Here is a 115,343-nt window from a genome sequence, read left to right on the forward strand (position 1 = left end):
GGCAGTGATCGGATAGCCGAAGCTGCAGAACAATTGGATGCAGATATTATTGTAAATGTGCAGGGCGATGAACCCTTTGTTCAAAAAGAACCCTTGCAAAAATTATTGAATGTTTTTACTGATCCACAAGTGCAGGTTGCCTCTTTAATGCAGGTTTTGCAAGATGAAAAACTGATTGCTGACCCCAATTATGTAAAAGTGGTTGTTGATAAAAACAATAATGCTTTATTTTTTAGTCGTAGTGTTATTCCTTATAGAAGAGATACTGCCACAACGCCGGTTTATTATGAGCATATTGGTGTTTATGCATTTAAAAAGCAATTGTTACTCAATTTTACAAACTGGCCCATTACTCCGCTGGAAGCTGCCGAAAAAATTGAATGTCTGCGTTACTTAGAAAATGGCGTGCCCATTAAAATGGTGGTTACGGAATATATGGGTGTTGAAATTGATACACCGGATGATTTGGAAAAAGCAGGTAAATTATTACAAGAGAAAAAAGATAATTAATCAGCACGCTCCACTATTTTTTTTACAACTATTACATAAGTGGTTTTGATTGTTTATTTTAACCGGTAAAATATTAATCCAAAAGATTATAACACTTAAAACAACAACTTATGAACGACTTTTCTTTTGCTTTATTTGACACCATTGCATTTGCTTATTTGGCCATTATTTTATTAGTGCTGATAGCACAATGGAAGATTTTTGAAAAGGCCGGACAACCTGGATGGGCTTGCATTATTCCCATTTACAATTTTATTGTTTTAATGCGGGTAATTGGTAAACCCTGGTGGTGGTTGCTGCTAATGCTGATTCCTGTTGTAAACATTGTATTTGCCATTTGGTCGGTAAACCTGCTTTCTAAAAGTTTTGGAAAAGAAGAAGGCTTTACAATTGGCTTATTGATATTGCCATTCATCTTTTATCCTATTCTGGCATTTGGTGATGCTACTTATAAAGGCCCTGCGGGGAATAATTATGTAGCCCTGACGTAAGCATTTCATAACCAATCAAACCTTTACCTGACATGCCTGCGCTGTAAATGATACAGGGCAGGCTTTTTTATATCGCTTCTAATTAATTTAACCTAAGCTTACATACCTTTACGCAGTATTTATACATTAATTTTGTTTGAACTTTTCGTTAAAGCTATTGTTAATACAATTCCTGTGAATGTGCCTTCAAAATAAGCAAGAATTTTGCTATGCATCTCATGTTTAAAACTGTGTTCATGAAAAAAAATTTACTATTCTATGCAATGGTATGCATCATTAATAGTTCGGTATTTGGGCAGTTGAAATTGTATGGCGAAAATTTTCGTCCTCAGTTTCATTTTACGCCTGAACATAATTGGATGAATGATCCTAACGGATTGGTATTTTACAAAGGGCAATACCATTTATTTTATCAATATAATCCCTTTGCCAATGTGTGGGGGCACATGTCATGGGGCCATGCCGTGAGTAAAGATTTAATTCATTGGAAGCAATTGCCTGTTGCATTAGAGGAAGAAAACGGCATCATGATATTTTCCGGTTCTGCAGTAGCTGATGTTGAGAATACCAGTGGTTTTGGCTCAAAAGCCAACCCACCTTTGGTGGCTATTTATACCGGAAGTACCGATATGTTGCAAACACAAAATTTGGCTTATAGCATCGATAATGGATTACAATGGAAGAAATACAATGCCAATCCGGTGCTGAATGAAAACAAAAAAGATTTTAGAGATCCCAATGTATTTTGGTATGCACCGGAAAAACAATGGGTAATGAGTTTGTCTTATCCAGTTACACATCAAATTGCATTTTATGGCTCAGCCAATTTAAGAGACTGGAAGCAACTGGGAGTTTTTGGTCCGGCAGGCGATACTTCCGGGGTTTGGGAATGCCCCGATTTAATGAAAGTGCCCGTAATGGGGCAACCGGGAATGTATAAATGGGTGCTTTTCACTTCGCAAAATGCAGGCATGCAATATTTTGTAGGCAATTTTAATGGTAAAAATTTTGTAAGCGAAAATCCGAAATCAAAAATTTTAAAACCCGATTTTGGTACCGATTATTATGCGGCCATAGTCTATCATTCCAATCCCTTGGGAAAGCCCGTCAGCATAGGTTGGGTGAACAACTGGAATTATGCCAACGAAATTCCAACCTATCCCTGGAAAGGTACCGCAGCATTACCCAGAACTTTACAACTTAAAAAAATAAACGATGGTTGGCAGTTAATTCAAACCCCGGTGCCTGCTTTGCAATTATTACGAAAACAATCGGTGGTTTATTCCGTTAAAAACCTCACTAAAAAATCAGATACCCTCTCTTTTAAAGGAAATGTTTGGGAGGGTGAATTTATAATGCAACCGGCAGCAACCGGCGAAACCGGCATTCAATTGGCAGTTGGTAACGGACTGGGGATGACGATTGGTTATAATTCAGTTACAAAACAGGTATTTATTAACAGAAGTAATACACCCGATTATTTTAGTGCAGCATTTGCAGCAAGACCGGTTTCTGCAGCCCCTGTTCGTTTAGTGAATAATGAATTGAAATGGCAGGTGTTTTTTGATAAAAGTATTGTTGAAGTATTTGTAAATAATGGCGAACAGGTTTTTACAGTTCAGGTATTTCCAGGAGAAGAAAACAATGCCTTAACCATTTATAGTACCGGCGAAGGTGCTGTTTTTAAACGCATTACTATTTGGCCCATGAAATCAATTTGGTAATATTTTTCAAGCGCAGATGATATCTTTGTACAGCTTTCGGGTTGCAAATGATGGCACCGGCTTAACCCCGTAAAGCATTATAAGTATGCAATTCAGAAATTTTAAAATGATTGGCTATGTGGTATATGGCCGTGGTAGTTTTAATCAGTTAGATGAAATTTTAGCACCGCAACGTAAAGGTGATGCCCCAATGGTATTTTTAGTGGATCATTTTTTTAAAGATAAACCCTTGGTGAACCGAATACCGGTAAGAGGAAAAGATAGAGTGATATTTGTAGATGTTACCCATGAGCCAAAAACAACGCAGGTAGATGCGCTGGCTCAACAATTAAAAAATGAATTTGGTACCATTAGCGGGGTAATAGGAATAGGTGGTGGCAGTACCATGGACTTAGCAAAGGCGGTATCGTTAATGATGACCAATCCCGGATCGTCAGCAGATTATCAAGGATGGGATTTGGTAAAATTCCCCGGCGTTTATAAAGCAGGTATTCCTACACTTAGCGGTACTGGTGCCGAAGTTTCCAGAACAACAGTATTAACCGGCCCCACCCGTAAATTGGGAATGAATTCTGATTTTACTCCGTTTGATCAAATAGTACTTGATCCGGAACTAATAAAAGACACTCCGGTTAATCAACGCTTTTATACAGGAATGGATTGTTACATACATTGTATAGAAAGTTTACAGGGTACTTATTTGAATGATTTTAGTAAAAGTTACGGCGAAAAAGCCTTGCAACTTTGCCAAAAAGTTTTTTTAGAAAAAGAGGTGTGGGATGATGAAAGCGATAACCAGTTAATGATGGCCTCTTATGCCGGTGGCATGAGTATTGCTTATTCGCAAGTGGGTGTAGCACATGCCGTAAGTTATGGTTTAAGTTATTTGTTAGGAACAAAACATGGTATTGGTAATTGTATTGTAATGAACCATTTGGAAGAATATTATCCGGAAGGAGTTGCTGAGTTTAAGCAGATGGTTGAAAAAAACAAAGTTGAAATTCCAACCGGTATTTGCAAAGGCCTTACCGATGCACAGTTGGAAACCATGATGGACGTATCAATGGGAATGAAACCTCTGTGGGAAAACGCACTGGGTAAAGACTGGGAAAAAATTATGACCAGAGATAAGCTAAGGAAACTCTACGAAAAATTATAAATTCAACCAACAAAAAGGCAATACCGTTACGTGTATTGTCTTTTCAATTTTATTTTATTGTTTATTAATTTGTTACTTTTATTCAAGTACTGTAACTACATCTTCTTTTTTATCTGTGATTGTTCCAATTACTTCGGCATATAAATGATGAGATTGCAATAATTGTTGCACATCAGACAGGCCTTCTGCTGCAACAGCAATTAACAAACCGCCATTGGTTTGTGGGTCCGGTAGAATAATGGCAGCTTCATCCTGATTAATTTGATTAGAAAAATGAATTTTATGTCCATAACTATCCCAGTTTCTTTTAGTGCCGCCGGGTATGGTTTTCATGGCTATATATTCTTTTGCTTTACTTAACACCGGAACCTTACTGTAATACAATTCTGCAGAAAGATTACTTCCTTCACACATTTCTACCAAATGCCCCAGCAGGCCAAAGCCGGTTACATCGGTCATCGCATGAACTGCGGTAAATGCACCTAAATCTTCTCCTGCTTTATTCAATTGTGTAAGCTGCCGTATCATTAACTGTAAATCCGGTTCCGTTAAAAGATTTCTTTTTTGAGCTGTAGAGAGTAAACCAATACCCAAAGGTTTGGTTAATAATAAAACATCACCTTTTTGTGCAGTGCTGTTTTTTTTCAAATGCTCAATAGCTATCAATCCATTTACGGCCAAACCAAAAATTGGTTCGGGGTTGTCTATGCTGTGTCCACCGGCCAATGGAATACCGGCTTCTTTACAAATGGCTCTGGCACCTTCTATTACCTGTTGTGCAACACTGGCAGGTATTTTATCAACCGGCCATCCTAAAATAGCAATAGCCAAAACAGGTTTTCCGCCCATGGCATATACATCGCTAATGGCATTGGCGCCTGCAATTTTTCCAAATGCAAAAGCATCATCAACGATGGGCATAAAAAAATCGGTGGTACTAATCAATGCGGTACCGTTACCCAGGTCATATGCCGCTGCATCATCTTTTTGATGATTGCCTACCAGTAATTTTTGATTGTCTGGTGCCGTTACGTTCAATTGCAGAATTTGATCCAACACCTGCGGTGCTATTTTGCAGCCACAGCCTGCACCATGCGAATATGCGGTTAATTTAACGAAAATACTATCAGCCATCCTGTTTTGTTTTTAGTAGTGTAGTTAGTAAATAAGTATTGTTGCTTGCATTGGTAGATGGGGCATCTAACTTTGTAACCATCTGCTCAACATGCGCTCTGTTATACAATCCTTTGGTATAGGCTTTATCATAATACTGCAATAAAATAGCAAAACAATCTTTTATATTGTCTTCCAGTAAAAAATTGATAGCGTTTTTGGTAGCCAAACCGCCTAACCTTTTTTTAATACGTAGAATGGCATTTACAATTTTTTCTTTTGGGGCTGAGCCATAGGTTAACATTATTTCATCCAGTCTTGCTTCAAAAGGAATATTGAAAAAATAAACAGGCGCATGGCGCATTTGTTCAAAAAAAGACAGGGGTATGTTTATATTTCCAATGCGTTGACTTTCATCTTCCAGCCAAATGGTAGCATTGTGTTTTACTGCCTTTGTTTGTAATTGATACAATTGCGTTGCTAAATTATTTTCAAACATTTCCTGTGTGGGTTGTGCAGGGGTATCGAGCCCGCCAAATGCAGAGCCTTTGTGCCGGGCCAGTCCCTCCAAGTCAATAACCGGATATTGTTGTTTGGCTAATTGCTGTAATATTTTTGTTTTGCCACTGCCTGTATAACCACCAATAACGCGTAATACATATTTTTTTTCAAACTGATGCAACACCCATTGCCGGTAGGCCTTGTATCCACCCTGCAATGTATATACCTGAAAGCCATATAAATTCAACAGCCATGCTACACCTGCACTGCGCATGCCGCCACGCCAGCAATGCACTAAAACAGTTGATTGAATGTTATTATTTGTTTTCAAGATGTTTTCAACCGTTTCAATCATGGGCACCATTTTTTGTGCAAAAAATGGTAGTGCCGTTTTAATAGCCTGCTGTTTGTTAATTTGTTTATAGTGGGTACCTACAATAGTCCTTTCTTCGTTAGTAAAAAGCGGCAACGAAAATGCTTGTGGAATATGCGCATGTTCAAACTCTGCCGGACTTCTCACATCAAACACCGGATATTGTTGCGCTAATGATAAAAATGCATCGATATGTATTGTTTCAATAGCCATTGCCTGCAAATGTACAAGCATTGAGCATCATTGCTTAGCCGGGATGAATTAAAATTGAATATACTTGCATGAGCGGTGGGCAGGTGGTTGTAAGGTGCAGGGAACTGTATACATCTCCTTTTTGCAGTCAAATTAAAATTAGAGATTAGGTGCCTGTTTTACTATAAAAGCAAATGGTGTTTTCACAAATACATTTCCGCAGCCTATAACTTTTCCTGAATAACCCTTAAATTGATATATGGAAAACATAAATTCGTATTTTGTGAAAGATAATTTTAAGCTGAGTTCAACAAAACAGTGCAATTCCTGTCTATCGAAATTTAAAGAATGTTGAAATTAAAAAAAGTGATCACCAATGAAAACTTTTTGCCTCCTGCAAAACGCAATAAAAAATTAAATCAATAATGACGTTAATCCTATACATATTCCTTCCCGTTCTTGCGATACTAATCATCGTAAACATCGTGCTCACCCTCAGGGCAGGTAAGCAAACTGCAGGTAATGAATTACACGAAATCAAAATTTTTATTGGAAATATGATTTCCAATTTGAAAGACACCGAGAAAAACCTGAAAGATGAATTTGTTACCAATCGAAGAGAAAGTGCAGAAACAGCGAGAGATTTAAGAGGCGAAATTGGCGAGCAACTCAACAAATTCACGCAAACCTTTTCAGAGCAATTCGGCAACCTGACCAAATCCAACGAAGAAAAGTTAGAAGTTATCCGCAAAACTTTTGAAGAAAAATTAGTTGCCTTTCAAAAAAGCATAGACAGTAACAGCAAGGAAAGCAGAACGGAACTAAAAGAAAATCTGGATGTGTTTAAGCGGGAATTAAACGATGCTTTAAAAGATTACAAAGAACGATTAAAAGAACAGTTTACAGCATTTGAAAGAAGTCAGCAAACACAAAACGCCGCTAACAGCGAAAAAATTTCTGAACTCAAATCTTCTTTAGAAACATCGGTAAAAACCATGCAGGAAGGCAATGAGAAAAAATTGGAAGAAATGCGCAAAACCGTTGATGAGAAACTCAATGAAACTTTGGAAAAACGACTTGGTGAATCCTTCAAACAGGTGAGCGACAGATTAGAAGCCGTTCACAAAGGTTTGGGCGAAATGCAAACCCTGGCTGTAAGTGTGGGCGATTTGAAAAAAGTGATGAGTAATGTAAAATCGCGAGGTGTTTTGGGAGAATACCAATTACAGAACATCATTGAAGATTTATTAACGAATGAGCAGTATGAGAAGAATGTAAAAACAAAATCAGGAAGCGGTGCTGTAGTAGAATTTGCTATTAAGATGCCCCACGGCAACAATTTAGAGAAAACACTTTGGTTGCCAATAGATTCAAAATTTCCGAAAGAAGATTATGAAGCATTGGTGGATGCTTATGAAAAAGGGGATGCTGAAAAAATTGATGAATACCGAAAGGCTTTTATCAATGGAATTAAAAAGAACGCAAAAGACATCAAAGAAAAATACATTGACCCACCGAATACAACCGAATATGGCATTATGTTTTTACCTTATGAAAGCTTATTTGGTGAAGTTTTAAGGGTTCCCGGACTTTTTGAGCAGTTGCAAAAAGATTATAAAATTACCATAACAGGCCCAACAACTTTAAGTGCTTTACTCAATAGCTTGCAAATGGGCTTTAGAACTTTGGCCATTGAAAAACGCAGCAGCGAAGTTTGGGACTTGCTGGGTGCAGTGAAAACCGAGTTTGGGCAGTTTGGTGATGTATTAGCCAAAACCAAAAAGAAACTCATTGAAGCTACGAATGTGATTGATACATCTGAAGTACGCACCAGAGCCATTGAGCGTAGGCTAAGAAATGTACAGGAATTGCCTGCCGGTGAATCGAAAATTATTTTAGATACCAATGAGGATGCAATAGATGATGTTGCATCTTAAATGCTATTGAAGCATATGTTAGTATGCCTTTAGGGTATGATGTAAATTGCCAGCACAAAATAACACTTATTAAATTATTAAAAAACCCCAGCTAATTACCAGATGCGGGTTTTTTGAAAATATTTACGTGTTTTATCGGTTCATACTGGCTAAAAACTCTTCATTGTTTTTGGTGCCGCGCATTCTTTTTAATAATTCCGTCATGGCTTCTTCGGTATTCATATCATTCAGGAACAGACGAAGAATGTTCATCCGTTGCAAGGTTTCTTTATCCAACAGCAAATCATCGCGGCGAGTGGAAGAACCCACCAAATCAATAGCCGGGTAAATACGGCGGTTAGCTAATTTGCGATCTAATACCAATTCCATATTACCGGTTCCTTTAAATTCTTCAAAAATTACTTCATCCATTTTGCTGCCGGTATCAATTAAAGCGGTTGCCAGAATGGTGAGTGAACCACCATGTTCAATTTTACGGGCTGCACCAAAAAATTGTTTGGGTTTTTGCATGGCATTGGCTTCCACACCACCACTCAATACTTTACCGCTGGAAGGTGCAACGGTATTGTGTGCCCTTGCCAAACGGGTAATACTATCCAACAAAATCACTACATCATGGCCACATTCTACCAATCGTTTTGCTTTTTGAAGGGCAATGGTAGAAACTTTTACATGTTTTTCTGCAGGCTCATCAAATGTTGAGGCAATTACTTCTGCCCGCACACTGCGTTCCATATCGGTAACCTCTTCAGGCCTTTCATCAATTAAAACCACCATTAAATAACATTCCGGATGGTTGGCGGCTATGGCATTGGCCACGGCCTTTAACAACATGGTTTTACCCACTTTAGGTTGTGCCACAATTAAACCACGCTGGCCTTTACCAATGGGCGTAAATAAATCCATGATGCGGGTGCTGTAATCGTTGGCAGAAGTAAATAAGTTTAATTTTTCGAAAGGGAATAAAGGGGTAAGATAATCAAAAGGCACACGGTCTCTTACTTCGTCAGGACGCTTGCCGTTAATGGCATCTACTTTCAATAGTGCAAAATACTTCTCTCCTTCTTTAGGCGGACGAACGGAACCGGAAACCGTATCGCCGGTTTTTAAACCAAATAATTTTATTTGAGAAGGGGAAACATACACATCATCGGGTGAGCTTAGATAATTATAATCGCTGCTCCTTAAAAAGCCATAGCCATCGGGCATCATTTCTAATACACCTTCTCCACCAATTACACCATCAAACTCAATATTAAAGACCTGCTGACGCTGATGTGGCCGCTGATGTGGTACCGAAGGTTCGGTTTGCGGATTTTGATTTTCTTCCGAATTTTCTTTTGCTTCTTCACTGCTTTCTGTTCTGGCAGTATTGTCGTTGGTATTTTTTGGAGCCGGGTGATGGTGTTCCCTTGCTGCTTTTTTCTCTCTTGCTGCTTTTTCTTCAGTAGCCTGCAACATTTGTTGTGCCAATAAAGCCGTTTTCTCATCTAAGCTGCCGGGTTCCTGTACTTTTTCAACAAGTGCTTCTTCCGTTTTTTTGGATTTGCGATGACGCATAATGGGCCTGTTACTGCCTGCATTGCCTGTTTCTTCAGTTTCGGGTTCGTCCTGCATTACAATAGCTTCTTCAGTAGTATTGCCGGTGGTGGCTTTTACCGTTGCAGCTTTTTTGGGTTTGCCGGTTGATTTTTTTGCAACCTTTTTATCTTGTTTTTCACTCGCTTCCACAGCCTGACTGTCCAGAATCTTATAAATCAAATCCTGTTTATCTAATTTTTTGGCGTTGGTAATTTTTAAATTTTCGGCAATGTCCAGTAGTTCTGGAACCAGCATGTCGTTCAGTTGTAAGATGTCGTACATAGAATGTGTTAAATAGAAAAATTTTCTTTAGCGTTCTCGATGTGTTTTTTAATAATGCAATTGAGACTTGAAAATGATTGGTATTTGCGGAAAAGAGGTAAACTGATATGTCTGCGGGATTGGCGTTCGTGTCAAACCAGTTTGTTTCCGCTGCAATGTTACTGTAAAATGTTCAAAATAAAGAAATATTTCTTTGAAACAGGTATAAAAATAGTGAATTATCATAAAAAGCAGGCCGGATTTTGTTTGAAATTGCAGGTGTAAAGCCATTTTCATTGCCATGAATGGCTGTATCTTTGCAGCCCTGTATTTTTCCGTATACGAATCATTTAAAAGCAGCCAAATGTTGAATCAACGCATTAAAATTAAGGCCTTATTGCAACAAGTGCCAATTGGTACCGAAGTAACTGTAATGGGTTGGGTACGTACTTTTAGAAATAACCAGTTTATTGCCTTAAATGATGGCAGTACCAATAATAATCTTCAGGTTGTTGTAAATCTTGGCATGTTGCCCGAACAAACTTTAAAACGCATTACTACCGGGGCATCTTTAAAAGTACAGGGTACTATTGCAGCCAGTGTTGGTAAAGGCCAGTCTATCGAACTTCCGGCTTCCTCAATTGAGATATTGGGTGATAGCGATCCGGAAAAATACCCGCTTCAACCCAAAAAACATAGTCTGGAGTTTTTGAGAGAAATTGCACACCTGCGTTTTAGAACCAATACTTTTGGTGCTGTTTTCAGAATCAGACATTCACTTGCTTTTGCCGTACACCAGTTTTTTAATGAAAGAGGATTTCTTTATTTACATACTCCCATTATTACCGCCAGCGATGCAGAAGGCGCCGGTGAAATGTTTCGCGTAACCACACTGTCCTTTGACGGCACACCCAGAAATGAAGATGGATCTGTTAACTTTAAAGAAGACTTTTTTGGAAAATCTACCAATTTAACAGTAAGTGGGCAATTAGAAGGCGAGCTGGGTGCCATGGCGTTTAGTGAAATATATACATTCGGTCCCACCTTCAGAGCCGAAAACTCAAATACCACCCGCCATTTGGCTGAGTTTTGGATGATTGAGCCGGAAATGGCTTTTTATGATTTAGAAGACAATATGAACCTAGCCGAATCATTTATTCAATACCTGATTCGTTACGTAATGGGGCACAATAGTGATGATTTGCAGTTTTTAGACCAGCGCCTGGCAGAAGAAGAAAAACAAAAACCTGCCAATGAAAGAAGTGAACTGGGGTTATTGGACAAATTGAATTTTGTTGTGAATAACCAGTTTGAAAGAATTACCTATACAGAAGCCATTCAAATATTATTAGACAGCCCCGCCTATAAGAAAAAGAAATTTAAATATGAAGTAAGCTGGGGGATAGATATGCAAAGCGAACATGAACGGTATTTGGTAGAAAAACATTTTAAGAAACCGGTGATTGTTACTGGGTACCCCGCCGCCATTAAAGCTTTTTATATGCGGATGAATGATGGATGCGAACCGGGTAAGGAAACCGTTGCCGCCATGGATATTTTAGCACCTGGTATTGGTGAAATTGTTGGCGGTTCACAAAGAGAGGAGCGTTTGGAAGTTTTGCAAAAAAGAATGGAATCGATGCATATACCTGTTGAAGAAATGAGCTGGTATTTAGATACTCGCCGCTTTGGAACGGTGCCACATGCCGGCTTTGGTTTGGGTTTTGAAAGAATGGTACAATTTGTAACAGGAATGACGAATATTCGTGATGTAATTCCTTTTGCACGTACCCCAAAAAATTGCTCTTTTTAAATAAATATGTTGCTTGCAGGTAGAATGTTTTGCTGCAAAAATAAAATTTAGAATAATTTTTAGGGAATCTTGTAATAAAATAATTGTACTTCCCTATATTTGCTGCCCCGTAAGGGCAAGGATGGTGCGGTAGCTCAGTCGGTAGAGCAAAGGACTGAAAATCCTTGTGTCGGCGGTTCGATCCCGCCCCACACCACCAAAAAAGCTTCGAACGAATACTTCGAAGCTTTTTTTATGTGTATTCAGATATCTTCATCGTGCAAATTTTCATAATGAAAATGCAAGAGGGATTTTTACATACAAAGTATTTTCATCGTAGCAATAGCCTGTATCTCTTTTTGCGCTGTAAGCAATGCGGTTTTAAAATTTGTATCCGTGATAAGGCCGGTATTTGTCAAATTAAAATAATAATCAATACCTTCATGCAAATTGTTGATATAGCTTGTAAAATATTTGGTTCTGTTTGTACTGTTTAACTGCCCATCTTCTTCCAATTGTTCCTTTAAATAAGCAATGTATAAATGTAATTCTGCAATAAAAACATGCGGCCTGTTGTTATTGGCTAATATATTGGTTCTGCCATAAATGTGGTCTACCATATTTTGCAGTGATACTATTTTTGAAAAATGAGCAATATTTGGTCCCGGGCAAATATTAATTGCTTCATAATTTTTAACAAAACTAATATTGTACACAGCGGCTGCTGCATTACTTAATCCCACACATAAACATTCTTTGTCTAACACCTCTTTTAACCGATGCTCATATTCATGATAAGGTAATTTCAGCGATTGTAATTGTGCAATTTTTAATTGCTGATATTTAATAGAAGCAGTACAAACAGGTTCTTCCGTAAACTCTGTATTAAATGCCAAATGTTTTTCAGTACAAGGGCTGCCGGGTTTTCCACGGCTGATTCTGTCATTTTTTTCTTTATCGGCAGTGGTACCCCGTAAATAGTGAAACCGAACACCTAAGGGAGAATTTTTGCTTAATACCACATCCTCTTTTCCTGCAGCACACAATAAATGCAGAGTGTCTTCATCAACCGTTGTAGCTTCGGGAACCAATAAAAATGGTGTTCCCCATCCAATACTGTCTACCTGAAAGAACTGTTGTAAAAAATTTGCTTCTTCAGCAGTGCCAATGCCACCCTGAATAGTAATTTTAATAGGTGGAGGATGGTTGGCAATATGCCTTTTTTTTGCAAGATTGCTTTGATAATATAATTCAAAAAGCGTATGGGTTAATTCCTCTTTTTTTGTTTTGAAGGTTTCTAAAATGGGGCCCATTAAATATCCATCTGTGGCAAAAGCATGGCCGCCGCAGTTTAGGCCGGATTCTATTCTAAACTCGCTCACCCAAATTCCTTTTTTGGCTAAATATTTTCCCTGAATCAATGCAGAACGATAATCGCTTACTTTAATCGCTATTTTCTTTTTGAAATTTCCTTCCTCATCTGCTGCAAATTGTGGGCATTTTTCTAAATAGTTATACACTCGTGGATTCATTCCTGCAGAAAAAATAATGGTTGAATTGCTCAGGTCGCTATTGGCATAACCCCTCAATGCGGCTACCGCATCTGAGCCATCTTCTAATAATGTACCATTTTTATCATAATTGTTTTTATCGGCCTTGGTCATTATGTTTACATCAATACTGCCGGCTGTAATTTGTTGACGCAGTAGTAGTGCTGAGTTTATTTTTTCATCCGTATCATCCGTCTGCATCAATAATTTGTACACTTGTTTCCATTTATTGTTATCGGGCAACAATTCAAAGTATTTTACAATATCTGATCCGGTTTCAAATGCTGCCTCTTTTACTTTTTCAATTTGCTGTTGTACAATTTTATTGACCAGATTTAAATAATCTGTAATTCTTTTGGCCCGATAATCTTGTTCTGTTGCAGGTATTGGGAAAAATTTTTCCTGAACGGAATGATAATAATACCGCCGCATCATTTCAATTAAATTATCTTCTACAATAGAAATAGCAGAAGCAATACCAAATCTGGCTACTTTAATGGGCGAATCAATTGTATAAGCCAGGCCCATTACCGGAATATGAAAGGAGTGGGGAGCAGTATGTTGCATCATGATTAATGAGTTAAAAGAGTTTAAGTATAGCGGTTTATTTTATTGTGTGGGGGAGTTGGCCATATAATGCTTTCTCTTTTCTGCTGCATGATAAGCTTCTTTTTCTTTTTTTGTTTGAATCAACAATTTGTTTACCGACGTTTTTTTGCAATATGATCTAATGCTACAAAACAAAAATATGCTTCGCTAATTAAATAGGGCTGGCCTTCTAAAACTGAACAGGCATAGGCTTTTACAAATACTTCCATTGATGTGTTGAATGTTCGTGTAATGGTTGCATGAATGCTAATGATATTACCAACTTGCACAGTGTTTTTAAAATCGGCTTTATAAACAGCAGCAGTAACACAAATGGTACCAGTATGTGTTTGCGCACAAATTGCACCCACAATATCCATCCATTTTAATAAGCGGCTGCCTTGCAATATTCCCATCGGATTGGTATCATTGGGACAAACAATTTCAGTTTTTGTTGTTGCAGATATTTTAGGACTTTTTGCTTTCACGGCTCAAAAAGAAAGTATTTCTTTTTGAAATAAAATGATTACTGTCATGTTTTAAACAAAAGCATCAAAATAGTTTTGTTGCCCTGCTTTAATAAGCAATATTGAAAGCATCAATTAACAAAACGGAAGTAATGATACAGGTAACCAAGATTTTTAAATTTGAAATGGCACATGCCATTTATGGATATGATGGCCCTTGTAAAAATATACATGGACATTCTTATGTACTTCATGTTTCTGTTACGCTTAAAAATGCTACAGATGAATATTTACTTGCTCCAGGATTTGTGATTGATTTTAAAATGTTAAAAAAAATTGTAAATGAAGCCATTGTTCAGCAATTAGATCATAGCGTGGTAGTGTCTAAGGCATTTATACAGGCGCATCCACAGTTAGCAGATTTAAGTAATGTTCGTATTTGGGAAATGGAACCCTCGGCTGAAAATATAATATCGTATATTCAGAAACAATTACAATTATTATTGCCCGATGCCATTCAACTTCAAAAGCTGCAATTATTTGAAACGGCCGATTCCTATGCGGAATGGATCAATACTAAAAGCCGGTTTCATGAATGATGAAGCCGGCTTTCAACATAGTAATATTATTCAATTTTTTAATTTTTAGAACAGTACTGTTTTTTAATTCAACAAGTTATCTAAAAAATCTTTAGCCCAAAAATCAATATCATAATAGGCAACCTGTTCATATAAACGTTGTAAGCGCATTTGTGCATCACCCTCGCTCATCAACAATGCCTGCACTAACCCTTCTTTTAATGAGCGGGCATCATATGGGTTGGTTAATACGGCATAAGGCAACTCAACTGCGGCGCCTGCAAATTCAGATAATATAAGCACCCCTTTAGCATTGGGTAATTGTCCTTGCACAGCCACATATTCTTTGGCAACCAAATTCAAACCATCGCGTAAAGGGGTAATCCAAGCAATATCGGCAGCTGCATAATAAGATATGATTTCTTCGAAAGGAAAAGAACGAAAGAACAAGCGAATGGGTACCCATTGCATGTTGGCATACTTACCATTAATTCTGCCAACAGCATGCTCCAGATCATGTTGTGTTTTTTCATAAATTTTCATGCCCTGTGCCGGTGGTGTACAAATATTTACCAATTCAACTTTGCCATGAAATTCAGGATAATCATGTAAAAACTGTTCAAAAGCCATTACTTTTTCAAGCGGGCCTTTTACATAATCGAGCCTCTCTACACTAATAATCATTTTTTTATTGGTAAATAGGTTTTTAATTTCTTTAATTTTTTTAAGGGTTGATGCCTGTTGCATTAATGATTGAATGTATTGCACATTTATACCTACCGGATTAGCACCTAATTTTACTTTGCGCTGTGCAGTATCAATCATTGTAGTCATTTGTTGTACACCCAGCGCAGTGCTATAAGTTAAATAGCGTGGTGCACAATTCGTTTTTTCAACCTCAGTTACCGGAAAAAGGCTTTTGGCAACGTCAACAAAATTTTCAACATAACGTGGAATATGAAAGCCAATGTAATCGCATTGCAATAAACTGCCAATTATTTCGCCGCGCCAGGGAAGAATATTAAAAGTATCGGCTGAGGGAAATGCAGTGTGATGAAAGAATGCGATGGTAACATCGGGCCTTAGTTCGCGTAAGAAGCCCGGCACCAACCACAAATTATAATCATGAATCCAAACAATGGCATTATGGTCGGCTTGTTCTGCGGCTTTTTCGGCAAATAGTTTATTGATGTTTACGTAATGATCCCAATGGTGGTGATTAAATTTTGCTTTATCAATAAATGAAAATATAGTAGGCCAAAATGCCTCTTTCGAAAACGATTTATAAAATATTTCTATTTCTTTTTTGGTGATGCCAATTCTAGACGCCATTAAGTTGGGGTACTTCTCTTTGTCAATATACAAATTGCGGAGTGGTTCACTTTTTTTTGATACTTCTTCCCATGCTATCCAAACTCCGGAGCGACCGTTGGCAAAAAATCCCTGAAGTGTTGGTAGAATGCCATTGGGGCTTTTGGGTGCAACCTGTTGCTTTTGACCGTTTACTTCAATAGTTTCGTAGGGGAAACGGTGATACAACATCAATATTTGCGGAATATCGCTGCTTTCTTTATGAATGATGATTTCATCTAATTCGGTAATGTGTTCAGACAAGTTTTCAAATTGTTCAATGGCTTCTAAAATGCCACCGGCGCCTGCAGCCTTTGCCTGATATACTTTTTGCAATGGTTGTGTTGCTTTTATCAGAGCTTCTTCAGCATTTCCTACTACTACGCCTTTAAATCCGCATTGGTACATAGCCAAATCGTTTAACGTGTCGCCAGCCACTAAAACCTTATCTGTATTTTCATTTAAGTATTGAATTAATTTGGTAAGTGTAGAGCCTTTATTCACTCCTTTTGGTAAAATATCTAAGTATTTTCCTGCAGAGTGAATAACGTCACAGCCCAATCCACTTGCTTTATCCGCAAACACAGCTATTTCCGATTCGTTATTGAGGAAGAACGAGCAACGCCTTTGCTGTGGCACTTCCTGGTATTGTAGTGTAGCAATATCTTTCAGCTGTTCTAAAATTTTTAATTCGCCTGGCCAGTTTTGTTCAATTTCGTTTTGAATAGATTCAACAGATTCTAACGTATAGCCATTTACGATGGTGGCACCTACGTCGCAAATAATAAAATCGGGGTTTGGAATAATAGGGTCATTTAATAAAGGTATTACTGTTTCTAAGCCACGGCCTGTAACAAAAACGAGTTTGAAGTTTGCGTTTTTTCTGATAAGCCGGTATAACTTTTGTTTGTCAATACTTTTACCCCCTAAAAAAGTTCCATCAAGATCAGTTGCTAATAACATAATTAATTCGTTTTAACTTTATTGAAGTTGCTGTGCTAATAATTTTATTTCGTGGTAGGGATTGGCGTGTAAATGCAAAATGCGATAAACACTGTTAATAACCGGTACATGCAAGCCCAAGGGCTGAATGAATGGATGCAATTCTTTTGAAGCATAATAACCTTCTGCTACCATTTCCATAATCTGCAAGGCTTTTCTAACCTGAATGCCCCGACCTACCAATTTGCCGAGTGTTCTGTTTCTGCTAAAATCAGAATAGGCTGTCGTTAATAAATCCCCAAAATAAACAGAATCAAAATAGCCTCTTTCTTTAGGAGCGATGGTATTAACAATGTGTTGTACTTCACGCATGGCATTACTGGTTAATACTGCTCTGAAGTTATCGCCATATTGCAGGCTGTCTGCTATGCCATTGGCAATTGCAATAATGTTTTTTAAGATGGCTACATATTCTACTCCTTTTGGATCAGTGTTTGCAATAGTTTTAATATAAGGTAACTGTAAACAGTTTCGTAGTTTGCTAACTTTTATTTCGTCATCACCTGCAATAGTAATGTAGGTGTATTTGTGTAATGCAATTTCTTCTGCATGGCAGGGGCCACTTAATACCATGCAATTATTTTTTAATTGCAGGTTTTCATGAATATACATGCTCGGTATTTGCCCCGAGCCGGGTACAAATCCCTTAATAGAAACAACCACCTGAGCGGTTTGTAACCATTCGGGCTTTAATGATTGAACTGTAGTTTGAACATAAGCAGCGGGAACAGCAAAAATTACCCAGTCAGCACCACTCATGGCATCTTTAGCCTGAGTAGTAGGATGAATAAAATGAAGGTCTAAATCAGCCTGACTGAGGTAACGCGGGTTTCTTCCATTTGCAAGAATATAATCTGCCTGTTTTTTTGTACGAACAAGCCATGAAACAGAATTGCCACTCTCAGCAAAAATTTTTACCAGTGCTGTTGCCCAACTGCCGCTTCCAATAACGGCAATTTTTTCCGGCATCACTCAATAAATTAATAAAATAATGTATAAGATATTTGTAAAGTTAGCTTTTTTGAGTTAAAATGTATATTAGAATTACATTAGAGAACCGTAATACTGACAGACTGCAAACCTATATTAGCTGGTTGTGCAGAAGGAGCAGATGTAATAACTTAAACAAATACATTCAATAATAATACACCCGCTAATCCCAAAACAGATACAATACTTTCCATTAAAGACCATGATCTAAAAGTATCTTTCATGCTAACGTTAAAGTATTCTTTAAACATCCAGAAACCGGGATCATTTACATGCGAAAAGAAGAGGCTGCCTGAACCAATTGATAAAACCATTAAATTGGTATTTACACCCTGCGCAGTAAGATAGGGTAAAAGTATTCCGGCAGTTGTTAAACCCGCTACTGTAGAAGAGCCTACGCATACCCGAATTAGCGCAGCAATCAACCATCCCAATACCAATGGAGGAATGGCAGTACCTTCTAAAATATGAGCAATTTGGTTACTGACACCACTTTGTGTTAATATTTCTTTCAATGAACCGGCCCCGCCAATAATTAACAAAATCATCACCACATCTTTCACAGCTTCGCCATAACGGTTCATGGTAACTGAAATAGTTTCCTGTTCAGGCCCTTTTAAAAAAAAAGTGGCTGCTGCTAATGCAATGAGCAATGCTATGGATGGATTGCCCATAAAGCCTGATACTTGATATAGAAAACTTTCGGTATTACCCAATGATTGAATGCCGGTAGCCAAACCAATGAATAGCACAGGAATTAATGGCACAAAAAAACTAATGAATACACCCGGCAGTTTTCCCGTTTCAATTAATTGAATTTGAAAAGCCGATAAGGGTGTCGAGGCAATATTTTTTAACGAGGATGAAAACACAGGTCCTGCAATAATAACAGTAGGAATAGCAATGATGAGGCCATACAACAATGTAATACCCATGTTGGCATGAAATAATGCAACCAACGCAGAAGGGGATGGATGTGGTGGTAAAAAGCCGTGTGTTACCGATAGTGCTGCCAATAAAGGCAAGCCGGTTGCCACTGCCGGCAATTGATAACGATAGGTTACTGAAAAAATTAAGGGTACCATCAACACAAAGCCTACACCGTAAAACAGTGGAATGCCCACTACAAAACCCGTAAGGGTTAAAGCCCATGCAATATATTTTTTACCAAAAGCATGCACCAATGATTGTGCTATTTGCTGTGCAGCACCACTGGCTGCTACCTGTTTACCCAACATGGCACCTAATGCAATGATAATAACGAGTGAACCCAGCATATCGCCCATGCCCTTTTCTATCGATGTCATAATTGAAGCGGGTGGCAGGTGTAAAGCCAGCCCTGCAAATATGCAAACCACAATAAAAGCCAAAAAGGCATTTACTTTAGCCCATGTAATCAGTAATATGAGCAATACAATGGCAATGAATACAATGACAAGCAACATATTGATGAATTAGCAATGAATAATTAATTCCATGGTAAAAATTTTTCTTTTTGAATGGTTAATAACTGTGGAGGTTGGCTGTTTAATTTTTCACCATTCATTACTCTTGCATATTTTTCTAAGTAGGCTTCCGTCATTTTTTCTGCATTAAACATATCTTTGGCATATTCATGACAACGGATACGGCTATAACTTTCACTGGTTTCAATAGCTTTGGATAATTCCACTGCACTACTACTTAAAAAACCTACATCCGGTTGGATAATTTCCGGTAAAGAACCATACGGTGTACCAAATACAGGGCAGCCAAAGTACAAGCTTTCTGTTAATGCAATGCCAAACGGCTCGTGCCAGCGAACGGGAAATACCAAACCTTTGGATTGGTTTAATAAACGATTTTTTTCCTCGCCACCTACCATTCCGTAAAAATGAATACGCGGACTGGTGGTGAAACGAAAACCCATTCTAAAATTTAATCGGTTGCCACCCAAAACCATTAATTCTTCTTTTTTGGTTAACAAAATGGAATGAATGGCCCCTTTTACATTCTTTACCCGCCATGCAGCATCGCCTAAAAAATGAAACTGTTTTCTTTGATTATTTAAATCAGGCTTTCCATAATCATCCCAATCCATACCATTGTAAACAAAAGACTTGGAACCAAAACGTGCCGCATGATTTTTTGAAACAAATACGGTATTGATATCCAGCAATGTTGCATCATTTACATTGCCTTGCATATTAAATATGTATGGTTTTGTTATTTCTTCTCTTGGCATTAGATTAAAGTGTACAACATCAGCACTCTCAGGAATTTGTTTATTAATGGGCTTTTCAGGATTTAAAACAATAATATCTGCAAAAGATGAGGTAGAACCGGCCGGCACCAGAAAGGTTACTTTGTTACCCTTGGCCGCTAAAGTTTTGCCGAGATACCAAATTGCTCTTTCTGTTCCGCCATATTTTAGAACAGGAATTTTAGTGTTGTGTACAATTACAATATGCATATTGAGAAAGTTGAAAGATTTAAAAGTAATGATAAAAATATTGCCAGGTAAAAAAGGTGCTCAGAAAATAAAATAGATTTTGGCATCAAACAAAAAGTTCATTGTTTAAATGCATAAATACTATATGCCGGTTGTTGGAGAAAATTGAAACAAAAATTTATTGAATCAGCTTATATAATGTAAAGATGCCGGTTAATAAAATTAAAATAAGCACAATTTTTTTAAATTGTTTTTCTGAAACATGGTTTAAAATTTTCTTGCCAATATACGTGCCAATAATGCTAACTACTAACAGAATTGGAATTAAATACAAATCATGATTATGAACAAAACCATTGTGCCAGTATACCAAACTTCTGGAAACATCAATGCCCAAATCAATAATGGCAGAAGTAGCAATAAACACATCTGTTTGTAAATTAAAAGCACTAAGTACCAATGCCCTGATGGCTCCGCCGGTACCTACCAATCCGGCAACAAATCCTGAAACAGTACCGCCTGCAATAACATTGAGCAGCGAGGGATATGTTTGTATGTTTTTAAAAAACAGAAACAACAAACTAATTACAATTAAAAAAACGGATAATGCAATTTCTAAAAATTGAGTGGCAATAAATTGTGTGAGCCAGGCACCTACAATAACAAAGAGTACAGCCGGTATGCCCAAATAAATTATTAGCATTGTATCAATTCCTTTTCTGAAAAAAGCAATTTTAGAAATATTACTGGATACATGAAACAAAGCTGTAATGCCTAATACGGATTGAAAATCTAAAAAATAAGCAGCAATTGGAACAAAAAATAAAGAAGAGCCAAAACCACCCACTGTACCGGCTATTTCAGCCAGGAATGCTAAAAAAATAAATAGATATAAATGCTCCAAAGCGAATGTTATTGATGACTGCTATTTTGTATAGTTTACTGTAAAGCTGATACATTAACTGAATATTCAACCGCATTATTTTGCTACTTTTAAAATTTCTGCAAATCCGGGTTCACTAATCATAATGTCGGCATGGTGGTTTACCAATTCATCTTTTGAGCAAAAGGCAATACCCATTCCCGCCTCTTTAATCATACACATATCATTTAAGCTATTGCCAACAGCAATGGTGTTTTCTCTTTTAATTTTATGCTTGTCTAATATGGCCAACATTGCGTTTGTTTTACAAACCGCATGCCTGCAAAGGCTGTTTTTTCTGCTATACCAGAAAGAAGGTATTTTTACTTCGCCGGTGCAAAGGCTTTTCGAAAATTCTAATTCATTACCTAATGAAAAATGCATGCCTAATTTATTTTTAAAATGATTGGTAATGCAATCATAGCTGTATGAAACAAACCCAATCAAATAGCCTCTGCGTTTAAGTTCGTCGATAACTGCTGCTGCATCTTCTACAATCGGAATATCATCAGCTATTTGAATAAGTTCTCCGAATGATTTTCCCTTCAATAAAGTAGTTATTCTTTTTGTAATTGCAACAGGATCTGTTTCGGTTGACCGAATATCCATTATTTCTTTTTTTAAAGCATATTTTTCCGAAAAAGCATCAATAAATCTGCCTTTTAACAGAATATTATCCATGTCGAACAGAATCAGTTTTTTTGTTTCGGGCAAGCATTCTGTTAATGCAAATTCCATCTGAGAGCGAATTTCATTCATTACAGACAGCTCTTCTAAATTATAATGAGCATTTTTTGAACGGGCAGCTTTTAAAATAATGGTTTGTGCTACTTCTTTACTCATTTTGCCCAATGCATGCCATGGTTTAATTTTATTTTCTATATAACCAATTTCAACTTCTTTCATGCGTACATGCATAAGGTGCATATCTATCAAAATGCCAATATCTACGCCATAATCATCTCTAAAATCAATTTGTTCAAATAATGCTTTTTTGCCTGCAATCATACCGCTTAGAGGCTGACTGAAGCGCATCAGTTCAGGAAAAAATATACTCAATAATGGTTTGGCTACCAGTTCTGTTACTCTTCCTGCATTTCTATTAAAAGATGATTTCACAAAATCAACCTCATAATCAACAATGGGTTGTACCAGCAGTGGTATGGTAAAATGTGGATAAGGATCAATATCGCCGTCTAAAAACAGCACAATGTTATTTTGTGCACATAAAACGCCATCTTTCATTGAGGCACCTTTACCCAATTTTGTGCTGGTAATCACTTTTGCACCGGCGTTTTTGGCTAAAGAAACGGTATTGTCTGTTGATTTATCATCTACAACAATTACTTCACTAACCAGGGTATCAGCTTGGGCAAAACGTATAACAGAAACAATGTTTTCTGCTTCATTTAAAGTGGGTATAATTACAGTAACCATAAGTTAATTTTAAGGGTGGTATAGGCGTGCCGGATGTTGGATTTAGGGTGTAGAAGTTTGGAAAGTTAATTATTAAAAATTAATTAATCGTGTTAAATAGATATTAAATATAGCAAATAGACATAAAAAACCTTCGGAGTTGCTACCGAAGGTTTTTTTAAAGATAGTAAGGTTGTTATAAATATTTATCGCCTTTGTTGCGTTTTATTTCGGCAACATATTCTTTAATGGCTTGTTCTTTGTCTTTTTTGCAAATGAGTAACACATCGGGTGTATCTACAATTATACAATCATCAATGCCCTGCACCACTACTAATTTATCCTGTTCGGCACTAATCATACATTTGGTTGCATCAATCACAATTACGTTTTCGCTTACCACGGCATTGCCCAAATAATCTTTATCTAAATTTTCGTAGGCACTGTTCCAGGTGCCTAAATCGCTCCAGCCAAATGCTGCGGGTAATACATAAACATTATCGGCCTTTTCCATAATGGCAAAATCGATAGATATATTGGTGCAAAGCGGATAAATGCGATGAATGGCATTTCTTTCTTCCGGTGTGTTTAAATGGTTTTTTTCACTATCAAATAATTCAAACATTTCCGGCTGGTATTTTTCAAATGTTTGTAAAACGGTAGATACCTTCCAAACAAAAATGCCTGCATTCCATAAAAAATCGCCACTACTTAAAAATGTTTTCGCCAATTCTAAATTGGGTTTTTCGGTAAATGTTTTTACTTTAAAAATGCCCGATTTTATTTCGTGTGCATCGTGTTGAATGTAGCCATAACCGGTATTAGGGTATGTTGGCTTAATGCCCAGTGTGAGTAATGCGGGTTGTTCAGAAACAAATTTTAGGGCTTTCAAGGCAATTTTCTGAAATGTATCGCTATCTAAAATCATATGGTCGCTGGGTGCTACAATTAAGGCTGCATCAGGATTTTCTTGCTGCAGTTTAAAAGCTATGTAGGCAATACAGGGTGCGGTATTTTTTCTGCTGGGCTCGGCAATAATATTGTCAACATTAATTTGTGGCAGTTGCGTACTTACAATGTGGGTGTACTCTTGCGAGGTAACAATAAAAATATTTTCAGCAGGAATAAATGAAGCAAAGCGTTCATACGTCCATTGAATGAGTGTTTTACCTGTATTTAAAATATCTAAAAACTGTTTAGGATAAGCAGTTCTGCTTTTGGGCCAGAAACGGCTGCCAATTCCGCCGGCCATAATGGCTACATAATAATTTTTATTCACGTTAAATCATTTGCTTTTTTAAATAATGCCTTCTCTCACTAAATCGTGCAGATGAATAATGCCTAAATAGGTATTGTTTTCTGCAACAATGAGTTGGCTAATATCGTATTTTTTTAATACTTCCAATGCTTCTACTGCCAGCGTATCTGCAGCAATGGTTTTGGGTTGTGGGGTTAAAATATCTGCAGCATTAATGTTTTCGAGCGTACTGCTTTTATTCAACATTCTGCGTAAATCGCCATCCGTTATAATTCCAATAATGGTATTGTTTTTTTGTACTACGGCAGTAGCACCCAGCCTTTTTTGTGTAATTTCTACAATTACTTCTTTTAAGCTTGCGTTGGGCAGTACTTTGGGCTGCGGGTTATGTACATACACATCTGCCACTTTCAGGTACAATCGTTTACCCAAATTGCCGCCGGGATGGTATTTGGCAAAATCTTTCCCGTCAAAACCATTTAAAGTCATTAGTGCAACGGCCAAAGCATCGCCCATTACCATTTGAGCAGTGGTACTGCTGGTGGGTGCCAGATTATTGGGACAAGCTTCTTTTTCAACACTGCATGGAACAATGAATTGCGCCTCTTTTGCCAAAAAACTATCTGTTGCACCTACTAATGCAATAACCGGGTTGCCGAAATTTTTTATGAAAGGTACCAGTACTTTAATTTCAGGGCTTTCACCACTCTTGCTTACAATCATTACCATATCATCTCGCTGTACCATGCCCAAATCGCCATGTATGGCATCGGCGGCATGCATAAAAAGAGCGGGTGTGCCGGTTGAGTTTAAAGTGGCCACAATTTTTTGGGCTACAATTGCGCTTTTGCCAATGCCAGTAACCACAATCCGGCCTTTTGATTGGTAAATGGCCTGCACTGTGGCTTCAAACTGTTCATCTACAAAACCTGACAGCCGCTGAATAGCAGCGGCTTCAATTGCAATGGTTTCTTTGGCTTTTTGAATAATATGCTGGTTCATGCCCCGCAAAGGTAAACTTTAACAACAAACTCTTGCGTTTACAGTGTTGCTTTGTTAACTTCGCCCACCTTTTTAAAAACAGGCGCTTTTTTCTCACTGCAAAAAAATAAAATCTGCTTGATACAGAAAAAAGTTGTACTTTAAGAATGCACTTTGCACAAAAAATTAAAAGGATAAATCTTTTCCATACATGGCAACGACAAAGAAAAAAAATGAGGCTACTGCTACTGCCAAAAAACCAGCAAAATCCAAATCTTCATCATCTGTTAAAAGTAAAACGGATAAAAAATCTGTGCTTCTTACCGATTTGCAAGCGGCGCTTCAAAATCATTTTGGATTTTCGGAATTTAAAGGGAAGCAATTAGATGCCATACAAAGTATTTTAAGTGGGCAGGATACATTTGTAATTATGCCTACCGGTGGCGGAAAAAGTTTATGTTACCAATTACCCGCACTAATGCAGGAAGGATGTGCCATTGTGGTATCGCCTTTAATTGCTTTGATGAAAAATCAGGTAGATCTGGTGCGCGGTTACAGCGAAAAAGATGATGTGGCGCATTTCTTAAATTCATCGCTCAATAAAGGACAAATAAAAGCAGTAAAAGAAGATTTGCTGGCCGGCAAAACCAAATTATTGTATGTAGCGCCTGAAACATTAACCAAACAGGAAAATCTCGATTTTTTTTCCGATTTAAAAATCTCATTTTTTGCAGTAGATGAAGCTCACTGTATTTCAGAATGGGGGCACGATTTCAGGCCGGAATACAGGCGGTTAAGAGAAATGATGGATATAATTAATCCTGATATTCCTGTTATTGCACTCACTGCAACTGCAACGCCTAAAGTACAAAGTGATATTGTAAAAAATTTATCATTACATGAACCCAACATATTCATATCTTCTTTTAATAGGGCCAATTTGTATTATGAAGTAGTGCCCAAACTCAGCAAAGAACAAACCATTAAAAGCATTGTAAAATTTATTAGCGGCCACAAGGGTAAAAGCGGCATTATTTACACCCTTAACCGCAAAACAACAGAAGAACTGGCCGATCTGCTGGTGGCCAATAATATAAAAGCAGTGGCGTATCATGCCGGGTTAGACCAAAAATTAAGGGCCGAGCGGCAGGATAAATTTTTAAATGAAGATGTGCAGGTAATTGTTGCTACCATTGCATTTGGAATGGGTATTGATAAACCCGATATCCGGTTTGTAATACATTATAATATTCCCAAATCAATTGAAAATTATTATCAGGAAACCGGACGTGCAGGACGCGATGGGATGGAAGGGTTATGCCTGCTTTATTATTCGCATAAAGATGTGTCTAAATTAGAACATTTAATGCGCGATAAACCCCTGAGCGAAAGAGAAGTGGGCGCACAGCTTATTAATGAAACCGTTGCTTATGTAGAAAGCAGTGTGTGTAGAAGAAAAATTTTATTGCATTATTTTGGTGAAGACTGGCCCGATGAAAATTGCCAGAATTGCGATAACTGCAAACATCCAAAAGAAAAAATAGAAGCCAAAGAAAATGTTGTAAAGTTATTAAAAGTCGTGAAGGCTTTAGATGAGCGTTTTGTTACCGACTATGTTGTGAATGTGGTAATGGGTAAATTAACGCCGCAAATTGCCATGTTCCGCCACGAAAACCTAACAGAATTTGGTATTGGTAAAGAGCAGGATAGTCATTACTGGAATAGCCTTATTCGGCAAGCCTTGTTAGAAAATTTAATTAGAAAAGATATTGAAGAATATGGTTTGTTGAAACTGACCGAAAAGGGTTTGCAATTCTTAAAAAAACCGGTATCCTTCAAAATTGTGCTGAATCATTTATTTGAAGAAGGTACAGATGATGATGATGACAATGAAAATGCTTCACAAACAGGTGCTGCTGCCGATGATGTGTTGTTTGAAATATTGAAAGACCTGCGTCAGAAAGAGGCCAAAAAGAAAGGATTGCCTCCCTTTGTTATATTCCTCGAAAACTCTTTGCAGGATATGGCCACATTGTATCCTACTACACTGGAGGAATTGGAGAAATGCCAGGGTGTTAGCAAAGGAAAAGCGTTGAAATACGGCAAACCCTTTGTTGAGCTGATTGCAAAATATGTAGAAGAAAACGATATTGTTAAGCCCGATGATTTTGTGATGAAGAGTGTGGCCAATAAAAACAATAATAAAATTTACATTATACAAAATGTTGATAAAAAAATTTCATTAGAAACCATTGCAAAAAATAAAAATCTGCAATTGCATGAGTTGTTAGAAGAAATGGAAACCATTGCAGCCAGTGGCACCAAATTAAATTTAGACTATGCTATTGATGAATGGTTAGATGAATATGAGCAGGAAGAAATTTTGGATTATTTTAAGGGCTGTGAAACAGCTTCATTGCAAGTAGCACAGCAGGAGTTGAGTGAAAATGGTTTTAGCTGGGAGCAACTCAAAATTATGCGCATTAAATTTTTGAATGTTTACGGCATGTAATTTTAAAAACATACAAATATGGTTAATGTAGCTGCTTTTTTTTCACTTTACATTCTTCCATTCAAATAACACAGATAACAGAGCTTCTGATCTGCTGCTTGTTTTCGGCTTTGTTTTGAGTATTGTTACGCCTCATAACTTTATAGGCATCATCAATTTTAGTGTGGTATAAAAAATCATTCTTTTGGGTGAAAGCCTACGTGTAATCTTATTGAAGGCCTAATTTTTTTGTATTCCATTAAACTTAACATTCTTTTTTCCATCTATCAGGCAACAAATTTTTTAAAAGGGTTGTCTAATAGTTTGCAAGCACTGCATCAACAAAAATTATTTATACTTTTTTTCAATTGGGGGTATGTATCAATAAGATGGCCTTGTTTTTTAACAGGGCCTTATTTTTGTTCTGATAGAAATGCAGCTTTTCGCAACGCAACATTTTCCCGAACATTTACATAAAAGAAATTAAAATCGGCAATATGGTAGTTTTTAGTGTGTAACAAAAAGCTGCCAAAAAAACGGGGTTGCTGCATCCATAAAATATTTTTTTCTACAATGGCATTTACCACATGTGGTATTACCTTATTGAAGTTTTTTAGAACAGCCCCTTCATTGACAAAACGATTGGTATCAGGTTCGTCAGCCTTCCAGGTAAGCGGATTGGTAACAATGGCTTTAAACGGTTCTCTGGTTACATAAACAGGTGTATAGCCTTCTTTAAAGCTACGCCAACTGCAAATACAACCTGTTTGTTGCGGAGTTGCACAGGCATTCAGTGCTTTAAATTGATGTTGGGCAACCAACCGGCATTCCCACCACATAAGCTACTACCAATTGTTGTTGCAGGAATTTACCATCAAAAAATTCTTTTAATAACCGAATGGCATGAGTAGAACCCTGACTATGCGATGCAATAATAATAGGCCTTCCATGGTTCCAGTGTTGTAAATAATATTCAAAAGCAGCTTTTACATCGCTATATGCTTCCTGAAAAGCTGCCATGGCGTGCAAGCTGTCTGCGCTGTTTTTGGGAAAGTATGCACTTAAATGAGCCTGCCTGTAACGGGGTGCAAAAATTCTACCCGCAGCGTTAAAAATGCTGGCCTGGTAAAGTATGGTGCTGTAATCTGTTTTGGCATTCAGTTTGGTATGGTTAATGGGGGCATTCCATCCAAAGCTTCTCTCTTTTTCTGTATAAGTGGTAGGATGAATAAAAAACACATCAGCGGTTGAGTCGGGCTGAAAACCATTACTTAGCGGCCGTGGTACACTATCGGCCGGATCTTTTTTGTAAGGATGGGCAGCCCAATCGTTTAAATTGGCATAATCAGGAATAGCATTTGTACTGTATGGTGGTACATGCGGGTAATTTTTTGCCATTTTGTAATAAGGCCGGTTACATGCAAACAACAATGTAAGGAAACCGATTATCAGATAACGCATGTTTTATTTTTGAAATAAAATTAAGCAATTCATTTGTTAAACATGCTTTTGAAATTTTTGTAATTGGTGGGATATCATGCCTTGCATATATCTATCCAATTTTGTATAGGAAAGGGAGGTATATTACCTGTTCTGATAATCTGATAAAGAGTGCATAAATTTGCTTAATTTAAGCCCTCAATTAACACCCCTAATACAACACATGTTTTTATTACGACACCTGTCTTTTTTAAGAACAGTATTTTTTTATAGTATTACTGCATTTGGTGGTCCGCAGGGGCATTATGCCATGATGCTGAAAACCTTTGTTCAAAAAAGGAAAGATGTTACCGAACATGAATTATTAGATTTATTGAGTTTCTGTAACATGTTGCCGGGTGCTTCTTCTACACAAACCATTACTTTAATTGGGTACAAACGCGGTGGTATTCCATTGGCTATAATTACTTTGCTGGTTTGGATTGCGCCCGCCAGTTTTTTAATGGGCGCCTTATCATTTCTGCTCAATTATCTGGATGGGATGGGTATTAATATTGCCTTGTTTAAATTTATACGCCCAATGGCAATTGGTTTTGTGGCTTTTTCTGCGGTTAGAATGTACCATGTTGCCATTCACAATACCATTACCCGGGTAATTATGGTAGTTGCTGCCATTGCAACATTTGTAGCATTTAAAACACCCTGGATTTTTCCTTCGTTAATTGTATTGGGTGGCATTGTAACCAATTTCAGTGATAGAAGAATTCCACAGAAAGGTGAGCCTCCCAAACAAACCAAATGGGGTAATTTGTTGATATTTTTATTAATTTTTGCAATTGCCGGTTATTTGTCAGAAACGGCTACACGGCAAAACTGGCAATACAGAAAAGCCTTTAACCTGTTTGAAAATACTTACAGAAATGGCAGTCTGGTTTTTGGCGGAGGCGATGTGTTGATACCCATGATGTATGAGCAATATGTTACCCGCCCCGAATCGAAACAAGTATTGGAAAAAAGAAGAGATGTTTTAAAAATGAACCGGGATGAATTTTTAACCGGTTCTGGTATTGTACGTGCCATTCCCGGCCCGGTATTTTCTATTGGTGCATTTGTGGGAGGTATGGTTTTAAAAAGTGAACACGATCCTGCTCTTCAGGTGGTAGGTTGTGCTTTGGGTGCAATTGGCCTTTTTGTGCCCAGTGCATTGCTGGTACTTTTTTTCTTTCCGGTATGGCATAACCTGAAAAAATATGCGGTTATTTATCGTTCGTTAGAGGGTATTAACGCCTCGGTAGTAGGTATTATAGCAGGTGCTACTTTTTACTTAATTAAAGATATTTTGTTTGTGGAATTATGGAACCTGCAAATGAATGGATTTTTAGATATTGGTGTAGTTATTGCAACATTTTTTATTTTATATTACACCAAAATTCCGCCGCCTGTTATTGTGGTGATTTGTTTGTTATTGGGCTGGATGCTCTGAAAGCATAAAAATTCAACATTGATTTTTATCAAATAATCTCCTTTCTACCAGTCATTTTCATGCATGAAATTGCAGACATCTTTTTATTTTGATAAATTGTGCAATACTTTGCAGGTACGCATTATAAAACAATATTCATTTTAATTATTCCCATCAAAACTTGCCTTCATGAAAAAAATGCTTGTTTCCATTACATTATGGTGTTTTGCATCAATTGCCATTGCCCAACATCATGAAAGTACAAAAGGAATCAATATTATTCCCATTCCTGTTTCAGTGCAGGAAGGTATGGGCAGCTTTACTTTATTGCCCACTGCTACCATTGGTTACACCCCCACTGCTGCCGTTAAAGAAATTGCCCAACAAATGCAACAAAAAATTGCCCGTGCTACCGGATTTTCTTTGGCAAAAAGCAAAGGCCTTTCAAATGCAACCATTCAATTACAAATATTGACTAAACGCGATACTGTTTTGGGTAATGAAGGGTATCGTTTACAGGTTACCCCTACCGCAGTAATCATCAAAGCAAACGAACCCGCCGGTTTATTTTATGGGGTACAATCTTTATGGCAGTTGTTGCCTGCTGCTATTGAAAGTAAAACAGTTGTGAACAAAATGAACTGGAAAATTCCGGAGGTAGCAATTCTTGATTATCCGCGTTTTGTATGGCGTGGTTTAATGTTTGATGTAGCCCGGCATTTTTTTACCAAACAACAGGTAGAAAATTATATTGATGAAATGGCAAAATACAAATTTAATATTTTGCACTTACACCTAACTGATGATGAGGGCTGGCGCATAGAAATAAAAGGATTGCCTCGTTTAACCGAAGTAGGCGCATGGAATGTAAAAAAGGTAGGTTATTTTGGCACATTTACTCCTCCCAAACCTGATGATCCCAGAAATTACGGCGGTTTTTATACCCAGGATGATATTAAAGAGATGGTAGCTTATGCGCAGAAAAAATTTGTAAATATTTTGCCTGAAATAGATGTACCCGGGCATAGCTTGTCGGCCATTGTTTCTTATCCCGATTTATCTTGCACGCCAGGTGCCGATACGTACCATGTTCGCTCAGGCGAGGAAATTATGGATTGGTCGCATGGAGCCCCTCCTATTGCACTGATTGATAATACACTTTGCCCTGCCAATCCTAAAGTATATACTTTTTTAGATACGGTTTTTACACAAGTGGCCAAACTTTTCCCTTTTCCTTATATACATGTTGGGGGCGATGAGTGCCCTAAAAACTTTTGGGAAATAAGCCCTGCCATTCATCAACTGATGCAGAAAGAAGGGTTAAAAACCATGGAAGAAGTGCAAAGCTATTTTGAAAAAAGAATTGAAAAAATTGTTGAATCGAAAGGGAAGAAATTTATGGGTTGGGATGAAATTTTGGAAGGTGGATTGGCACCCAACGCTGTAGTAATGAGCTGGCGTGGCATGAAGGGTGGCATTGAAGCCGCTAAAATGAAACATCAGGTAGTTATGAGCCCAACCACTTTTGCCTATTTGGATTATATGCAGGGCGATTCAATTATTGAGCCAAGAGTGTATGCTACTTTGCGTTTAAATAAAGCGTATTCATTTGAGCCTGTTCCCGATAGTGTAGACAGTAAATATATTTTAGGTGGTCAGGCCAATTTATGGACAGAGCAGGTGTACAACACCCGGCATTTGCAATACATGACCTGGCCCAGAGCTTTTGCAGTATCTGAAACAGTATGGTCGCCAAAAGCCAATAAAAACTGGCTCGATTTTGTAAACAGGGTAGAACACCAGTTTAAAAGATTGGATATTGAACAGGTAAAATATGCACCCAGTATGTATGATCCCATCTTCACTGCCACTAAAAATGCAGAAGGTGGTTTGCAAATTGAATTGGCAACCGAAGTGCCCAACCTGCAAATACATTATAGTTTTGATAATTCATTCCCAGATCAGTTTTATCCTGTTTATTCCACCCCATTAACGCCACCTGAAGATGCGGTGATGTTAAAAATAATTACTTACCGTGGTAATAAAGTAATGGGAAGAATAATAACCATGCCCATCAAAGAGTTAAAAAAACGGGCGGGTATTCAATAAAATTTCTGCAACACCAAACATTTCGTAAACAAAAAGCGCCGTTTAACTTTTAAAAGAAAACGGCGCTTTTTTATAAATACAGGGATAATAAGGAGAAAGGATTAATAAAAGTTGCTGATAAGGGGGCAGAAGAAATGGGCTTGAGTGAGGACGAAATGGCTTTTTACAATGCGTTAGAAGTAAATGATACAGCCGTTCAGGTTTTAGGTAATGACCAACTCAGAATAATTGTCAGAGAGATTGCAGAGAAAGTAAAAGCCAATGTAACTATTGATTGGACAACAAGGGAAAGTGTAAAGGCAAAGCTGAAAGTAGTGGTGAGGAGAACTTTAAAGAAATGCGGCTATCCTTCGGATAAAGAGCAAAAAGCCATTGATATGGTAATACAACAGGCAGAGGTATTGGCCAATACTTACACCTCCTCCCTGTAACCTTTCTTCCCTTCATACGTTCCACTGATAACATTTGTTGTAAGCAATGTTTGTTTTATGTATTAACTTGTACAAAAATAATATGATATGAAGCGAATATGGATTGTATTGGGATTATTGGTGGTGGGCATATATGCCAAGGCGCAAACCAAAAATTTTATTGACCAGCCTTATGTGGAAGTAAACGGCACGGCCGATAGCTTAGTAACACCCAATGAAATTTTTATCCGGTTTACCATTAATGAAAAAGATACCAAAAACAAAGTATCGTTGGAAGATCAGGAAAAAGCCCTGTTCCAGGCTTTACAACAGTTGGGCATTGACGCAGCCAAAAATTTAACGGTGAATGATATGGCCAGCAATTTTCAATACTATTTTCTCCGCGAAAAAGACGTTGTAAAATCAAGGAATTATTTGTTGAAGGTAACCACTGCCATGGAAGCAGGTAATGTATTTGTAACATTGGAACAATTGGGTATTGCTAATGCAGGTATTGACCATGTGGATCATTCCGGATTAGAATCCATTCGCAATGCCATGCGCACCAAAGCGGTACAAAATGCGCACCAAAGGGCTATTGCATTAACGGCACCATTGCACCAAAGCCCTGGCCCCGCCATTTATATTGGTGATGAAGAACGCTATGTGCAACCCTATGACAATCGGGCTCCCCGCATTTTGCTTACCAATGTAATGGGAAAAACTACCGATTCACAGCCCGAAATAAGCTTTGAAAAAATAAAAGTTTCGGCCAATATCATGGTTCGTTTTGTGCTAAACAAATAAAGGAGTATTTCGGTTACTGATTTTTATAAAAAGGTATTAGCTATTATACATATTAAATAAATATTTATTGTTTATTTTTGGGGATATGAAGAAGGCAGGAACCACCAAGCCCATACCATAGAATTGGTTTGTATCGAGCTTCACTGACTGGCTACCAGTTTAAATACAGTATCTATGCAATTGCTGCAATTGGCCGGGCCTAGTGCTTCAGGTTGGTTATTCAGTGCAGTTAATCTTGGTTTACCCTCTTATACCGGTACAGGTTTTGTCAAACTATTTATTTGGTATTGTACAGCCGGTTTTTCAGGAAACAGAATAAACCTGCGGTGAACCCATAATGTAGCTTTAAATGATATTTTACCAAATTTTTTGTTAAAGCACTCCTAGTTTACATTGAATGAACAGGGTAAAGTACTTTTCTTCAAATTCTCATCAGATTGTCAAAATAGTTTTACACTTCAACAAAATAAAACAGTATGAAAATGTATTTATTCTCAACAGCACTACTAGGGTTAACCGTAATCAGTTGTTCGGCACAGGATTTAAAAAAATCTGAAGTGCCTCAGCAGGTACAAAATGCTTGTGCCCAAAAGTTTCCTGAATCAAGTCATGCAAAAATTGCATGGGAAAAAGAAAAAGGCAATTATGAAGCTAATTGGGGTGGTCGCTCCGGCGAAGACAACTCGGCGCTGTTTTCTCCGGCAGGTGTGTTTATTGAAATTGTAAAAGCCATACCGGTAAGTCAGTTGCCCGCTGGCGTTGCTCAGTATGTACAGGCACATGAACATGGTGCAAAGATTAAAGAAGCAGGTTTGGTTACCGATGCTAAGGGTATGGTAACTTATGAAGCAGAGATAAAGGGTAAGGATTTAATTTTTGATAAAGCAGGAAAATTTATTAAAGTTGATTAAAGGTTTGTATGCATATCTGAATGATGTTAAGCCGCCTGTATTTAATATAAACAGGCGGTTTTATTTGGTAGAAAAGGTTAAATTCGATACTACTAAAATACATATTTTTTATATTTAATAATTAGTGATCATGCATAAAAAATTAATCAGTTCCGGCTCGCGATATGAAGCACAAATGAGCTATTCCAGAGCCGTAGTAGCGCCGCCGTTTATATTTGTATCAGGCACCACCGGTTTTAATTATCGTACCATGCACATTGCCGATGATATTGTTGCACAAACTGAACAAACATTTTTGAATATTGAACAGGCACTGCAACAGGCCGGCGCTACATTACAAAATGTAGTTCAGGTAAGGTATATTTTACCCAATGCCCAATTGTTTACATTGTGCCAACCAGTGTTACAAAAATATTTTGGTAAGGTAAAACCGGCGGCTACTATGTTGCAAGCCGGATTATTAGATGAACGGATGCTTATAGAAATTGAAGTAGTGGCGGCCATTCCTGTATAATGTGAAGCAATGACAGAAATAACCGTTTCAGCTTAATTTAAATAAAACCCTTTTAGAATTGTAGTAACTTACCCGCTTATTTAAAACGATTGTATGAAATTTGTTCAACTTTTTTTTGTTGCAATTGCCTTGTTATTAACGAGTGTTTTTATTGCGTGGATACCACATAACAGTGGATGGCATGTTTTATTTAATGGTAAAAATTTGGATGGATGGGATACTTATATTGCCCCGCCGATTAATTGGGATGGTAAACCTTTAAGCAGTGTGCCCGTTGGCCTGAACCATGACCCGCAACAGGTATTTTCAGTAGTGCCAATGGATGGCGAAAAGGTAATTCGTATATCAGGTCAACAATGGGGTGCTGTTATTACCCAAAAAGAATACAGCAATTTTCATTTGCAATTGAAATTTAAATGGGGGCATTTATTATGGGGCCAGAAACGTGGAAAGAAAATGGATAGTGGTATTTTGTATTTTTCAGTAGGTGCAAATGGTGTGGATGCGGGTGCCTGGATGCGCTCTCAGGAGTTTCAGGTAGAACAGGGTAATTGTGGCGATTACTGGGGTGTGGCCGGCGCTACTGAAAGTATTCCTGCTACTAAAATGAATGACAGTGTGTATGTGTATAATCCGAAAGGGAAAATACTGACATTTAGTGCCAACAGTAAAAATGGCCGGCATTGTGTAAAGCGAAGTGATGCGGAAAATAAAACAGGCGAATGGAATACTCTCGATTTATATTGCCATGGCGATACAAGTGTGCATGTGGTGAACGGAAAGGTAATGATGGTATTATACCATTCTGCACAAGACAACAATGGACAAATGCTACCCCTTTCAAAAGGCAAAATTCAAATACAATCTGAAGGCGCTGAAATATATTATAAAGATATTCGGATTGAACCGATTGCATCATTACCAGAACGACTGTTACAATAATCCTTTTTTCGGCATTTAAATTCTATGGTTTTGGTGTTTACAATACATAATTTTTTTACACCTTTTGTTATGGAAAAGTAATGTGTTGTATCCTGCTGCAGGAACTCCCTTTGTGATAAAAATGGCATTTCTATGTAATGTATTTAACAGTTTATTTCTGCCCGAATCTCCTTATTATAATAAGATAATTCAAGTTTCCTATTTTAAACGATTGCTTTTACTTGAAAAGCTAAAACGAATAGTAATATTTTAAGTAAGAATCCATCTTTAGTGACTGCGTGAATAGAATGGGGTGTCATTTCTACAATTTCACTAATAGTGGTTTCTATACGTTTTCTCATTGCATTTTTAATAAAAGCATGATAAGGTTTATCTGGTTTTTTACTGTTTGATTTTCTGCATATTTTTAACTCTATCAGCTCAGTTTCTTTATATAATTCTTCTAATTCATATGCTGTATAGGCACTGTCTCCAAATAAAGAGCTCTCTGGCGGCAGATCCATAAACATTTTCTGCAAGGCTTCTACATCATGTTCGCTACCAGGTGAAAAACAAATTTCAACCGGTATACCATTTTTGGTTGTAATCAACTGTACCTTTACCCCATAAAAATATTCCCTTTTACTGGCATTGAAGCCTCTCCACTGTTCTCCTGTTAATAATTTGCTCCTGTTAATACGTATGTTATGGCAGACTTTTAATGGAAACGAATCAATGATATATTCCAACTCTGCACACAAATATTTGAACATTCTGCCAATGTGTAAAAACAACCACATCAACAGCGAGGCAACCTTATGCAACCGTTTGTTAAAACCACTCTTGCCAATCATACCAGGTATCATAGCATGTGTGCGCATATAATTAATAGCATGAAACTGGTTTCCTTTAAAATAAAGAGCTGACACTATTGCCGTGCTTATGATCTCGCTATCACTAACTTTTCGTTCCTTGTGTTCATGATGATGGATGCCTTTCAATATATCATCCACTAAACAGTAAATTCCAATAACTTTGTCCTGAAGCATTTGAGTAGAAGTTTTGTTTTCGCAACTCAAAATTATTCCTATTTCAAATGCTTCTATTTTAGGAAACTTGGGTTATTTATTAAAACAAAAGAGTAAAAGCATATTGTTGAACTGTTTAATCTTAAAATCAAAAAACAATTATATGCCTGGGTGTTCCATCGCACAATACAGGAGTAAACTCTGTAAAATTTAAGTTTGTTGAACCAAATTTATTGAAACACATGCTCCGTAAGCTTTTTAGAGCTTAATAGTACAACGTATTAAATTTTATGAATTATTAATATTAATACAAAAATATCTTTCTATACTGTTTGCCATTTTTCATAAAGCAATCCTAGAATAGCTCCAAATGCCCAGTTGGCTATAAAAAAATATAAAATACCGGCTGTTGAAATACTGTTTATACCGGCAATGCCCTGTCCTAAAAGTGGTAGTACAATAAAAGCATTTATAGCCCAAGGGATTAGAGAAAAAACACTCCCCTTTACAAGACCTTTGCCGGGTAGAAACTTATTATTGATAAAAACATAAATTAAAACCATGGCCATGCCGGTAGCATAATGAAATATAATGAAAAAAATAAAACTTTTTAAGTATAGTAATAAACCCGGAGTTAAAATTGTCCGGGTTTTCAAAATAAATAATTTTAGCAATCCGCCACTTTCAGCTTCTATATGTAACAGGGGGGCGGCTTTTAATATTATAGTATTGATTGTTATTGCAATAAATCCAATAACAAATATTCTGGCTATTGAAATTTTTTTTTTAAGCATGCTCATTATCATTTTAATTAAAATTAGCAGTTAAATTACTCCCATCCCCATTTTTTAAAAATGTTATGCCCTTCTTCTGATAAAAGAAACTCTATAAAATGTGCTGCTGTTTGTTTATGTTTAGTGATAGAAGTGATCGCAATGGGTGTACCCCGGTAAACAGTTTGTGAGCTTGGTATTGTAACAAGTGATGATACATCTTTTAGTCTGTAATACCAGGACGAAAAAATTATTATTGCATCAAATTTATCATCTTTTTTCCATGTATCAATGGCTAATGCTGTATTTGCAGCAGCACCTTTAATATTTTTTTGGATGTCTCCAATAATATTTTGTTTCCCTGCTAAATCTTCCCACATTCCCAATTGTCCGGCTCCAATTACTTCAAGTATATTTACTCCAGGTAAAGTCAAGTCTTTAAGGGAATGTATATTTTTGGGATTACCAGGACGAACCAATATACCGGCAGCCCGTTTATATAGTTCAGTTCGTGTAGTATTGTCGATTAACCCAGGATGATTTTTATCAAATTGAGTGAGCATGTATTCTGCACCGCCAAATACTAAATCTGCGTTTTTATGAGCATCATTTATCCATTTTCCTTCAGGGCCTGCTATTATTTTTATTGGTGTTGAATACTTCAGTGTGTATAAACCGGCACATTCTTTCATGGCAGCGGCTGGACCACCCGGACCATAAATCATTAAGGTGTCATTGGATTGTGCCCATAGAAGCGTGGATGCAAACAAACAATAAACTGATATTATTATAAATTTTACTTTCATATGCTACCTATTTTGTGGTAAATCCATATTTTCTATAAATTGTTTTTGCAGTAGGGCTGGTTAAAAAAGTCATGAAGTCTTTTGCAGCCTGTTTGTGTGGGGCATTTTTCATTAGCCCTGCCATATAAGTAGCTGTAATGTTTTCATTATCAGGAATTGTTACCATTTCAATTGGATGATTTATCATTTGTTGATAATAAGCTTCAGAATACCAAACAGGACCGGCATCGCTCTGTGCATATAAGATGCGCATAGGTGTTTGGCGGTGATGAATTTGTGTTAAATAGGTAGTTTGGTTCTTTACTTTTACATCCATAATTTCATTTTTTAGAGCAACTCCGCCTGCTTTAATATATGCCTCCTCAATGCGTCTCCCTATACCTTCCCATTCAGGATTAGGCATACTTACTTTTATGTCTTTTCTCCCCAAATCTTTCAGTCCATGGATATTTTTGGGATTCCCCTTCGGTACCATAATCGCTAATTTGTTATATGCGTAGGCGGTAGTATCAACAAAATAGTTTGCCATTTTATCTATTCGGCTTTTACCTGCAGTGTAAACATCCGGTTGCAGGGTAATGCGCATATTACCAATTGTAATCGAACCCCCTTCAATTTGTTTTGCTAAAATACCAGGAGGTAAAGTTTCCGCAAAAATCCGTTGGTATTGTGGATATTGTTTTTTGAAAGCGGCTACCAAATCGTCGAGACACATAAACTGATTTCCTGCAAAAAAAACTACGAGTTGTGGATTGTTGATATCTCCAAATAAATCGGGCACATTGTCTACACCCGGAATAGTGAACATTACTTTACTTTTAGGTGGTATATTCCATGGAGGATCAAAACGATGATCTTGGGTAAATGCTTCAGTCATTATTAAGGCGAAAAATGCGATAAACATTAATATTTTTTTCATTGTGTATTTGTTTTAATTTTTACAATATTTGTTTTACTAAAAGAAAAATTATGTTTTATGGTTTTATAATTGACCAGCCTTCTGCCTGTCTGATAATTAGTTCGCCATTACCACTGGGTACAATCCCTATAAAATCATACAGCTGATCGCGGCTTATTTTTCTTTCTTTTAACGTATTATTACACTGGGCTACAATAACTCCTTTCTCAACCAAATTTTTTAAATCGTTTTCATATGGGCTCCCTTTCAGATAGGCATCTGTACCTCCACCAAAGGCTATTAACTCAATTTTTATTTTTCCTGCAAGCCTGGGGTCATTTAATGCGTTATTAATATTTCTAAATGCCTTTTGAATAATTTTAGGATCATTATTATCCAGCTGATAAATAGCATTATAATGTTTCAGGGTAGCTTTAGCGCCGGTAAAAGCTCTGTTTTTTTCCAGAGCATTATTCTTTTCGTTTGTCTGCGCAAAGGCGGTTGTAATGAGTAATACAAAGCCCAGTAAAAATGTTGATAATTGTTTCATGATAGGTGTTTTTATGATGAATAAAAAAAATGAAATAGTCCTTGTGTTTAAAATTTTTTTAAAAAAAGGTTGATAAAATATATAGCGAAATTTTCATGTAACCCCAATAAATTAGTGATGCCATAACTTTTTATTCAGTTATTGTGTTGCTGCAGTTAATCTTGCTGCTTTAATTGGTTGGAATGGACCAAATTTGTGTTGTTTTTCACTAAATGTATCAGCATAAGGACCAAAAGGAAAATCAATTGGTTTTTTATTAATATTTTTCCAATCCATACTTTGATCTTTATGAGGCCTTGGTTGGCTATTAACAAATGCAGCTACATCCCAGGCTTCATTATTGGTTAATTTTGGATGATGATAGTCAGTTCCAAATGGCATATTGTTTTTAACAAATGATGCAAAGCTGCTGATTCGGTATAAACCAGCACCATCATTGTAGCTATGTTCACCCCAAAGTGGCGGATAAGTATAACCAGTGCCTTCAATATTAGGTTGACCTTCTCCATTGTGCCCATGGCAGCTTTGGCAATTCGCCATATATACTTTCATCCCCTTTTCAGGACTGGCAGCCCTGTCAAGATATGTAAGTTTCATCATACTGGTTCCTCCTCTTTTTATACCTTTAGGAATACCATTGCCCAGCCATTTCATATAAGCATAGATAGCACGCATTTCGAGAGTACTTGAATCCATTGACTTACCATTTAAACTTCTTTCAAAACAATCGTTTACTCTATCATAAATGGTTTGCATACCGTTGTTGCGTGCCCTAAATTGGGGATAAGTAGCATAAACTTTACCAAAGTTATTTCCATAAGGAACTGTTCCACCTGCTAAATGGCAGTTTTGACAATTCATTCCGTTGGTAGTATGCGCTACAACACCTTTTGGGCCTAAGTAATAGGATGTATTTGCGATAAGTTCATATCCATACCAAATTAATTTTCCGCTATCACTATCTATAGGAATCTGGTATTTATTCCAACCTCTCCAAACTGTATCTACAGGTTCTGAATTTAGAAGTGCTGCTATTTTATTTTCTTCCTCCTTTTTCTCCTGTAATCCATTAATTACTTTATTGATAAGCACAAATGCTATAATAATCACTAATACCAGAGGAAACCAATTATTTTTCATAATAAAGAATTTACAAACTTATATTGATATTTTATATTGTTTCTACCGGAATATGTAACTCTATTGCAAAGTCGCATATGTAAGGCTCAACATCCTTTTTTATCCAGCGCTTCCAGGCAAATTTGAATATGCAAAAATGTAATAAGCCACTTATAAAGAAATAAAACATTACAGGTGCAGCATATAATAATAAATCAGGATTAATAAACATTATTGGCCAGGGTATAAAAATAGCAATGAAAACCCTGAGTATACTTTCACCAAAATTTACATTTAATTTTATGTCGTTTGATTGCTTTTTTTTATTCAATTCTGAATTATCATTGAACTGAGTAACGGATAATTTTTTTTCAGTGGCGGAAAGAAAAATTTTCTTCGAAACTGCCGTTGTGTTATTTTTCATTTTCATAAATTTTATAATACAAATTTCGGAAGAAAAAAAACACAAAAGAAATCACTAATTCAGATAGTCAATAACTTTAAGTAATAAGGATGATTATGGATTTCTTTTTGAGAAGAAATTTAAATTTAACAGATAAGTTCATTTAGCAATATTCTATATTGCATTTATGCTTTAAAACAAAATCCCGGCTTGTAGTAAACCAGGGTTTCGAGTTAATTAATATAAAAAAATAATTATTTTTTTATATATCCAAATAAACCATCTTTTTCATAATTTGGTCCTGCCTCAAAATAAAGACGAGTAGGGTCAATTGTAGTTGCTGTTACGGGAGGGAATGAAAGTGCCCACAATCCGTCAATTATCAATGGTTGACCTTTTGACTGTAATTGTCCTAAATACGTACCATCATTTTTATAGGCATTGATATGCCCATCGCCAAAATTTCCTACTAAAATAGTATTGGCATAACTGGTAGAGTCAGCACCAAAGAAACTGCCGGGCGCTTTTGCAATTCCCCAGGGCGAATTCAACTGTCCACCATTTGAAACCAAACGTTTAACAAATGTTCCATCGGGATTGAATATATCAACAATTCCTAAACCACTTGCGTGCACTTCGTTTCCATCGGGCCCAACTTTTGCATATAATACATACAATTGATTATCAATTGTTTGAACATTGAAAGGGGAATACTGCGCAGGCAGGTTAGGATCTGTAAAATTAATATTAACACTGTTCCAGTTATTATCAAAAACATCTATAGTACCTTTTTTAAAATTTGCCGCATATAAATAATTATAACCCATGTTGGATGCCAAGGCAAGGCCAAAATAAGAGGCGGTTGCAGAATTATTAATTTTTGTAATGGCATGTGTCAGGTTACCTTTGTTCCAACCGGAAATAATTCCATCCTGGCTCGCAAAAATAAATATGGCAGGAGAGCCATTGGGCAGTATAAAGTTAGAATTACCGGCAAAAACTTGTCCGGTTATATGCCCACCATTAGCACTATTGGGCGAAGGAATAGCTACAGGTGATAATAATTGATTGCCCTCCTTGTCGTACACAGGTGCATATCCGGTAACATTGGCACTTAACCAGATATTACCAGCAGGACTAAATGAAATACCCCATGCATCCTGCAAAATGGTGTCTACTCGCACTGCATTGTAGGCAGATGTATTGGCTACCAGGTTAACCTGATTAAAATTTTGTAACCCCGTTACAGGAAGTTGTGGTGTACCATAACCTTGTGAACTTTTTTTGCAGCCAGTAATAATCAATCCAAGTGCTAATAAAGTAATACCTCCTTTTAAAATTAGAGAGGAGGATTTTGATTTGATTGTTTTCATTTTCATTTGAGTTTAATTGTTTGAAAAAATTTTTCTGAAAATAATTTATTTATATATTTAATATGTATATTGATTTTTAGTTTAAGCTAACATTGTAACTGCCCAAAGTGCGGCAACAGATATAATAACCCATAATACTATACCCTGAATAAGTGGCTTAAAACCTACTGATACTAATACCTTTCTCGATAAACCACAACCAATTAAAAATAAAGTAAGCGTTAAGCCTGATTTAGCAATATTTACAAGGTAGTGGCTAATATGGCTGCCAAAGGGCAGGTAAGTATTTGCGATCATTGCAAGAATAAAAAGGCCAATAAACCATGGAATTTTGATGTTACCAGATTTTGAATTAAATGCAAATGCCGATAAAAATGCAACAGGTATAATCCAAAGTGCTCTTGCTAATTTTACGGTAGTTGCTACTTCTAATGCATTCGATCCATATTTATTTGCCGCTCCAACAACAGAGCTTGTATCATGTATTGCAATAGCACACCACATACCAAATTGAGTTTGAGACAAATTCAGGGCATGGCCAATAATAGGGAAGAGAAATAGTGCAATAGAATTTAAAATAAAAATAGTGCCAAGTGCGACAGATATTTGTTTCTCTTGTGCTTTAATAACGGGGGAAATAGCAGCTATTGCACTGCCTCCACAAATAGCAGTACCGGTAGAAATGAGATAAGAGGTTTTCTTCTCTATTTTTAAAAATTTACCCATTAAAAAACCAATGATTAAAGTTCCTGTTATTGATACAATAGTAAATAAAACACCTTCTTTTCCAGCCTTTAAGGCACTACTTACGTTCATTCCAAAACCTAAACCCACTACTGAAATTTGTAATAATATGTGTGTTGCTTTATGATTGAGGTGTAAATATGGATGCCCGATAAACTGAGCAATTACCAAACCCATTAATAATGCAATTGGTGGAGAAATAAATGGTGATAGACAAAATACAACCGCTAATAAAAAAATAACTTCTCTTGTAGTTATACTTCGGTCTAAAATACCTTTAACCTTTTTTTGCATTGTAGCTGCTTGTGCTGTTTCTTTCATATTGATTTCTTTGTTTTTTAGAATACAAAGCTTATCTTTAAATGAGTTGTAATTAAATTGAAAAAAGTGATGGTCAATAACTTCAGGTAATGTATAAATCTGCATCATAAAAAATTCATATCATTAAATAAATTACTTTTCCTTAACGTAAAAATATTTATATTTATTAAGTATATTTTTAATATAAAAAATGTATTATTATTCACATACATAAAATTGATATATTGAAACTATATGATTGAGATTAACTTATCCTGCTTTTTTGTCAGATGTTTTTTACTCATTCAGTTTGAATATATTTTTTTGTATTCTTTGCATTATTGCTGTTGAAGAACCGCAAAATGTTTAGCAGAAATAATTATATAAACATTTTCAACATGTTTTTTTAAAAGTATTTTTTAACTTTTACATTTAATACAATCAACTGTTTGCTAAACATCGAAAAAACATTAGATAAGGTTGCCTCTCTAAAAAATTTTAGTAATGCCTATATTTTAATTTTTCTTTAATACAGGCAGGCAGTTCAATTATTTTATTTTAAGTTCATTAAGAAATGTATATCATTCTTTCAAAAAAATTTTAGCTTTAGTGGTTTGAAATGGGTTAGATGCTTTTAAAAAGATAGTATGCTCTTTTTATTGAGGAACTAATTTTTTGGATAGTTTTTAATAAAAATGAAGGAATGGGGCAACTAAATGAAATATTTTTGCGATTATAACATTTAAAGCATTAGTATTTGCTTACAAAGGACGACTTAATAAAATGTCTTGAGGGTTGTAAAAAAAACGATAGGAGAAGTCAGGAAAAATTATATGCTTCTTACTATGGTTTTGCCATGTCTATATGTTTTAAATACGTAAATAATCACGAAGAGGCTGTTGAGGCAGTGCATGATGGCTTTTTAAAAATATTTAAGGAACTTTACCATTTCAGTACCGATACACAAATTGTGATTCCTACATTTACTGCCTGGCTAAAAAAGATTATGATTTTTACTGCTATAGACTATTATAGGAAACAAAAAAAAGAAGCAGTATTTACCGAATTGGATGTACAACATGAGGAAGTTACTAATGTAATTGAAAATGGCCTGGATAAGATGTCTCACGATGAGATTATGAAAGCAATAAAAACCCTGCCACCTGGTTACAGGCTTGTATTTAATCTTTATGTGGTAGACGGATTGAGTCACAAAGAGGTGGCAGCATACTTAAATATTTCTGAAGGAACTTCTAAGTCTAATTTATCAAAGGCTAGAGCATTTCTTCAAAAAATCTTGTTGCCTCATTTAACTTAAAAAATAAGTCAATGCCGATTGAAGACTTTGATGATAAAATTAAAAAGGCCATGCAAAACAATATACCATTGTTTGAGGAAAACGAATGGAAAAAGATGGAGGCATTGCTGGATAAGGAATTACCGCAAAATAAACGGCGGATACCCCCTTTATTTTTTTGGATACCCCTTTTTCTGATTGGATTATCTTCCACTTATTTTATTTATAACTACTATCATGCTGTCTTAATTCAAAGTAAATTTCAAAATAAAGAAGCATCTGTAATTGAACAACAGTATGAAAAAAACAAACCAAATTCGTTTGATAAACCAACCACTGAACATGGGCAAATGGATGGCAAATTAAAATTAAATGAAGCGCAATATGATACAAGCAAAACACTTGCTCAAAATAAAATTGTACCAGAAACAATGAAACTAATAAATCGGAAGGACTTCTATAATATCCCAATAACAAATTCTTCCCACAAACTAAACTATAAACAGGTATTCACCCAACAGAAAAATTCCACTAAAAGTGATGAAGTATTGAATAATACAGGCAATAGTTCAACAACTGCAATTGTAAAAACCAATGCAGTCCCCAAAATTAATAATAATAATCTTAAAGTAGTTGCTGAGGAACAAAAATATGGGTTTGTTTCAGAGAATAATAAGACTGGTACTGATACAATGAAACCAGAACCTATTGTTGCAATTTCAGAATTCAAGAAACAAAATGAGAATAATGTAGAAAATAAAGACAAACAAAATGCTAACAGTTCTTTTATAGAAAACAAATTACCAAAATCAGTCATTAAAACAAGTAAAAAAAATGAACTTTCCCTAATGGCTATATCCGGATTGCAGACCAATGGTACCAGACTTGCTGCACTTGGAACAATAGAACCAGTTTATGGTATTGGGCTGCAATATACTTTCGGGAAAAAATGGGCTGTGCGCGGAAGTATAATGCAGCAGCAAAAGAATTATATAGCACGGAATGAAGATTATCATGCCCCTACAGGCAGCTGGGCATCAGGTGTTGTCTTTAAAAATATTAAGGCTGATTGCAGTGTAATCGAAATTCCATTAAGTGTTGCTTTTAAAGTTAAGACCTTTAAAACAGGGAGCTTATTTGTATCTGTTGGATCTTCCACATACTTTATGAAGCGGGAACAATATCAGTTTTATTTTAAAGGACCATCTGGTAACGATACCACCCGAACTGCTACTTTTGTAAATAATAGCCAGCATTATTTTTCTTCCATAAATTTATCGGCAATAGCAGAAAAAAATATTTCATCCCGTTTTTCAATTCAGGCCGAGCCATTCTTTCAATTGCCGATTAATGGTATTGGGGTAGGAAAAATAAAATTGTATAATATGGGAGTGTTGTTAACAGCCAGGTTAAAGATTAAATAGTAAGCCAGACTATTTTTAAATCTTCAAATAGAACTGACACTATCTGACCGAATGAAAATTAGCAAATTTCACAAACAGTTCGGCTAGTTTTTCAGCAGGACCCTGCTGTTGTATAAAATAAAAAAAACGTTCAATGCTTAATCCTTTTATATCTATAATACAGCAATCTTTGTTTTGCAATTCCTTTAAAACCGAATGAATAGAAAGAAATGCCATGCAGTTACTATGCATTAAATAAAGCTTCATGCTTTCTGTACTGCCTAATTGCATTTCACTTTTTAATTGTGAAATTTTAATACCTAATGGCTTTAGGGCATGTGCAATCACTTCGAGCGTACCTGAACCCGGTTCTCTTAATAGTAAAGGAATCTTTTTTAATTCCTCAGGTTGAATGGTTAGTTTTTTTGCCAATGGGTTGTTGATATGGGATACCAGTACAATTTCATCTTTAACAAACTCAGTATATTTTATATAAGATTTCTTTTTTTGACCTTCAATAATTCCTATATCAATCACCTTTTCTTGTAAAGCCAATTCAATTTGCTCGGTATTATTGGTCAATAAGGTAATTGTTATCTCAGGAAATTTTTTATGAAATGCGGCTAATACAGGCGGTAAAACATATTGTGCAACGGTAGTACTGGCCCCTAAACGTAATTTCCCGGTATGGCTTTGCGATAGCGTGTTCATTTCAAATTCCAGAGTTCGGTAAATGACAAACAGCTGCTCAGTATGTTGTAATAAGGTTTCGCCTGCAGGCGTTAACTTTATTTTTGTCCCATTTCTATCAAAAAGTTTTATTTTAAAGTAGTGTTCTATTTCGTGAATATGTTTGGTAACTGCTGGTTGTGTAATAAACAATTCATCTGCGGCTTTTGTAAAGTTGAGGCGCTTGGCAACAGTATGAAATACCTGAAGTCTGAAATCAAACATAATAATTTGTTTAAATTTATATATAGTAAACTGTTAAATTGAAAATAGCCTGATAAAAGCAGCAATTGATGTTATTAACTTGGAATTAATAAAATTATTATAATAATCAAACAGCTAAACAAATTTAAGCAATATTTATAGTATTAGTAATGAAGTATCAAATATTTAATTGGGTTTAAAATTTTTTTTTAACTTAGTAAAAAGGTAATTATGAAACATTTATTTCAAAATAAATTGTTTAGGATAGCACTATTTACAATTATATTTATTTTTTTAGCTATCCAGTTTATCAAACCAAAATTAGAAATTTCAAATCAAAGCAATGATCTTTCATTGAACCCTGCCGTAAAGAAAATTTTTAAAAGAACCTGCTACGATTGTCATTCAAATGAAACCAATCTTTCGTGGTTTGATAAAATTCAACCCGCTTACTGGTTAGTTGCTCAACATGTTAAAACAGGCAGGCAATATTTAAATTTTTCTCGGTGGGACAGTATGCCTATGACAATACAAAAAGGCGTGTTATTCGAATCTCTTAACCAAATTCAATTTGGTACAATGCCATTAGATTCTTATGAAAAAATTCATCCGGGCTCAAAAGTAAGTTCAAGCGAAGTATCTGAAATTGAAAAATATCTTTCTACTCTTATAACAAACAATCCCTCCGATTCTTCGGTTATAAATAGTGCAAACAGGCAATATAATGACTGGTTGCAGCATCAGGCGTTGAATTTTGCAACAGCACCTTCACCAAATGGTATAGAATTTATTCCTGCATACAAAAACTGGAAAGCAATTAGTTCAACCGATAGGTTAGATAATGGAACGATGCGGATTGTTTTTGGGAATGACATTGCTGTAAAAGCAATTTCAAATAAAAATATTAATCCATGGCCTGATGGAACTATTTTTGCTAAAGCTGCCTGGGCACAGGTTAGAGACTCTTTAGGTAATGTACATACCGGACAATTTATACAAGTTGAATTTATGATTAAAGATGCTCGAAAGTATGCATCAACGAATGGTTGGGGTTTTGCAAGATGGAAGGGTGTTTCTTTGATGCCTTATGGGAAGAACAAATTATTCACAACTGAATGTATGGGTTGTCACCAGCCTATGAAAAATAATGACTTTGTGTTTACCATGCCATTAACTTTTTAAATAAAAAAAATGAAAAAATCATATAGTGTATATTTAATTTTTTTATTGTTACTTAGTTGCGGTCGTACTGAAAATAAAGTTGATACTCTAATCAATATTTCTGCTTCCCAGATTGATTCAATTTCATTCAATCCACTTAAATGGAAAGTAGTAACCTCATCAATCAATTATGCTAATAATACCCAATCAATATTGTATGGAAATGATATAGCCGTTGGTTATGCAAGGTCAAATGCAGCAAAGAAATATCCGCCCGGTTCAAAATTATGTTTTGTAACCTGGAGCCAACAAAACGATAAACATTGGTTTGGTGCAAAAATACCTTACCAAATCATCTCAATAGAATTGATAACATTTAATAACATAATCAATGGCAGCTCTTCAAGAATTTATGAAAAATATGCTGGGAAACCATTGCGAAAGTTAAACGAACTCGATTCAGCTTTTACGGCTCAACGCATCAATTATATAATTTCTCAGGATGCTTCTGTACTTCCATAATTTTGATATTTCTGATGTATCATTTGTTATATGAACTGATTCATTTTTTGTAGAAATAATTGCTTTGTGGTACGTATGTAGCAGGTATCGTTTATGTGCATTAAAAATATATATAAATTAATTAAACTATTTCAGTTTACTGAAGCGTAAACTATTTACGTTGAAGAAGTATCAAAGTAAAATTAAAGTTCGGTAGATTATTTAAACGAAAATTCCTCTTCATCCAGTACTCCTTAAAAGATATAATTTTAAAATTTAGAAGCAGTATCAAAATTTTGTAAACCAATTCATTGCGTTTGCAATAATTTGTTAAAAAATCTTCACTTAAACAAATAAGAGGGTTCTCCCAATTTTTTAATCAACTCCTAATCTGTTATTCATACAACAACTTTGCTTTTGTTGTTTCTTTATGTTGTTAATTTTAAATGCAATAAGCATATATAATTTCATATTTAATTTAATTCATCTTTTATGAAACATATTTCAATAATGCTCTTTTTAATGGCAATAACAATTGCAGCCAACAGCCAGATAACTGATTCTTTAAACAACGAAAAATTACTCCGCGAAAAAATACTCAATGATATTCAGCAAAATTTAGAAAAGAAAAATCAGGTGTTTGATTCTACTATTCTGCACATTAATGAAAGAGTAGATAATCTGGATAGTGCTATTAAAGTAACCACCAGTGTAAAAGTAAAAGCCGATAAGCTGGTAGAGCGGGTTCAGGCATTGGAAGATAAACAAAAGGCGCAAGACCTGAATGAAATGAATATTTACCAGGCTAATTACCAAAGTGCTATTGTAAACTTAGTTTCCATGCAAAGAGAAATTAAGCCATTGATATTATTTAATACCACTCGTGAATTTTTTACGCAATTAGCTGATGCCGGCAACCCCATGAATTATGCCGGTTATACCAAGTGGTTTAATCAGTTTAAAGATTTTGTTAAAGCCAATAAGCAAAAAGAATCTATGCTTACGATCAGTAATAATTTATTAAATTTTTCAGGGTCTGCTGCACAGGCTGTTCCGGTAGTGGGTCCAATTTCTTCCGTATTGTTTTCCGGCATGTCAACCTATGTCAATTCATTAGGTAAAAAAGAAAAAGAGCTTAGAACAGAAAGTGAAAAAATGATTACACTTACTGCCAAAGTTGGTCAGTTTGATTATGATAAAAGTGAAGTAGAACATGAATGGAAATTAATTACCGATGAGCTAAATAACCTGCAAAAAATATACAGTAAATCGCTCGAAAAAAACCTGAATATGTTACTGGTAGATGCCAACGATTTTAATCAAAATTTTTCTCAGGAAAGTGATGCAGAAAAAAGATACCAGTATTTAACGGCATTGCGCCAAAAGGCCAGCGATTATGTGGCTGAACAAAAAAGCAAATCGCCCAAAGACTGGAAAGAAAATGTGTACAATGAAATGATGGCGATTCAATCATTGAAAATGCGTTTTGGGCAACTTACTTTTCGCATCAATGAAAACATTGTAAAATATGCCGATGTATTTAACAAGTATAAAGATGATGAGGATATAGGTGGAAAAATGACTGCACTTCAAAACAAGCTGAATGAATTAAAAGATACGTTCGACAAAGCATTCGATCCGCTTGATTATATTAATTCGGCCTCTAAAATGTACAAAGTAATGTAATCAACAAAGCCGGCTGGCTTCCTGTTTCTTCCAATTAAAACCAACTATTTAAGCGGTGTTATTCGGTGGTAATTCACCCATAACCCGCTTTATTAATAATGGGGCTTTTCAGCGGCTTAACTATGGCTTATCCCCCTGTTTAATACCTTCAAAACAAATTTTTAAAGCAGGATTGCCAGTTGTTTTTTATGGTATTTTACTGTTAACTTTAAACCAAAGTACGGTGAACAGTTAAATTGGTCGGTTTATTTTATCATCTATCTACAAATTGCAGCTTAAAAATTTGTATATGTATAAACAAACATTGTTTTGGATTGCCCTGTTTTGTTGCGGGTTTACCATGGCGCAAACTACCGGAAACTATACACCCACACCCCAAAATCTGAAAGCCCGGCAATGGTTTCAAGAGGCAAAATTCGGTTTGTTTATTCATTGGGGCCCATTTAGTATCCCAGGCAATGGGGAATGGGTGATGAATAACCGCAACATTACCGTAAAAAATTATACCCGTTTAATGGATTTCTTTAATCCCATTGCGTTTGATGCCAATGCCTGGGTGAAGATGGCAAAAGAGGCAGGTATGCAATACATTACCCTTATTACCCGCCACCACGATGGTTTTAGCATGTGGAATACCCGGCAATCTGATTTTAACATCATGAACACGCCCTACCATCAGGATATTGTGAAAATGATGGCCGATGCCTGCCATGAACAAGGTATGCCCTTGTTTTTTTATTATTCGTTATTAGACTGGAGAAGAGATGATTATTCCTGGAGCACCGGCCGCACGGGCAAAGGCACCGGAAGAACCAAACAGGAAGATTGGAACCATTATATTCAATTCATGAAAAACCAGTTAACCGAATTATTAACCCAATATGGCCCGGTAGCCGGTATTTGGTTTGACGGGTATTGGGATCAGTTAAAAAATGATACGAATAAAAACCAACGGCCTGCCGTTGACTGGCATTTGAATGAAATTTACTGCCTCATTCATACCTTACAACCGGCCTGTTTAATTGGTAATAACCACCACATGCAACCCCTGCCCGGCGAAGATTTTCAGATGTTTGAGAAAGATTTGCCCGGTGGTAATACCAGTGGTTTTGGCGGTGCGTCCGTATCGCATTTGCCATTAGAAACCTGCGAAACCATTAATGATTCATGGGGCTTTAATTTGGCCGATACCAATTATAAATCAACCGCTCAGTTAGTGCATTATCTGGTGAGGGCAGCAGGTTTTGGAGCTAATTTTTTATTGAATATTGGCCCTATGCCTAATGGAGCAGTACAACCTGAATTTCAGGAGCGGTTGGCCTATATGGGCCAATGGCTGCAAACATACGGCAGTAGTATTTATGGTACACAGGGAGGGTATTTGCGTCCGCAAAACTGGGGTGCCATTACCCAAACCAATGGTAAGTTATTTCTGCATATACTAAGTGATAGTGTAACCACATTGCAGCTTCCACAATTCCCTTTTAACAAAATAAAGAAAGTGTATGCTTTAAAATCCGGGCAGCCGGTACTGGCACAGTTGCAAAATAATGTTTTGTTATTAACTGATATTCAGCAACAGCAAGATGAGCCTGATAGGGTATTTGTAGTGGAAGGGGAGTAGGATTAAGCGGCTAAATCTTATATGAATGCTACTTACTTGTTGCAAAATTTATAATTTAAAAAAACTTAAAAGTATTCAAGAACAAGCAAATTCTTAACTCTTTAATCTTAATTCAAATTCAAAAACAGCTAATAAAATTATTAGCTGTTTTTATAAACAAGAAAAATTCATTACTTTGTATTTTCATGCTTAGGAAAATTGCTGCCATACTGCTACTATTCCTATTTTGGTTTAACCTGATAGGATATCGGGTTCTGTTTCAATATATGGAATGGCGATCAAATATTTCCATGGAAAATAAATTAAATAAAGTTAATTATAATGAAGTAGACTTAGTAACTTTTAAAATTTCAACAACATTACCTCCTTATGTAGAAAAAACAAATACCTTTCAAAGTATTCAAGGAAAGGTTATGGTGAAAGGGATACAATATAATTATGTAAAAATGCGATTTTATCATGATACTTTGGAAGTAAAATGTTTGCCCAATGAACAAATGGTGAAAGTGCTGAATGCAAAAGAAGAATTCGCAAACCTTGCTAATGATTTGGTTTTTCAGTCTAATGAAAAAACAACTCATTCAACTTCCACAAAAAATTTCTCAGTTAAAAAAGGTGCAGGTGATTACGACAATTATTCGACGAACTTTAAAATAGATCTGTTCCATAGAATATTATTTCATTACTCTTATGAGATAAATGAGAAAATTATCTGCCCAAATATTCGAGTTCCTGATGAGCCTCCACAAATAGCTTAACTTTTATTTCTTTTACTTTTAATTATTTTTTTGGCAATATATTTTATTGTCCAAATTGTAAACATTTTTGAATTTTTTGAAAGTAAAAATCTAAAATCATTGCTGAATAATCGGCATATGATACTTGTATTTATTATTCTATCAAATATAGATCTTCTAAAATGAAATTTATTATATATTTATTGCTGTTTGTTAATTTTTTTAATTTTACGAATCAGTTAAATGCACAAGGTTGTGTAGCTATTCGGAGTTCTGGAAGTTATACAATAAGCCATGATGATGCAGATACACTTTCCAATTGGGACATGATTGTAAATAATCGTTATTTTAAATCTTATAAACACTTTATAGGCACGGATCAGCAAAAACAACGTGTTGAAAATGGAACTAATGTTATTAATCATCAATATACAATGGATGTGGCAATTGTTCGAAATATTGATAGAAGGTGGTCATTTATGTTAGATATACCATTAGAAGCTAATTCAAGATCATCTTTATATGAACACGATAAAATTCATCGATATGTTACCCATTCATTTGGGGTTGGCGATATTCGTTTTGCTGTTTACCGTTGGTTATTCAATCCTGATAAATTTAGTAAAGGAAATTTACAAGCAGGACTTGGGCTAAAACTGCCAACCGGAGATTATAGATTCCAGGATTATTTTCATACTTCAGACTCAACAAAAGTATTAGGTCCTGTTGATCAATCAATTCAATTAGGGGATGGCGGAACCGGGATTACATTAGAAATTAATGGGTATTATAATTTTAATAGTAAGTGGAGCCTTTATGGCAATTTTTATTATTTATCTAATCCAAGAGATCAAAATGGTGTATCAACTGCAAGAGGAGGGCTGCCTCCTGCAATGAGTGTAAAAGTTGGGAGTGATGTGATGAGTGTGCCTGATCAATATATGGTTAGAGGTGGACTTAATTATATGACACATCAATTTTCTGCATCATTAGGATTAAGAGACGAATGTTTACCTGTTCATGATTTAATTGGTGGAAGTGATGGTTTTAGAAGACCCGGGTTTATTATTTCTGCTGAACCAGGATTTACTTATCGATTACATAAAGTTTCATTATATGCTTACATTCCTATTGCGCTTATTCGCGATAGGACGCAAAGTGTACCCGATAAAAACCAAACAATGATAACAGGGATTTATACACATGGTGATGCAGCTTTTTCAGATTATGCATTAGATATTGGCATGAATGTTCACTTCTAAGAAAATATAAACTATTATGCAGCTAAAAGGAGTTTGAAATTTTAATAGCACCTCCTTCTTTTAGCTGTTTTTAAAAATTATACACATGAAAAATTATATATTCCTATTTTATTTTTTAGCCTATACCCATTCGTTGCATGCACAACTACCTACTATTGGTAATAAAGTAACAGAAATAAAACTTCCTGACATAAACGGAAAAAAAATAAAATTAACTTCAATAAAAGCTAAATTCATTCTAATAGATTTTTGGGCTAGTTGGTGTGGACCCTGTCGAAAAAGTATACGAGATTTACAAAAGCTTTATCAAAAATATCATTCCTTGGGTTTAGAAATTTATGGTATTTCATTAGATACTAACAAGAATGATTGGGTGCAGGCCTTGAATGAAGATCAACCACATTGGATAGAAGTGAATGACTGGAATAATAAAATAGCTATTTCCTGGCAGGTAAAGTATATTCCGGATACTTTCTTAGTTGATCAAGAAGGGAGGATAATTGCACATAATTTAAATAAAGATCAATTATATGAATTTTTAAAAAATAAATTATTGTAATTAATCATTTATTTTTAGCGTTATAATATATAAACATTGCTTATTTCTCTTGTGTAATTATATGAATTACCCTTATTTTCTTTGTATTTTTGTATAGATGTTCGATGTTTTATTGGCGCATATTCAGGAAAAAGTAACCCTTTCGGCAACTGATGTTGCGGTATTAAAATCTTTTTTCATTCCCAAAAAACTGCGTAAACGGCAGTATTTATTACAGGAAGGGGATGTATGTAAATACCTGTTATTTGTAGAGAAGGGATTATTGCGGATGTACCATGTAGATGAAAAAGGTACGGAACACATGATACAATTTGCATGGGAAGGCTGGTGGATGGCCGATACGTACAGCTTTTTATCGGGAGATGTTTCTGAATACAATATTGATGCCATTGAAGATGCTGAATTATTGATGATTACGCTCGATAATTTTGAAGCATTGTTATTGCAAGTACCGGTAATGGAACGCTATTTCCGCATACTTTTTCAAAACAACATTATTTCTAAAGAAAAAAGATTGGTCAATACCATCAGCTATTCTGCCGAAGAAAAATATACCCGGCTGGCAGCTGCCAATCCGCAGTTGCTGCAACGTATTCCCCAAAATCTCATTGCTTCTTATCTGGGCATAACACCCGAAACCCTGAGCCGTATCCGTAAAAAATTAATGAAATCTAAATAAACGGCTTGATCTACATCAAGTGTTTTTCTTGTTCTGGCGCAAGTGCCTCCATAAAACAATGCTGTAGCTTTGCAGCATGAAGACAAAGGGCTATAACAATACCGTAGCCGTTATTGGTGTAAATAGCAAAGCGGGTACAATGATTGCAAAATCAATTTGCAAACAATACAGGCTATTATTAATGGATAATGACCAACTGCAAACAGCAACATTATTCCATGAAATTCAGGAAATCAATCAACAGTTGCATACTGCAGAAATACTTACCTGTAGTAAGGAGGCATCTTGGGAGGCCGATGTAATAATTATTACCGTGCCTTTGGCCGAACAGGAATATGTTGCCCAAAAAATTGCCGAAGTATCTACCTGTAAAACCGTGCTGCAAATAAAAAACGGCGAGGGACAAAATGCGCCCATACAATTGTTGCTGCCACATTCAAAAGTAGTATCAGTAAGTATTGTTGCAGCAACAGCCATCATTGATGGGCAAGATGAGGCAGCTATACAATTGGCAAGCCATTTAATGGCATTAACCGGACTGCATGTTGTGGTACAATCTGCAGCAGATGAAGCATAGCAGTTAATACCCATACATTTTTATATAACACAATATCAATCATTCAACAAACAAAAAGTAAACCATTTAACAATGAAACAAGACATTTTATTTACACCGTACAATTTAGCAGGACTTAGTTTAAACAACAGAATAGTAATGGCACCAATGACGCGGAGCAGAGCCGATAATGCCGAAAATGCGCCCACCGCATTAATTGCCGAGTATTATGCACAAAGGGCAAGCGCCGGTTTACTGATTACTGAAGGGGCACCCGTTAATAAAAAGGGTGTAGGTTATATCAATGTACCTGGTATTTATAGTGCAGCGCAGGTGGAGGGTTGGAAACTGGTAACCAAAGCAGTACACCAAGAAGGTGGAAAAATATTTGTGCAGCTTTGGCATGTGGGCCGTATATCGCACCCGGATTTTCATAATGGCGAGTTGCCACATGCGCCTTCTGCCATTAATCCCAATGAGAAATCATATACCGTTAACGGATTTGTGGATACTGTTGTTCCAAAAGAAATGACTTTGGCAGACATTCAGCAAACCATTCAGGATTTTAAACAAGCCGCTGCTAATGCAGTAGCAGCAGGTTTTGATGGAGTGGAAATTCATGGTGCCAATGGCTATTTGTTGCACCAGTTTTTTAATAGCACTGCTAACCATCGTACCGATGCTTATGGCGGCAGCATTGAAAACCATGCCCGTATTTTGTTTGATATACTGGAAGCTATGAAAGAGGTAATTGATATACAACGTGTAGGTATCAGACTAAGCCCTTCCTTAAACGGATTGTTTGGAATTACCATGGATGAAAACACCATACCTACTTTTGAATACATTGTAAAAAAATTAAACAACTATCCATTGGCATACCTGCATTTAACCGAGCCTTTTGCACCGGTTGATCATTTGCCTTTTGCCGTAACACAGGTAGCCAAACATTTCAGACCTTTGTATCAAGGCACATTGATGATTAATAAAGGATTTAATAAGGCAAGTGCGAATGCGGTACTGGATGCAGGTGATGCCGATTTGGTATCATTTGGTGTACCTTTCCTGGCTAATCCTGATTTGGTAGAAAGGTTTCAACAAGATGCACCTTTGAATGCACCCGATCAAAGCACTTTTTATACACCCGGCGCAAAAGGATATACCGATTATCCGTTTTTGCAAACATCTGAATTATTATCATAATATTGGTTTATAAGTATTATCATCATTTAAATTTATTTAGACTATGGAATCTTTAAAAGGGAAAACAGCACTGATAACCGGTGCAGGTAAAGGCATCGGCAAGGCACTAGCGTTAGCCTTAGCACAAGAGGGTGTGCATGTTGGCCTGATGGCCAGAACAGAAAAAGACATACAACAGGTAGCCGATGAATTAAACGCATTGGGTGTAAATACCGCTATCGCCACTGCCGATGTAAGTAACCGCGTTGCCGTGGAAAATGCTGTAGCGCAAATACATACGGCATTAGGGCCTATTGATATTTTAATTAACAATGCAGGTACCGGAAAATTCGGCAAGTTTTTAGAACTGGTACCTGAGGAATGGGAGCAACAAATAAAAGTAAATTTATTTGGGGTATATTATGTAACCCGTGCCGTTTTGCCTGAAATGATAGAACGCCAAACAGGCGATATTGTAAATGTATCTTCCACTGCAGGTTTAAAAGGTTCGGCGCTTACCAGTGCCTATAGCGCTTCTAAATTTGGGGTAATGGGGTTAACCGAATCGTTGATGCAGGAAGTTCGCAAACACAATATTCGCGTTACGGCAATGGCACCCAGTACGGTGGTTACAGAACTGGCCATAAAATCCAACCTCATTAATAACAATGAAGAAAAACTGATGCATCCGGAAGATTTTGCCGAATTGGCGATAGCACAATTAAAATTAAACAGAAGGGTGTTTGTAAAAGATGCTTCCATCTGGTCAACCAACCCATAAAGCTAAAACAGAAAGCCATGCAAGTAGAAATTTGGAGTGATGTGGTTTGCCCGTTTTGTTATATCGGCAAACGAAAATTTGAAAAAGCATTCGCATCATTTGATGGGAAAGATACAGTTGAAATCATCTGGCGCAGTTTTCAGTTAGATGCCGATTTTAAACCTACAGCAGGTACTTCGGTTCATGAATATTTGGCTAACAGAAAGGGCGTGCCGTTAGAAAAAGGAAAGGAGATGAATAATTATATGCAAGACCTGGCAAAAGCCGTTGGATTGGATTTTCAATTCGATAAAGCGATTGTAAATAATACATTCAATGCGCATCGCCTGTTGCATTTAGCAAAAGAGTATGGTGTGCAGAGCAAGGTAAAAGAATTATTGCTGGCTGCTTATTTTACGGAGGGAAAGGATATAGGCAATGCAATTGTTCTGGCCGATATTGGTGAAAAAGCAGGGATAACAAAAGCAACCGTACTGGCCATGTTACAATCAGATGCACTGGTGGATGCTGTTAGGGCCGATCAGTATACAGCACAGCAAATCGGTGTGCAGGGTGTGCCCTTTTTTGTGTTCAATCAAAAGTATGCCGTATCTGGTGCGCAGGAACCGGCCACTTTTCTGAAAGTATTTAAAAAAGTTCAGGAAGAAGAGCAGCCTGTTGCAACAAATGAAACCACGGGCAGATTTTGTACTACCGATGGGGTTTGTTTATAAATGCATCACTGCATACAACAACAATTTATTCACACATACAATGAAAAAATAATGGAAAAAGTTTGGTTGATTACCGGTTGTTCTACCGGCTTTGGTCGCTCATTGGCGCAGGAAGTACTGGCAAAAGGTTACCGGGCAGTGATTACTGCACGCAAAACAGCCGATATTGAAGATTTGGTAAGTAAGCATCCGGGAACGGCCATTGCATTGCCATTGGATGTAACGAAACAGGAAGAGATTATGCGTACAGTTACAACAGCCATCCATCAATTCGGACAAATAGATGTATTGGTGAACAATGCCGGCATTGGCTATTTTGCTGCGATAGAAGAAAGCGAGGAAGCTGAAGTAAGAAAGATGTTTGAAATTAACATATTTGGATTGGCGAAGGTAACGCAGGCTGTATTACCGTATATGCGGAAACGCCGAAGCGGTCATATTTTAAATATTGCATCCATAGGAGGCTTGCGTTCTTTTCCGGGTGTTGGTTTTTATAATGCTACCAAATATGCAGTAGATGGTTTAAGTGAAGCTTTGTATAAAGAAGTAGCGCCATTGGGCATACATGTAACCATTATTGCGCCAAGTGGTTTTAGAACCGATTGGGCCGGCCGATCAGCCAAAAACACATCTATTCAAATAGAAGATTATGCAGGAACTGCCTGGAAGAATATGGGCGATATCAGGGGTTATAGTGGCCATCAGCCCGGCGATCCTGTACGGGCAGCCAAAGCCATGATACAGGTTACGGAAGCGGAACATCCACCCTTGCGCCTGTTATTAGGTGCTGCCGCATTACGCGGCGCAAGAGCTAAGTTAGCAGAGTTACAACATGATTTTGATACTTGGGCATCGGTAACTGAAGGAGCCGATTTCCCGAAAGAAGCATAGTGGATGGTGAAAATGATGAAACTCCTCCGAATGTTTGCACAACTTTACAAACCCCAGAGCTTTTGTCTATAACATGAATATAGGTGCGATTATTTTTAGCCCCAACTCTTCGAATAAACATAAATCAAAAGTAATCACTCAAATTAACACCCAAAACAAGCATTTTTGGCAACCTAAATCACTGATTATTAATTATATGTGTTTTGTTTAATACAAAGTGCGGAAGTCAGGAAAAAGGTAGCCTTTTTCAGACTACCTTTTTAAACTATCTATCATGGTTTTGTAATCAGGCCAAATCAAAACGGTCAAGGTTCATCACCTTATTCCAGGCTGCTACAAAATCATGCACAAACTTTTCTTTTCCATCATCACATCCATACACTTCAGCAATAGCTCTGAGTTCTGAGTTTGATCCAAAAATGAGATCTACACGGGTTGCAGTAAACTTCACCTCCCCTGTTTTTCTGTCACGAACTTCAAAAAATTCTCTAGCATCAGAAGTTGGCTTCCACATATTGCGCATATCCAGCAAATGAAGGAAGAAATCATTGGTTAATGTTTCGGGTCTGTTGGTAAATACCCCATGTTTTGAATGATCGTAATTCGTATTCAGAACACGCATTCCACCAACCAACACCGTCATTTCAGGAGCAGTAAGTGTAAGCAATTGTGCCTTATCAATCAACATTTCTTCTACCGATGCAGCATAGGCAGCGTTTGCTTTTTTATAATTGCGAAATCCATCAGCAACAGGCTCTAATACTGCAAATGATTCCACATCGGTGTGCGCTTGTGCAGCATCATTACGTCCGGGTGTAAAAGGAACAGTGATTGTAAATCCGGCATCTTTTGCTGCTTTCTCCACAGCAGCACATCCACCCAAAACAATCAAATCTGCCAGTGAAACTTTTTTATTGCCCGATTGTGAAGCATTGAATTTATTTTGAATGCTTTCAAATATATCCAGCACTTTATTCAACTGAGCAGGGTTGTTCACTTCCCAGTATTTCTGTGGCGCCAAACGAATGCGGGCACCATTAGCACCACCACGTTTATCAGAGCCACGGAAAGTGGATGCAGATGCCCAGGCGGTAGATACCAGTTCAGAAACAGACAAGCCGGAATTCAGTATTGTAACCTTGAGTGCAGCAATATCTTTATCGTCTATTAATTGAAATGTAATAGCAGGGATGGGATCTTGCCAGATGAGCACTTCCTTAGGTACCTCAGAGCCGAGATAGCGTGCAATTGGCCCCATATCACGATGTGTTAATTTGAACCAGGCTTTTGCAAAAGCATCTGCAAACTCATCGGGATTTTCATAGAAATGTCTGGATATTTTTTCATACACAGGGTCTAAACGCAATGCCAAATCGGTGGTTAGCATAAATGGAGCGTGGCCTTTTGAGGGGTCCTGTGCATCTGGCACCGTTCCGGCACCTGCATTATTTTTGGGCTTCCATTGATATGCACCGGCCGGACTCTTGGTGAGTTCCCATTCATATCCAAACAACGTTTCAAAAAAATTATTATCCCATTTTGTTGGTGTTTTTGTCCAGGCTCCCTCTAAACCACTGGTAATGGTATCTGTTCCGTTGCCCGTTCCAAAAGTATTCTTCCAGCCTAACCCTTGTTCTTCAATATCTGCACCTGCTGGTTCACGCCCAACATATTTAGAAGGATCAGCCGCACCATGTGTTTTACCGAAAGTATGCCCACCAGCAATCAATGCCACTGTTTCATAATCGTTCATAGCCATACGACCAAACGTTTCGCGAATGTCACGAGCAGCAGCTAACGGATCGGGATTACCGTTAGGACCTTCCGGGTTTACATAAATTAGGCCCATTTGAACGGCTGCCAGCGGATTTTCCAGTTCACGATCGCCGGTGTAACGCTTATCGCCCAACCATTCGGTTTCTGAGCCCCAATAAATGTCTTGCTCAGGCTCCCACACATCTTCTCTGCCGCCACCAAAACCAAAGGTTTTGAAACCCATTGATTCAAGTGCACAGTTACCCGCAAGTACCATCAAATCGGCCCAAGATATTTTTTTACCATATTTCTGTTTAATGGGCCATAACAACCTGCGTGCTTTATCCAGATTGGCATTATCGGGCCAACTGTTCAAAGGTGCGAATCTTTGAGAGCCGGAGCCTGCCCCTCCGCGGCCATCGTGAATACGATATGTGCCGGCACTATGCCAGGCCATGCGAATAAAGAACGGGCCATAATGGCCATAATCGGCCGGCCACCAGTCCTGAGAGGTGGTCATCAGCTCGAAAATATCTTTTTTTACTGCAGCTAAATCGAGTGTTTTAAATTCCTCTGCATACTTATACTTATCACCCATAGGGTTGGAGTGGGAAGAATGCTGGCGGAGAATATTTAGTTTCAACTGGTTAGGCCACCAGTCATGAATACTGGTGCCACCACCCGCACCTTTCTTCAGCATTCCATTGGTAAAGGGACATTTGAATTCACCATTCATTTTGTGTGTTGCTGTTTCGTGATTTGTGATATTTTCCATTTTTAATCGTTTTCAGTGTTTAGAAAAACCAAATTTACAACAATCAGAAAATAATTTTTATTTATAACCTTTATGTGACTATAGACAATATCTATAATCATGCCTGTGTACCAACATTTTTAATGGTATATAAAATTTCATTATTGGCCGACAAAGAAGATCCTATTTATATTGAAGCAGTGAGCCTGTTTAAAAACAACGCTATTTTATATGACGTAAATTTTTCTAAATCAAAAAATGTTGTACAAATTTTTACCCATGATTTTGATTCAATGATTGTACAAACCTACAACTTTATTGCTTTACACATTCCAAACACATTGAATCAAAAACACGGCTATATTACCAGAATTTATCCTGTAGAAAGGTTGTATGAATTAGATAAAGTTCCATTCAGAATTCGAAGAAAAACATTAACCTACACCAGTACAAAAGAATATGAAAACATCCGTTTAAATTTTAAAAAGCTGGAGGATTAATGGTTCAATTCGTTTTATTTCACTTGCTATTACTGCACTATTTTTTTATCCATATTGCTTTTCAAAAAAATTTCATTCTTACATCTACCTGAACAAAAATGCTTTTTCTTAAGGCTTTGCAGTAATTTGCAACATGCCTTTTCAGTTAAATGCACCTTATCAACCCAGCGGCGATCAGCCTGAAGCCATTCAACAATTGGTAAATGGGTTACAAGCCGGCGAAACCTATCAAACCTTACTGGGTGTTACCGGTAGCGGTAAAACATTTACCATTGCCAATGTTATTCATCAAGTGCAACGCCCTACGTTGGTGCTAACGCACAATAAAACACTGGTAGCACAACTGTATGGCGAGTTTAAACAGTTTTTCCCCAATAATGCCGTTGGTTATTTTGTTAGCTACTATGATTACTATCAGCCGGAAGCATATATGCCAGTGAGTGATACTTATATTGAAAAAGATTTAAGCATTAATGAGGAGTTAGACAAACTGCGCCTACAGGCTACCTCACAACTGTTAACCGGCCGGCGAGATATTATTGTGGTGGCGAGCGTTAGCTGTATTTATGGCATGGGAAACCCAACCGATTATGAAAATGGTATTATTCGTATTCAGCAAGGTCAGGTAATTTCTCGTCAAGGCTTTTTACATGCTTTGGTCAATGCATTATACAGCCGTTCGCAGGTTGAATTTAGCAGAGGAACTTTCCGTGTAAAAGGCGATACCGTTGATATCAATTTACCCTACGCCGATTATGGTTACCGGGTTTGTTTTTTTGGCGATGAAATTGAAACCATTGAAAGTCTGGATTTGATTTCCGGAAAAAGAATAGGCACATTGGAAAATGCAGCCATCTTCCCGGCAAATTTATACCTGGCACCAAAAGATATTTTGCAACAGGTAATTTATGAAATTCAGGATGAGATGCGTGAGCAGGTAGAATATTTTAACCGTATTGGTAAGTTTATTGAAGCTCAACGTATTAAAGAGCGGGTGGAGTATGATCTGGAAATGGTTCGTGAACTGGGTTATTGTAATGGTATTGAAAATTATTCTCGTTTTTTTGATCGTCGTCAACCCGGTACCCGTCCGTTTTGCTTATTAGATTATTTCCCTAAAGATTTTTTATGTGTTATTGATGAAAGCCACCAAACCATTCCACAAATAGCAGGCATGTATGGAGGCGACAGAAGCAGGAAACTTGTGTTGGTAGAATATGGTTTTCGTTTACCCAGCGCTTTAGATAACCGCCCATTGAATTTTCATGAATTTGAAAATTTAATTGGACAAACCATTTTTGTAAGTGCTACCCCAGGAGAGTATGAGCTGGAAAAGACGGGCGGTGTAGTAATTGAACAAGTGGTGCGGCCTACAGGTTTATTAGACCCACCCATTGAAGTACGCCCATCTGTTAACCAGATTGATGATTTATTAGATGAAATTGATAAGCGTGTACGCAAAGGCGACCGCGTTTTAGTAACTACCCTTACCAAGCGTATGGCAGAGGAAATGGATAAATACCTGCACCGCATTAACATCAAATCAAAATACATTCACAGTGATGTAGATACATTAGACCGTGTTGAAATACTCCGGCAACTGCGCCTCGGAGAAATTGATGTTTTGGTAGGTGTAAACTTATTACGGGAAGGGCTTGACTTACCGGAAGTTTCTTTGGTAGCGATATTAGATGCAGATAAAGAAGGCTTTTTACGTAACGAAAAATCATTAACACAAACAGCAGGTCGTGCAGCCAGAAATGTAGACGGGCTGGTAATTTTTTATGCAGACAAGATTACCGAAAGCATGCAACGCACCATTGATGAAACCAACCGCAGAAGAGAAAAACAAATTACCTACAATATTGAACACAATATTACCCCCACCACCATAAAAAAATCAATTGCGCAAATTATGCAGCAAACCGCTGTTTTGGATATTAAGAATGAAGAAAATACAGGTACAGATGATGCAGCTCAGTTGAACACATTAGTAGCTGCAGAAGCTGAAGTTACTTATCAAACCATTCCACAAATGGAGAAAGCCATTCAGCAAATCAAAAAACAAATGGAAAAAGCAGCCAGAGATTTAGAGTTTATTGAAGCCGCCCATCTGCGCGATAAAATGTTTGCTTTACAGGAACAATTAGAAACATTAAAAAATGCAAAAACCCAATAGCAGGTAACTTTTGTATTATTTAAAATACGCCTCACCTTTCAAAAAAAATATTTTTTTAACCTTCAAGCGCGGCAGATAAGCTTATTTTAAAATACCAAGGCAACTTTTTTTAAATCGCTATTCAAAAAACTCATCTGGCAGCCCTTCTATTTTTTCTTTTTCCGAATAAAATAGAGTATATTGTTTAGTACAATCACTTGCCTATATACCTTTATTTTTGAAGAATGAAGTCATTTGCTGCTTTTGTACTTTTTACCTTCGCCTTTACCATCCATTCATTTGGCCAGTTGCCCACTTTAGATTCACTGGAAGAAATGGTCTATAATGGTACTACAGACAGTATTAAAATAGAAGGATTGTACAAATTATGCTTTAGCTATCTTTCCATTGACCCGCAAAAAGCTGTTTTATATGGCGAAAAAGCTTTATTACTTTGCAATAAATTGCCCAATGAATTATTACAGGCCAAAGTATTTAATAATCTGGCGCAGGCCTATGATTTACAACATGAATTTTACAAATCGAGATTTTTATTACAAAAAGCTATTTACATTAATTTAAAACACAATGATGAAGCAGGATTGGGCAATGCACAAAATAATATGGCACTTTCTTATTATTTGGAAGGGCGTTTAGACAGTGCATTGTTTTGGCATTTCAGAGCATTGGAAACCCGCAATAAATTAGACAATAAAATACAGGTAGCAGACACTTATAATAACATTGGTATACTGTATAGTCTTACCAAAAGTTATACGAATGCCATTTATTACCTGAATGAAGCTTTACAAATTTATACTGATAGAAAAGATACCGACGATTTGGCCAATATTTACAGTAACATGGCCGATGTATACCAACGCCAAAAAAAATACGATAGTGCCATTTATTTTCTAAACAAATCTATCCGTTTTGCAGAAAAAGCTTCGTCACCCAACCTGTTACACAACGCCTATTTAAACATGGGTTTCTGTTACAATGGAAAAAATCAGTACAACCGTGCCCTGGGTTATTTTAATAAAATTGCTGTTATACCAAATATCAATAAGGATGTAACCGTTTATTCCTATTTGCTGGTAGGTTTAGGCGAAGCTTATTTGGGCAAAAAAGAATATCCCATCGCCATTAATTATGCGGAACAGGGCTTACACCTGCCTTCAGTGGGCGATAACAATAAAATAGAACTCAACTGCTATTTCTACAAAATACTAACCGACGCCTATGAAGCTACTGGCGATTCTGAAAAAGCACTGATTTATTATAAAGCCTACAAAGAAAATGCAGACTCATTAAGAACAGAAGAAAACATACGAAACATCAATGATTTATCTGCAAAATACGAATCCAAACAAAAAGACCAGCAAATTGAAATTTTGAATAAAGACAATGAGCTAAAGAGCCTGGCGTTGAAAGACAAAAAAAATATTATTATTTTTTACAGTATTGGTTTAATTATGCTTACTTTCAGTTTAGGTACCATCTTAATATTGTATCACAACAAAGAAAAACTAAATAATGAGTTGGCCCATAAAAATACCATCATTACACAATCACTGGCTGATAAAGAGGTACTTTTAAAAGAAATACACCATCGTGTAAAAAACAACCTTCAGGTAATTAGCAGCCTATTAAACCTGCAAAGCAAAACCATACAGGACGAAAAAGCCGTTGCAGCCATTAAAGAAGCCAGAGACCGGGTAAAAGCAATGGCATTGATCCATCAAAATTTATATGTTGAAGGAAATTTTGCCGGCATAAATATGCAGGAATATATTGAAAAGTTAACCACCAATCTGTTTAACTCTTATAAAGTAAATGAAGGGCAAATTCACCTCAACATGCAAATAGACCCGGTTCAGTTAGAAATAGACAACCTGATACCCATTGGGCTTATTTTAAATGAACTTATCAGCAATGCTTTAAAATATGCATTTGAGGGTAGGGATTCCGGACATCTTTGGGTTTCACTCCACACGTGGCAGGATAAATTAATTTTACAGGTAAAAGATGATGGTGTTGGGCTTGCCGATGATTTTCAACACCACCAATTCACTACAATGGGTTATCAGTTAATACATTCATTTATTCAAAAATTGAAAGCAGATTTGTATATTGACGGCACAAAAGGAACCACGGTAACCCTTATCATTCCTTTGTACAAAAAAGCAACTGCTGTATATGAGTGAAATTAAAATATTAATTATTGAAGATGAGCCGCTGATTGCTGCTGATATTGCACAATGCCTAACCAATCTTGATTTTTGTGTATCCGGTATTGCCTATAATACCTCTGATGCCTTACAGGAATTAGAGACCAATTTACCTGATGCTATTTTATTGGATATTAATTTGCATGAAGAAAGAGATGGCATTGATCTTGCCGGAGTAATTAATGCCAAATACAAATTACCCTTTGTATTCCTTACCTCACATGCCGACAGGCTTACTTTGGAACGTGCCATTAAAACCATACCAGCGGGCTATATTGTAAAACCCTTCGATGAAAAAGATGTACTGGTAAATCTGGAAATTGCCCTGCACAACCATGCGCAGCAACACAAAGCCGCCTACCCCATACTTTCGCTGAAAGCCATTAACAGGCATTTGGTAAAACCCATGAGTGAACGGGAATTTGAAATTTTAAATGCCATTTATGATGGCAAAACCAACCAGCAAATGGCAGAAGCATTTTATTTATCTGTGAATACCATTAAAACACATATTGCCAATATATATGGCAAACTGGAAGTTACTTCCCGCACTGCAGCCATTGCCAAATTGCGCAACTGGCTGTAGGTAATTGCAATAAAAAACCGCATAAATGTGGTTGAAAAAAACTGCTTTGAAATTATTGCCATTTTATGCCAATAAAATATAGCCGCAGCCTACTTTGCAACTATTTGCCATTTATGGATTATAAAGCTGCTTTATGGCGTCATATTCTTCCAATTCTATTAGAAAAAATCATACTAATGGGTGAAGTGGTGATTGGTTAAAAAACCTCACATTTGCTGTATTGAATTACAGAATGTTTTCTGGGTTAGGGGGTTAAAAACGTTTTGGTTTTTCATAGGATATAGGATTTATGGGCGTCCCTTTCCAGGGATGCCATTTTTTTGATGTACTTTTAATACCACCCTTTGTAATCATTTTAACCTGCGCTTTGTAGTATCAAAAAAAAAGTCTATCTTACCAGTTGCATAATCTTTCAGGGTGTTTTTTCATGAAGTAGATATATTTGCAACAAGGTCCATTAAAAAAGCAAAAAACGGATTGGATAAATTCCTATGAAATGAACCATAAAACTTTCTTGCGATTGCATTGCTCAGCAAAGAAAATTTTATGTGTGAATTTTATATTGAAAATTTAGAAAATAAAATATTCACATGAAAATAATTTTAGCCGACGACCACAATGTGTTGAGAAAAGGGTTAATCATGATATTGGAAAAATCTTTCCCTTCTGCAGAAATAGAAGAGGTTTCAGAAGGTACCGATTTAATTAAAAAAGTGATGAAACAAAAGTGGGATATCATAATTTCTGATATTTCCATGCCTGGGTTATCGGGTATAGATGCCATTAAACAAGTTAAAGATATTAGTCCGCACATACCCATTCTGGTGCTCAGTACCCATGCGCCTGAACAATATGCACTTAGGGCCATACGTGCCGGCGCCTCCGGCTATTTAACCAAAGAAAGTGCCCCCGAAGAATTGGTAACAGCCATTAATACATTATTAAGAGGGAAAAAATACATTACCCCGGAAGTAGCTGAAATATTAGCCGAAGCTTATGGCGATGATTTTGAAAAAGCACCACACGAACAACTCTCAGATCGTGAATTTCAGGTTTTACAGCTCATTATTAAAGGAAAAACAATTTCAGAAATATCTGAGGCCCTATCACTTAGCGTAAATACCATTAGTACATATAAGGCACGTATTCTAAGTAAAATGCATGTTCACAACAATGCAGAACTGATTAAATATGCTATTGAAAATAATTTGTTGTAACCTGCCCTTCAATAATTTCAGCATTGCAATAATTGTTTCTTCATCAATTGCAGTTTGATGTGCAGCCTGTATTTAACCGGATTATTAGCATTTTAACAAATACCTGCATCACTTATATTTAATTTTGCAATCAATTTGGTACATGCACCTTGTTTACCAATCTGTTGAAATGTATTCATTAAATTCTGCACTGCATGCGTTATAATATTATACTCATTCACTATTTAAAATTATTGATTACTACCATAATTGTATCGTTACTTTCTATATTACTGGCCGATTCTTTAAAAATGATTACTGCACACTATGAAACACAAATTTTTAAAACTGCAAGTCATTTTAAGTTCGCTTTCTTCATTTTACCTTCGGTTGGCATTACACTGATTTATTTTTTAAGAAAATACCTTTTTAAAGGCAAACAAAACAAAGGCATTAAAGAAATTTATACTACCATTTCCAATAGAAAAAATGAATTGCCCACCTATAAAATACCCTCGCATTATTTCAATGGTTTTTTAACAGTTATTTTTGGCGGATCTACCGGTGTAGAAGTATCTACCGTGGTGGCAACTGCAGCAGTGGGTGCCACTGCACACAAAAAGGGCAGTATTGCAAATATTTATAAAACCGAGTTAATAACTGCTGGTGTTGCGGCAGGTATCGCCACTTTATTTGGCAGCCCTTTGGCAGGATTTCTGTTTGCGATTGAGGTAATAGCAAGAAAGATTTCAAAAACCATAGTATTGAGTAGTGGTATTGCAGCCGGTGTTTCCTGGCTCATGTTGCAAGCCATGGAAGGAGAAAAGTTATTTAAATTTTCTGTGGCCGGATGGAAAATGGAAGCCATCCCCTATTTTGTTTTACTGAGCATTATTTCCGGCTTTGTGGCGGTGTGTTTTACCAAGTTGGTCATTTTTACCAAGGCACGTTTCGCAAAAATCAACAATAATTTTATCCGTGTGAATGTGGGTGCCATTTTGGTAGGTATTGCCATCCTGTTTTTTCCTCAATTATATGGTGATAGTTATCATGCTTTACCTGCGTTAATCAACAAAGCCAATGAAGCGGCTTTTTCCATCACTTTTGCCTGTATACTTCTGACTATTGTGCTTTTAAAACCGTTGGTCGCCTCTTTAACATTGGGTGCCGGCGGCGATGGTGGTGTATTTGCACCCAGTATTGTAACCGGTGCCGTTCTGGGTATGTTGGTGGCTTTGGTATTGAATCACTACTTTAGTCTACATCTTATTGTCATTAATTTTGCATTGGTAGGTGCTGCTGCTATGCTCAGTGCTGCAATTGATGCACCGCTCACCTCACTGTTTTTAACCTGTGGTTTGGTAGCAGGCGGCTATAGCCTCTTTATCCCCATTCTTTTGGGTAGTTTTATAGCAAAATATGCCGCACAATGGATTTGTGGTTACACTGTATACAGCTATCAATCACCTGCGCAAACACTTAAAAGAGTTGCATAAAATTATATAACCTGATTGGCATCCTCCCATTCTGACTCCCATCTTCAGTATCTTTGGCTAATTTTGTCAGTATAATTTTATCACAAATCATTCTTTCATTTTTCCGGCCATTCTTTTGCAAAAAAAGTGTATAGAATATTTCATGCATTCAAATGTTTTGTATATTTAAGGTATGGTCACATTAGCATTTTACAATCTGAAAGGAGGTGTTGGCAAAACTGCCGCCGCCGTTAACCTGGCTTATTTAGCTGCTAAAGAAGGTAAAAAAACATTGGTATGGGATTTAGACCCCCAGGGTTCCGCCTCCTTTTACCTTGCTGTTACACCCGGCACAAAAAATGAGTCGAAAAAAATTTTATTACAGGAAATGGATATTGCCGATGCGGTAATGCCTTCGGCCTATGAACATTTATCGGTAATACCTGCCGATCTTTCTGCCCGTTATGCAGATGTTTTATTGAATGAAATGAAACAGTTTAAAAAGAAATTTGCGGCGCTCATTAACAGTTTTAAAAAAGAATATGACCTGGTGATGATTGACTGCCCGCCGGGATTATCTATTCTGCATGAAGCTATTTTCTTTACGGCCGACTGGATTTTAATGCCCAATATCCCTACCACTTTATCCATTCGCTCATTTGAAACTGTTTTGCAATATTTTAAAGACAATGATTTAAATATCGAAAAAATAAAATGTTTTTTCAGCATGGTAGACCACCGAAAAAATTTGCATCACGAAACCATGAACGAATTTTATAAAGACAAGCTATTTCTAAAAAATTATATCCCTTATCTTAGTGATATCGAAAAAATGGGCATACATCAGGCTCCTTTAGAAACCTATGCAGCCAACACTTATGCAGCCCAGTGTTTTAGAGATGTTTGGAAAGAAATAAAAAGAAACTGCCTGTAAACTGATAATTCCTGTATGGTAAAAGAAATAACTTCCTGGTATAGTCCGGCATTGCAGGAAGAAATGCCCATTGCCGTTTATGGTTATTTTGGATTTGCGGTTTTATTAATACCCACTGCCGCCGCCGATTTTTTGGAATATGAACGCTTTCAGTTAATTGAAGCCCTTTCACCATTTATTTATGCCGGAAAAATTAAAGTATTCAGTATCAATAGCATGAATAAACAAAGTTGGATGAATGATGAAATGGAATCAGCCCACAAAGCCATTCGCCAAAATCAGTTCAATGAATATGTACACAATGAAGTGGTGCCTTATATTCGGAACCACACCAGTGCCAATACACATATTTTTACCTGTGGTGCCAGTTTTGGTGCCCTGCATGCCATGAATTTATTTTTAAAAAGACCTGATATCATCAATGGAGCCATTAGCATGAGTGGCGTATATGATTTAACAGAATATACAAAAGGTTATTGGGATGAGCAAGTGTATTATAACAGCCCTATTCATTACATACCCAATCTGGCTGATCACTGGTATTTAGATAAAATTAAAGCCAGCCATCATATTCATATTTATTCCGGTGCCGGTACACATGAAGACCCCGAGTCTGGAAAAAGATTCTCGAAAGTTTTATGGGATAAAGGTATTTGGAACGATTTGGAAATATGGGGCCCCGATGTGGTACATGACTGGCCAACCTGGCGCAATATGCTGCCTTATATTATAGAAAATAAATTTTAACGAGGCTGTTTTAAAAAAATCTTCAAATAACATGTTAATTCCTGCTTAAAGCAGCGCTGCTTTATAGATTTGGCTTTAATATTACAGCACCAATTGAACAGTTTGACTAAATATTTTTACTTACTTACCATATTATTTTTTTGTGGAATAGCCGAATTGCATGGCCAGCAACCCGCTAAAGCTTTTCCGATACGTGGTACTGTTTATGATATTTCTGCCAGAAGGCCTATAGAAGCAGTGGCTGTAATTACCTCTTCCGGCAGGGGTACACTTACCGATTCGCTGGGGCATTACAGTATAATGGTCAATTCACATGACTCTATCTGGTTTTCATTACTGAATAAAACCACCATGAAATATCCGGTTGATACCATTTCTAATACAGACGCATTCAATATTCAAATTTTTCTAAACGCATATAATTTGCCCGATGTAAGTGTTCGGAATCGTAATTATCGATTAGATTCAATTCAAAACAGACAGGACTATGCCAAAATTTTTAACTTTAGAAAACCGGGCCTTCGTTTAAGTGATGGACCATCGGGTTATAACCCAGGCAGTGTTACTGTAGGTTTAGATTTAGATGAAATTATTAACCTTTTTCGCCGCAAACGCAATCAAAGTATAGAATCATTACAACGCAGATTAATTCAGCAGGAGCAGGATGCTTATATTGACCATCGTTTCAATAAGGGTTTTGTAAAAAAAATTACCGGGCTTTCTTCTCCGCAATTAGACAGTTTTATGGTTAAATACAGGCCTGATTATGATATTTTAAAAATGCTGAACGATCTGGAATTTGGATATTATATTGAACAATGTTACCGCCAATACATGAACCGTTTGGGATTAGACAAACATTATTTTAGAAAAGAAGATACTCCCTTTTAAAGCCTGACAGGGCTCATGCAATTTTAAATGGCTGCTTTATTCAAAAATTCAATGAATTTTATACTGCTTTTTGATGCAAATGATCTGTTGGTACCATTACTTTTGCAGCATCATTGGCACTGGCCGAACGGTAACTGCAGGTTCTATTATTTAACAAATGTCCATATACAATTAAAATAACCGCCGGTATTAATAAAACAATTTCCCAGTGATGCCATATTTGCTTTGCCAGCAAGAACAGAATGCCCACCGAGAAAATAATGAGCGGCTTTAATTGATGGTGCTTGTATAAATAGCCCCTTAGCAGTGAAAAAGCCCCAATTACAAATGCTAAAAAAATCATGAAGAATTCAAAAGCCCGGTTGTGAATAATTTCTATTCCAAACAGGGGTAAACTGGTTAATACAATGGGTAATAAAGCGCAATGAATGGCGCAGGCTACCGAAGTAACAATGCCCAACATGTCCCAGTTTACCTTTTTGAATTGCATGCTGCAAAGATAATATAATGCAACTTTGTTGCAAAAAAAATATTTCAAAGAAGGATATAAAATCTGGTAAAATCTGTCCAACAAATTCAGTAAACTTGCATAGTTTGCCTACTGTCTTTTACATTTTTGGTTGGCAACTTTTTTTCTACTCTAACAAGGGGAATGAACCCATTCATATTCATGCAGAAAAAGGTGATATGGAATGTAAATTCTGGTTTTGGGTTGATTAGGTTAAAATAAAAGAAGCTTTCGCACATAATTATGACACCGTCAGCAAATAGAGAAATTAAAAAAAATTATCTACCAGCACTTCGATCTGATTGTAGACACCTGGAACCAATACTTTAAAAATTAGTACCATGATTGCAATGTATACCATACAGGACAAGACATCACGTTCGATGAAACATCAATGATTATAAGTATTGATGGGAAACAACTAAAAATATCGTTGGAAAAAATATCACCTAAATTAAAATCAGCCAACAATCTTCAAAGAAATTTTTATCAGGTATCACCTTCCGGGTATGGTACTCATTGGCCACTTATTGATTTGATGAGGATTTATCAGTTGCATCAATTCTTAAAACATACGGAAACTAATTGCATACTGCTTTACTGTAACCTTTTCATTTGCAGTAATAAATTTTAAGTAATTCTTGAATAATTGAGTAATTTCTTCTCCATTTTGTTCAATTGGGCTGACAATTTTATTACCGTTTGCTTTACAATTATCTTAAATTTTGTAACCAACTAAATTCTTTTTTAAAAACAGCTGAATTGTTAAAGTTTACGAAGAATATACGATCTATTTAGAAATTGAATGATGGCACTATTACACAAAATACATTTATCTGAACGTTACCGTAAATTTGTAGTCTAAATTTGAGCAGATGAATAAGAAGGCTTTAGGTTATGGTTTGTTTTTTATTGCATTAATTGCTGTTTTCATGTTTGTTATTTCAAGAGTAACCGACATGTTTAAGCGAAGTACCTTAACGGAAAGAAGTACGGTGCAACCTTTCCGTTTTGCCAATCAGGATGGGAAAGATATTACCAATGCAGATGTTGCAGGCAAGGTATGTGTTGTTAATTATTTTTTTACCACTTGTAAAGGCATTTGCCCAAGAATGAACAACAATTTAAAATCCATTTATGAAACGTTTAAAGGACGACCAGATTTTATGATACTTTCACACACCTGCGATCCTGAAACAGATTCAGTGCCAAGAATGAGAAGGTATGCAGACTCAATGCAGGTAAATACCCAACAATGGGAATTTTTAACGGGAAGAAAAGACAGTTTGTATAAAATGGCACGCTACAGTTATGGCATTGATGATCCTAAAAATGCTGTAAACGACATAAAAGATGATTTTATTCATACCCAATTTGTAGCACTGGTAGATAAAAACGGCATTGTACGCGGCCAGGTGTATGATACGCTGAAAAAAGATGAATTAGATAAATTAAAACACGATATTGAGGAATTATTAAAAGAACAACCCGATAATAACAAGGCGAAATAAAATACCTATTTGCAATATGCCCAATGCAATCAATTCAATATTAAAAAAAAACAGTTTAAGTATTACCCCCAGCAGACTGGCTATTTTGCAACTGTTTCATCAATCGAACGGTGCACTAACCCATGCTGCAATTGAAGAAAAAACCGGCGATCAGTTTGATAGGGTAACTATTTACCGTACATTGCAGATTTTTGTTGAGAAAGGTTTAATTCACACCATTCCCAGTCCGGATAATTCCATTTTATATGCATTGTGTAAAGATGATTGTTCCGAAGGGCATCACCATGATAACCACATTCATTTTATCTGCGACAAATGCGGCACCACATATTGCCTGGACCATATTACATCGCCGGCCATTGTATTGCCCAAAGGTTTTCAAACCAATCAAACCGATGTACTCATTAAAGGTTTGTGTGCACATTGTAATCAGTAAATATATAAAAAAATAAATAAAATAAAAAGATTTTTAAAATTTAAAACTATAGATTCATGTCAATAAAACAAATAACAACCAAATTTTTAATACTTGTATTTGTTACAAGTTTTATCACATTTACAGGCTGTAAAAATAGTGGGAATAATGAAAATATGCAGGCTCCAGGTAGCAACTCAGTTCCTCCTCCACCACCTGCTGTTAACAGCAATGCCAGTGCATTACCAATATTCAATATAAAAAATGCAGCCGGAAATGTAATCAACATCAAAGATGCATTCAAGGGAAAAAAAGTTTTAGTAAATCTTTGGGCCACTTGGTGCCCGCCCTGCCGTGCCGAAATGCCTTCTTTACAAACTTTATACAGCAGCACCGACAGCAGTAAAGTGGCTTTTGTATTTCTTTCAATGGATGATGATTTTAGCAAAGCCATCCAGTTTATGAAAGATAAAAGATATACCATGCCCGTGTATTATCCTGCGCAGGAACTTCCTGCTTTATTTAATGTAGAGGGGATTCCTACCACTTTTATTTTTGATGCAGATGGGAAAATTATTCACCAGCAAACCGGTATGGGCGATTATAACAGTCCGGAAATAAAACAATTACTTCAATAAAATAAAACTTTCGGAATAATTGTGCAATTAAATGGTACTCAATTATAAAAAACCAAAGCATAGCCAACAGAAACAGTAAACCCATTACCGTTATGGTGCCAGTCGAACTTTTTTCCAGCTGCCACCGGGTTGTAAAGTATACTGAATTCTGTCGTGTAGCCTACTGCTTCTACCCTGCCAAAATTCAATGGCAGTAGGCTTTACCACATATCCACCCCAGTGCTGAGGGCGTGGAATAGCAGTTTCTTTAAATTTATTTTCAAACAACAATACCTCATTTTCTAAAATTGACCGATTGGCTATAACAGCACTTTGAGGCGATGCCCAGGCACCAATACGGCTGCCCACAGGCCTTTGTTGAAAATAGACATCACTTTCTGACGCAGGAACTTTTTCTACCAAACCCTGTATACGCACCTGTCGCTCTAATTCTTTCCAAAAAAATACCAATGCAGCATGTGGATTTTCTTCTAACTCCCTGCCTTTATAGCTATTGTAATTGGTGTAGAAAACAAAGCCTTTTTCACTATAATCTTTCAACAATACAATACGGGCCGAAGGTAACCCTGTTTTTGAAGCAGTAGCTAACGTCATGGCATTGACTTCATCAATTTCACTTTCTATAGCCTGTTCCCACCAAGCTTCAAACTGAGTAAATGGATTATCAGCGCAATCTGATTCGTCAAAAGATTGCAACTTATAATCTTTCCGGATATTCGCAATATCTAAACGCATTTTTTTGTACAAAATTAATGGTAAGTATACAATACATGTACTGATTTTCATCAGTTCATACAAATTGACAAATTAAAAGCAGCTGCCTTATTCAATAATCTCAAACTCTTTACGCTTGTGTTTTCCAGAAATATATGTGTATACAGCAGGAATAACAAACAGGGTAAGAATTAGTGAAAACAAAATACCGCCTACCACAACAATACCTAAGGGAATACGACTGGTTGAAGCTGCCCCTAAACTCAGTGCAATAGGCAAAGCGCCTAATGAAGTAGCCAGACTCGTCATTAAAATAGGCCTTAAGCGTTGAGTAGCAGCCTGCACAACTGCTGCTTCTTTTTCTAACCCATTGCCTCTTTTTTGATTGGCAAATTCTACAATCAAAATACCATTTTTAGTAACAAGGCCAATCAACATAATCATACCAATCTCAGAAAATATATTGAGTGTTTGGTGAAAAAGAAACAAACTAAGCAAAGCACCTGCCAGCGCCAGTGGTACAGTTAACATAATGGTAAACGGATCCAGAAAACTTTCGAACTGAGCCGACAATACCAAATAAATCAGTATTAATGCTAAGATAAAAGCAAACAGAATGTTAGAAGAACTTTCTGCATAATCCCGGGACGGGCCATTCAGCGCCGTGTGATAAGTTTCATCTAACAACCGATTTGAAATTGCCTGCATGGCATTAATACCATCACCAATGGTTTTACCTTCAGCCAATGAAGCAGAAATAGTAGCCGACTTATAGCGATTGAAGTGATATAACGTAGCCGGGTTACTGTTTTCTTCTAAATGAACTACCGCATCCAAAGGAATAATTTCGCCTGTTTTAGAACGAAGAAATACATTTTTAATATCATCAGGATTATTCCTTCCTGACCGATTAATCTGTGCAATTACCTGATACTGATAACCATTCATGATAAAATAAGCCAATCGTCCACCACTGAATGCAGCCTGAATGGCACCAACCACATCGGCAGTACTTAAGCCCAGGTCTTTTACTTTCATCCTATCAACTGTAAGTTGTACTTCCGGTTTATTGAACTTGATATTAACATCTGCATTGGCAAAAGTTTTATCCTTCCGAACCTCTTCTAAAAATTTAGGGATTATATTTTTCAGTTTATTCAAATCCTGATTTTGCAAAATAAATTGAATAGGCAAAGAACCTCTTGAACCCAAACCAACAGAAATAGTTTGCTCCTGAATAGCAAAAATGCGGGCATCATTAAACTGGCCTAATTTTTTTTGGAGTTCATTAGCTATATCTGCCTGGCTACGGGTTCTTAATGTAGGATCAATTAAGCCCAAACGTGGCTGTGATGTGTTGCTTCCCGGACCGGCAGGTGTTCTGGCAAAAACAAAATCTCTTTCTGGTATAGAGTCATACAAATAATTGGCAAACTTATCTACAAAGTTTACCATATAATTATAACTGGTGCCTTCCGGTGCAGTTACCACAAAGCGTATACTGCTGCGGTCTTCAACTGGTGCCAGTTCTGTTTGCAGGTTTTTAATTAAAAAACCAATTAATACCAAACATATACCAACAATAACCCAGGCCATCCATCTTATTTTCATGAAGCCTTGCAATGTACGTTGGTATAAAGCCTCCATTCCGGTAAAAAAAGGTTCTGTTTTTTTATAAAACCAACCTTCATGCGCATTTTTGGTATTTAAATACACATTCAGAACGGGTGTAATAGTTAAGGAAACAAAAGCAGAAATTAAAACCGCAGCAGCCAGCGTTACCCCAAACTCTCTAAACAGGCGGCCCACAAATCCTTCTAAGAAAATAACCGGCAGAAATACTACAGCCAACGTAATGGAAGTAGATATTACTGCAAAGAAAATTTCTTTACTGCCTTCTAAAGCAGCCTTTCTTATCGGCATGCCTTCCTCTAACTTCCGAAAGATATTTTCTGTTACTACAATACCATCATCCACCACCAAACCCGTTGCCAGTACAATACCTAACAGGGTTAGAATATTGATGGAAAAGCCGGCAATATACATTACAAAGAAAGTTCCGATTAATGAAATGGGAATATCGATTAACGGTCGCAATGCAATTAGCCAGTTTCTGAAAAAGAAGAAAATAACCAATACCACCAAGGCAAAAGAAATGAGTAATGTTTCTTTTACCTCGGCCAAACTTTTTCGGATATTGATGGTATTATCTATTAATACATGAAACTGAATATCAGATTTATTGGAAGATTCCATTTGTTTAAGACGGCGATAAAACTCATTCGCAATTTCAATATTATTGGCGCCGGGTTGTGGAATAATAGCTAACCCTACTGCATTGACGCCATTGTACTTCCAGGATTGCTCTATATTTTCAGGCCCTAATTCAACTTTTGCTACATCGTTCAGCCGAACAATACCTGTTGAATCTTCTTTTATAATTAAATCTCGAAATTGTTGTTCATTGGTTAAACGCCCCATGGTTCTTATCACCATTTCGGTATTATTCCCATAAATTTTTCCGGGGGGCAATTCTATATTTTCAGTTTGTAGTGCATTGCCAATATCAGTAAATGCTATATTATGTGCCAACATTTTAGCCGGATTCAGCCATAGTCGCATCGCATATCTTTTCTGTCCGAATATATTAATGGAACTTACATCTTTAATGGTTTGCAATTGCTGTTGCAAAACTGTTTCGGCATAATCACTTAGTTCCAATAAGCTTTTAGTGCGGCTTTGCACGGCCAATATTAAAATAAAATCGCTGTTGGCATCGGCTTTTGAAACTGTTGGTGGTGCATCTATATCTTGCGGAAGTCCCCGTTGTGCCTGCCCTACCTTATCGCGTACATCACTGGCAGCAGCTTCTAAATCGGTACCCAAATTAAATTCAACGGTAATTTGGCTGCTGCCCAAACTACTGGAAGAAGAAATAGATCGAATACCGGGAATGCCATTAATTTGTTTTTCGAGTGGTTCTGTTATCTGGCTCTCAATAATATCGGCATTAGCACCGGTATAGTTGGTGGAAACGGTAATAATCGGAGGATCGATTGCCGGATAATCGCGAACAGCCAAAAAAGTATACCCCACTATTCCGAATAAAATAATAATGAGGTTCATCACAGTAGCTAATACCGGACGTTTTAACGATAAAGCAGATATATTCATGTATCGGTGTATCTATAAGTTGAACAATAGCAGAAATCCGGGTAGCATTAATTACTAAAATCAGTCAGTTGTTTAATGCTTCTCACCTGAACTGCATTTTGCGGACGGGCAAATAAAACGCCTGTTACCACAACAGAATCGCCAGGCTGAATACCTTTTGTAATTTCAATAGCATCGGCTTGCCGTAAACCCGTTTCTACATTTACAAAAAAAGCTTTTCCATGCTTCACTAATACTGCCTGTTTATTTTTATCATCGGGTATCAGTGCATTGGTAGGTACTAAAATGGCTTTTTTATCCTGATTAGTAGCTACCAGCACTTTTACAAAAGCGCCGGGATTAACCCCTCCTTCTTCCAATACAGCTCTTATCTTAATGTTACGGGTAGCTGTATTAATTTGTGGTTCAGCGGCAATAATAGTGGCTTTTTGTATCGGTTTAACAGCGGCATCGCTTTGCACCATAACGGTATTGCCTTTGCGAATATAACGGGCATACTCTTCCGGCAGGGTAAAATCTATTTTAACCTGATTCAATTGTTGCAAAGAGGCAATGGTATTGGCAGGTGTTAAATATGCACCCAGACTTACCTGTCGCAATCCCATTACACCATCAAATGGAGCTTTGATTACAGTTTTATCAATCAGCGCCCGGGTATACGCCATATCTGCCCGTATGCTTTGTACCTGGTTTAGTGATGCATCATAATCGCTTTGATTAATGCCATTAATGGCAAGTAATTTTTTATTGCGAGCCTCTGTTATTTCTGCCAACTGCAACAATACTTTCGATTTAGCCAATTGTGCCTGTAAATCGGCATCATTCATAGTAGCAATAACAGTGCCTTTGGTAACATATTTACCTTCGGGCACATTCAAATAGGTTAATCGGCCACTTACTTCGGGTTTTAGTTCAACATATTCATTAGCAACAACAGTTCCATTGGCTTCAATTTGCGAAACAATACTTTGCGGCCTTGCAATTAATACATCTACAACCGGTATAACCGATGGTGGTGTTTGGGCAGCATTGTTTTCTCTTTTGCTATGGCATCCATATATAAAAATAGCAAGTGATACAATTACTACAAGAATGGGTTTTATCATTGAAACAGTGGGTTAAAGTTTGGTTGCTAATATAGCCAAAAATAAAAGGTGGGAACGTAAATCAGGGATGAATGGATGAAACCATTGAATCTAAGATTCAAAAGAGGGTATTTGAAAATGCGAAGTAGTGCTATAAAGGGGTTAATTCTATTCAACTGTACATTGGATACCCTATTATATAGTTATTTGCGGTATATTTTATTTTTTTCATTAGTGTTTAGCCATACAACTGTCTGTTCCGATTTGTGATTTTGCCCAATAATGTCCTTATACAATTCTGGTCTCCTTGCATTAATATAACGATGCCCACCAGCTTGAATAAGTTTTTCTGGCGTGATAGTGGATGTTACCAGACTGTCTTCAAAAGTGCAACACTCTGCAAGAATATCTCCGAAAGGGTCAATTATCATAGAATATCCATTTTTTAATTGGTCATCGTCCATTCCTACTGGATTTGAAAAAACGACATATACCCCGTTATCATATGCTCTTGCGGGCAACCATTTCATTAACCAATCTCGTCCTTTCATTCCGTCAAATTCTAATCGTAATGATGTTGGATCAGCTTCTCTGTTTTTCCAAAGTTTTGGGTCAACAAATCCCGAACCAGGTCGTGTGGAAGGGGTACACATAGTAACATGCGGCATAAAAATGATATTAGCTCCTAAAAGTGTTGTAGCTCTTACGTTCTCTATTACATTATTATCATAACAAATCAGGATTCCACATTTCCATCCATGAATTTCAAAAATGCAATAAGCTTTTCCTTCAGTTAAATAAGGGTTAATGAAAGGGTGCAGTTTTCTATATTTTGCAACCATACCATTTTTATCAACACAAACATAGGCATTAAATAAATTATCATTTTTGTCTTTCTCAAACAAACCTGCTAATATAATTATATCAAATTTATTTGCAATTTTTTTCAATTTTAAAATACTTTGACCTTCAGGGATGAACTCAGCTAAATCAAGCATTTGCTTTTTTGTAAGTTGTCGTGCAAATGTATATCCAGTAATAGAACATTCATGAAATGCAATTACATTAGAACCTTCTTGAGATGCCTTTTCCGATAGTTTTTCAATAATTGAAAGATTGTAATTCTTATCACCACTTTTGTTCTCAAATTGAGCAGTAGATATTTTAAATTTTTTCATTTATAACATTTTTTAAAAAATTATCATGTTAAAAAAATCTGTATCGATCTAATTATGCGTTGCTATACCATAAAAATCATCAAAAGTTATTGTAGTTTTTATAAAGTTCATATTCAGTATTTCCGTTGTAAGTACCTGATTTACAATTCAAATTAAAAAATTTTGTCAGAATCATAGAGAGATCTGCTACAATTATAAGTTAAACTCGGCGACAGTTAACATTTTTTGTATTCATCTTTAACAGACAAATTATGATACAACGGCTATTCAATTAAAACCCCGGAAGCTCTGTCCCCCCAATAAATATATTTCTTTTTCACTATTTATTTTGAATAACATTCAATTCAAAATGCTGCACTTTGTTTTTGATAGGTGGTAAGGATTTTAAGTAAACATAAATCGCTATCAAATCGCTGGTATCCATTCCACCATACATAGACCAGGGCATAATTGTATTTACTTTATTTGGTGTCATATTTTCCAAATTAGCGATATTACTATAGGTTTTAAACCGGGCAATAAAACTTTCTTTAGACCAGTTACCAATACCTGTTTCTGCATCCGGCGTAATATTGGCAGAAATTACGTTTCCGTTGGGCATTTTAAAGACTCGTCCGCCTGCAAAAGTCAATTCCATCCTCAAATTTCCTTTATCTTTTTGTGTATGGCATTCCATACAAGCGGCAATACTCACCAAATAATGCCCGTAAGCAAGTGTGTCTGATTTAGCAGGTTTTTTAAGTGGTACTGCTTTTTGAGGCAGTGTATTTAAAATAAAATTCATGGGGAAGTTGATGGAACGGGGTTGAATATCATTTTCAATAGGATGCAGCGTTCTAATGTAGGCAATGATATCAAACACGTCTTCTTTATCCATCTTTCCAAAATAAGTGTAGGGCATTACCGGGAAAATGGCATTCCCATTTTTATCAACACCCGTAGTCATCACCCTGTAAATTTCGCCATCGGTCCAGTTTTTTAAATTAACAGGTGTAATATTTTTGGAATAAAATTTACCCGGGAAACCAGATTCTTCTCCAAAATATTCGCCCCCTTTTCCTTCTGTGCCGGGAGTCAATGGCCCGGTATACTTCTTCCAATTGCGGGTAGAATGGCAATCCATACACACCGTAACATGATTGGCCAAATAGGCGCCATGTTGTACCCTTTCAGGTGTAATTTCTACTGTTATTATAGGTGCATTGTCCACATTTGGAAGAAAAAATTTAAGGTAAACCAATAATCCTACTATCAGCAATAGCAAAAACAACCCTACCCGAAGCAATATTTTTTTCATGTTCAGCAGATTTAATTAAATACAAACGGATACAGGGTATGGGATTTTGCAGAATAGCCTATGAAGTTACTTAAACTATTACGAAAAATATGACATGGTTTTCATTAGTGCAAGAAAAGCCAAAAAAATTTTGAAATAAGTTTTAAGTAATTTTTTTAGCAAAATTTGCTAAATTTATTAGTGTGTGTAATTTTATTTCTTTAACTTCGTGGCATCATTAATTTTGAAAGAAAATAACCAGTTATGAGTAATGCTGATAAATTGAAAGCGCTGAAGCTAACCATGGATAAGATTGATAAAGACTATGGCAAAGGTAGTGTAATGATGATGAATGAAAAACCCGAAAGATTGAATGAAGTGGTTTCTACCGGTTCCATTGGATTAGATATTGCGCTGGGAATTGGTGGTTTACCCAAAGGAAGAGTGATTGAAATTTATGGCCCGGAATCATCAGGTAAAACAACCATTGCCACACACGTTATTGCTGAAGCACAGAAAAAAGGAGGTATTTGCGCCATTATAGATGCGGAACACGCTTTTGATAGTGTATATGCGCAGAAATTAGGGGTAGATGTAGATAATCTTTTAATTTCTCAACCCGATTATGGCGAACAGGCTTTAGAAATTGCAGACCGATTAATCCTATCCGGCGCCTTAGACGTAGTAGTCATTGACTCTGTTGCTGCATTGGTGCCGAAAAGCGAATTGGAAGGTGAAATGGGCGATAGCAAAATGGGCTTGCAAGCCCGTTTAATGAGCCAGGCTTTGCGAAAATTAACAGCAACAATCAGTAAAACCAATACCATTTGTATTTTTATTAATCAGCTCCGCGAAAAAATTGGGGTAATGTTCGGCAATCCAGAAACAACCACCGGTGGTAACGCCTTGAAATTTTATTCTTCCGTTCGTTTAGATATTCGCAGAATTTCTCAAATAAAAGATGGAGACGAAGCCATTGGCAACCGTGTAAAAGTAAAAGTGGTGAAAAATAAAGTGGCACCACCTTTCCGTTCTGCCGAATTCGATATCATTTTTGGACAGGGTATTAGTAAAATTGGGGAAATTATTGATATGGGTGTTGAATTAGGTATTGTGCAAAAAAGCGGTAGCTGGTTTAGTTATGATAGTAATAAATTGGGTCAGGGTCGTGATGCCGTTAAACAATTGCTGCTCGATAATCCTGATTTGGCCAATGAAATTGAAGCTAAAATTAGAGCTAAAATATTAGAAGCAGCAACTCCGGCTGAACCCATTCCGGCAAAATCATAAATAAGTATTTTTGGATTTAACAGGTTAGTAAGTGTAAAGTCATCTCTCTTCTGGGGGATGGCTTTTTTTATAACCAATACCCAAAGTTTATGCGCAAATTGTATCTTCAAAGCTCCAAATAAAAACAAACAATATGGCCGAATTTAGATTATTAGCAAATAGAAAAAGAATTGCATTGGTAGCACATGATAATAAGAAAGCAGATTTAATGGCGTGGGCTGAATACAATAAAACAGTATTGGCCAAACACGAGTTAATTGCAACCGGTACCACCGGTAAATTAATAGAAACAGCCTTAGATCGGCCTGTAAAAAAATTATTAAGTGGCCCTTTAGGCGGTGATCAGCAAATTGGCAGTATGATTGCAACCGGCGAAATTGATATCATGATTTTTTTTTGGGATCCTATGGAAGCGCAACCTCATGACAGTGATGTAAAAGCTTTGTTACGACTTTGTGTAGCCTGGAACATACCCATGGCATGCGATCGTTCAACAGCAGATTTCATTATGACATCGCCTTTTATGCATGAACCATATGAACTTACACTACCGGATTATACGAATTATTTAACCAGAAAAATAGAAACATCGGACAATTAATTTTTAATTCCTTTCACTTGTATAATATGCATTTTAAAATTATTAAATACATGCCATGTTGCCGGTAACTTTAAAAATTTGGCACAAAACAGATGCCGCGGCATTAGCTGTGATTGCCAATAACAGAAATATATTTAATCAGGTAAGAGATTCTTTTCCACAACCCTATACTGTTACCGATGCATTAAAATGGATTGAAATACATGGTTCAAAAAATCCTTATCAGAATTATGCAATTTGGGTAGATGATCAATTAGTAGGAAGTATCGGTTTTGTGCCACAGGAACATGAGCGCGGGCATGTTGTTGAAATTGGCTATTTTATTGGAGAACCTTTTTGGGGTAAGGGCATAGCAACAGCAGCAATAGAAAAGCTTTTGCAACTGCTTGAACAAAACAAAACATATTTAAGAATAGAGGCATGTGTATTTTCCAAAAACACAGCATCAATGAAAGTGCTGCAAAAAAATAAATTTTACTTAGAAGGCATACAACACAAGGCAGCCATTAAAAACAATGTTATGTTAGACATTTATATATGGGTAAAGTTTTTACAACCAAAATAAACAAGTTGCATCAACATACGTTTTAAAAAATGTATGCTCATTCATCTGTTTACTTTGCTAGAGAATACTTATCATTTTACAATTTGAAATGATTAAGCATTAAGCTGTTGCAGCACTATATCTCCCATTTGCTGAGTACCCAAAATTTTATCAGCAACTGTTGTTGCATCAGCAATATCACGGGTTCTAAAACCAGCTTTCAATACCGCATCAACAGCCTTTATAATTGTATTTGCTTCTTCTTTCAATCCAAAAGAAATATCTAACATTAATGCCACAGAAAGGATGGAAGCTAACGGATTGGCAACGCCTTTACCGGTAATATCGTGTGCAGAACCATGAATAGGTTCATAAACCCCGGTACCATCGCCAATGGAAGCAGAGGCCAGCATACCCATTGAACCGGCAATTTGTGAAGCTTCATCGGTTAATATATCGCCAAACAAATTTGCGGTTACAACCACATCAAATCGTTTAGGATCTTTAATCAGCAACATAGCTGTAGCATCTACAAACTGATGTTCTACAGTTACATCAGGATAATCTAATGCTACCTGTTGTACTACTTCACGCCACAAACGGCTGGTTTCAATAACATTGGCTTTATCAACCGAACATAATTTTTTACGCCGTGTTCTTGCAGCCTCAAATGCTTTCCGGGCAATACGTTCAATTTCATAACGGCTGTATTCGGCTACATCGTAAGCAGTATCGCCATTATTTTTTCTTCCTTTTTCGCCAAAATAAATATCGCCAGTTAGCTCTCTAAAAAATAAAATATCGGCACCTCTTAAAATTTCAGGTTTAATGCTGGAGGCGTATAGTAATTCATCAAACAATTTAATGGGGCGAATATTGGCATATAAACCAAGCTCTTTACGCATTTTCAATAAACCCTGCTCCGGACGCACTTTTGCTGTTGGATCGTTATCATATTTAGGATGACCCACAGCACCAAACAAAACCGCGTCAGACGCTTTCATTTTAACTAATGATTCCTCCGGCAAGGGGGTACCGGTAGCCTCTATAGCCACATGCCCAATTAAAGCAGTATCGTAGGTAAATTGATGAGAAAATTTGGTTGCAATAGTATCTAATACTTTTTTTCCTACTGTGGTTACTTCCTGTCCAATACCATCGCCGGGAACTATTAAAATTTTTTTTTGCACCATAATTATTTACTTGCTTTAAATCTGGTTTAACATTTTTTGGGTGGCTTTTATAGCAGATACTGTTTGATCGCTATCCAATCCTCTGGTTTTAAATTCGCGGTTCTGATAGCACCAGGTTATAATGGTTTCACATAAAGCATCTGATTTTCCGCCGGGGGGAATACGCACTGCATAATCAGTTAATTGCGGCAGTTCCTTTTTCTTTAATGCATAAATGTTTTTTAATGCATTCATAAAAGCATCATATTGCCCATCTCCCTGTGCATGTTCTTCAAATATTTCCCCTTCCATATTTATTTTCAGGGTAACCGATGGGCGCAGATTTTTTGAATGTGTTAAAACATAATTTTCAATATGTACTTTTTCTTCAATAGAATTACTGTCTAATACATCTGAAAGAATGTAAGGAAGATCAGATTGTGTAACCACTTCTTTTTTGTCGCCCAGTTCAATAATACGCTGGGTTATTTTTTTCAAATCTTCATCCGATAACTGAATCCCTAATTGTTGTAAGTTGTTTTCAATATTTGCCTTACCGCTGGTTTTACCCAATGCATATTTTCTCTGACGTCCAAAGCGTTCGGGCATTAAATCGTTAAAATATAAATTGTTTTTTTTGTCGCCATCGGCATGTATTCCGGCAGTTTGTGTAAATACATTTTCGCCAACCACAGGTTTGTTAACCGGAATTCTGAAACCCGAAAATGTTTCAACCAATTTGCTTACGGTATACAACGATTTTTCAGCTACAGAAGTTTTTACATCTTTTACATAATCATTCAAAACAGCAATTGCACTGGCTAAAGGTGCATTACCTGCCCGCTCGCCCATCCCATTTACTGTTAAATGTACGCCTTTGGCGCCGGCATTCACTGCTTCTAATACATTGGCTATGCTTAAATCATAATCGTTATGGGCATGAAAATCGAAATGTATATCAGGATAGCGCTGAACAATTGAAGAAATGTATTCTTTAGTTTCAGAAGGAATTAAAACACCGAGTGTATCGGGCAATAAAATTCTTTTGATTGGTTGTGTTGCCAGAAAGTCAAGATATTCAAAAACATAATCTTTAGAATGGCGCATCCCGTTACTCCAGTCTTCTAAATACACATTACAATCAATTTTATGCTGTTGCGCCAATGCAATTACTTCACCAACTTCTTTAAAATGTTGTTGGGGTGTTTTCTTTAACTGATGGGTTAAATGATTCAGCGAACCTTTGGTAAGCAGGTTCATCACTTTAGCCCCGGCTTCCATCATCCACTCAATTGAAGTAGTGCCATCCACAAAAGTGAGTACTTCAATTTTATCGAGATAGCCATTATCACTTGCCCATTGTGTAATTTTTTTTACTGCCTGAAATTCACCCTCTGATACACGTGCAGAGGCAATTTCAATTCTATCTACTTTTACTTCGGTTAATAATAATTGTGCGATCGTTAATTTTTCTGAAGCAGAAAAAGATACACTACTGGTTTGTTCACCATCCCGCAGGGTAGTATCCATTATTTCAATGTGCCGCAGTTTATTTTCATGCATACGATACCTATCCTTTCCGGTTGTAAACTATTCGCATACAACCCATTATTGTCAATTAATAAAAACTTTTTGCAGTAAATGCCTGAATTGTCGGTTTAATGGATTGCAGATAATCTATATCATCAAACCCATTTAGCATATTATATTTTTTATATGTATTAATATTGAAAGCAGCTATTTCACCGGTTGCTGCAATAGTGAATGTTTGAGCCGGCAGATCAACGATAAACTGAGCTTTAGGATCTGTTTCAATTGACTTGAAAATTTTTTCTAAAAATTCGGGACTTACCTGAACGGGAAGAATACCAATATTCAATGCATTGTTCTTAAAAATATCTGCAAAAAAACTGGATACCACACAACGAAAACCATAATCGTAAATGGCCCAGGCAGCATGTTCGCGGCTACTACCACTACCGAAATTTTTTCCACCCACTAAAATTTTACCGGAGTATAAGGGATTATTTAGCACGAATTCTTTTTTAGGCGTATTATCAGCATTATAACGCCAGTCGCGAAACAGATTATCGCCAAAGCCGGTTCTTTCGGTTGCTTTTAAAAAGCGTGCAGGAATAATTTGATCGGTATCAATGTTCTCCATGGGCATGGGAACAGCTGTACTTTTTAAAACGGTAAATTTATCGTAAGCCATAAATTGATTATTTGTAAACGATTATTGCATTAAAGTTCTTGGATCGGTAACTACACCTGTAACAGCAGCGGCGGCCGCTACCAATGGGCTGGCCAATAAAGTTCTGCTACCGGGCCCTTGCCGGCCTTCAAAATTTCTATTGCTGGTACTAACAGCATATTTACCTGCAGGAATTTTATCATCATTCATTGCCAAACAGGCTGAGCAACCGGGCTGACGTAATTGAAAACCTGCTTCCGTTAAAATATCTAAAATACCTTCTTCTTTAATTTGTTGTTCAACTATATGCGAACCAGGTACTAACCAGGCAGTAATGTTATCAGCTTTTTTACGGCCTTTTACTAATGAGGCAAATGCACGAAAATCTTCAATACGCCCATTGGTACAACTTCCCAGAAACACATAATCTACTTTCTTACCAAGTATGGGTTCATTTTCCTGAAAGCCCATATACTCTAACGATTTTTTGTAAGAGTTTTCACTGCCGCCAATTTCGGCAGCAGCAGGTATTTTTTTAGATATCCCGGTACCTAAACCGGGGTTGGTGCCATAAGTAATTTGCGGTTCAATATCAGCAGCATTAAAATTCAGTTCTTTATCGAATGTTGCATCCATATCTGTTTTTAAAGTTTTCCAATAAGCCAAAGCCGAATCCCATGCAGCACCTTTGGGCGATTTTTCTCTTCCTTTTAAATACGCAAATGTGGTATCGTCAGGTGCAATCATACCGCCACGTGCCCCCATTTCAATAGACATATTACAAACGGTCATTCTGCCTTCCATGCTCATGTTTTCAAACACTTCGCCGGCATATTCTACAAAATAACCGGTGGCACCACTGGCAGTAATTTGAGAGATGATATATAAAGCAACATCTTTAGGCAACACGCCTTTTCCCAATTTTCCATGCACATTGATGCGCATTTTTTTAGGTTTGGGTTGCATAATACATTGCGATGAAAGCACCATTTCTACCTCAGAAGTACCTATACCAAAAGCAATGCAACCAAAAGCACCATGGGTAGAGGTATGTGAATCGCCACACACTATCGTCATTCCGGGTAACGTTATGCCATTTTCCGGACCAACAACATGCACAATACCATTTTTAGGATTGCCCAAACCCCAATGTGAGATACCATATTTGGCAGCATTATCTTCCAATGCTTTCAACTGATTGGCAGAAAGTGGATCCTGCACCGGCATATGTTGGTTAATGGTAGGTGTATTATGATCGGCAGTGGCAAATGTTTTTTCAGGGAACATAACAGAAAGCCCTCTGTTTTTTAAACCTAAAAAGGCAACAGGACTGGTTACTTCATGTATAAAGTGACGATCAATAAACAGAACATCAGGGCCATCATCTATCTGTTGAACAACGTGTGCATCCCAAACTTTATCGAACAAGGTAGTAGGTGTAGTGCTCATGGAATTTAATTTTAAATACAAATCAAGCAATTAAAAACAAGAACGCAAAATTCGACAATTTTTAGCGATTTGGCTGGTTTTTTTAAAAATTTATTTAAATATTGACATTTTTATTAAATACTAACGAATGTTTGTGTAATTATATTGGAAATTAAATTTATAATTAAGCTTTCTGCACAATACAGAACTGTTTAAAAAATACCAATTCAGCAAAATAAAAAATATCTGTAAGCAAAAAAGTTGCTTAATTAAAAGCAACTTGAATCCAGAACTAAAAAAATATTGTAAGTAAATTCCCAAAACCTATTCACCCTGCCCCAATGAAAAACCCCTTATCCCATTGAAAGTATACAGATTTTCCATTTTAATAAAATCAATTCCCTGCTCTGCTGCAGCTTGTAGTAATTGAAGAATGTCTGATTTTTGAACAGACTGACTGGCTTTAGCATAAAAACGGCAACGCCAGTGGTCGGTACAAAACGTTTCATCAAAACCATTGGGCCAAACTTTTGTACCTCTATTAGTAATCATGATCAATTCTAATGCAGCTGAATTCAGTTTTTGCAAGCGTATGGCAAGGTCATTAGGCTCAATATCAGAAAAATCAACAAATACATCAATACCTACCAATATTTTCTGAGCAGGCAATTTTCGCTGATAGGGAGGAATTTTTAACGCAATACCCTTTGCGTAGGAAACAGATGGAAGCAGTTTTGGTTTTTTTCCAAGCCTTTCAATAACAGCATTAGCAAATTCGGCAGTACCTGTCTTTTGAGTACTGAATCCTGCCTTATAAATGTCAAATGTATGTATTCCTTCTTCAATGGTAGCAAGCCATGCGTTTTGTATTTTTTCTGCTACCTCATTCTGACCAATATGGTTTAACATTAAAATGGCACCCTGAATTAACCCTGATGGGTTGGCTATATTCTTACCGGCAATATCCGGTGCAGAGCCATGAATGGCTTCAAACATGGCGCAGGTAGCACCTATATTGGCAGAGCCTGCCAAACCTACTGAGCCTGCTATTTCAGCAGCCACATCCGATAAAATATCGCCATATAAATTGGGCATTACAACTACATCAAACAATTCAGGGCTATTGGCCAATTTTGCTGCACCAATATCAACAATCAAATGTTGATTTTCAATATCAACGTATTCCTGTGCAATTTCATTAAATACCCGATGAAACAACCCATCTGTTTGTTTCATAATATTATCTTTTGTAAAGCAGGTAACCTTTTTTCTGCCGTATTGTTTAGCATATTCAAAAGCATATCGGATAATTTGTTCACAACCGGGTCTGGAAATTAATTTCAGGCATTGTACCACTTCATCTGTTTGCTGATGCTCAATACCTCCATACAAATCTTCTTCATTTTCACGAATAATTACCAAATCCATTTCCGGATGTTTTGTGCTAACATAGGGAAACATGCTTTTACATGGACGCACATTTGCATACAGGCCTAATGTTTTTCGGATACTAACATTCAAACTTTTGTAACCGCCACCCTGTGGGGTTGTAATGGGCGCTTTCAATAAAATTTTATTGTTTCTGATGCTTTGCCATGCCTGCTGATCAATTCCAGAGCTGTTTCCCGCCAAATATACTTTTTCACCAATCTTTATTTCTTCAATTTCTAATTGTGCACCGGCTGCCATCATAATTTTTAACGTGGCATCCATAATTTCGGGGCCGATGCCATCGCCTTTTGCTACTGTTATTTTTTTCATATCTGTTTCATTTAACGGCGCAAAAGTATTGGTAGCTTTTCATTGTGTTTTATTTATCTTTATAATGAAATACATAAATAATATTTATGAATTACACTTTACATCAACTCATGGTGTTTTCAATTATTGCAAAAACAAAGAGTATAACAAAAGCTGCTGAAGAATTAAATTTAACCCAGCCGGCAGTTTCCATTCAATTAAAAAATTTTCAGGATCAGTTTGAATTACCCTTAACTGAAATTATTGGCAGGAAATTATTTGTGACTGATTTTGGAAAAGAAATTGCAGCAGCAGCCAATAATATTTTAGAAGAAGTGTATGCCATTAATTACAAAACACTTTCATATAAAGGCTTGTTGAGTGGCAAACTTAAAATTGCCGTTGTATCTACCGGCATTTATGTAATGCCTTATTTTTTAGATGGATTTATGCAACAGCATCCTGAAATTGAACTTTCATTAGATGTTACCAACAAAGCCAAAGTATTGGAAAGTTTAGAAAATAATGCCATTGATTTTGCAATGGTTTCTGTATTGCCGGAAAATATGGCCATTGAAAACATCCAATTACTTCAAAACAAATTATACCTTGTAAACAATACTGCACAAAACTTCAAACAAAAAAAACACAATATATCTATATTGGAAAAAATGCCCCTCATTTTCAGAGAACAAGGCAGCGGTACCCGTTTAACCATGGAATTATTTTTTGAAAAACAACAACTAAAAGTGAAACAAAAATTAGAGCTAACATCGAATGAAGCAGTAAAGCAGGCAGTTTTAGCAGGATTAGGCAGTTCTATTATGCCATTAATTGGTATAAAAAATGAGTTATTGAATGGAAGTCTTCAAATTGTTCCACTACAACATTTCCCAATTATTACAAACTGGCAGTTAATTTGGCTGAAAGGAAAAAAACATTCCGCAATTGGAAAAGCATTGTTAAGCTATATTGCCCGTGAAAAAGATCAGATTATTGAAAAATATTTCAATTGGTATGAACAATATTAATCACTACTTCATCTTTCTTTTGTAAACAGATGAAGCAGTGAAAATTAGATTAATTTTTTTTAATGTACGTTTTATTGCCATTTGAATTGATATAATAATGGCCGCCACGTTTCCCTTCATAAATGGTTCTTCCTTTATCATCTTTACCAATTACTTTGTCGTTACCGGCTGCTGCGGTTGACGGTGCAGGTTTTGAATAACTTTTAGCCGGCTTAGCCATAAGCTTTGCTGGTGTGTTAGTAGCAGGTGCTGCTGCAGTTTGTTGTTTTGCTGCAGCTGTAGCTGTTTTTGTTTTTTTAGTAGTAGCTTCTTTTTTTGCTTCTATGGTTTTTTTGGCAACAGTTTGCGCAGTTGTTGCTGTAGGTACAGCCATTAGGGTTACTATAACCATTAACAGACCCATCATTAATTTTTTCATACAAGATTTTTTGGTGAAACAATAATTGTTTACAAATTATCAATTAAAAAAGACATTTCGAATTATTTCACCAACAATTTTTTATGGTTACTACTTTGTTACTAATAAGCGTCTTCCGGATAGCGTATGCCTGCTGTTTTGCGAATGGCATCAAGCGTTTCCATCAATAACAAAGTGTCAGCATGTGCCATAACCGGGCTCTCTGTTAAACCCTTCTGCAGGCATTGGTTTACATGCCGTGCTTCGTATTGATACCCGAAACCGGATTCTTTTGGCACCAGAATTTCAGTTGTTTCACGAATAGTGAAATGATAGTATTGAATGGTTGCCGAAGGCTCATAAAATCTGGATGTTAAACGAATACTACCGGCGGTTCCTGCAATTTCTGCCTCGGTAGGTAATGTTGTTACAAATGAAGAGAACAATTGTGCCATTGCACCATTGGGATAGGTAAACAAAACTGCACATTGCTCATCTACACCCGTTGCAGCATGAGGCACCATTACAGCCTGAATTTGCTGAGGCTTACCCAATATACTTAATGCCATAAAAACATTATAAATACCAATATCCATTAGGGTTCCACCACCTAGTTCAGGGTCGAACAAACGAGGCGAAACGGGAGCCTGTGGTTTAAACCCAAAATTGATTAAGACCGATTGTAATACGCCTAATTTTCCTTCCTGAATCATCTGGATGAGTTGTTGATAATGCGGAAGAAATTTGGTCCATAAGGCTTCCATTAAAAATACTTTTTGTTTTCTTGCAAAATTTATCATTTCCGTGGCCTGCAAAGTATTAATGGCAAATGGCTTTTCACATAAAACTGCTTTACCATGTGCAATACACAACATGGTATGTTCATAATGGAAGCTATGGGGCGTAGCAATATAAATTACATCTACCGATTCATCTTGTACCAATGCTGTATAATTATCATAAGCTTTTGATGCCTGATGCGTAGCAGCAAATGCAGCGGCTGCATCATAAGATCGTGCTGCAACTGCGTACAATACTGCATCATCTACTAATTTTAAATCGCTTGCAAACTTTGCGGCAATTTTTCCGCAACCAATAATTCCCCATCGAATTGTTTTTTTCATGTTTTTATTTTTTCCCATTAAATGTAGTAACGCTTTATGGTTAGGGTGTTACCATTTTATTTTTAATAATACCGCCCGATGTAGGGATTATCTACTATTGTTTTTTTCATCAAAGCAGGATTAATGGCTCCTTCTTTAGCATAAACAATTTTTCCGCCCGGTTCTACCAAAATGGTATAAGGCAGAGCGCCTTGCCAGTTTGGATCAATAGCTTCAATTAATTTATATTTGTCATCACTATTAAAAATATAATTACGGGAGGAAGCCTGCTGTGATTTTAAAAACTCCAATACCTTCATCTGTTTGGCAGGATCATCTGCACTAATGGAAATAAACTCAAAATCACGGCCCCTATACATTCTATTAATGGTAATAAACTGCGGAAATTCAGTTACGCACGGGCCACACCAGGTAGCCCACACATTAATTAGTCGTAATTTATCTGAATGATTTTGTAATAAATACTGAATACTATCGGTGCTAATTGGATGTAATGTTACCGGTTCTGCCGCCCATTGTTGTTGTGCCAGGGTTATCCAATTACTTTTTTCGGCCCATTTAATTGAACAACCAAATACTTTGGTAGTAGTAACGGGAACGGGTTTGTTTTGCAAAAGTGCATCAATGGCATTGGCAGCATCAGTATGGTGTGGGGTTTTGCCCGGCTTTTCAACATCATCAATCCTACCTGAATAACGCAATTTTCTTCCTGCATCAAAAATAAACACATGCGGCGTAGCGATGGGGCCGTATTTTTTTGATACTTCCTGATTATCACCATCATATAAATAGGGAAAATTAAAATGTTTTTCGGAAGCCCTTATTTTCATTTCATCAAACGAATCACTAAGATCAGTATACCCTAACTCATCTAAACGAATCGATTTTGGATCATTTGGCATAATGGCAACCACGGCAACACCTTTATTTTTGTAGGTATTGGTTAATGCAATAATTCTGTCTTCATAGGCCTGTGCAGTAGGGCAATGATTGCAGGTAAATACTATCACTAAAATTTTAGCATCATTGAATGATGCCAAAGTATAGTGTTTACCATCTGTAGCTGGCAAATTAAAATCGGGGGCGGCCGCACCAATGGCTAATGTAGGATGTTCATTCAAAAATAAATTGTCAGCAAAACTAATTTCAGCAATCGAAACCAATATAAAAACAGGAATCAGGTACTTTAACATATGGCAATTTTTTAAATAAAAAGAACTGCAATTTCAGGTTCAAAAGGTACTTAGAAAAAAGGTAAAGACAAACAGTATTCTGAATAACCAAAACAATTTGATGAACATCAATTATTTTTAAACAAGTTTATCTTATGCCTGTACTATTTTAACTTAGTATCTTCTAAAACCTGAAGTTCAGCTACCATACACAAATAAGTACGCTATTTACCAACTTTATTGCACCATTTAAACAAAACAAAATGCATTATCAAGCAAGCCTTCATCGCTATGAAGCCATGGAATACCGCAGATGCGGCAACAGTGGTTTATTATTACCCGCCCTTTCTTTAGGTTTATGGCACAACTTTGGAGATATTGACTCACAGGCCAATGCCCGTGCTATTTTACGCTTAGCCTTTGATAAAGGCATTACCCATTTTGATTTAGCAAATAATTATGGGCCACCACCGGGTTCGGCTGAAAGTAATTTTGGTAAAATTTTTAAAGAAGATTTTTTACCCTATCGGGACGAACTCATTATCAGTACAAAAGCAGGTTGGAAAATGTGGGATGGCCCTTATGGCGATTATGGTTCAAAAAAATATTTAACGGCCAGTTTAGACCAAAGTTTAAAGAGAATGGGATTGGATTATGTAGATATTTTTTATCATCACCGCCCCGACCCAAATACACCTTTAGAAGAAACCATGGCAGCCTTACACTTAATGGTTCAGCAAGGTAAAGCCCTATACGTTGGTATATCCAGCTACCCGCCTGCCGAAGCCGAAAAAGCATTTCAACTATTGCAACAAATAGGTACACATTGTTTAATACATCAACCACGCTACTCAATGTTAGATAGATGGGTAGAAGATGGTTTATTAGATGTTTTAGAAAAAAATGGTGTGGGTTGTATTGCATTTTCACCATTGGCACAAGGTGTTTTAACCAATAAATATTTAAATGGAATACCTGTCGACAGCCGTGCAGCCAGCCATAGAGGTAATGGCGCTATTGAAGAAAATGTAATTACGCCCCAACTCATTCAAAAACTGAATGCGTTGAATGCAATAGCAGGTAAACGCAATCAATCGCTGGCACAAATGGCATTGGCCTGGGTTTTAAAAGATAAACGCATTACATCGGTACTCATTGGCGTTAGTAAAGCAGAACAATTAACCGACTCATTAATGGCATTGAACAATTATACTTTTTCACAGGAAGAATTACAAAACATTGCATCCATTCTGTCTGCATAAAAATAACAGTCAACCATGAAAAAAAACAATATGAAAAAAATTACTTTGTTTTTGCTAATCATCTGTTCATTACAGGTGCATGCACAAAAAGTTCAGGGTCTTGCATTAACCCCGCCTATGGGCTGGAACAGCTGGAATACATTTCAAACCAACATTAATGAACAGTTGGTAAAAGATATTGCCGATGTGATGGTATCCAGTGGCATGAAAGATGCAGGCTATGAATACTTGGTATTAGATGATGGCTGGATGGCTATGCAACGCGATAAGAATGGCAATCTGATAGCCGATCCAAAAAAATTTCCTCATGGCATGAAAGCAGTTGCCGATTATGTGCACTCGAAAGGATTAAAATTTGGTTTATACAACTGTGCAGGAACTAAAACCTGTGCCGGATACCCGGGAACCAGGGGCTATGAATACCAGGATGCCCGCTATTATGCAGCGCATGAGGTGGATTACTTAAAATTTGACTGGTGCAATACCGAAGGTATTAATGCAAAAGAAGCGTATACTACCATGAGTAAAGCATTGGCTGCAACCGGAAGGCCCATTGTTTTCAGCATGTGCGAATGGGGACAAAATAAGCCCTGGGAGTGGGCAGAAAATGTGGGCCACCTATGGCGCACTACCGGCGATATTTCAAATGTATTTGCAGGAACCAAAGATATGGGCACCTGGCATGCGCTTGGTGTTTTAAAAATTATTGACTTACAAAAAGGCCTGCGTAAATACGCCGGCCCGGGACACTGGAATGACCCCGATATGCTGGAAGTAGGCAATGGTTTAACCGAAGCTGAAAACAGGGCGCATTTCTCTATGTGGTGCATGCTGGCTGCACCATTAATTGCCGGTAACGATTTAAGAAAAATGAGTAACGCAACAAAAAATATTTTGATTAACAAAGATGCCATTGCTGTTGATCAGGATAAATTGGGAATTGAAGGATTTGCCTACAAGGAAAAAGATAGTGTTGAAACCTGGTTAAAACCGCTTGAAAATGGCAATTGGGCTGTTTGTTTTTTGAATAGAAGTACAAAACCTGTATCTGTTGAAATGAATTGGGAAGAAAAACCAATTTATGATTCTCTTTCAAAAGCAATATTAGATGCAACAAAAAACACGTACCAAATATTTAATATTTGGGAAAAACGGGTAGAAGGAAATACTCGGCACAGTTTTAAAGCAACTATTAATGGGCATGATGTAATATTGTTACAATTGAAAAAAGTATAAACATTATACAGATACCCGCAAACGATGTAACAGCCATACTTTTATAGCATCATTAATTACCAAATTGCAAAACAAGAAATACAATAAGGTACATACTGCAGGTATTATTGGTAATACTGCAAAACCTGTAAATCCAACAGGCAGCAGTATCAGTACCAAAAACATATCTGCAATAATTACCCACAATAAAGTGTTACTAATAGGTTCTCGATAAAACCAGCTATTGGTACGTACGGTTAGTACCGCACAAATACCTGAATAAAACAATGTTGCAAAGCCAAGTGTGTGTAACATTTCCGGCTGTGTAATTTTAAAATGATGGGATGCCCATAAGAACCATACCAAACACTCTACAAACAATAATATACCTAAAACAAAACCTTTCAAAACCATAGGTTTTATATTCCAGTTGGCAGGCGATTTGCTCCATTTAACTTTATCAGTTGCCAATGCCAGCACTACAAAATCAATTAAAAATAACATTAATACCATATCAATGGGGCCAACAACAAAAGTATTAGTAATGAGGTAGGCCACACAAACAAACAAAATAGTTTGCAATGTTTTAGCTATTTTATTAACCGTATAATTGGTAATGCGAACGTGTGTTATTCTGCCTACTCTAATTAAATCAACTATTTGCTTTAAGCCTGCCTGCAACAAAATAACACTAGCAGCCTGTTTTGCAACATCTGTGGCACTGCTCACCGCAATACCTACCTCAGCTTGTTTTAAAGCCGGCGCATCATTTACACCATCGCCAGTCATTCCTGTTATTTGTTTTTCCTGCTGCAATATTTTTACAATATTGTATTTATCTTCCGGTAAAACCTCGGCAAAGCCATCATATTTTTTAATAACGGTACCTGACTGCTGTAATGTTTCCCGTACTTCATTAATAGCTATAATCCTATTTCCCACTCCTGCCTGCAAAGCAATTTCTTTGGCAACCGGCAAAGCATCACCCGTAAGCATTTTTACAGTTACCCCCAGTTCTTTAATAGCAGCCAACATTTCAGCAGAATCTGGTCGAGGAGGATCATATAAAGCTGCAATACCCACTAATTGGGTAGTATTGTTTTTTTGAATGGCTACCGCAAGTGTTTTAAAACCTTTGATTGCCCACGAATTAACTGTTGCATCTAATTCAACGTTTATAGTTGTACATAAGGATTGGATGGTAACATAAGCCCCTTTCATTACCTTAAAAACATCATTATTATGGGTAATGGTGGCTTCTGTTCTTTTAGCTGCAGCTGAAAATGGCGTGAAAGATTTTTGTTGATATTCCACTGTACTAATACCGGTAGATTTCATTTTTGCAAAAAAAGCCTCATCAATGGCATCATTATTAGCGGCTACTGAGGCTAATGTGCCGAATAATAAAACGTCATTTTCAGTAAAACCATTAGCAGATTTTAATTCTTGTAAAGAAAGTTTGTTTTCTGTAATGGTTCCTGTTTTATCAATACATAGCGTTGTTAATATAGCTGCATCTTCTGTAGCACTTAAACGACTAACAAGTAATCCTTTATCAGATAACTCCTGCGATGCTTTAGCCATACTAATAGTAAACATGGCAGGTAAACCAATAGGTACTGCTGATACAAGCAATATTAAAATGAGAGGAAGCGTATTTAAAAAAGGCGCACCGCCCATCAATGCATCAACTACTGTTATACCCAACACAACTACTACTATAGAAAATAAAATCTGCACCACTTTTGTCACAATTTCTTCCATGTGCATCTTGTGTTTCGCAGTCATAATTAAACCGGCAGTTTTACCAAAGACAGTATTAGCAGCCGTAGCAATTACTAAGGCTGTACACTCACCATTTTTTACAATAGAACCTGAAAAAATTACATCGTTTATGCCTGCCTTAATTAAGGCAGATTCGCCGGTTAAAGCAGATTTATCTACCTGAATATCTCCCTCCATAACTTGCATATCGGCTATCAAAAAGTCGCCGGTTCTTATTCTTAGTACATCACCAGGAACAACCGCATGAGAGGGAAGATTTAGCCATTTACCATTTCGTAAAACCCTAACCGTTACAGTTAGTTTCACTTTTAATGATGCTACCGTTTTTGCGGCCCTTAACTCCTGCCAAAAACCAACTATTCCATTAAACAATAATAGTCCTGCAATAAGCCATCCGTCAAATTTTTTATGCAATAAGAAAGAAACAATTATTGTTATTTCTAACATCCAAGCTGTTAGACCCCAGAAATGGCGCAAAAAAAGCAAGAGAACAGGTGTTTTTTTCTCTACCACCTCATTGGCGCCAAATTTTTTTTGTAAGGCATACACCTGCTCATCGGTAAGCCCGGTATGTACATTGGTGCCAAAAACTTTCAATTGTTCCGGCAGGGTTATAGGGTTCATATACTAAAACATTAATAAACTATTGACCGGTAGGCACTATGAATAATGGTTTTTTAGTATGTTTCAAAATTTTAGCCGGTACATTACCTAATAGCAAAGTATCTAACCCACTATGGCTATGCGAGCCTATTACAATAATATCCGCATTATATTCATCTGCATATGATAAAATAGCGTCTGCCGTGTTGCCTTCAAGAATAAATGTTTTTACTTTATCATCGCCCAGATGTTTAACTGCGGAAGATAAAAATTCACCGGCCTGTTTTTTTAATTCTTCCACCAACTCAATAGTGTTAGCAGTATTAAAACCACCAAAACCCATAATGGGTGAATAGTCTACTGCATAATAGCCTGCGTCTGCCACCACATGTATTAAACAAACATCAGCCTGCATAGCTTTGGCTAACTGATATCCTTTTTCGGCAATTAACTGTGCAGAAGGATTGTAATCGAGGGCAATTAATACTTTTTTCATGTTGTAATTTTTAAATTTGAAAGAAAAAGGAAAATGCTTTTATTTGTTCATTTTCAATGCCTTGAATGTATTTTTTAAACAAATTTGTAAGATATAAATTTAAACGGATATACACCAAAATTTAAAGGCTAAAAATGTATAAAAAATTAGTTTAACACATTTGGTTGTAGCAAATGAAACGCATTCTGAATCATTTTAACTTCTATGATATCGCTACTATCAACCGGCTCTCCGTCTATGTGCATGGGGGCATGCTTTAAATTACGAATGGTAATGGCAGGTGCTTGAAAGTAAATAACGTTTTTATGCGTAATTTCATTTACCAATTCTTGCAAACGGTTATTACCTTTTATTTGTTTAAGTAAAGCAAAAGGTATTTTGGCTTTATTCATTTTTTGAATAATTACAATATCTAAAAGTCCGTCGTTTAAGCTAGCGGCTGGTGCAATAGTTAAATTATTGCCAAACTGATTACTATTGGCAATTGTAATTGCAAAGGCATCGGTATAAAATGAAAAATCGTTTAGTTGAACTTCAAATTGAAAAGGCTGTGCTTTAAAAAAATTGATGAGGCTTTCTTTTGTATAAGTAAATAATCCGCGCTTTGAGTTCATAGCAAAACGATGTGCCACCTGGGCATCAAAACCTAGTCCGCTAAGCATACAAGAGTAATAATGATTTAAAGTAAACGCGTCAACAGGTTGTGCTTTACCATCAAAAATAATTTTTAATGCAGCTTTTGGTTTTTTAGGAATATTTGCCGCAAAGGCTAATCCGTTACCTGAACCTACGGGTATAATGCCAAAATGAACTTTGTAATGGCGCAAAGCCTGGGTAACCTGATTAACGGTACCATCGCCCCCGGAAATAATTACATCGGTAATACCTTCGTTTTCAATTTTATCTTTTACTATATCATAATTAGCAATGGGCGAAGTTGGTAAAATTTCAAAAGGAATATTTCGGGCACTTGTTTCAGATTCAATTAACTGAATAAGGGCGTCTTTCTTAGTGGCACCTGAAATGGGATTCACTAAATAAATAATTTTACGGGCCATGTTTGCAACAATTAGAAAATAGAGAATACAAATGGAATGAAACCGAAGCAAGCATTACCATTTTAGTAATGCACTTGCCCAGGTAAATCCGCTGCCAAAAGCAGCCAAACAAACAAGATTACCTGTTTTTATTTTGCCTTGCTCCCAAGCTTCGCAAAGGGCTATGGGTATAGATGCCGCTGTTGTGTTGCCATAATGCTGAATATTATTGTATACTTTTTCATCGGGTAATCCCAATTGCTGTTGTACAAACTGCGCTATGCGTAAATTGGCCTGATGGGGGATTAACATATCCAAATCGGCCGGCTGATAATCATTGGCCTGCAAGGCCTCTTTAATTACTTCCGGAAATTTTACCACTGCTTTTTTAAAAACGGCGGGGCCATCCATGAACGGAAAATTCTCTGCATTGTCTATCATAGCATGACTCATAAACATATCTGCAATGGGTGCATCATTAAAGGTTGCATAATTTTTAGTGCCCCAATAGTTGGCATGGGTTCCGGGATTATACATGGCTAAAATTTCAGCCGATTCACCATCACTATGCAAGTGTGTACTTAAAATTCCACGATTTGTATCTTCACTTGGCTGCAGCACCACGGCACCGGCACCATCACCAAAAATAACACTTACATTACGACCACGGGTGCTAAAATCTAAACCAAAGCTGTGTTTTTCAGAACCTACCACCAATATATTTTTATACATGCCGGTCTTTATAAACTGGTCTGCTACACTTAATGCATACACAAATCCACTGCATTGATTTCTGACATCCAAAGCACCCACTTCTTTCATTTTTAAAGCACGTTGCAATAAAACACCGCAACCGGGAAAATAATAATCGGGTGAAAGGGTGGCAAAAACGATAAAATCAATGTCCTGAGGCGTAATTCCGGAACGCTCAATGGCTATTTTAGCGGCTTCTACACCCATTGTAGTTGTGGTTTCATTGGTACGGTGTGCATATCTACGCTCTTTTATTCCTGTTCTTTCCTGTATCCAGGCATCACTGGTATCCATGTATTGCAGCAAATCATTGTTCGTTATTACTTGTTCAGGAGCATACATGCCAATACCAGCAATTGCAGATCGTATCATAATTCTCAATTTAGAAGTGAAGGTAAAGCAAAATAATTTTGACGGAATGAATTTTGAGTCTATTTTCGCACCCGCAATGAATAAAGTAATCTATACCAAACGTATCAAAAAACCTGTTTAGCGGGAAGGTACTTTGTTTGTGTATAGGCAACATAAATTAAAACCTTCCCTTCAAAGGAAGGTTTTTTTATTGTTATACACTTCATTCAATAAACATAACACAGAGCGTAAAGCAAGCAAACATCATTTATTCACAAAAAAAACAAACAATGAAAGTAGCCGTAGTTGGAGCTACCGGTTTAGTAGGCTCAAAAATGTTACAAGTTTTGGAAGAAAGAAACTTCCCCGTTACTGAATTAATTCCCGTTGCCTCTGAAAAATCTGTTGGCAAACAAGTTATTTTTAAAGGGAACCCACATACTGTAGTTGGTATGGAGCAGGGCATTGCAGCCAAACCGGCAGTTGCTATCTTTTCTGCAGGCGGTGGTACTTCTTTAGAATGGGCACCCAAATTTGCAGCAGCAGGCATTAAGGTAATTGATAATTCCAGTGCCTGGCGCATGGATCCTTCTAAAAAATTAGTAGTGCCTGAAGTAAATGCCAACGTGTTAACCAAAGATGATTTTATTATTGCAAATCCAAATTGTTCTACCATTCAAATGGTAGTTGCTTTGCAACCCCTTCACAAAGCCTATACCATACAACGTATTGTGGTAAGTACATACCAAAGTGTTACCGGCACAGGCAAAAAAGCGGTTGACCAGTTAATGAATGAAAGAAAAGGTATTCAGGGAGAAATGGCTTATAAATACCCCATCGACTTAAATGTAATTCCTCAAATTGATGTGTTTTTAGACAATGGTTACACCAAAGAAGAAATGAAAATGGTGAATGAAACCAAAAAAATTATGCAGGATAACAGTATTCGCGTAACGGCAACCACCGTTCGTATTCCGGTAGTGGGCGGGCATAGCGAAAGTGTAAATATTGAATTTGAAAAAGAATTTGATGTAGCGGAAGTAATAAACTTGTTGAGCAAAGCACCCGGAGTAATTGTACAACAGGATGATGCTGCACAATTATACCCCATGCCGCTTTGGGCGCATGAAAAAGATGAAGTTTTTGTTGGCCGTATTCGTAGAGATGAAACACAGCCCAAAACTTTGAATATGTGGGTAGTGAGCGATAACCTGCGCAAAGGTGCTGCTACCAATGCCGTTCAAATTGCCGAATACTTAATGGATAATCATTTGCTGTAGTATTATGGATTTTATCTTTTTACACCTTCCTTAAAGTTTTAAACTGGCGGGAAGGTGTAATTTTTTTGAATAAATTTAGGGTATGAAGTTATTATCGGCTGCACAACTGCAACAATGGGATGCATTTACCGTGCAACACGAACCCATTGCATCTATCCATTTAATGGAACGGGCAGCATTAGCCTGCACCAAATGGCTATTACAGCAAAATTTTATACAACAACCTGTTTTTATTTTTTGCGGCAAAGGCAATAATGGAGGCGATGGATTAGCCATTGCCCGCCAATTATTTGAGGCCGGCATTATACCATCCGTTTATATTTTGGAATTTGGCAGGCCAGGTACCGATAATTTTCAGGAAAATTTACACCGGCTGCATATATTAGGTCTGGCTGTTCAATATATTTCTACAGAAGCTTTATTACCAATTATTCCTGAAAATGCAGTGATTATTGATGCATTACTCGGTGCAGGACTGAATAAACCACTAAGTGGCTTATATGCAATAATTGTACAGCATATCAATAAAGCTCATTCAATAATAATATCCATCGATGTTCCTACAGGTATGTTTATTGATAGTAGTGTAAATGGGGGTACCGTTGTAAGTGCCCGACATACCCTTTCTTTTCAATGCTATAAATTGTGTTTTTTGGCAGCCGAAAATGCGCCCTATTTTGGGAAAGTACATATTTTGGATATTGGGCTACACCCCCAATTTCTACAAAAATTGGATACTACATTTTCAATGATTGAATTGGATGGCATACAACAATGCATTTCCGTTAGAAATCCGTTTGCACATAAAGGCGCATTTGGACATGCATTACTCATTGCAGGCAGTACAGAAAAAATGGGTGCTGCACTCATGGCAACGGGTGCTGCCTTGCGAAGCGGATGTGGATTGGTTACCACTCAGGTGCCTGCTCAAGCTGCTGCTACATTAAATATTCGCTATCCTGAGGCAATGCTATTAATGAGAGAAGCCGGCTTGAATGATTTTACCCCTTATACATCTGTAGGTATTGGCCCCGGATTGGATGTGAATGATGCATCAGTATTACTGCTTCAACAGCTAATAGCGCATTATGATCAACCTATGGTTATTGATGCAGATGCCCTCAACATTATAGCACAACATAAAGATTGGTTGCAACAATTACCGGCCGGAACCATTCTTACACCACATCCTAAAGAATTTGACCGGGTATTTGGTACATCGGCTAATGAATTTGAAAGAATTGAAAAAGCAGTGCAATTATCTGCTGCCCTTGCCATTACAGTGGTTTTAAAAGGTCATTATACATTAGTAGCACATCAGGGAAAGGGTAGTTTTAATACCAGTGGCAACGTTGGATTAGCCAAGGGCGGTTCCGGCGATGTTTTAACCGGCATTATTACAGCTTTACTGGCACAGGGTTATGCGCCGCAAACAGCTGCACAATTAGGTGTGTATTTACATGGATTGGCAGCTGATCTGGCATTAGAAATCCAATCAGAAGAAAGTTTACTGGCAACCGATGTAATTGAAAATTTAGGCAAAGCATTTTCTTATTGCAAACCGACTGACTTTTTTAATCATTAACCTTCAATAGCACGATTTAAAAAATGAATAACCGGTTGCAGTGCTTCAAAAGCCCGGATAACTTTTTGAAGCAGGACTTTATTGGTTAAATCCTCATCCAATAAGGGTTTTGTGGCAATCCAGCTTTTCAGTTTTAAATAAGTAATAGCCGGATTTTCTTTATCATAACCTTTGGGTTCACGCTGTAAAAACATGCCTTCTTCTCTGCTTAAATCGCCGTACTGCTGTTGAAAAGGTTTTGCTTTAATGATATTTCTCCATTCATCCCAACAATAATCAATTTCCTGCCGTACTTTTTGGATCACTTCCTTTGCCGGCATCCAAAGACCGCCACCTACAAAACTTTTTCCCGGTTCCAAATGAAAATAATAGCCTGCCAGGATTGATTTTTTGCCACCCTTGCTAAATGCAGCGCCCATATTGGTTTTATAAGGACTTTTATTGGTACTGAAACGCACATCGCGATTGATGCGAAAAATACAATCTTTGGAATGCAGCGGTAATAAATCGGGTTCCACCTTTGAAAAACCGGATAGTATTTGTGTTGTGAATGCAATAAAATCGGCTCGTGCCGCATCGTATTTTACTCTGTTTTCATTGAACCACTCTTTGTTATTGTGCTTTGCCAAGTGTTGCAGAAAACGGAGGGTAGATAGTTGTAACATATACAAATAAAAATGTTAACAAGAAACGCAAATGGAATTCCGTTAACAAAACAAAGTATTGAATAAAATATTTTATCAATTCAAAAATAGGTTACACTTTAACGTGGCCCCAGTTTTCACCCCGCTTAATACGTGTAATGGCCATTTCGCTTACGCCATATTTCTCGGCCAATTGCTTATAGGTTAGTTTACGCTTGGGGTTAGCTAGCATTTTTTTAATATCTTTCACCTGAGCAAGGGTTAACTTCAATCCCTTTTTAAGTTCAGATGTTCTTTGAAGCAGTTTTTTTCTGGCTGCTTTTACACGGGGGTTATTTTTATTGTGCTCAATCACTTCTTCCTGAGTAGCCCATTTTAAATTTTCGGCACGGTTGTCTTTTTTATTATGATTGAGATGAATAATAAATTTTTCGTTTGCCTTAGGTTTTTTCAGGAATAACTCGCCCACAGCTCTGTGCAAAAGAAAATGGGTATAACTATCCTTTACTTTCAGGCGAATGATGCGATAACCCTCTATCGCAGAGCCTTTTAGCAGGGTGCCGTCTTTTTTAAAATTGGTGGTAAAAGAGGCAATTCTTCCCATGTTGCTTACCATGTATTTTTTTTGAAGGGCATCTGAGTTCGTAAAGGAGAACTGGCGCCACTTTTCGTTGGGTAGGTGTTCAAACATAGTTAAAGGTTATTTATTGTTGCAATAAAGATAGAAATTCATTTTCATCAATTATCTTAATTGTATTAATCTTTTTTGCTTTTTCCAGTTTCCCTCCCGCATCTGCCCCCACTACCAGGTAATTGAGCTTGCTGCTAACACTGCCAACAATAACGCCCCCCCGTTGTTCTACCATCTCTTCTGCCTCATTTCTTTTAAATTTGGTGAGTGTACCTGTAAATAAAAAACTTTGCCCTTGCAGGGTGCTGCTTTGCGTTTCTGTTCGTTTTTCGTTGTAACACTGAATACCCAAAGCCTCTAATTCTTCTAACATAGCCATATTTTGGCGATTGCTAAAAAAATGACGAATACTGTCTGCTACTTTAACGCCAACATCTTCTAATTGTTGTAGCGCCAATGTATCCATTTTTCCCAAATCGAACAAATGGGTAATAGCATTGGCCAATGTTTTGGCAGTTGTTTCTCCAACAAAACGTATACCCAACGCATAAATTAACCGGTGAAGTGGTTGCTTTTTAGAGGCTTCAATGGCTTGCTGTAAATTATCAACCGACTTTTTTCCAAATCCTTCCAATTGTGCAATAGCAGGAAAATCGAGTTTATAAATGCCCGGAATATCTTTCAACAGCCCTAATTCATAAAAACGCCTGATATTAGCTTCTCCCAGGCTTTTAATATCCATGGCATCTTTGCTCACAAAATGAACCATTCTTTCTACCACCTGAGCCGTACATTCTATGTTTACACAACGCCAAACCGCTTCACCGACTTCTTTAAATAGTGGGCTATGGCATACCGGGCAATGGTTAGGGAAATGTATGGCTTTTTCATGGCCGGTTCTTAATTCAGGTAACGATTTTACAATTTGCGGTATTACATCGCCGGCTCTTTCAATTAATACGGTATCGCCAATTTTTAAGTCTTTGTCTTTGATGTACTCTTCATTGTGTACCGATATACTGGATACCGTTACCCCGCCAATGGCTATCGGTATTAGCTTTGCCACCGGTGTAATGGCACCTGTTCTGCCTACCTGAAACTCTATCGAATTTAAAATGGTAGTGGCCTGACGTGCTTTAAACTTATAGGCAATGGCCCACCGTGGGTGGTGACTCGTCATTCCTAATAAATCCTGTAATGATAAACTGTTCACCTTTACCACCATGCCATCTATTTCATAAGGCATTGTATCACGTAAATGCTCAAAAGCTTCAACCTGTTCTATCACTCCATCAATGCCTTGTACAATTTTTTGCTCTTTTACCGGTGCATGCAATCCACATTCCCAAAGCAATTGTAACATGCCTGCATGGGTTTGTAATAAAGCAGACGCGTTTACTTCGCTATCAGCAAATTTTGTGTAATAACTTACGTGATATAAAAATGCTTCCAGGTTGCGTTTAGCAACTTCTTTGGGATCTTTCATCCGTAAACTTCCCGAAGCGGCATTTCTTGGATTTGCCATGATGGGTAAACCCTGTTCTGCTAATTTTTCATTATACAGTTCAAATGCTCGCTTACTCATAATTACTTCACCCCTTATTTCAATTAACTGAATACCATGTTTAGAAAAAGGCGCTGTTAAGGGTATGGAACGAATTTGTTTGATGTTGTTGGTAATATCCTCTCCTTCTACCCCATCGCCACGGGTAACAGCGCGAATTAAAATATCGTTTTCATATACCAGTGAAATGCCGGCACCATCAAATTTTGGTTCCAGTGTATATTCAACCACGGACAAATTGGTCAATTCCCGTACTTTTCTATCCCAGTCTAACAAATCGGCTTTATTATAACTGTTTTCCAAACTTAACATGGGTACCAAATGGGCTACCGTTAAAAAGTTTTGATTCAAACTATTACCCACCCGTTGTGTAGGAGAAACAGGCGTAATTAATTCCGGATGTGCTTTTTCAGTTTTTTCTAATAACTTATACAACCTGTCATATTCATAATCACTAATCAGGGGGGTGTTGGCTACATAATATTGGTATTCATGAAATCGCAATACTTCACGCAACTCTTCAATATTTGCAGCAGCATACTGCATTGCAGCAGGCGCCGATTCCTTTTGAAGCCATTGTTGTGTTAAACGTGATAAACTATGAATATGCCCCGTGTTATACATGCTAAAAAATTAACTTCAAATTTACTGCCTTGCACATAAATTCAATTTTTTTGCCCATGTAAAATTTACACAATGCCTAAAAGTATTACCTTCATTGCCCCAAAATTCCCATACATTTTTTAAGATGTAAGGAAAATACTTGCCAACAATGAAACTGAACAACCACCAAACCGAATTGCCGGAGAAACGGCCACTGATTACCGATGTTCATGCCTTAGTTAATTCCTATCCCCGTGTACCTATTACGGTTGACTGTGTAATATTTGGATTTGACGGACAAGATTTAAAGGTTTTATTAATTAGGAGTGACTTGGAAATGTACAAAGGTAAATGGACCTTGTTGGGCGATTTTGCAGAAGACAATGAAGAATTAGACGATGCAGCTTACCGGGTTTTGAAAATAAGAACGGGCATGACAGATGTGTATTTAGATCAGGTACGCACTTTTAGCAAACCCAACCGGCACCCGGGCGGCAGGGTGTTAACCGTTGCCTATTGTTCTTTACTCAACATACAACACCACGAAGTAAAAATATTAGACAATGAGTTGCACTGGCATAGTGTAAATTCTATCAAAGAAATGGCTTTTGATCATAAAGAAATTTTAGATACCTGCCACCAATGGTTACAAAAAAGAATTCAGGAACATCCGTTGGGCTTTAATTTATTACCCGAAAAATTCTCGCTTCGCGAATTACAGAATTTATATGAAGCCATTTTAGGCATTGAATTAGACCGCCGTAATTTCAGAAAAAAATTTGCTGCCATGGGCCTTTTAATTGATATAGGTGAAATGGAACAGGATGTGCCACACAGACCCGGCAAATTGTATAAGTTCAATTTCCAGAAATACGAAAAGAATAAACGCAAATGGATTGGTATTGATTTCTAAAAAAGGTTCCATAACTTTCCGTTGCAAGAAAAGCACATTTGTGTTCACAGGTGAAATGGGCAGTACATGATAGTTTAATACCCATTGCTGCATTTTTTCGCATCATTCATTCTAACCAAAACACTTAAACATGAGAACAATCACCATTTTATGCTTTTTCGCCTTACCCTTATTTCTTCAGGCACAAAAAGATACCATCCCCACTGAACAAATTAGCATAGCTGCCGGATTAGCCGATCTTTCTTTTACCCAACAGGAATTAGATTCCATGCAACAGGGTATAACGCAATTTTATCACACTTACCAATCGTTACACCGCCAATCACTGCCTAACGATGTGCCCATGAGCTTGTGGCAAAGCCCGGTAGTAGCCGGCATGCATTTTTCTAATCAACAATTACCTATTCATTGGGAAATGCCTAAAACAGTGGTATTACCCACCCATTTAAACGAATTAGCATTTTACTCCATACCTCAATTGGCTTATTTAATTCAACACAAAAAAATTACTTCGGTTGCACTCACCAAATTTTTCATTCAACGCATCAAACAATTTGGCGATACCTTGCAATGCGTTATTACCCTTACTGAAGATTTAGCATTGCAACAAGCCGCACAGGCCGATGCTGAAATAGCCGCCGGCAAATACAAAGGCATGTTACATGGCATACCCTATGGATTGAAAGATTTATTTGCTATAAAAGGCTATAAAACTACCTGGGGCGCAGCACCCTACAAAAACCAAACCATTGATGAAAATGCTTTTGTATATGAACAATTACGCAAAGCCGGTGCCGTTTTAGTAGCTAAATTTACTTTAGGGGCCTTGGCCATGGGCGATTATTGGTTTGGCGGACGCACCAAAAATCCATGGGATTTAACAAGAGGGTCATCCGGTTCTTCGGCAGGTCCAGCAGCCGCTACTGCAGCAGGATTGGTACCTTTTGCCATTGGCACAGAAACCTGGGGAAGTATTGTTTCGCCTTCATCCACATGTGGCGTTACCGGTTTACGCCCCACATTTGGCAGTATTAGCAGAACAGGCGCTATGACGCTTAGCTGGAGTTTAGATAAAATTGGCCCCATTTGCCGCTCTGCAAATGATGCGGCTATTGTATTTAATGCCATTCATGGTACCGATGGAATAGATGAATTGGCTGTAAACCGCCCATTTAATTACACGCCTAATAAACCCATACAAGCTTATAAAATAGCGTATTCCAAAAACTATTTCGATAATATAACCGATACCTCCAGAAATGAATGGAAAGTGTTAGAAACATTTAAAAAAATGGGGGTTCAATTAATTCCCGTTAATTTTCCCGACAGTGGGGTTTACAATGTCAATATTATGAGTATTGTAATTGGTGCTGAGTGTGCCGCTGCTTTTGATGCATTTACCCGCGGTAATTTAGATGATGAAATGACCCGGCAAAGCCGTTACGACTGGCCCAACCAGTTTAGAGAAGCCAGGTTAATACCCGCCGTAGAATACATCAATGCCAATAGGCACCGTTACTTGCTGATGCAAAAAGTAAATGCATTACTGCAACAATACGATGCAGTTATTTGTCCCACCCGTGGCAGTGGCAACCAGTCGGCCATTACCAATTTAACAGGCAACCCGGTGGTTTGCGTTCCCACGGGTTTTGATAAAAGGTTTCATTTACCCACCAGCATTACTTTTATTGGTAATTTATACGATGAAGGCACACTGTTGCGCATTGCAGAAGCTTATCAGCAGGCAACACCTTGGAACAAAACCTATCCTAAGCTATTTCAATAAAGATGAATAAGTTTTAAACACTCCGGCAGCTTTTCACAGCTGCTTTTTTTATGCCATCATTCATGGGAAATTACTTTTCATTGTACAATCAAAACAAAAAAGCAAAATAAAAAGCACCTAAAAAAGGCAGTTTTATAACACGATGAAAATTTTTAATCAAAATTTTTATTGAAAATCAATTAGTTATGAAAGCGCTATTAAAAAAGATCGTCAAGACACTAAAAATTCAACAATAGAACACCTACCTTTGCCATCCCAAAAAAATGGGACATTCGCCGGGGGGATAGCCCCGATATCATTTAAACAAACCATATTATGAGTCATCTTCATTTCACTACCAAGCATGCAAACGCGGCTACCGTTAAGCACAACTGGTATGTTGTAGACGGTACTAATCAAACCGTAGGGCGCATTGCTTCAAAAATTGCCGCTGTATTAAGAGGCAAAAACAAAGCATACTACACACCGCATGTAGACTGTGGCGATTATGTTATTATCATCAATGCCGATAAAGTTGTTTTAACCGGCAATAAAATGGATGATAAAATGTACATTAACTTCTCAGGTTATCCCGGCGGTAAAAAAGAAGAAGCAGCCAAAGATTTATTAAAACGCAGACCTGAAGTGCTTTTAGAAAGAGCCATTAAAGGCATGCTACCTAAAAATCGCCTCGGCCGCAAAATGTTCAATAAATTGTTTGTTTATGCAGGCAGCGAGCATCCACATAGTGCACAACAACCCAAAGAATTAAAATTTTAATCTAATTTATAACATCAATTCCAAATAAATGGAAAAGCAAAAAAACGCAGTTGGTCGCCGTAAAGAAGCCGTAACCCGGGTTTTTATTAGTAAGGGTGAAGGTAAAATTACCGTGAACGACAAAGATTATAAAGAATATTTTCCTTTGGTTTACTTACAAAACCAGGTAGAGGCCCCTTTAAAGACTGCTGAAGTAATTACCAAATTTGATGTAGTTATCAATGCACAAGGTGGTGGTTTAAAAGGCCAAGCCGAAGCAGCAAAATTAGGCATAGCCCGTGCTTTACTAGAAGTAAACCCCGAGTTTAGGCCTGTATTAAAAGCCGCCGGATACTTAAAACGTGATCCCCGCAGTGTTGAACGTAAGAAATTTGGTCATAAAAAAGCCCGTAAGAGCTACCAATTCAGCAAACGTTAATCAGTATTGGATTACGCAAACCCTATCATTCAAACTATTTATACAAACACAATGGAAAATAATACTTCACTACAGCAGCAGTTGTTAGAAGCCGGTGTGCATTTTGGCCATTTAAAAAAGAAATGGAATCCTAAAATGTTACCTTACATCTATGCAGAAAAAAAAGGGATTCACATTATTGACCTGAACAAAACAGTAGACCATCTTCAGGAAACAGCCGCCGCTATGAAGCAAATTGCCAAGAACGGTAAAAAAATTATGTTCGTGGCTACCAAAAAGCAGGCTAAAGAAATTGTGGCTGAATGCGCAAAACGCGTAAACATGCCCTTTGCTACTGAACGTTGGTTAGGTGGTATGCTCACTAACTTTAATACTGTTCGTAAAAGCGTTAAAAAAATGCAGAGCATTGAAAAAATGCTGAACGATGGCAGTGCAGACAGCCTAACCAAAAAAGAGCGCCTTACGCTTAGCCGCGATAAAGAAAAAATGGAAAAAGTATTAGGTGGTATTGCCCAAATGAGCAGACTGCCCGCAGCTTTATTCTTAGTAGATATTGGTGTAGAACATATTGCTTTAGCAGAAGCCAAACGTTTAGGTATTACAACTTTTGGTATGGTAGATACCAATTGCGATCCTAACAAAGTTGATTTCCCTATTCCGGCTAATGATGATGCCACTAAATCAATTGCCATCATTACCAATTATTTAACCGCTGCTATTGCAGAAGGTTTGGCAGAACGTCAGGCAAATAAAGAAGAAGAAGATACCAACGATGATGCAAACGAATTAGAAGCAAAAGCACGCAGACTGGAAGCTGAAGCACAAAGTGAAGCCGCACGTACCCGTAAAGGTGGCCGTGGTGCAGAACCAGGTGCCGGTGCACCAAAACGCAGAGTGCCCAACAGTCGCAGACCTGCAGGTGGTGGCAGATAAAATATATACGGTACATTGAGCCCGAATGAATCATTTATTTTGTGCCCGGCTGTATCAATTTATTCCAACTTCCGTTGCGTCGCACACTGCAACACCTGTACTTTCTTCAACATTT

At 36.9% G+C, this 115,343-nt stretch carries 103 protein-coding genes and 1 tRNA gene (1 of these 104 cut by a window edge); 57 read left to right on the top strand and 47 right to left on the bottom strand.

The genetic code is table 11. The annotated features are described in order from the left end of the window. The 4 genes from kdsB to AC3QLY_RS03100 all read left to right on the top strand — a co-directional run. Positions 1-510, top strand: partial view of a 3-deoxy-manno-octulosonate cytidylyltransferase gene (kdsB, locus tag AC3QLY_RS03085; protein WP_074419879.1) — the 3' portion only. The gene continues 225 nt to the left of window position 1, outside the view; only the last 510 of its 735 coding nucleotides appear in the window; its start codon lies off the left edge, out of view; its stop codon occupies positions 508-510. A 110-nt stretch (positions 511-620) separates the two neighbouring features. Beyond that, complete coding sequence (locus AC3QLY_RS03090; RefSeq protein WP_074419880.1) at positions 621-1,001, top strand: DUF5684 domain-containing protein; 381 nt, start codon at positions 621-623, stop codon at positions 999-1,001. A gap of 236 nt (positions 1,002-1,237) precedes the next feature. Continuing rightward, the gene (locus AC3QLY_RS03095) at positions 1,238-2,725 is read left to right on the top strand and encodes a glycoside hydrolase family 32 protein (protein WP_074419881.1); all 1,488 of its coding nucleotides are present in this window, start codon (positions 1,238-1,240) and stop codon (positions 2,723-2,725) included. 85 nt (positions 2,726-2,810) lie between these two features. Next, complete coding sequence (locus tag AC3QLY_RS03100) at positions 2,811-3,884, top strand: iron-containing alcohol dehydrogenase family protein (protein WP_074419882.1); 1,074 nt, start codon at positions 2,811-2,813, stop codon at positions 3,882-3,884. A gap of 78 nt (positions 3,885-3,962) precedes the next feature. Here the strand turns inward: AC3QLY_RS03100 and selD are convergent, their stop codons facing one another. Both selD and mnmH read right to left on the bottom strand, forming a co-directional pair. Next, positions 3,963-5,018, bottom strand: coding sequence for a selenide, water dikinase SelD (selD, locus tag AC3QLY_RS03105; RefSeq protein ID WP_074419883.1), 1,056 nt, complete (start codon positions 5,016-5,018; stop codon positions 3,963-3,965). Further along, positions 5,011-6,105 carry a tRNA 2-selenouridine(34) synthase MnmH gene (gene mnmH / locus AC3QLY_RS03110; RefSeq protein WP_074419884.1) on the bottom strand — a complete coding sequence of 365 codons (1,095 nt, stop codon included), beginning with the start codon at positions 6,103-6,105 and terminating at the stop codon, positions 5,011-5,013. The genes selD and mnmH overlap by 8 nt, the downstream gene beginning before the upstream one ends. Positions 6,106-6,488: 383 nt before the next feature. Here mnmH and AC3QLY_RS03115 point away from each other — a divergent pair, with 383 nt between their 5' ends. Further along, positions 6,489-8,000 (top strand): DNA recombination protein RmuC, encoded by a 1,512-nt coding sequence (locus tag AC3QLY_RS03115; RefSeq protein ID WP_074419885.1) that lies wholly within the window; start codon positions 6,489-6,491, stop codon positions 7,998-8,000. A 132-nt stretch (positions 8,001-8,132) separates the two neighbouring features. Here AC3QLY_RS03115 and rho read toward each other — a convergent pair whose 3' ends face one another. Then, a complete protein-coding gene (gene rho, locus AC3QLY_RS03120; protein WP_074419886.1) occupies positions 8,133-9,863 on the bottom strand; it encodes a transcription termination factor Rho in 1,731 nt (576 codons plus the stop codon). A 343-nt stretch (positions 9,864-10,206) separates the two neighbouring features. On the opposite strand from rho, the gene asnS reads away from it, so the two are divergent. Together asnS and AC3QLY_RS03130 are read left to right on the top strand one after the other, a co-directional pair. Next, the gene (gene asnS, locus AC3QLY_RS03125; RefSeq protein WP_074419903.1) at positions 10,207-11,655 is read left to right on the top strand and encodes an asparagine--tRNA ligase; all 1,449 of its coding nucleotides are present in this window, start codon (positions 10,207-10,209) and stop codon (positions 11,653-11,655) included. A gap of 123 nt (positions 11,656-11,778) precedes the next feature. After that, positions 11,779-11,854: transfer RNA gene (locus AC3QLY_RS03130), tRNA-Phe, on the top strand. 94 nt (positions 11,855-11,948) lie between these two features. On the opposite strand, the gene AC3QLY_RS03135 is transcribed toward AC3QLY_RS03130, so the two are convergent. Then, a complete protein-coding gene (locus AC3QLY_RS03135) occupies positions 11,949-13,754 on the bottom strand; it encodes a hypothetical protein (RefSeq protein WP_218331139.1) in 1,806 nt (601 codons plus the stop codon). Positions 13,755-13,885: 131 nt separating this feature from the next. Beyond that, entirely contained in the window at positions 13,886-14,260 is a 375-nt protein-coding gene (locus tag AC3QLY_RS03140; RefSeq protein WP_218331140.1) for an acyl-CoA thioesterase, read from the bottom strand. Positions 14,261-14,361: 101 nt separating this feature from the next. Between AC3QLY_RS03140 and AC3QLY_RS03145 the strand changes: the two genes are divergently transcribed. Continuing rightward, positions 14,362-14,838, top strand: a complete 477-nt coding sequence (locus AC3QLY_RS03145; RefSeq protein ID WP_081301269.1) for a 6-pyruvoyl trahydropterin synthase family protein — start codon at positions 14,362-14,364, stop codon at positions 14,836-14,838. A gap of 63 nt (positions 14,839-14,901) precedes the next feature. Here AC3QLY_RS03145 and ggpS read toward each other — a convergent pair whose 3' ends face one another. The 8 genes from ggpS to AC3QLY_RS03185 form a co-directional block, all read right to left on the bottom strand. Then, complete coding sequence (gene ggpS / locus AC3QLY_RS03150; protein ID WP_074419889.1) at positions 14,902-17,130, bottom strand: glucosylglycerol-phosphate synthase; 2,229 nt, start codon at positions 17,128-17,130, stop codon at positions 14,902-14,904. An 18-nt stretch (positions 17,131-17,148) separates the two neighbouring features. Further along, on the bottom strand, positions 17,149-18,138 hold the full coding sequence (locus AC3QLY_RS03155) for an NAD(P)H-dependent glycerol-3-phosphate dehydrogenase (RefSeq protein ID WP_075051658.1): 990 nt from the start codon (positions 18,136-18,138) through the stop codon (positions 17,149-17,151). Positions 18,139-18,290: 152 nt separating this feature from the next. Continuing rightward, a complete protein-coding gene (locus AC3QLY_RS03160; protein ID WP_074419891.1) occupies positions 18,291-19,604 on the bottom strand; it encodes a gluconate:H+ symporter in 1,314 nt (437 codons plus the stop codon). Between the two features lie 23 nt (positions 19,605-19,627). Beyond that, on the bottom strand, positions 19,628-20,611 hold the full coding sequence (locus AC3QLY_RS03165) for a glycosyltransferase (protein ID WP_075051657.1): 984 nt from the start codon (positions 20,609-20,611) through the stop codon (positions 19,628-19,630). Between the two features lie 157 nt (positions 20,612-20,768). Next, the gene (locus tag AC3QLY_RS03170) at positions 20,769-21,494 is read right to left on the bottom strand and encodes a sulfite exporter TauE/SafE family protein (protein WP_074419893.1); all 726 of its coding nucleotides are present in this window, start codon (positions 21,492-21,494) and stop codon (positions 20,769-20,771) included. Between the two features lie 75 nt (positions 21,495-21,569). Continuing rightward, positions 21,570-22,949, bottom strand: coding sequence for an HAD-IB family phosphatase (locus tag AC3QLY_RS03175; RefSeq protein ID WP_074419894.1), 1,380 nt, complete (start codon positions 22,947-22,949; stop codon positions 21,570-21,572). A 175-nt stretch (positions 22,950-23,124) separates the two neighbouring features. Continuing rightward, positions 23,125-24,207, bottom strand: coding sequence for a mannose-1-phosphate guanylyltransferase (locus AC3QLY_RS03180; protein ID WP_074419895.1), 1,083 nt, complete (start codon positions 24,205-24,207; stop codon positions 23,125-23,127). Between the two features lie 18 nt (positions 24,208-24,225). Beyond that, entirely contained in the window at positions 24,226-25,188 is a 963-nt protein-coding gene (locus tag AC3QLY_RS03185) for a KpsF/GutQ family sugar-phosphate isomerase (protein WP_074419896.1), read from the bottom strand. Between the two features lie 190 nt (positions 25,189-25,378). Between AC3QLY_RS03185 and recQ the strand changes: the two genes are divergently transcribed. After that, positions 25,379-27,679, top strand: a complete 2,301-nt coding sequence (gene recQ / locus AC3QLY_RS03190; protein WP_081301270.1) for a DNA helicase RecQ — start codon at positions 25,379-25,381, stop codon at positions 27,677-27,679. A gap of 392 nt (positions 27,680-28,071) precedes the next feature. On the opposite strand, the gene AC3QLY_RS03195 is transcribed toward recQ, so the two are convergent. Together AC3QLY_RS03195 and AC3QLY_RS03200 are read right to left on the bottom strand one after the other, a co-directional pair. After that, positions 28,072-28,497 (bottom strand): DUF3089 domain-containing protein, encoded by a 426-nt coding sequence (locus tag AC3QLY_RS03195; protein ID WP_074421211.1) that lies wholly within the window; start codon positions 28,495-28,497, stop codon positions 28,072-28,074. After that, positions 28,457-29,056 carry a DUF3089 domain-containing protein gene (locus AC3QLY_RS03200; protein ID WP_074419898.1) on the bottom strand — a complete coding sequence of 200 codons (600 nt, stop codon included), beginning with the start codon at positions 29,054-29,056 and terminating at the stop codon, positions 28,457-28,459. The genes AC3QLY_RS03195 and AC3QLY_RS03200 overlap by 41 nt, the downstream gene beginning before the upstream one ends. Before the next feature lie 265 nt (positions 29,057-29,321). Here AC3QLY_RS03200 and AC3QLY_RS03205 point away from each other — a divergent pair, with 265 nt between their 5' ends. The 7 genes from AC3QLY_RS03205 (at position 29,322) to AC3QLY_RS03235 (ending at position 36,253) form a co-directional block, all read left to right on the top strand. Beyond that, on the top strand, positions 29,322-30,581 hold the full coding sequence (locus AC3QLY_RS03205) for a chromate transporter (protein ID WP_074419899.1): 1,260 nt from the start codon (positions 29,322-29,324) through the stop codon (positions 30,579-30,581). A gap of 168 nt (positions 30,582-30,749) precedes the next feature. Continuing rightward, positions 30,750-32,669, top strand: coding sequence for a beta-N-acetylhexosaminidase (locus AC3QLY_RS03210; protein WP_218331141.1), 1,920 nt, complete (start codon positions 30,750-30,752; stop codon positions 32,667-32,669). A 104-nt stretch (positions 32,670-32,773) separates the two neighbouring features. Next, positions 32,774-33,100 (top strand): type I restriction enzyme endonuclease domain-containing protein, encoded by a 327-nt coding sequence (locus tag AC3QLY_RS03215; RefSeq protein ID WP_287101022.1) that lies wholly within the window; start codon positions 32,774-32,776, stop codon positions 33,098-33,100. 87 nt (positions 33,101-33,187) lie between these two features. Next, positions 33,188-33,886, top strand: coding sequence for an SIMPL domain-containing protein (locus AC3QLY_RS03220; protein WP_492990586.1), 699 nt, complete (start codon positions 33,188-33,190; stop codon positions 33,884-33,886). A gap of 476 nt (positions 33,887-34,362) precedes the next feature. Continuing rightward, positions 34,363-34,797 (top strand): PepSY-like domain-containing protein, encoded by a 435-nt coding sequence (locus tag AC3QLY_RS03225; protein WP_492990588.1) that lies wholly within the window; start codon positions 34,363-34,365, stop codon positions 34,795-34,797. Between the two features lie 130 nt (positions 34,798-34,927). Further along, positions 34,928-35,311: a RidA family protein gene (locus tag AC3QLY_RS03230; RefSeq protein ID WP_492990590.1), complete on the top strand. Its 384-nt coding sequence runs from the start codon at positions 34,928-34,930 to the stop codon at positions 35,309-35,311. A 93-nt stretch (positions 35,312-35,404) separates the two neighbouring features. After that, positions 35,405-36,253 (top strand): 3-keto-disaccharide hydrolase, encoded by an 849-nt coding sequence (locus AC3QLY_RS03235; protein ID WP_218331144.1) that lies wholly within the window; start codon positions 35,405-35,407, stop codon positions 36,251-36,253. A 203-nt stretch (positions 36,254-36,456) separates the two neighbouring features. Here the strand turns inward: AC3QLY_RS03235 and AC3QLY_RS03240 are convergent, their stop codons facing one another. From AC3QLY_RS03240 to AC3QLY_RS03280, 9 genes are all read right to left on the bottom strand, one after another. Then, positions 36,457-37,281 (bottom strand): IS982 family transposase, encoded by an 825-nt coding sequence (locus AC3QLY_RS03240; RefSeq protein WP_075051507.1) that lies wholly within the window; start codon positions 37,279-37,281, stop codon positions 36,457-36,459. Positions 37,282-37,583: 302 nt separating this feature from the next. Further along, positions 37,584-38,054: a hypothetical protein gene (locus tag AC3QLY_RS03245; protein ID WP_143439460.1), complete on the bottom strand. Its 471-nt coding sequence runs from the start codon at positions 38,052-38,054 to the stop codon at positions 37,584-37,586. Between the two features lie 35 nt (positions 38,055-38,089). After that, complete coding sequence (locus AC3QLY_RS03250; RefSeq protein ID WP_074420545.1) at positions 38,090-38,839, bottom strand: substrate-binding domain-containing protein; 750 nt, start codon at positions 38,837-38,839, stop codon at positions 38,090-38,092. A 7-nt stretch (positions 38,840-38,846) separates the two neighbouring features. Beyond that, positions 38,847-39,758, bottom strand: coding sequence for a molybdate ABC transporter substrate-binding protein (locus AC3QLY_RS03255; protein WP_074420544.1), 912 nt, complete (start codon positions 39,756-39,758; stop codon positions 38,847-38,849). Positions 39,759-39,813: 55 nt separating this feature from the next. Next, positions 39,814-40,287 carry a DsrE family protein gene (locus AC3QLY_RS03260; protein ID WP_074420543.1) on the bottom strand — a complete coding sequence of 158 codons (474 nt, stop codon included), beginning with the start codon at positions 40,285-40,287 and terminating at the stop codon, positions 39,814-39,816. Between the two features lie 138 nt (positions 40,288-40,425). Continuing rightward, positions 40,426-41,427: a c-type cytochrome gene (locus AC3QLY_RS03265; RefSeq protein ID WP_492990594.1), complete on the bottom strand. Its 1,002-nt coding sequence runs from the start codon at positions 41,425-41,427 to the stop codon at positions 40,426-40,428. Positions 41,428-41,458: 31 nt separating this feature from the next. Next, entirely contained in the window at positions 41,459-41,830 is a 372-nt protein-coding gene (locus AC3QLY_RS03270) for a hypothetical protein (protein ID WP_143439639.1), read from the bottom strand. A gap of 233 nt (positions 41,831-42,063) precedes the next feature. Further along, positions 42,064-43,182 carry a TIGR03118 family protein gene (locus tag AC3QLY_RS03275; protein WP_074420551.1) on the bottom strand — a complete coding sequence of 373 codons (1,119 nt, stop codon included), beginning with the start codon at positions 43,180-43,182 and terminating at the stop codon, positions 42,064-42,066. An 81-nt stretch (positions 43,183-43,263) separates the two neighbouring features. Then, positions 43,264-44,355, bottom strand: coding sequence for a YeiH family protein (locus AC3QLY_RS03280; RefSeq protein WP_492990597.1), 1,092 nt, complete (start codon positions 44,353-44,355; stop codon positions 43,264-43,266). 628 nt (positions 44,356-44,983) lie between these two features. Between AC3QLY_RS03280 and AC3QLY_RS03285 the strand changes: the two genes are divergently transcribed. Together AC3QLY_RS03285 and AC3QLY_RS03290 are read left to right on the top strand one after the other, a co-directional pair. Next, positions 44,984-45,544 carry an RNA polymerase sigma factor gene (locus AC3QLY_RS03285; protein WP_074420549.1) on the top strand — a complete coding sequence of 187 codons (561 nt, stop codon included), beginning with the start codon at positions 44,984-44,986 and terminating at the stop codon, positions 45,542-45,544. Positions 45,545-45,555: 11 nt separating this feature from the next. Next, entirely contained in the window at positions 45,556-46,947 is a 1,392-nt protein-coding gene (locus tag AC3QLY_RS03290; protein WP_492990599.1) for a hypothetical protein, read from the top strand. Between the two features lie 39 nt (positions 46,948-46,986). Here AC3QLY_RS03290 and AC3QLY_RS03295 read toward each other — a convergent pair whose 3' ends face one another. Continuing rightward, on the bottom strand, positions 46,987-47,880 hold the full coding sequence (locus AC3QLY_RS03295) for a LysR family transcriptional regulator (protein ID WP_074421148.1): 894 nt from the start codon (positions 47,878-47,880) through the stop codon (positions 46,987-46,989). A gap of 210 nt (positions 47,881-48,090) precedes the next feature. Here AC3QLY_RS03295 and AC3QLY_RS03300 point away from each other — a divergent pair, with 210 nt between their 5' ends. The 13 genes from AC3QLY_RS03300 to AC3QLY_RS03360 all read left to right on the top strand — a co-directional run bounded on the left by AC3QLY_RS03300 (position 48,091) and on the right by AC3QLY_RS03360 (position 60,191). Next, positions 48,091-49,041, top strand: coding sequence for a heme-binding domain-containing protein (locus AC3QLY_RS03300; RefSeq protein WP_074421147.1), 951 nt, complete (start codon positions 48,091-48,093; stop codon positions 49,039-49,041). A gap of 9 nt (positions 49,042-49,050) precedes the next feature. Continuing rightward, positions 49,051-49,542, top strand: coding sequence for a hypothetical protein (locus AC3QLY_RS03305; RefSeq protein WP_492990602.1), 492 nt, complete (start codon positions 49,051-49,053; stop codon positions 49,540-49,542). 471 nt (positions 49,543-50,013) lie between these two features. Then, on the top strand, positions 50,014-51,207 hold the full coding sequence (locus AC3QLY_RS03310; protein WP_492990604.1) for a hypothetical protein: 1,194 nt from the start codon (positions 50,014-50,016) through the stop codon (positions 51,205-51,207). A 289-nt stretch (positions 51,208-51,496) separates the two neighbouring features. Next, positions 51,497-52,831 (top strand): alpha-L-fucosidase, encoded by a 1,335-nt coding sequence (locus tag AC3QLY_RS03315; RefSeq protein WP_492990606.1) that lies wholly within the window; start codon positions 51,497-51,499, stop codon positions 52,829-52,831. Between the two features lie 290 nt (positions 52,832-53,121). Beyond that, positions 53,122-53,589, top strand: coding sequence for a hypothetical protein (locus tag AC3QLY_RS03320; protein WP_492990608.1), 468 nt, complete (start codon positions 53,122-53,124; stop codon positions 53,587-53,589). 161 nt (positions 53,590-53,750) lie between these two features. Next, the gene (locus tag AC3QLY_RS03325) at positions 53,751-54,830 is read left to right on the top strand and encodes a hypothetical protein (protein WP_287100824.1); all 1,080 of its coding nucleotides are present in this window, start codon (positions 53,751-53,753) and stop codon (positions 54,828-54,830) included. Positions 54,831-54,915: 85 nt separating this feature from the next. Next, positions 54,916-55,389, top strand: a complete 474-nt coding sequence (locus AC3QLY_RS03330) for a TlpA family protein disulfide reductase (protein WP_218331965.1) — start codon at positions 54,916-54,918, stop codon at positions 55,387-55,389. Positions 55,390-55,486: 97 nt separating this feature from the next. Beyond that, positions 55,487-56,068, top strand: a complete 582-nt coding sequence (locus tag AC3QLY_RS03335; protein ID WP_074421241.1) for a Crp/Fnr family transcriptional regulator — start codon at positions 55,487-55,489, stop codon at positions 56,066-56,068. Between the two features lie 76 nt (positions 56,069-56,144). Further along, positions 56,145-56,645 carry a 2-dehydropantoate 2-reductase N-terminal domain-containing protein gene (locus AC3QLY_RS03340; protein WP_074421240.1) on the top strand — a complete coding sequence of 167 codons (501 nt, stop codon included), beginning with the start codon at positions 56,145-56,147 and terminating at the stop codon, positions 56,643-56,645. 72 nt (positions 56,646-56,717) lie between these two features. Next, positions 56,718-57,827, top strand: coding sequence for an alkene reductase (locus AC3QLY_RS03345; protein ID WP_218331963.1), 1,110 nt, complete (start codon positions 56,718-56,720; stop codon positions 57,825-57,827). Between the two features lie 43 nt (positions 57,828-57,870). After that, positions 57,871-58,587, top strand: coding sequence for a 3-ketoacyl-ACP reductase (locus tag AC3QLY_RS03350; RefSeq protein WP_074421238.1), 717 nt, complete (start codon positions 57,871-57,873; stop codon positions 58,585-58,587). A 17-nt stretch (positions 58,588-58,604) separates the two neighbouring features. Further along, complete coding sequence (locus tag AC3QLY_RS03355; protein ID WP_074421237.1) at positions 58,605-59,300, top strand: DsbA family oxidoreductase; 696 nt, start codon at positions 58,605-58,607, stop codon at positions 59,298-59,300. Between the two features lie 51 nt (positions 59,301-59,351). Next, positions 59,352-60,191 carry an oxidoreductase gene (locus AC3QLY_RS03360; RefSeq protein WP_074421243.1) on the top strand — a complete coding sequence of 280 codons (840 nt, stop codon included), beginning with the start codon at positions 59,352-59,354 and terminating at the stop codon, positions 60,189-60,191. A 286-nt stretch (positions 60,192-60,477) separates the two neighbouring features. On the opposite strand, the gene katG is transcribed toward AC3QLY_RS03360, so the two are convergent. Beyond that, on the bottom strand, positions 60,478-62,721 hold the full coding sequence (gene katG, locus AC3QLY_RS03365) for a catalase/peroxidase HPI (RefSeq protein ID WP_228733256.1): 2,244 nt from the start codon (positions 62,719-62,721) through the stop codon (positions 60,478-60,480). Positions 62,722-62,795: 74 nt separating this feature from the next. Here katG and AC3QLY_RS03370 point away from each other — a divergent pair, with 74 nt between their 5' ends. The 9 genes from AC3QLY_RS03370 to AC3QLY_RS03410 all read left to right on the top strand — a co-directional run bounded on the left by AC3QLY_RS03370 (position 62,796) and on the right by AC3QLY_RS03410 (position 73,418). Then, positions 62,796-63,200, top strand: a complete 405-nt coding sequence (locus AC3QLY_RS03370) for a hypothetical protein (protein WP_287100825.1) — start codon at positions 62,796-62,798, stop codon at positions 63,198-63,200. Between the two features lie 133 nt (positions 63,201-63,333). Then, positions 63,334-65,379: an excinuclease ABC subunit UvrB gene (gene uvrB, locus AC3QLY_RS03375; protein ID WP_218331959.1), complete on the top strand. Its 2,046-nt coding sequence runs from the start codon at positions 63,334-63,336 to the stop codon at positions 65,377-65,379. A 224-nt stretch (positions 65,380-65,603) separates the two neighbouring features. Beyond that, positions 65,604-67,565 carry a tetratricopeptide repeat-containing sensor histidine kinase gene (locus tag AC3QLY_RS03380; RefSeq protein ID WP_218331957.1) on the top strand — a complete coding sequence of 654 codons (1,962 nt, stop codon included), beginning with the start codon at positions 65,604-65,606 and terminating at the stop codon, positions 67,563-67,565. Then, the gene (locus tag AC3QLY_RS03385; protein ID WP_287100826.1) at positions 67,558-68,175 is read left to right on the top strand and encodes a response regulator; all 618 of its coding nucleotides are present in this window, start codon (positions 67,558-67,560) and stop codon (positions 68,173-68,175) included. Before AC3QLY_RS03380 ends, AC3QLY_RS03385 begins: the two co-directional genes overlap by 8 nt. Positions 68,176-68,765: 590 nt before the next feature. Beyond that, positions 68,766-69,392: a response regulator gene (locus tag AC3QLY_RS03390; RefSeq protein WP_288097177.1), complete on the top strand. Its 627-nt coding sequence runs from the start codon at positions 68,766-68,768 to the stop codon at positions 69,390-69,392. A 194-nt stretch (positions 69,393-69,586) separates the two neighbouring features. Further along, entirely contained in the window at positions 69,587-70,867 is a 1,281-nt protein-coding gene (locus tag AC3QLY_RS03395) for a chloride channel protein (RefSeq protein ID WP_218331261.1), read from the top strand. A 172-nt stretch (positions 70,868-71,039) separates the two neighbouring features. Then, a complete protein-coding gene (locus AC3QLY_RS03400; protein WP_218331260.1) occupies positions 71,040-71,780 on the top strand; it encodes a ParA family protein in 741 nt (246 codons plus the stop codon). Positions 71,781-71,795: 15 nt separating this feature from the next. Beyond that, positions 71,796-72,527: an esterase family protein gene (locus AC3QLY_RS03405; RefSeq protein ID WP_218331259.1), complete on the top strand. Its 732-nt coding sequence runs from the start codon at positions 71,796-71,798 to the stop codon at positions 72,525-72,527. 102 nt (positions 72,528-72,629) lie between these two features. After that, entirely contained in the window at positions 72,630-73,418 is a 789-nt protein-coding gene (locus AC3QLY_RS03410) for a peptidase associated/transthyretin-like domain-containing protein (protein ID WP_492990616.1), read from the top strand. A gap of 58 nt (positions 73,419-73,476) precedes the next feature. Here the strand turns inward: AC3QLY_RS03410 and AC3QLY_RS03415 are convergent, their stop codons facing one another. After that, complete coding sequence (locus AC3QLY_RS03415; RefSeq protein WP_287100829.1) at positions 73,477-73,908, bottom strand: MerC domain-containing protein; 432 nt, start codon at positions 73,906-73,908, stop codon at positions 73,477-73,479. Between the two features lie 17 nt (positions 73,909-73,925). Here AC3QLY_RS03415 and AC3QLY_RS03420 point away from each other — a divergent pair, with 17 nt between their 5' ends. The 4 genes from AC3QLY_RS03420 to AC3QLY_RS03435 all read left to right on the top strand — a co-directional run bounded on the left by AC3QLY_RS03420 (position 73,926) and on the right by AC3QLY_RS03435 (position 76,490). After that, positions 73,926-74,138: a DUF4160 domain-containing protein gene (locus tag AC3QLY_RS03420; RefSeq protein ID WP_394369754.1), complete on the top strand. Its 213-nt coding sequence runs from the start codon at positions 73,926-73,928 to the stop codon at positions 74,136-74,138. A 663-nt stretch (positions 74,139-74,801) separates the two neighbouring features. After that, positions 74,802-75,437 carry an SCO family protein gene (locus tag AC3QLY_RS03425; RefSeq protein ID WP_218331255.1) on the top strand — a complete coding sequence of 212 codons (636 nt, stop codon included), beginning with the start codon at positions 74,802-74,804 and terminating at the stop codon, positions 75,435-75,437. A 16-nt stretch (positions 75,438-75,453) separates the two neighbouring features. Further along, positions 75,454-75,873 (top strand): Fur family transcriptional regulator, encoded by a 420-nt coding sequence (locus AC3QLY_RS03430; RefSeq protein ID WP_218331254.1) that lies wholly within the window; start codon positions 75,454-75,456, stop codon positions 75,871-75,873. 56 nt (positions 75,874-75,929) lie between these two features. After that, complete coding sequence (locus AC3QLY_RS03435) at positions 75,930-76,490, top strand: TlpA family protein disulfide reductase (RefSeq protein WP_492990619.1); 561 nt, start codon at positions 75,930-75,932, stop codon at positions 76,488-76,490. Positions 76,491-76,580: 90 nt separating this feature from the next. Here the strand turns inward: AC3QLY_RS03435 and pdxH are convergent, their stop codons facing one another. The 5 genes from pdxH to AC3QLY_RS03460 all read right to left on the bottom strand — a co-directional run bounded on the left by pdxH (position 76,581) and on the right by AC3QLY_RS03460 (position 83,938). Then, positions 76,581-77,225, bottom strand: a complete 645-nt coding sequence (gene pdxH / locus AC3QLY_RS03440; RefSeq protein ID WP_288071336.1) for a pyridoxamine 5'-phosphate oxidase — start codon at positions 77,223-77,225, stop codon at positions 76,581-76,583. Positions 77,226-77,312: 87 nt separating this feature from the next. Further along, positions 77,313-80,378 (bottom strand): efflux RND transporter permease subunit, encoded by a 3,066-nt coding sequence (locus AC3QLY_RS03445; protein WP_492990621.1) that lies wholly within the window; start codon positions 80,376-80,378, stop codon positions 77,313-77,315. A gap of 47 nt (positions 80,379-80,425) precedes the next feature. Beyond that, positions 80,426-81,484: an efflux RND transporter periplasmic adaptor subunit gene (locus AC3QLY_RS03450; protein WP_218331251.1), complete on the bottom strand. Its 1,059-nt coding sequence runs from the start codon at positions 81,482-81,484 to the stop codon at positions 80,426-80,428. Positions 81,485-81,666: 182 nt separating this feature from the next. Further along, positions 81,667-82,641, bottom strand: a complete 975-nt coding sequence (locus AC3QLY_RS03455) for a nitrilase family protein (protein WP_074420398.1) — start codon at positions 82,639-82,641, stop codon at positions 81,667-81,669. A 319-nt stretch (positions 82,642-82,960) separates the two neighbouring features. Next, positions 82,961-83,938: a c-type cytochrome gene (locus AC3QLY_RS03460; RefSeq protein ID WP_218331250.1), complete on the bottom strand. Its 978-nt coding sequence runs from the start codon at positions 83,936-83,938 to the stop codon at positions 82,961-82,963. Between the two features lie 243 nt (positions 83,939-84,181). Between AC3QLY_RS03460 and recA the strand changes: the two genes are divergently transcribed. From recA to AC3QLY_RS03475, 3 genes are all read left to right on the top strand, one after another. After that, positions 84,182-85,207 (top strand): recombinase RecA, encoded by a 1,026-nt coding sequence (gene recA, locus AC3QLY_RS03465; RefSeq protein ID WP_074420397.1) that lies wholly within the window; start codon positions 84,182-84,184, stop codon positions 85,205-85,207. Between the two features lie 133 nt (positions 85,208-85,340). Continuing rightward, a complete protein-coding gene (locus AC3QLY_RS03470; protein WP_218331249.1) occupies positions 85,341-85,808 on the top strand; it encodes a methylglyoxal synthase in 468 nt (155 codons plus the stop codon). 55 nt (positions 85,809-85,863) lie between these two features. Beyond that, positions 85,864-86,373, top strand: coding sequence for a GNAT family N-acetyltransferase (locus tag AC3QLY_RS03475; RefSeq protein ID WP_074419617.1), 510 nt, complete (start codon positions 85,864-85,866; stop codon positions 86,371-86,373). A gap of 92 nt (positions 86,374-86,465) precedes the next feature. Here the strand turns inward: AC3QLY_RS03475 and leuB are convergent, their stop codons facing one another. The 5 genes from leuB to AC3QLY_RS03500 all read right to left on the bottom strand — a co-directional run bounded on the left by leuB (position 86,466) and on the right by AC3QLY_RS03500 (position 92,907). Continuing rightward, positions 86,466-87,545: a 3-isopropylmalate dehydrogenase gene (leuB, locus tag AC3QLY_RS03480; protein WP_218331248.1), complete on the bottom strand. Its 1,080-nt coding sequence runs from the start codon at positions 87,543-87,545 to the stop codon at positions 86,466-86,468. Between the two features lie 15 nt (positions 87,546-87,560). Further along, on the bottom strand, positions 87,561-89,087 hold the full coding sequence (locus AC3QLY_RS03485; protein ID WP_074420396.1) for a hydroxymethylglutaryl-CoA lyase-like TIM-barrel protein: 1,527 nt from the start codon (positions 89,085-89,087) through the stop codon (positions 87,561-87,563). 55 nt (positions 89,088-89,142) lie between these two features. Then, complete coding sequence (leuD, locus tag AC3QLY_RS03490; protein ID WP_218331247.1) at positions 89,143-89,739, bottom strand: 3-isopropylmalate dehydratase small subunit; 597 nt, start codon at positions 89,737-89,739, stop codon at positions 89,143-89,145. 21 nt (positions 89,740-89,760) lie between these two features. After that, a complete protein-coding gene (leuC, locus tag AC3QLY_RS03495; protein WP_218331246.1) occupies positions 89,761-91,167 on the bottom strand; it encodes a 3-isopropylmalate dehydratase large subunit in 1,407 nt (468 codons plus the stop codon). 303 nt (positions 91,168-91,470) lie between these two features. Continuing rightward, positions 91,471-92,907 carry an NADP-dependent isocitrate dehydrogenase gene (locus tag AC3QLY_RS03500; RefSeq protein WP_218331245.1) on the bottom strand — a complete coding sequence of 479 codons (1,437 nt, stop codon included), beginning with the start codon at positions 92,905-92,907 and terminating at the stop codon, positions 91,471-91,473. Positions 92,908-92,993: 86 nt separating this feature from the next. On the opposite strand from AC3QLY_RS03500, the gene AC3QLY_RS03505 reads away from it, so the two are divergent. Continuing rightward, entirely contained in the window at positions 92,994-93,917 is a 924-nt protein-coding gene (locus AC3QLY_RS03505; RefSeq protein WP_074420568.1) for a LysR family transcriptional regulator, read from the top strand. 49 nt (positions 93,918-93,966) lie between these two features. Here AC3QLY_RS03505 and AC3QLY_RS03510 read toward each other — a convergent pair whose 3' ends face one another. The 3 genes from AC3QLY_RS03510 to AC3QLY_RS03520 form a co-directional block, all read right to left on the bottom strand. After that, positions 93,967-94,335 carry a hypothetical protein gene (locus AC3QLY_RS03510; protein WP_492990626.1) on the bottom strand — a complete coding sequence of 123 codons (369 nt, stop codon included), beginning with the start codon at positions 94,333-94,335 and terminating at the stop codon, positions 93,967-93,969. 101 nt (positions 94,336-94,436) lie between these two features. Next, positions 94,437-95,438, bottom strand: coding sequence for a Gfo/Idh/MocA family protein (locus tag AC3QLY_RS03515; RefSeq protein WP_218331244.1), 1,002 nt, complete (start codon positions 95,436-95,438; stop codon positions 94,437-94,439). A 62-nt stretch (positions 95,439-95,500) separates the two neighbouring features. Then, positions 95,501-96,631, bottom strand: a complete 1,131-nt coding sequence (locus tag AC3QLY_RS03520) for a redoxin family protein (protein WP_218331243.1) — start codon at positions 96,629-96,631, stop codon at positions 95,501-95,503. Between the two features lie 242 nt (positions 96,632-96,873). Here AC3QLY_RS03520 and mgrA point away from each other — a divergent pair, with 242 nt between their 5' ends. Together mgrA and AC3QLY_RS03530 are read left to right on the top strand one after the other, a co-directional pair. Next, positions 96,874-97,872 (top strand): L-glyceraldehyde 3-phosphate reductase, encoded by a 999-nt coding sequence (gene mgrA / locus AC3QLY_RS03525; protein ID WP_218331242.1) that lies wholly within the window; start codon positions 96,874-96,876, stop codon positions 97,870-97,872. Positions 97,873-97,902: 30 nt separating this feature from the next. Further along, positions 97,903-99,108, top strand: a complete 1,206-nt coding sequence (locus AC3QLY_RS03530) for a glycoside hydrolase family 27 protein (RefSeq protein WP_288071320.1) — start codon at positions 97,903-97,905, stop codon at positions 99,106-99,108. Between the two features lie 3 nt (positions 99,109-99,111). Here the strand turns inward: AC3QLY_RS03530 and AC3QLY_RS03535 are convergent, their stop codons facing one another. From AC3QLY_RS03535 to AC3QLY_RS03550, 4 genes are all read right to left on the bottom strand, one after another. Continuing rightward, entirely contained in the window at positions 99,112-101,496 is a 2,385-nt protein-coding gene (locus AC3QLY_RS03535) for a plasma-membrane proton-efflux P-type ATPase (RefSeq protein ID WP_492990629.1), read from the bottom strand. A gap of 19 nt (positions 101,497-101,515) precedes the next feature. Continuing rightward, positions 101,516-101,971, bottom strand: coding sequence for a universal stress protein (locus AC3QLY_RS03540; RefSeq protein WP_074420927.1), 456 nt, complete (start codon positions 101,969-101,971; stop codon positions 101,516-101,518). Between the two features lie 146 nt (positions 101,972-102,117). Then, a complete protein-coding gene (locus AC3QLY_RS03545; protein WP_074420928.1) occupies positions 102,118-103,029 on the bottom strand; it encodes a diacylglycerol/lipid kinase family protein in 912 nt (303 codons plus the stop codon). Between the two features lie 54 nt (positions 103,030-103,083). Then, positions 103,084-104,133 (bottom strand): 3-oxoacyl-ACP synthase III family protein, encoded by a 1,050-nt coding sequence (locus tag AC3QLY_RS03550; protein WP_074420929.1) that lies wholly within the window; start codon positions 104,131-104,133, stop codon positions 103,084-103,086. Positions 104,134-104,402: 269 nt separating this feature from the next. Between AC3QLY_RS03550 and AC3QLY_RS03555 the strand changes: the two genes are divergently transcribed. Together AC3QLY_RS03555 and AC3QLY_RS03560 are read left to right on the top strand one after the other, a co-directional pair. After that, positions 104,403-105,392 carry an aspartate-semialdehyde dehydrogenase gene (locus AC3QLY_RS03555; RefSeq protein WP_074420930.1) on the top strand — a complete coding sequence of 330 codons (990 nt, stop codon included), beginning with the start codon at positions 104,403-104,405 and terminating at the stop codon, positions 105,390-105,392. 82 nt (positions 105,393-105,474) lie between these two features. Then, on the top strand, positions 105,475-106,977 hold the full coding sequence (locus AC3QLY_RS03560) for a bifunctional ADP-dependent NAD(P)H-hydrate dehydratase/NAD(P)H-hydrate epimerase (protein WP_074418612.1): 1,503 nt from the start codon (positions 105,475-105,477) through the stop codon (positions 106,975-106,977). On the opposite strand, the gene AC3QLY_RS03565 is transcribed toward AC3QLY_RS03560, so the two are convergent. The 3 genes from AC3QLY_RS03565 to ligA all read right to left on the bottom strand — a co-directional run bounded on the left by AC3QLY_RS03565 (position 106,974) and on the right by ligA (position 110,440). After that, positions 106,974-107,642, bottom strand: coding sequence for a DUF2461 domain-containing protein (locus tag AC3QLY_RS03565; RefSeq protein WP_074418613.1), 669 nt, complete (start codon positions 107,640-107,642; stop codon positions 106,974-106,976). The two genes, AC3QLY_RS03560 and AC3QLY_RS03565, sit on opposite strands and share 4 nt — an antisense overlap. 91 nt (positions 107,643-107,733) lie before the next feature. Next, complete coding sequence (locus AC3QLY_RS03570) at positions 107,734-108,312, bottom strand: NUMOD4 domain-containing protein (RefSeq protein WP_068243435.1); 579 nt, start codon at positions 108,310-108,312, stop codon at positions 107,734-107,736. A 13-nt stretch (positions 108,313-108,325) separates the two neighbouring features. Next, a complete protein-coding gene (gene ligA, locus AC3QLY_RS03575) occupies positions 108,326-110,440 on the bottom strand; it encodes an NAD-dependent DNA ligase LigA (protein WP_492990634.1) in 2,115 nt (704 codons plus the stop codon). A 148-nt stretch (positions 110,441-110,588) separates the two neighbouring features. On the opposite strand from ligA, the gene AC3QLY_RS03580 reads away from it, so the two are divergent. The 5 genes from AC3QLY_RS03580 (at position 110,589) to rpsB (ending at position 115,228) form a co-directional block, all read left to right on the top strand. Next, positions 110,589-111,332: an NUDIX hydrolase gene (locus AC3QLY_RS03580; RefSeq protein WP_081299025.1), complete on the top strand. Its 744-nt coding sequence runs from the start codon at positions 110,589-110,591 to the stop codon at positions 111,330-111,332. A 130-nt stretch (positions 111,333-111,462) separates the two neighbouring features. After that, entirely contained in the window at positions 111,463-113,118 is a 1,656-nt protein-coding gene (locus tag AC3QLY_RS03585) for an amidase (RefSeq protein WP_492990636.1), read from the top strand. Between the two features lie 315 nt (positions 113,119-113,433). Continuing rightward, positions 113,434-113,877 (top strand): 50S ribosomal protein L13, encoded by a 444-nt coding sequence (rplM, locus tag AC3QLY_RS03590; protein ID WP_074420932.1) that lies wholly within the window; start codon positions 113,434-113,436, stop codon positions 113,875-113,877. 28 nt (positions 113,878-113,905) lie between these two features. Then, entirely contained in the window at positions 113,906-114,295 is a 390-nt protein-coding gene (gene rpsI / locus AC3QLY_RS03595) for a 30S ribosomal protein S9 (RefSeq protein WP_074420933.1), read from the top strand. 51 nt (positions 114,296-114,346) lie between these two features. Further along, the gene (rpsB, locus tag AC3QLY_RS03600) at positions 114,347-115,228 is read left to right on the top strand and encodes a 30S ribosomal protein S2 (protein WP_068243447.1); all 882 of its coding nucleotides are present in this window, start codon (positions 114,347-114,349) and stop codon (positions 115,226-115,228) included. Positions 115,229-115,343 lie beyond the last annotated feature (115 nt).

The sequence above is a fragment of the Hydrotalea sp. GW822-HT8A01 genome, from assembly GCF_058798575.1.

Coding starts and splice junctions, on each gene's coding strand:
- AC3QLY_RS03275 (WP_074420551.1), bottom strand. CDS start 43,182: ATGAAAACAATCAAATCAAAATCCTCCTCTCTAATTTTAAAAGGAGGT.
- rplM (WP_074420932.1), top strand. CDS start 113,434: ATGAGTCATCTTCATTTCACTACCAAGCATGCAAACGCGGCTACCGTT.
- AC3QLY_RS03555 (WP_074420930.1), top strand. CDS start 104,403: ATGAAAGTAGCCGTAGTTGGAGCTACCGGTTTAGTAGGCTCAAAAATG.
- AC3QLY_RS03435 (WP_492990619.1), top strand. CDS start 75,930: ATGTCAATAAAACAAATAACAACCAAATTTTTAATACTTGTATTTGTT.
- AC3QLY_RS03585 (WP_492990636.1), top strand. CDS start 111,463: ATGAGAACAATCACCATTTTATGCTTTTTCGCCTTACCCTTATTTCTT.
- AC3QLY_RS03430 (WP_218331254.1), top strand. CDS start 75,454: ATGCCCAATGCAATCAATTCAATATTAAAAAAAAACAGTTTAAGTATT.
- AC3QLY_RS03255 (WP_074420544.1), bottom strand. CDS start 39,758: ATGAAAAAAATATTAATGTTTATCGCATTTTTCGCCTTAATAATGACT.
- AC3QLY_RS03470 (WP_218331249.1), top strand. CDS start 85,341: ATGGCCGAATTTAGATTATTAGCAAATAGAAAAAGAATTGCATTGGTA.
- AC3QLY_RS03570 (WP_068243435.1), bottom strand. CDS start 108,312: ATGTTTGAACACCTACCCAACGAAAAGTGGCGCCAGTTCTCCTTTACG.
- AC3QLY_RS03310 (WP_492990604.1), top strand. CDS start 50,014: ATGAAACATATTTCAATAATGCTCTTTTTAATGGCAATAACAATTGCA.
- AC3QLY_RS03550 (WP_074420929.1), bottom strand. CDS start 104,133: ATGATACGATCTGCAATTGCTGGTATTGGCATGTATGCTCCTGAACAA.
- AC3QLY_RS03305 (WP_492990602.1), top strand. CDS start 49,051: ATGAAAAAATCATATAGTGTATATTTAATTTTTTTATTGTTACTTAGT.
- ligA (WP_492990634.1), bottom strand. CDS start 110,440: ATGTATAACACGGGGCATATTCATAGTTTATCACGTTTAACACAACAA.
- AC3QLY_RS03185 (WP_074419896.1), bottom strand. CDS start 25,188: ATGAACCAGCATATTATTCAAAAAGCCAAAGAAACCATTGCAATTGAA.
- AC3QLY_RS03540 (WP_074420927.1), bottom strand. CDS start 101,971: ATGAAAAAAGTATTAATTGCCCTCGATTACAATCCTTCTGCACAGTTA.
- mnmH (WP_074419884.1), bottom strand. CDS start 6,105: ATGCTTGTACATTTGCAGGCAATGGCTATTGAAACAATACATATCGAT.
- AC3QLY_RS03485 (WP_074420396.1), bottom strand. CDS start 89,087: ATGCATGAAAATAAACTGCGGCACATTGAAATAATGGATACTACCCTG.
- AC3QLY_RS03135 (WP_218331139.1), bottom strand. CDS start 13,754: ATGATGCAACATACTGCTCCCCACTCCTTTCATATTCCGGTAATGGGC.
- AC3QLY_RS03260 (WP_074420543.1), bottom strand. CDS start 40,287: ATGAAACAATTATCAACATTTTTACTGGGCTTTGTATTACTCATTACA.
- AC3QLY_RS03220 (WP_492990586.1), top strand. CDS start 33,188: ATGAAGCGAATATGGATTGTATTGGGATTATTGGTGGTGGGCATATAT.
- AC3QLY_RS03500 (WP_218331245.1), bottom strand. CDS start 92,907: ATGAAAAAAATAACAGTAGCAAAAGGCGATGGCATCGGCCCCGAAATT.
- recQ (WP_081301270.1), top strand. CDS start 25,379: ATGGCAACGACAAAGAAAAAAAATGAGGCTACTGCTACTGCCAAAAAA.
- AC3QLY_RS03515 (WP_218331244.1), bottom strand. CDS start 95,438: ATGAAAAAAACAATTCGATGGGGAATTATTGGTTGCGGAAAAATTGCC.
- AC3QLY_RS03205 (WP_074419899.1), top strand. CDS start 29,322: ATGTTTTTATTACGACACCTGTCTTTTTTAAGAACAGTATTTTTTTAT.
- AC3QLY_RS03155 (WP_075051658.1), bottom strand. CDS start 18,138: ATGCCGGAAAAAATTGCCGTTATTGGAAGCGGCAGTTGGGCAACAGCA.
- AC3QLY_RS03400 (WP_218331260.1), top strand. CDS start 71,040: ATGGTCACATTAGCATTTTACAATCTGAAAGGAGGTGTTGGCAAAACT.
- AC3QLY_RS03290 (WP_492990599.1), top strand. CDS start 45,556: ATGCCGATTGAAGACTTTGATGATAAAATTAAAAAGGCCATGCAAAAC.
- AC3QLY_RS03250 (WP_074420545.1), bottom strand. CDS start 38,839: ATGAAAGTAAAATTTATAATAATATCAGTTTATTGTTTGTTTGCATCC.
- AC3QLY_RS03415 (WP_287100829.1), bottom strand. CDS start 73,908: ATGCAATTCAAAAAGGTAAACTGGGACATGTTGGGCATTGTTACTTCG.
- AC3QLY_RS03450 (WP_218331251.1), bottom strand. CDS start 81,484: ATGATAAAACCCATTCTTGTAGTAATTGTATCACTTGCTATTTTTATA.
- rho (WP_074419886.1), bottom strand. CDS start 9,863: ATGTACGACATCTTACAACTGAACGACATGCTGGTTCCAGAACTACTG.
- AC3QLY_RS03445 (WP_492990621.1), bottom strand. CDS start 80,378: ATGAATATATCTGCTTTATCGTTAAAACGTCCGGTATTAGCTACTGTG.
- pdxH (WP_288071336.1), bottom strand. CDS start 77,225: ATGCGTTTAGATATTGCGAATATCCGGAAAGATTATAAGTTGCAATCT.
- AC3QLY_RS03380 (WP_218331957.1), top strand. CDS start 65,604: ATGAAGTCATTTGCTGCTTTTGTACTTTTTACCTTCGCCTTTACCATC.
- AC3QLY_RS03240 (WP_075051507.1), bottom strand. CDS start 37,281: ATGCTTCAGGACAAAGTTATTGGAATTTACTGTTTAGTGGATGATATA.
- AC3QLY_RS03320 (WP_492990608.1), top strand. CDS start 53,122: ATGGAAAATAAATTAAATAAAGTTAATTATAATGAAGTAGACTTAGTA.
- AC3QLY_RS03535 (WP_492990629.1), bottom strand. CDS start 101,496: ATGAACCCTATAACCCTGCCGGAACAATTGAAAGTTTTTGGCACCAAT.
- AC3QLY_RS03560 (WP_074418612.1), top strand. CDS start 105,475: ATGAAGTTATTATCGGCTGCACAACTGCAACAATGGGATGCATTTACC.
- leuC (WP_218331246.1), bottom strand. CDS start 91,167: ATGAGCACTACACCTACTACCTTGTTCGATAAAGTTTGGGATGCACAC.
- AC3QLY_RS03115 (WP_074419885.1), top strand. CDS start 6,489: ATGACGTTAATCCTATACATATTCCTTCCCGTTCTTGCGATACTAATC.
- ggpS (WP_074419889.1), bottom strand. CDS start 17,130: ATGTTATTAGCAACTGATCTTGATGGAACTTTTTTAGGGGGTAAAAGT.
- AC3QLY_RS03330 (WP_218331965.1), top strand. CDS start 54,916: ATGAAAAATTATATATTCCTATTTTATTTTTTAGCCTATACCCATTCG.
- AC3QLY_RS03360 (WP_074421243.1), top strand. CDS start 59,352: ATGGAAAAAGTTTGGTTGATTACCGGTTGTTCTACCGGCTTTGGTCGC.
- selD (WP_074419883.1), bottom strand. CDS start 5,018: ATGGCTGATAGTATTTTCGTTAAATTAACCGCATATTCGCATGGTGCA.
- AC3QLY_RS03455 (WP_074420398.1), bottom strand. CDS start 82,641: ATGAAAAAATTTAAAATATCTACTGCTCAATTTGAGAACAAAAGTGGT.
- AC3QLY_RS03545 (WP_074420928.1), bottom strand. CDS start 103,029: ATGGCCCGTAAAATTATTTATTTAGTGAATCCCATTTCAGGTGCCACT.
- AC3QLY_RS03350 (WP_074421238.1), top strand. CDS start 57,871: ATGGAATCTTTAAAAGGGAAAACAGCACTGATAACCGGTGCAGGTAAA.
- AC3QLY_RS03270 (WP_143439639.1), bottom strand. CDS start 41,830: ATGAAAAATAACACAACGGCAGTTTCGAAGAAAATTTTTCTTTCCGCC.
- AC3QLY_RS03160 (WP_074419891.1), bottom strand. CDS start 19,604: ATGTTGCTTGTCATTGTATTCATTGCCATTGTATTGCTCATATTACTG.
- uvrB (WP_218331959.1), top strand. CDS start 63,334: ATGCCTTTTCAGTTAAATGCACCTTATCAACCCAGCGGCGATCAGCCT.
- AC3QLY_RS03090 (WP_074419880.1), top strand. CDS start 621: ATGAACGACTTTTCTTTTGCTTTATTTGACACCATTGCATTTGCTTAT.
- AC3QLY_RS03100 (WP_074419882.1), top strand. CDS start 2,811: ATGCAATTCAGAAATTTTAAAATGATTGGCTATGTGGTATATGGCCGT.
- rpsI (WP_074420933.1), top strand. CDS start 113,906: ATGGAAAAGCAAAAAAACGCAGTTGGTCGCCGTAAAGAAGCCGTAACC.
- AC3QLY_RS03295 (WP_074421148.1), bottom strand. CDS start 47,880: ATGTTTGATTTCAGACTTCAGGTATTTCATACTGTTGCCAAGCGCCTC.
- AC3QLY_RS03325 (WP_287100824.1), top strand. CDS start 53,751: ATGAAATTTATTATATATTTATTGCTGTTTGTTAATTTTTTTAATTTT.
- AC3QLY_RS03475 (WP_074419617.1), top strand. CDS start 85,864: ATGTTGCCGGTAACTTTAAAAATTTGGCACAAAACAGATGCCGCGGCA.
- AC3QLY_RS03390 (WP_288097177.1), top strand. CDS start 68,766: ATGAAAATAATTTTAGCCGACGACCACAATGTGTTGAGAAAAGGGTTA.
- AC3QLY_RS03530 (WP_288071320.1), top strand. CDS start 97,903: ATGAAAAAAATTACTTTGTTTTTGCTAATCATCTGTTCATTACAGGTG.
- AC3QLY_RS03265 (WP_492990594.1), bottom strand. CDS start 41,427: ATGAAAAATAATTGGTTTCCTCTGGTATTAGTGATTATTATAGCATTT.
- leuD (WP_218331247.1), bottom strand. CDS start 89,739: ATGGCTTACGATAAATTTACCGTTTTAAAAAGTACAGCTGTTCCCATG.
- AC3QLY_RS03340 (WP_074421240.1), top strand. CDS start 56,145: ATGAAGACAAAGGGCTATAACAATACCGTAGCCGTTATTGGTGTAAAT.
- AC3QLY_RS03405 (WP_218331259.1), top strand. CDS start 71,796: ATGGTAAAAGAAATAACTTCCTGGTATAGTCCGGCATTGCAGGAAGAA.
- AC3QLY_RS03315 (WP_492990606.1), top strand. CDS start 51,497: ATGTATAAACAAACATTGTTTTGGATTGCCCTGTTTTGTTGCGGGTTT.
- AC3QLY_RS03230 (WP_492990590.1), top strand. CDS start 34,928: ATGCATAAAAAATTAATCAGTTCCGGCTCGCGATATGAAGCACAAATG.
- AC3QLY_RS03165 (WP_075051657.1), bottom strand. CDS start 20,611: ATGCATATTGTAATTGTACACAACACTAAAATTCCTGTTCTAAAATAT.
- AC3QLY_RS03395 (WP_218331261.1), top strand. CDS start 69,587: ATGCGTTATAATATTATACTCATTCACTATTTAAAATTATTGATTACT.
- AC3QLY_RS03420 (WP_394369754.1), top strand. CDS start 73,926: ATGCAACTTTGTTGCAAAAAAAATATTTCAAAGAAGGATATAAAATCT.
- AC3QLY_RS03095 (WP_074419881.1), top strand. CDS start 1,238: ATGAAAAAAAATTTACTATTCTATGCAATGGTATGCATCATTAATAGT.
- AC3QLY_RS03235 (WP_218331144.1), top strand. CDS start 35,405: ATGAAATTTGTTCAACTTTTTTTTGTTGCAATTGCCTTGTTATTAACG.
- asnS (WP_074419903.1), top strand. CDS start 10,207: ATGTTGAATCAACGCATTAAAATTAAGGCCTTATTGCAACAAGTGCCA.
- AC3QLY_RS03300 (WP_074421147.1), top strand. CDS start 48,091: ATGAAACATTTATTTCAAAATAAATTGTTTAGGATAGCACTATTTACA.
- AC3QLY_RS03245 (WP_143439460.1), bottom strand. CDS start 38,054: ATGCTTAAAAAAAAAATTTCAATAGCCAGAATATTTGTTATTGGATTT.
- rpsB (WP_068243447.1), top strand. CDS start 114,347: ATGGAAAATAATACTTCACTACAGCAGCAGTTGTTAGAAGCCGGTGTG.
- AC3QLY_RS03460 (WP_218331250.1), bottom strand. CDS start 83,938: ATGAAAAAAATATTGCTTCGGGTAGGGTTGTTTTTGCTATTGCTGATA.
- AC3QLY_RS03505 (WP_074420568.1), top strand. CDS start 92,994: ATGAATTACACTTTACATCAACTCATGGTGTTTTCAATTATTGCAAAA.
- mgrA (WP_218331242.1), top strand. CDS start 96,874: ATGCATTATCAAGCAAGCCTTCATCGCTATGAAGCCATGGAATACCGC.
- AC3QLY_RS03335 (WP_074421241.1), top strand. CDS start 55,487: ATGTTCGATGTTTTATTGGCGCATATTCAGGAAAAAGTAACCCTTTCG.
- recA (WP_074420397.1), top strand. CDS start 84,182: ATGAGTAATGCTGATAAATTGAAAGCGCTGAAGCTAACCATGGATAAG.
- AC3QLY_RS03225 (WP_492990588.1), top strand. CDS start 34,363: ATGAAAATGTATTTATTCTCAACAGCACTACTAGGGTTAACCGTAATC.
- AC3QLY_RS03280 (WP_492990597.1), bottom strand. CDS start 44,355: ATGATGCAGATTTATACATTACCTGAAGTTATTGACCATCACTTTTTT.
- AC3QLY_RS03425 (WP_218331255.1), top strand. CDS start 74,802: ATGAATAAGAAGGCTTTAGGTTATGGTTTGTTTTTTATTGCATTAATT.
- AC3QLY_RS03195 (WP_074421211.1), bottom strand. CDS start 28,497: ATGTGGTGGGAATGCCGGTTGGTTGCCCAACATCAATTTAAAGCACTG.
- AC3QLY_RS03510 (WP_492990626.1), bottom strand. CDS start 94,335: ATGAAAAAATTAATGATGGGTCTGTTAATGGTTATAGTAACCCTAATG.
- katG (WP_228733256.1), bottom strand. CDS start 62,721: ATGGAAAATATCACAAATCACGAAACAGCAACACACAAAATGAATGGT.
- AC3QLY_RS03355 (WP_074421237.1), top strand. CDS start 58,605: ATGCAAGTAGAAATTTGGAGTGATGTGGTTTGCCCGTTTTGTTATATC.
- AC3QLY_RS03565 (WP_074418613.1), bottom strand. CDS start 107,642: ATGTTACAACTATCTACCCTCCGTTTTCTGCAACACTTGGCAAAGCAC.
- leuB (WP_218331248.1), bottom strand. CDS start 87,545: ATGGTGCAAAAAAAAATTTTAATAGTTCCCGGCGATGGTATTGGACAG.
- AC3QLY_RS03520 (WP_218331243.1), bottom strand. CDS start 96,631: ATGTTAAAGTACCTGATTCCTGTTTTTATATTGGTTTCGATTGCTGAA.
- AC3QLY_RS03175 (WP_074419894.1), bottom strand. CDS start 22,949: ATGGTTACTGTAATTATACCCACTTTAAATGAAGCAGAAAACATTGTT.
- AC3QLY_RS03385 (WP_287100826.1), top strand. CDS start 67,558: ATGAGTGAAATTAAAATATTAATTATTGAAGATGAGCCGCTGATTGCT.
- AC3QLY_RS03200 (WP_074419898.1), bottom strand. CDS start 29,056: ATGGCAAAAAATTACCCGCATGTACCACCATACAGTACAAATGCTATT.
- AC3QLY_RS03345 (WP_218331963.1), top strand. CDS start 56,718: ATGAAACAAGACATTTTATTTACACCGTACAATTTAGCAGGACTTAGT.
- AC3QLY_RS03210 (WP_218331141.1), top strand. CDS start 30,750: ATGAAAAAAATGCTTGTTTCCATTACATTATGGTGTTTTGCATCAATT.
- AC3QLY_RS03580 (WP_081299025.1), top strand. CDS start 110,589: ATGAAACTGAACAACCACCAAACCGAATTGCCGGAGAAACGGCCACTG.